Annotated in this window: 102 protein-coding genes, 6 tRNA genes and 1 pseudogene (2 of these 109 cut by a window edge); 57 read left to right on the top strand and 52 right to left on the bottom strand. The window is 49.7% G+C overall.

The window, feature by feature from the left end:
- Together ACTHTS_RS03395 and ACTHTS_RS03400 are read left to right on the top strand one after the other, a co-directional pair.
- Positions 1 to 73, top strand: a tRNA-Val gene (locus tag ACTHTS_RS03395) (it extends 3 nt beyond the left edge of the window).
- 32 nt (positions 74 to 105) lie between these two features.
- Positions 106 to 182: transfer RNA gene (locus ACTHTS_RS03400), tRNA-Asp, on the top strand.
- 190 nt (positions 183 to 372) lie between these two features.
- On the opposite strand, the gene parE is transcribed toward ACTHTS_RS03400, so the two are convergent.
- Together parE and ACTHTS_RS03410 are read right to left on the bottom strand one after the other, a co-directional pair.
- Positions 373 to 2,358, bottom strand: coding sequence for a DNA topoisomerase IV subunit B (gene parE / locus ACTHTS_RS03405; RefSeq protein WP_440369219.1), 1,986 nt, complete (start codon positions 2,356 to 2,358; stop codon positions 373 to 375).
- 68 nt (positions 2,359 to 2,426) lie between these two features.
- Positions 2,427 to 2,972: an RNA pyrophosphohydrolase gene (locus ACTHTS_RS03410; RefSeq protein ID WP_440369220.1), complete on the bottom strand. Its 546-nt coding sequence runs from the start codon at positions 2,970 to 2,972 to the stop codon at positions 2,427 to 2,429.
- A 110-nt stretch (positions 2,973 to 3,082) separates the two neighbouring features.
- Between ACTHTS_RS03410 and ACTHTS_RS03415 the strand changes: the two genes are divergently transcribed.
- The 4 genes from ACTHTS_RS03415 to ACTHTS_RS03430 all read left to right on the top strand — a co-directional run bounded on the left by ACTHTS_RS03415 (position 3,083) and on the right by ACTHTS_RS03430 (position 6,187).
- A complete protein-coding gene (locus tag ACTHTS_RS03415; RefSeq protein ID WP_440369221.1) occupies positions 3,083 to 3,286 on the top strand; it encodes a hypothetical protein in 204 nt (67 codons plus the stop codon).
- A gap of 4 nt (positions 3,287 to 3,290) precedes the next feature.
- Positions 3,291 to 4,436: a polyamine ABC transporter substrate-binding protein gene (locus tag ACTHTS_RS03420; RefSeq protein ID WP_107867464.1), complete on the top strand. Its 1,146-nt coding sequence runs from the start codon at positions 3,291 to 3,293 to the stop codon at positions 4,434 to 4,436.
- A 107-nt stretch (positions 4,437 to 4,543) separates the two neighbouring features.
- Positions 4,544 to 4,816, top strand: coding sequence for an ACT domain-containing protein (locus tag ACTHTS_RS03425; RefSeq protein ID WP_063076269.1), 273 nt, complete (start codon positions 4,544 to 4,546; stop codon positions 4,814 to 4,816).
- Positions 4,817 to 4,831: 15 nt separating this feature from the next.
- A complete protein-coding gene (locus ACTHTS_RS03430) occupies positions 4,832 to 6,187 on the top strand; it encodes a PFL family protein (protein WP_036493871.1) in 1,356 nt (451 codons plus the stop codon).
- Positions 6,188 to 6,255: 68 nt separating this feature from the next.
- On the opposite strand, the gene ACTHTS_RS03435 is transcribed toward ACTHTS_RS03430, so the two are convergent.
- Complete coding sequence (locus ACTHTS_RS03435) at positions 6,256 to 7,785, bottom strand: helicase HerA-like domain-containing protein (RefSeq protein ID WP_440369222.1); 1,530 nt, start codon at positions 7,783 to 7,785, stop codon at positions 6,256 to 6,258.
- 241 nt (positions 7,786 to 8,026) lie between these two features.
- On the opposite strand from ACTHTS_RS03435, the gene ACTHTS_RS03440 reads away from it, so the two are divergent.
- Both ACTHTS_RS03440 and murI read left to right on the top strand, forming a co-directional pair.
- A complete protein-coding gene (locus ACTHTS_RS03440; RefSeq protein ID WP_440369223.1) occupies positions 8,027 to 9,256 on the top strand; it encodes a multidrug effflux MFS transporter in 1,230 nt (409 codons plus the stop codon).
- Positions 9,257 to 9,317: 61 nt separating this feature from the next.
- Positions 9,318 to 10,127 carry a glutamate racemase gene (gene murI / locus ACTHTS_RS03445; protein WP_440369224.1) on the top strand — a complete coding sequence of 270 codons (810 nt, stop codon included), beginning with the start codon at positions 9,318 to 9,320 and terminating at the stop codon, positions 10,125 to 10,127.
- A 70-nt stretch (positions 10,128 to 10,197) separates the two neighbouring features.
- Here the strand turns inward: murI and pgmB are convergent, their stop codons facing one another.
- The 3 genes from pgmB to ACTHTS_RS03460 form a co-directional block, all read right to left on the bottom strand.
- The gene (pgmB, locus tag ACTHTS_RS03450; protein ID WP_440369225.1) at positions 10,198 to 10,863 is read right to left on the bottom strand and encodes a beta-phosphoglucomutase; all 666 of its coding nucleotides are present in this window, start codon (positions 10,861 to 10,863) and stop codon (positions 10,198 to 10,200) included.
- A gap of 12 nt (positions 10,864 to 10,875) precedes the next feature.
- Positions 10,876 to 13,134, bottom strand: a complete 2,259-nt coding sequence (locus ACTHTS_RS03455; RefSeq protein WP_440369226.1) for a glycoside hydrolase family 65 protein — start codon at positions 13,132 to 13,134, stop codon at positions 10,876 to 10,878.
- Positions 13,135 to 13,208: 74 nt separating this feature from the next.
- Positions 13,209 to 14,561 carry an SLC45 family MFS transporter gene (locus tag ACTHTS_RS03460; protein ID WP_440369227.1) on the bottom strand — a complete coding sequence of 451 codons (1,353 nt, stop codon included), beginning with the start codon at positions 14,559 to 14,561 and terminating at the stop codon, positions 13,209 to 13,211.
- Positions 14,562 to 14,901: 340 nt separating this feature from the next.
- Between ACTHTS_RS03460 and ettA the strand changes: the two genes are divergently transcribed.
- Complete coding sequence (gene ettA, locus ACTHTS_RS03465) at positions 14,902 to 16,578, top strand: energy-dependent translational throttle protein EttA (protein ID WP_003747462.1); 1,677 nt, start codon at positions 14,902 to 14,904, stop codon at positions 16,576 to 16,578.
- A 65-nt stretch (positions 16,579 to 16,643) separates the two neighbouring features.
- Here the strand turns inward: ettA and mtrR are convergent, their stop codons facing one another.
- Positions 16,644 to 17,279 (bottom strand): multidrug efflux system transcriptional repressor MtrR, encoded by a 636-nt coding sequence (gene mtrR, locus ACTHTS_RS03470; protein ID WP_440369228.1) that lies wholly within the window; start codon positions 17,277 to 17,279, stop codon positions 16,644 to 16,646.
- Between the two features lie 226 nt (positions 17,280 to 17,505).
- Here mtrR and ACTHTS_RS03475 point away from each other — a divergent pair, with 226 nt between their 5' ends.
- From ACTHTS_RS03475 to ACTHTS_RS03485, 3 genes are read left to right on the top strand one after another with little or no spacing between them, the layout of a single operon-like run.
- The gene (locus tag ACTHTS_RS03475) at positions 17,506 to 18,774 is read left to right on the top strand and encodes an efflux RND transporter periplasmic adaptor subunit (RefSeq protein WP_440369229.1); all 1,269 of its coding nucleotides are present in this window, start codon (positions 17,506 to 17,508) and stop codon (positions 18,772 to 18,774) included.
- Positions 18,775 to 18,785: 11 nt separating this feature from the next.
- Positions 18,786 to 21,998: an efflux RND transporter permease subunit gene (locus tag ACTHTS_RS03480; protein ID WP_440369230.1), complete on the top strand. Its 3,213-nt coding sequence runs from the start codon at positions 18,786 to 18,788 to the stop codon at positions 21,996 to 21,998.
- A gap of 55 nt (positions 21,999 to 22,053) precedes the next feature.
- Entirely contained in the window at positions 22,054 to 23,460 is a 1,407-nt protein-coding gene (locus tag ACTHTS_RS03485; protein WP_440369231.1) for an efflux transporter outer membrane subunit, read from the top strand.
- 74 nt (positions 23,461 to 23,534) lie between these two features.
- Here the strand turns inward: ACTHTS_RS03485 and ACTHTS_RS03490 are convergent, their stop codons facing one another.
- Entirely contained in the window at positions 23,535 to 24,872 is a 1,338-nt protein-coding gene (locus ACTHTS_RS03490) for a GTPase/DUF3482 domain-containing protein (protein WP_440369232.1), read from the bottom strand.
- A 573-nt stretch (positions 24,873 to 25,445) separates the two neighbouring features.
- Positions 25,446 to 25,907, bottom strand: coding sequence for a winged helix-turn-helix transcriptional regulator (locus tag ACTHTS_RS03495; protein ID WP_079453694.1), 462 nt, complete (start codon positions 25,905 to 25,907; stop codon positions 25,446 to 25,448).
- Positions 25,908 to 26,123: 216 nt separating this feature from the next.
- On the opposite strand from ACTHTS_RS03495, the gene alr reads away from it, so the two are divergent.
- Positions 26,124 to 27,182, top strand: a complete 1,059-nt coding sequence (gene alr / locus ACTHTS_RS03500; protein ID WP_440369233.1) for an alanine racemase — start codon at positions 26,124 to 26,126, stop codon at positions 27,180 to 27,182.
- A gap of 59 nt (positions 27,183 to 27,241) precedes the next feature.
- On the opposite strand, the gene ACTHTS_RS03505 is transcribed toward alr, so the two are convergent.
- Positions 27,242 to 27,985, bottom strand: coding sequence for a pseudouridine synthase (locus tag ACTHTS_RS03505; RefSeq protein WP_036493902.1), 744 nt, complete (start codon positions 27,983 to 27,985; stop codon positions 27,242 to 27,244).
- A 330-nt stretch (positions 27,986 to 28,315) separates the two neighbouring features.
- Here ACTHTS_RS03505 and ACTHTS_RS03510 point away from each other — a divergent pair, with 330 nt between their 5' ends.
- Positions 28,316 to 30,397: a carbon starvation CstA family protein gene (locus tag ACTHTS_RS03510; protein ID WP_070607528.1), complete on the top strand. Its 2,082-nt coding sequence runs from the start codon at positions 28,316 to 28,318 to the stop codon at positions 30,395 to 30,397.
- Positions 30,387 to 30,581 carry a YbdD/YjiX family protein gene (locus tag ACTHTS_RS03515; protein ID WP_049343946.1) on the top strand — a complete coding sequence of 65 codons (195 nt, stop codon included), beginning with the start codon at positions 30,387 to 30,389 and terminating at the stop codon, positions 30,579 to 30,581. The genes ACTHTS_RS03510 and ACTHTS_RS03515 overlap by 11 nt, the downstream gene beginning before the upstream one ends.
- A gap of 118 nt (positions 30,582 to 30,699) precedes the next feature.
- Here ACTHTS_RS03515 and ACTHTS_RS03520 read toward each other — a convergent pair whose 3' ends face one another.
- From ACTHTS_RS03520 to ACTHTS_RS03530, 3 genes are all read right to left on the bottom strand, one after another.
- Entirely contained in the window at positions 30,700 to 30,990 is a 291-nt protein-coding gene (locus tag ACTHTS_RS03520) for a chaperone modulator CbpM (protein WP_003747441.1), read from the bottom strand.
- Between the two features lie 15 nt (positions 30,991 to 31,005).
- Positions 31,006 to 31,965 (bottom strand): DnaJ C-terminal domain-containing protein, encoded by a 960-nt coding sequence (locus ACTHTS_RS03525; protein ID WP_440369234.1) that lies wholly within the window; start codon positions 31,963 to 31,965, stop codon positions 31,006 to 31,008.
- Between the two features lie 192 nt (positions 31,966 to 32,157).
- A complete protein-coding gene (locus ACTHTS_RS03530) occupies positions 32,158 to 32,619 on the bottom strand; it encodes a hypothetical protein (RefSeq protein WP_440369235.1) in 462 nt (153 codons plus the stop codon).
- 564 nt (positions 32,620 to 33,183) lie between these two features.
- Here ACTHTS_RS03530 and ACTHTS_RS03535 point away from each other — a divergent pair.
- On the top strand, positions 33,184 to 33,348 hold the full coding sequence (locus tag ACTHTS_RS03535) for a hypothetical protein (RefSeq protein WP_440369236.1): 165 nt from the start codon (positions 33,184 to 33,186) through the stop codon (positions 33,346 to 33,348).
- A gap of 83 nt (positions 33,349 to 33,431) precedes the next feature.
- Here the strand turns inward: ACTHTS_RS03535 and ACTHTS_RS03540 are convergent, their stop codons facing one another.
- Both ACTHTS_RS03540 and ppsA read right to left on the bottom strand, forming a co-directional pair.
- Positions 33,432 to 34,136, bottom strand: coding sequence for a peptidoglycan DD-metalloendopeptidase family protein (locus ACTHTS_RS03540; RefSeq protein WP_440369237.1), 705 nt, complete (start codon positions 34,134 to 34,136; stop codon positions 33,432 to 33,434).
- Between the two features lie 270 nt (positions 34,137 to 34,406).
- Positions 34,407 to 36,791 carry a phosphoenolpyruvate synthase gene (ppsA, locus tag ACTHTS_RS03545; RefSeq protein WP_440369238.1) on the bottom strand — a complete coding sequence of 795 codons (2,385 nt, stop codon included), beginning with the start codon at positions 36,789 to 36,791 and terminating at the stop codon, positions 34,407 to 34,409.
- 417 nt (positions 36,792 to 37,208) lie between these two features.
- On the opposite strand from ppsA, the gene ppsR reads away from it, so the two are divergent.
- Positions 37,209 to 38,030, top strand: coding sequence for a posphoenolpyruvate synthetase regulatory kinase/phosphorylase PpsR (ppsR, locus tag ACTHTS_RS03550; RefSeq protein ID WP_440369239.1), 822 nt, complete (start codon positions 37,209 to 37,211; stop codon positions 38,028 to 38,030).
- Positions 38,031 to 38,086: 56 nt separating this feature from the next.
- On the opposite strand, the gene dcd is transcribed toward ppsR, so the two are convergent.
- The 4 genes from dcd to ACTHTS_RS03570 all read right to left on the bottom strand — a co-directional run bounded on the left by dcd (position 38,087) and on the right by ACTHTS_RS03570 (position 40,993).
- Positions 38,087 to 38,653, bottom strand: a complete 567-nt coding sequence (dcd, locus tag ACTHTS_RS03555; protein ID WP_003680541.1) for a dCTP deaminase — start codon at positions 38,651 to 38,653, stop codon at positions 38,087 to 38,089.
- A 125-nt stretch (positions 38,654 to 38,778) separates the two neighbouring features.
- Positions 38,779 to 39,210 carry a hypothetical protein gene (locus ACTHTS_RS03560; protein WP_293202597.1) on the bottom strand — a complete coding sequence of 144 codons (432 nt, stop codon included), beginning with the start codon at positions 39,208 to 39,210 and terminating at the stop codon, positions 38,779 to 38,781.
- A gap of 22 nt (positions 39,211 to 39,232) precedes the next feature.
- Positions 39,233 to 40,015 (bottom strand): ADP-ribosylglycohydrolase family protein, encoded by a 783-nt coding sequence (locus tag ACTHTS_RS03565; protein WP_440369240.1) that lies wholly within the window; start codon positions 40,013 to 40,015, stop codon positions 39,233 to 39,235.
- Positions 40,016 to 40,093: 78 nt separating this feature from the next.
- Positions 40,094 to 40,993, bottom strand: a complete 900-nt coding sequence (locus ACTHTS_RS03570) for a recombination-associated protein RdgC (RefSeq protein WP_003747432.1) — start codon at positions 40,991 to 40,993, stop codon at positions 40,094 to 40,096.
- A 133-nt stretch (positions 40,994 to 41,126) separates the two neighbouring features.
- On the opposite strand from ACTHTS_RS03570, the gene ACTHTS_RS03575 reads away from it, so the two are divergent.
- Together ACTHTS_RS03575 and serS are read left to right on the top strand one after the other, a co-directional pair.
- Positions 41,127 to 41,202 (top strand) — tRNA-Glu (locus tag ACTHTS_RS03575).
- 125 nt (positions 41,203 to 41,327) lie between these two features.
- On the top strand, positions 41,328 to 42,623 hold the full coding sequence (gene serS, locus ACTHTS_RS03580; protein ID WP_440369241.1) for a serine--tRNA ligase: 1,296 nt from the start codon (positions 41,328 to 41,330) through the stop codon (positions 42,621 to 42,623).
- A gap of 66 nt (positions 42,624 to 42,689) precedes the next feature.
- Here serS and ACTHTS_RS03585 read toward each other — a convergent pair whose 3' ends face one another.
- From ACTHTS_RS03585 to ACTHTS_RS03595, 3 genes are all read right to left on the bottom strand, one after another.
- Positions 42,690 to 42,929 carry a putative hemolysin gene (locus ACTHTS_RS03585; protein ID WP_440369242.1) on the bottom strand — a complete coding sequence of 80 codons (240 nt, stop codon included), beginning with the start codon at positions 42,927 to 42,929 and terminating at the stop codon, positions 42,690 to 42,692.
- Between the two features lie 128 nt (positions 42,930 to 43,057).
- Positions 43,058 to 43,861: a basic amino acid ABC transporter substrate-binding protein gene (locus ACTHTS_RS03590; protein ID WP_049347925.1), complete on the bottom strand. Its 804-nt coding sequence runs from the start codon at positions 43,859 to 43,861 to the stop codon at positions 43,058 to 43,060.
- 76 nt (positions 43,862 to 43,937) lie between these two features.
- Positions 43,938 to 44,189 (bottom strand): NGO1151 family protein, encoded by a 252-nt coding sequence (locus tag ACTHTS_RS03595; protein ID WP_070588139.1) that lies wholly within the window; start codon positions 44,187 to 44,189, stop codon positions 43,938 to 43,940.
- Positions 44,190 to 44,354: 165 nt separating this feature from the next.
- Between ACTHTS_RS03595 and ACTHTS_RS03600 the strand changes: the two genes are divergently transcribed.
- The 4 genes from ACTHTS_RS03600 (at position 44,355) to ACTHTS_RS03615 (ending at position 47,449) form a co-directional block, all read left to right on the top strand.
- Positions 44,355 to 45,161, top strand: coding sequence for a hypothetical protein (locus tag ACTHTS_RS03600; protein ID WP_440369243.1), 807 nt, complete (start codon positions 44,355 to 44,357; stop codon positions 45,159 to 45,161).
- Positions 45,162 to 45,282: 121 nt separating this feature from the next.
- Complete coding sequence (locus tag ACTHTS_RS03605; protein ID WP_440369244.1) at positions 45,283 to 45,843, top strand: DUF3465 domain-containing protein; 561 nt, start codon at positions 45,283 to 45,285, stop codon at positions 45,841 to 45,843.
- 143 nt (positions 45,844 to 45,986) lie between these two features.
- Positions 45,987 to 47,156, top strand: coding sequence for an O-succinylhomoserine sulfhydrylase (metZ, locus tag ACTHTS_RS03610; RefSeq protein WP_440369245.1), 1,170 nt, complete (start codon positions 45,987 to 45,989; stop codon positions 47,154 to 47,156).
- Between the two features lie 86 nt (positions 47,157 to 47,242).
- Entirely contained in the window at positions 47,243 to 47,449 is a 207-nt protein-coding gene (locus ACTHTS_RS03615) for a DUF2788 domain-containing protein (protein WP_003680520.1), read from the top strand.
- A 66-nt stretch (positions 47,450 to 47,515) separates the two neighbouring features.
- Here the strand turns inward: ACTHTS_RS03615 and ACTHTS_RS03620 are convergent, their stop codons facing one another.
- Both ACTHTS_RS03620 and ACTHTS_RS03625 read right to left on the bottom strand, forming a co-directional pair.
- Complete coding sequence (locus tag ACTHTS_RS03620) at positions 47,516 to 48,307, bottom strand: Cof-type HAD-IIB family hydrolase (protein WP_440369246.1); 792 nt, start codon at positions 48,305 to 48,307, stop codon at positions 47,516 to 47,518.
- 197 nt (positions 48,308 to 48,504) lie between these two features.
- On the bottom strand, positions 48,505 to 49,896 hold the full coding sequence (locus tag ACTHTS_RS03625) for an exonuclease domain-containing protein (protein ID WP_440369247.1): 1,392 nt from the start codon (positions 49,894 to 49,896) through the stop codon (positions 48,505 to 48,507).
- Between the two features lie 115 nt (positions 49,897 to 50,011).
- Here ACTHTS_RS03625 and ACTHTS_RS03630 point away from each other — a divergent pair.
- The 18 genes from ACTHTS_RS03630 to ylqF all read left to right on the top strand — a co-directional run bounded on the left by ACTHTS_RS03630 (position 50,012) and on the right by ylqF (position 67,619).
- Positions 50,012 to 50,088, top strand: a tRNA-Arg gene (locus tag ACTHTS_RS03630).
- Positions 50,089 to 50,100: 12 nt separating this feature from the next.
- A tRNA-Glu gene (locus tag ACTHTS_RS03635) sits at positions 50,101 to 50,175 on the top strand.
- Positions 50,176 to 50,343: 168 nt separating this feature from the next.
- A complete protein-coding gene (locus tag ACTHTS_RS03640) occupies positions 50,344 to 52,569 on the top strand; it encodes a DNA internalization-related competence protein ComEC/Rec2 (protein WP_440369248.1) in 2,226 nt (741 codons plus the stop codon).
- A gap of 320 nt (positions 52,570 to 52,889) precedes the next feature.
- Positions 52,890 to 56,030 (top strand): Mbeg1-like protein, encoded by a 3,141-nt coding sequence (locus ACTHTS_RS03645; protein WP_440369249.1) that lies wholly within the window; start codon positions 52,890 to 52,892, stop codon positions 56,028 to 56,030.
- Positions 56,031 to 56,132: 102 nt separating this feature from the next.
- Entirely contained in the window at positions 56,133 to 56,753 is a 621-nt protein-coding gene (locus ACTHTS_RS03650; protein WP_107848691.1) for a phosphoribosylanthranilate isomerase, read from the top strand.
- 36 nt (positions 56,754 to 56,789) lie between these two features.
- Positions 56,790 to 57,392 (top strand): DNA glycosylase, encoded by a 603-nt coding sequence (locus ACTHTS_RS03655; RefSeq protein WP_107848692.1) that lies wholly within the window; start codon positions 56,790 to 56,792, stop codon positions 57,390 to 57,392.
- A gap of 4 nt (positions 57,393 to 57,396) precedes the next feature.
- Complete coding sequence (locus tag ACTHTS_RS03660) at positions 57,397 to 57,807, top strand: hypothetical protein (RefSeq protein WP_107848693.1); 411 nt, start codon at positions 57,397 to 57,399, stop codon at positions 57,805 to 57,807.
- A 112-nt stretch (positions 57,808 to 57,919) separates the two neighbouring features.
- The gene (trpB, locus tag ACTHTS_RS03665; RefSeq protein WP_440369250.1) at positions 57,920 to 59,122 is read left to right on the top strand and encodes a tryptophan synthase subunit beta; all 1,203 of its coding nucleotides are present in this window, start codon (positions 57,920 to 57,922) and stop codon (positions 59,120 to 59,122) included.
- 193 nt (positions 59,123 to 59,315) lie between these two features.
- On the top strand, positions 59,316 to 60,221 hold the full coding sequence (locus tag ACTHTS_RS03670) for a DMT family transporter (RefSeq protein WP_070590726.1): 906 nt from the start codon (positions 59,316 to 59,318) through the stop codon (positions 60,219 to 60,221).
- A 52-nt stretch (positions 60,222 to 60,273) separates the two neighbouring features.
- Positions 60,274 to 61,563, top strand: a complete 1,290-nt coding sequence (bioA, locus tag ACTHTS_RS03675; RefSeq protein ID WP_440369251.1) for an adenosylmethionine--8-amino-7-oxononanoate transaminase — start codon at positions 60,274 to 60,276, stop codon at positions 61,561 to 61,563.
- Entirely contained in the window at positions 61,560 to 62,216 is a 657-nt protein-coding gene (gene bioD / locus ACTHTS_RS03680) for a dethiobiotin synthase (RefSeq protein ID WP_440369252.1), read from the top strand. Before bioA ends, bioD begins: the two co-directional genes overlap by 4 nt.
- Positions 62,206 to 62,700, top strand: coding sequence for a chorismate--pyruvate lyase family protein (locus ACTHTS_RS03685; RefSeq protein WP_440369253.1), 495 nt, complete (start codon positions 62,206 to 62,208; stop codon positions 62,698 to 62,700). Before bioD ends, ACTHTS_RS03685 begins: the two co-directional genes overlap by 11 nt.
- A gap of 173 nt (positions 62,701 to 62,873) precedes the next feature.
- Positions 62,874 to 63,794: a 4-hydroxybenzoate octaprenyltransferase gene (ubiA, locus tag ACTHTS_RS03690; protein ID WP_107867495.1), complete on the top strand. Its 921-nt coding sequence runs from the start codon at positions 62,874 to 62,876 to the stop codon at positions 63,792 to 63,794.
- A gap of 268 nt (positions 63,795 to 64,062) precedes the next feature.
- Positions 64,063 to 64,512, top strand: a complete 450-nt coding sequence (ptsN, locus tag ACTHTS_RS03695; protein ID WP_049344012.1) for a PTS IIA-like nitrogen regulatory protein PtsN — start codon at positions 64,063 to 64,065, stop codon at positions 64,510 to 64,512.
- Between the two features lie 3 nt (positions 64,513 to 64,515).
- Positions 64,516 to 65,478: an HPr(Ser) kinase/phosphatase gene (gene hprK, locus ACTHTS_RS03700; RefSeq protein WP_004520066.1), complete on the top strand. Its 963-nt coding sequence runs from the start codon at positions 64,516 to 64,518 to the stop codon at positions 65,476 to 65,478.
- Positions 65,459 to 66,313: an RNase adapter RapZ gene (gene rapZ / locus ACTHTS_RS03705; protein WP_440369254.1), complete on the top strand. Its 855-nt coding sequence runs from the start codon at positions 65,459 to 65,461 to the stop codon at positions 66,311 to 66,313. The genes hprK and rapZ overlap by 20 nt, the downstream gene beginning before the upstream one ends.
- Before the next feature lie 34 nt (positions 66,314 to 66,347).
- The gene (locus ACTHTS_RS03710; protein WP_003684875.1) at positions 66,348 to 66,584 is read left to right on the top strand and encodes a lipoprotein; all 237 of its coding nucleotides are present in this window, start codon (positions 66,348 to 66,350) and stop codon (positions 66,582 to 66,584) included.
- Positions 66,585 to 66,677: 93 nt separating this feature from the next.
- A complete protein-coding gene (gene ylqF / locus ACTHTS_RS03715; protein WP_377073150.1) occupies positions 66,678 to 67,619 on the top strand; it encodes a ribosome biogenesis GTPase YlqF in 942 nt (313 codons plus the stop codon).
- A 55-nt stretch (positions 67,620 to 67,674) separates the two neighbouring features.
- Here ylqF and ACTHTS_RS03720 read toward each other — a convergent pair whose 3' ends face one another.
- The 6 genes and pseudogenes from ACTHTS_RS03720 to ACTHTS_RS03745 form a co-directional block, all read right to left on the bottom strand.
- Positions 67,675 to 68,268: a LolA family protein gene (locus tag ACTHTS_RS03720; RefSeq protein ID WP_440369255.1), complete on the bottom strand. Its 594-nt coding sequence runs from the start codon at positions 68,266 to 68,268 to the stop codon at positions 67,675 to 67,677.
- Positions 68,269 to 68,326: 58 nt separating this feature from the next.
- Positions 68,327 to 70,549, bottom strand: coding sequence for an NADP-dependent isocitrate dehydrogenase (locus ACTHTS_RS03725; protein WP_440369256.1), 2,223 nt, complete (start codon positions 70,547 to 70,549; stop codon positions 68,327 to 68,329).
- Between the two features lie 172 nt (positions 70,550 to 70,721).
- Positions 70,722 to 70,931 (bottom strand): annotated as a pseudogene (locus ACTHTS_RS03730) (beta-ketoacyl-[acyl-carrier-protein] synthase II); the annotation flags it as partial.
- 22 nt (positions 70,932 to 70,953) lie between these two features.
- Entirely contained in the window at positions 70,954 to 73,272 is a 2,319-nt protein-coding gene (locus ACTHTS_RS03735) for an MMPL family transporter (protein WP_440369257.1), read from the bottom strand.
- 93 nt (positions 73,273 to 73,365) lie between these two features.
- On the bottom strand, positions 73,366 to 73,983 hold the full coding sequence (locus ACTHTS_RS03740; protein ID WP_440369258.1) for a 4'-phosphopantetheinyl transferase family protein: 618 nt from the start codon (positions 73,981 to 73,983) through the stop codon (positions 73,366 to 73,368).
- Between the two features lie 52 nt (positions 73,984 to 74,035).
- Complete coding sequence (locus ACTHTS_RS03745; protein ID WP_440369452.1) at positions 74,036 to 74,158, bottom strand: hypothetical protein; 123 nt, start codon at positions 74,156 to 74,158, stop codon at positions 74,036 to 74,038.
- A 238-nt stretch (positions 74,159 to 74,396) separates the two neighbouring features.
- Here ACTHTS_RS03745 and ACTHTS_RS03750 point away from each other — a divergent pair.
- Positions 74,397 to 74,489: transfer RNA gene (locus tag ACTHTS_RS03750), tRNA-Ser, on the top strand.
- An 81-nt stretch (positions 74,490 to 74,570) separates the two neighbouring features.
- Positions 74,571 to 75,131, top strand: coding sequence for a pseudouridine synthase (locus ACTHTS_RS03755; protein WP_049332414.1), 561 nt, complete (start codon positions 74,571 to 74,573; stop codon positions 75,129 to 75,131).
- A 55-nt stretch (positions 75,132 to 75,186) separates the two neighbouring features.
- Here the strand turns inward: ACTHTS_RS03755 and ACTHTS_RS03760 are convergent, their stop codons facing one another.
- The 4 genes from ACTHTS_RS03760 to ACTHTS_RS03775 all read right to left on the bottom strand — a co-directional run bounded on the left by ACTHTS_RS03760 (position 75,187) and on the right by ACTHTS_RS03775 (position 81,175).
- Positions 75,187 to 75,993: a DUF4198 domain-containing protein gene (locus tag ACTHTS_RS03760; protein ID WP_440369259.1), complete on the bottom strand. Its 807-nt coding sequence runs from the start codon at positions 75,991 to 75,993 to the stop codon at positions 75,187 to 75,189.
- A 151-nt stretch (positions 75,994 to 76,144) separates the two neighbouring features.
- Positions 76,145 to 77,521, bottom strand: a complete 1,377-nt coding sequence (gene radA, locus ACTHTS_RS03765) for a DNA repair protein RadA (protein ID WP_440369260.1) — start codon at positions 77,519 to 77,521, stop codon at positions 76,145 to 76,147.
- A gap of 95 nt (positions 77,522 to 77,616) precedes the next feature.
- A complete protein-coding gene (locus ACTHTS_RS03770) occupies positions 77,617 to 79,089 on the bottom strand; it encodes a S41 family peptidase (RefSeq protein WP_004520081.1) in 1,473 nt (490 codons plus the stop codon).
- A gap of 214 nt (positions 79,090 to 79,303) precedes the next feature.
- Complete coding sequence (locus tag ACTHTS_RS03775; RefSeq protein ID WP_440369261.1) at positions 79,304 to 81,175, bottom strand: peptidoglycan DD-metalloendopeptidase family protein; 1,872 nt, start codon at positions 81,173 to 81,175, stop codon at positions 79,304 to 79,306.
- 173 nt (positions 81,176 to 81,348) lie between these two features.
- On the opposite strand from ACTHTS_RS03775, the gene ACTHTS_RS03780 reads away from it, so the two are divergent.
- From ACTHTS_RS03780 to ACTHTS_RS03810, 7 genes are all read left to right on the top strand, one after another.
- On the top strand, positions 81,349 to 81,894 hold the full coding sequence (locus ACTHTS_RS03780) for a CreA family protein (RefSeq protein ID WP_049328632.1): 546 nt from the start codon (positions 81,349 to 81,351) through the stop codon (positions 81,892 to 81,894).
- A 29-nt stretch (positions 81,895 to 81,923) separates the two neighbouring features.
- Positions 81,924 to 82,472, top strand: coding sequence for a YqgE/AlgH family protein (locus ACTHTS_RS03785; protein ID WP_003680465.1), 549 nt, complete (start codon positions 81,924 to 81,926; stop codon positions 82,470 to 82,472).
- Complete coding sequence (gene ruvX / locus ACTHTS_RS03790) at positions 82,465 to 82,920, top strand: Holliday junction resolvase RuvX (RefSeq protein WP_070646771.1); 456 nt, start codon at positions 82,465 to 82,467, stop codon at positions 82,918 to 82,920. The genes ACTHTS_RS03785 and ruvX overlap by 8 nt, the downstream gene beginning before the upstream one ends.
- Before the next feature lie 162 nt (positions 82,921 to 83,082).
- Complete coding sequence (locus ACTHTS_RS03795) at positions 83,083 to 83,505, top strand: YidB family protein (RefSeq protein WP_070646772.1); 423 nt, start codon at positions 83,083 to 83,085, stop codon at positions 83,503 to 83,505.
- A 149-nt stretch (positions 83,506 to 83,654) separates the two neighbouring features.
- On the top strand, positions 83,655 to 84,203 hold the full coding sequence (locus ACTHTS_RS03800; RefSeq protein ID WP_039862234.1) for a carboxymuconolactone decarboxylase family protein: 549 nt from the start codon (positions 83,655 to 83,657) through the stop codon (positions 84,201 to 84,203).
- Positions 84,204 to 84,327: 124 nt separating this feature from the next.
- Positions 84,328 to 85,419, top strand: a complete 1,092-nt coding sequence (locus ACTHTS_RS03805) for an acyl-CoA dehydrogenase family protein (protein ID WP_070646773.1) — start codon at positions 84,328 to 84,330, stop codon at positions 85,417 to 85,419.
- Between the two features lie 84 nt (positions 85,420 to 85,503).
- The gene (locus ACTHTS_RS03810) at positions 85,504 to 85,674 is read left to right on the top strand and encodes a rubredoxin (RefSeq protein WP_003747315.1); all 171 of its coding nucleotides are present in this window, start codon (positions 85,504 to 85,506) and stop codon (positions 85,672 to 85,674) included.
- 53 nt (positions 85,675 to 85,727) lie between these two features.
- Here ACTHTS_RS03810 and dapC read toward each other — a convergent pair whose 3' ends face one another.
- The 4 genes from dapC to ACTHTS_RS03830 form a co-directional block, all read right to left on the bottom strand.
- Positions 85,728 to 86,918 carry a succinyldiaminopimelate transaminase gene (gene dapC, locus ACTHTS_RS03815; RefSeq protein ID WP_440369262.1) on the bottom strand — a complete coding sequence of 397 codons (1,191 nt, stop codon included), beginning with the start codon at positions 86,916 to 86,918 and terminating at the stop codon, positions 85,728 to 85,730.
- Positions 86,919 to 87,039: 121 nt separating this feature from the next.
- Complete coding sequence (locus ACTHTS_RS03820; protein ID WP_107867510.1) at positions 87,040 to 88,212, bottom strand: NAD(P)H-dependent flavin oxidoreductase; 1,173 nt, start codon at positions 88,210 to 88,212, stop codon at positions 87,040 to 87,042.
- A gap of 340 nt (positions 88,213 to 88,552) precedes the next feature.
- A complete protein-coding gene (locus tag ACTHTS_RS03825; RefSeq protein WP_049328625.1) occupies positions 88,553 to 89,233 on the bottom strand; it encodes an OmpA family protein in 681 nt (226 codons plus the stop codon).
- A gap of 219 nt (positions 89,234 to 89,452) precedes the next feature.
- A complete protein-coding gene (locus tag ACTHTS_RS03830) occupies positions 89,453 to 90,328 on the bottom strand; it encodes a YoaK family protein (RefSeq protein ID WP_440369448.1) in 876 nt (291 codons plus the stop codon).
- Between the two features lie 161 nt (positions 90,329 to 90,489).
- Between ACTHTS_RS03830 and ACTHTS_RS03835 the strand changes: the two genes are divergently transcribed.
- The 3 genes from ACTHTS_RS03835 (at position 90,490) to ileS (ending at position 94,860) form a co-directional block, all read left to right on the top strand.
- Positions 90,490 to 90,879: a hypothetical protein gene (locus tag ACTHTS_RS03835; RefSeq protein WP_440369263.1), complete on the top strand. Its 390-nt coding sequence runs from the start codon at positions 90,490 to 90,492 to the stop codon at positions 90,877 to 90,879.
- 123 nt (positions 90,880 to 91,002) lie between these two features.
- Positions 91,003 to 91,929: a bifunctional riboflavin kinase/FAD synthetase gene (gene ribF, locus ACTHTS_RS03840; protein ID WP_070461603.1), complete on the top strand. Its 927-nt coding sequence runs from the start codon at positions 91,003 to 91,005 to the stop codon at positions 91,927 to 91,929.
- 138 nt (positions 91,930 to 92,067) lie between these two features.
- Complete coding sequence (gene ileS, locus ACTHTS_RS03845) at positions 92,068 to 94,860, top strand: isoleucine--tRNA ligase (RefSeq protein ID WP_314511815.1); 2,793 nt, start codon at positions 92,068 to 92,070, stop codon at positions 94,858 to 94,860.
- 85 nt (positions 94,861 to 94,945) lie between these two features.
- Here ileS and ACTHTS_RS03850 read toward each other — a convergent pair whose 3' ends face one another.
- The 3 genes from ACTHTS_RS03850 to ACTHTS_RS03860 form a co-directional block, all read right to left on the bottom strand.
- Complete coding sequence (locus tag ACTHTS_RS03850) at positions 94,946 to 95,353, bottom strand: MliC family protein (RefSeq protein WP_440369264.1); 408 nt, start codon at positions 95,351 to 95,353, stop codon at positions 94,946 to 94,948.
- A gap of 241 nt (positions 95,354 to 95,594) precedes the next feature.
- Positions 95,595 to 95,720, bottom strand: coding sequence for a type B 50S ribosomal protein L36 (gene ykgO, locus ACTHTS_RS03855; RefSeq protein WP_003685279.1), 126 nt, complete (start codon positions 95,718 to 95,720; stop codon positions 95,595 to 95,597).
- Positions 95,720 to 95,995, bottom strand: coding sequence for a type B 50S ribosomal protein L31 (locus ACTHTS_RS03860; RefSeq protein WP_049328620.1), 276 nt, complete (start codon positions 95,993 to 95,995; stop codon positions 95,720 to 95,722). The genes ykgO and ACTHTS_RS03860 overlap by 1 nt, the downstream gene beginning before the upstream one ends.
- A 172-nt stretch (positions 95,996 to 96,167) precedes the next feature.
- Between ACTHTS_RS03860 and ACTHTS_RS03865 the strand changes: the two genes are divergently transcribed.
- Positions 96,168 to 97,664 (top strand): TrkH family potassium uptake protein, encoded by a 1,497-nt coding sequence (locus ACTHTS_RS03865; RefSeq protein WP_440369265.1) that lies wholly within the window; start codon positions 96,168 to 96,170, stop codon positions 97,662 to 97,664.
- A 54-nt stretch (positions 97,665 to 97,718) separates the two neighbouring features.
- Here the strand turns inward: ACTHTS_RS03865 and galU are convergent, their stop codons facing one another.
- The 4 genes from galU to ampD form a co-directional block, all read right to left on the bottom strand.
- The gene (galU, locus tag ACTHTS_RS03870; protein WP_440369266.1) at positions 97,719 to 98,582 is read right to left on the bottom strand and encodes a UTP--glucose-1-phosphate uridylyltransferase GalU; all 864 of its coding nucleotides are present in this window, start codon (positions 98,580 to 98,582) and stop codon (positions 97,719 to 97,721) included.
- A 126-nt stretch (positions 98,583 to 98,708) separates the two neighbouring features.
- Entirely contained in the window at positions 98,709 to 101,177 is a 2,469-nt protein-coding gene (gene ligA / locus ACTHTS_RS03875) for an NAD-dependent DNA ligase LigA (protein ID WP_440369267.1), read from the bottom strand.
- Between the two features lie 139 nt (positions 101,178 to 101,316).
- Positions 101,317 to 102,585 carry a cell division protein ZipA C-terminal FtsZ-binding domain-containing protein gene (locus tag ACTHTS_RS03880; RefSeq protein ID WP_440369268.1) on the bottom strand — a complete coding sequence of 423 codons (1,269 nt, stop codon included), beginning with the start codon at positions 102,583 to 102,585 and terminating at the stop codon, positions 101,317 to 101,319.
- 175 nt (positions 102,586 to 102,760) lie between these two features.
- Complete coding sequence (gene ampD, locus ACTHTS_RS03885; protein ID WP_440369269.1) at positions 102,761 to 103,327, bottom strand: 1,6-anhydro-N-acetylmuramyl-L-alanine amidase AmpD; 567 nt, start codon at positions 103,325 to 103,327, stop codon at positions 102,761 to 102,763.
- A 115-nt stretch (positions 103,328 to 103,442) separates the two neighbouring features.
- Between ampD and mltG the strand changes: the two genes are divergently transcribed.
- From mltG to ACTHTS_RS03900, 3 genes are all read left to right on the top strand, one after another.
- Positions 103,443 to 104,438, top strand: coding sequence for an endolytic transglycosylase MltG (mltG, locus tag ACTHTS_RS03890; RefSeq protein WP_440369270.1), 996 nt, complete (start codon positions 103,443 to 103,445; stop codon positions 104,436 to 104,438).
- Positions 104,439 to 104,505: 67 nt separating this feature from the next.
- Positions 104,506 to 105,132: a dTMP kinase gene (gene tmk, locus ACTHTS_RS03895; RefSeq protein ID WP_440369271.1), complete on the top strand. Its 627-nt coding sequence runs from the start codon at positions 104,506 to 104,508 to the stop codon at positions 105,130 to 105,132.
- 263 nt (positions 105,133 to 105,395) lie between these two features.
- A complete protein-coding gene (locus ACTHTS_RS03900) occupies positions 105,396 to 106,676 on the top strand; it encodes a malic enzyme-like NAD(P)-binding protein (RefSeq protein ID WP_440369272.1) in 1,281 nt (426 codons plus the stop codon).
- 300 nt (positions 106,677 to 106,976) lie between these two features.
- Here the strand turns inward: ACTHTS_RS03900 and ACTHTS_RS03905 are convergent, their stop codons facing one another.
- The 7 genes from ACTHTS_RS03905 to ACTHTS_RS03935 form a co-directional block, all read right to left on the bottom strand.
- Complete coding sequence (locus tag ACTHTS_RS03905; protein ID WP_440369273.1) at positions 106,977 to 108,320, bottom strand: aldehyde dehydrogenase family protein; 1,344 nt, start codon at positions 108,318 to 108,320, stop codon at positions 106,977 to 106,979.
- A gap of 79 nt (positions 108,321 to 108,399) precedes the next feature.
- The gene (locus tag ACTHTS_RS03910) at positions 108,400 to 109,059 is read right to left on the bottom strand and encodes a MarC family protein (RefSeq protein WP_049331467.1); all 660 of its coding nucleotides are present in this window, start codon (positions 109,057 to 109,059) and stop codon (positions 108,400 to 108,402) included.
- A gap of 1 nt (position 109,060) precedes the next feature.
- On the bottom strand, positions 109,061 to 110,212 hold the full coding sequence (gene rodA, locus ACTHTS_RS03915; protein ID WP_440369274.1) for a rod shape-determining protein RodA: 1,152 nt from the start codon (positions 110,210 to 110,212) through the stop codon (positions 109,061 to 109,063).
- Positions 110,205 to 112,253, bottom strand: coding sequence for a penicillin-binding protein 2 (mrdA, locus tag ACTHTS_RS03920; protein ID WP_440369275.1), 2,049 nt, complete (start codon positions 112,251 to 112,253; stop codon positions 110,205 to 110,207). The genes rodA and mrdA overlap by 8 nt, the downstream gene beginning before the upstream one ends.
- Before the next feature lie 4 nt (positions 112,254 to 112,257).
- Positions 112,258 to 112,758 carry a rod shape-determining protein MreD gene (gene mreD, locus ACTHTS_RS03925; protein ID WP_440344779.1) on the bottom strand — a complete coding sequence of 167 codons (501 nt, stop codon included), beginning with the start codon at positions 112,756 to 112,758 and terminating at the stop codon, positions 112,258 to 112,260.
- 4 nt (positions 112,759 to 112,762) lie between these two features.
- Positions 112,763 to 113,605 carry a rod shape-determining protein MreC gene (mreC, locus tag ACTHTS_RS03930; RefSeq protein ID WP_440369276.1) on the bottom strand — a complete coding sequence of 281 codons (843 nt, stop codon included), beginning with the start codon at positions 113,603 to 113,605 and terminating at the stop codon, positions 112,763 to 112,765.
- A gap of 11 nt (positions 113,606 to 113,616) precedes the next feature.
- A protein-coding gene (locus ACTHTS_RS03935; protein ID WP_039862245.1) for a rod shape-determining protein crosses the window boundary here: on the bottom strand, positions 113,617 to 114,314 show its 3' portion. Its footprint extends 340 nt past the window's final position; the window shows 698 of its 1,038 coding nt (coding positions 341-1,038); its start codon lies off the right edge, out of view; the stop codon is at positions 113,617 to 113,619.

The raw sequence follows: 114,314 nt of genomic DNA on the forward strand, positions 1-114,314 counted from the left end.
TGATTAGCTCAGTTGGTAGAGCGTCTGCCTTACAAGCAGAATGTCGGCGGTTCGACTCCGTCATCACCCACCAAGTTTCCTTTCATTGTCTTTGACAGTGGATGCGCGGTGGTAGCTCAGTTGGTTAGAGTACCGGCCTGTCACGCCGGGGGTCGCGGGTTCGAGCCCCGTCCGCCGCGCCATTATTTAAAAAGCACTGATTATATCAGTGCTTTTTTATTTTTCTTAAAGACACTATTAAGCTGCAAAAATAGAAATAGGTAAGTAACGGGGTGTTGAAATACTGTTTAACCTTAAATTCTGATGATTTTAAAAAAGGCCGTCTGAAACTTTAAAAGTTTCAGACGGCCTTTAGTCTATTGAAATAATAGACTAAATATCCAATTCTGCCGTATCGCCTTCTTTTTCCATCCATGCGCGGCGGGCTGCGGCTTCGCCTTTACCCATCAGTTTGACGAAGATATCGCGTGTTTCGTCATCTGCACCTTCTGGGATTTGCACCTGCAACAGACGGCGGGTGTCGGGGTGCATGGTGGTGTCTTTGAGCTGGTCGGGGTTCATCTCGCCCAAGCCTTTGAAGCGGCTGATGGAATAAGCAGTTTCTTTAACGCCTTCTTTTTGCAGTCGCTCCAAAATGCTGTCGAGTTCGTTTTGGCCGAGGGCGTAGAATTTGCGGGCGGGTTTGCTTTTGCCTTGTGCGTTGACATCGACGCGGAATAGCGGCGGCTGGGCGACGTAGATGTGTCCGTCGGCGACTAGTTTCGGGAAGTGGCGGTAGAACAGGGTCAGCAGCAAAACTTGAATATGCGAGCCGTCCACGTCGGCATCGGACAGGATGGCGATTTTGCCGTAGCGCAGGCCGCTTAAGTCGGGATTGTCATTGATTCCATGCGGATCAACGCCGATGGCGACGGAAATATCATGGATTTCGGCGTTACCGAAGAGTTGGTCGGGGTGGACTTCAAAGCTGTTGAGCACTTTGCCGCGCAGGGGCAGGATGGCCTGTGTGGCTTTGTCGCGGGCAAGTTTGGCAGAGCCGCCGGCAGAATCGCCTTCGACGAGGAAGAGTTCGTTTTCGCGGATGTCTTCGCTTTCGCAGTCGGTCAGCTTACCGGGCAGGACGGCGACGCCGCTACCTTTTTTCTTTTCAATCTTTTTAACCGAACGCATCCGTGCTTGTGCCTGACGGATAGCGAGTTCGGCGATTTTTTTGCCGTAGTCCACGTTTTGGTTCAGCCACAATTCCAAAGGGTCGCCCGATACGGTGGCAACGAGTTTCAGCGCGTCGCGGTTGGTCAGCTTGTCTTTGGTTTGACCTTGGAACTGCGGGTCGAGGACACGGGCGGAGAGGACGAAGGCGGTTTTGCTGAACACGTCGTCGCTTTGTACTTTTACGCCGCGTGGTAAAAGGTTGTGTAGATTGATGAAGTTGTTGACTGCGTTGAACACAGCTTGTTTCAAGCCTGCTTCGTGCGTGCCGCCCAGAGGGGTAGGAATCAGGTTTACATAGCTTTCGTTGGCGCATGAGCCTTCTTCCAGCCAAGTCAGGGCAAATGCTGCACCTTCGCCAATGCTGAAATCGCCGTTGTGGCCGTCTGAAATGTAGTTTTCACAAGAGAAGATAGGCACGGCTTCCTGCGCGTCGGCAATGAGGTCGGTCAGATAGCTTTTCAGGCCGTCTGGATAGTGCCAAGTTTGGGTGTATGCTTCTCCTTCGCCTTTAACCGGACGGGTCAGGGAAACGCGTACACCGGGCAGCAATACAGCTTTGGCGCGCAATAATCGCTCGAGTTCGGGAATGTTGTAATTTGGACTTTCAAAATATTTGCCGTCCGGCCACACGCGCACTTCGGTACCGCTGTCTTTGACGGCGCATTTGCCCACTTCAGTCAATGGCTCAATGACGTCGCCACCGGAAAAGACGATGCGGTGGACTTTGCCTTCGCGTTTGACCGTTACTTCAAGGCGGGTGGAAAGGGCGTTGGTAACAGATACGCCGACGCCGTGCAGGCCGCCTGAAAAGGCATAGGCGCTGCCGCCGTCTTTTTTGTTGAACTTGCCGCCTGCGTGCAGACGGGTGAACACGAGTTCGACTACGGGTACGCCTTCTTCAGGGTGCAGGCCGACGGGAATACCGCGGCCGTTGTCGCGTACGGAAAGCGAACCGTCTTCATGAATTTGCACGTCGATTGCAGTTGCAAAACCACCTAACGCCTCATCCGCTGCGTTATCAATCACTTCCTGACAGATATGGGTTGGGCTGTCAGTACGGGTGTACATACCGGGACGTTCTTTGACCGGCTCCAAGCCTTTGAGGACGGTAATGCTGGATTCGCTGTATTGATTGTTTTTAGCCATAGGAATAATGTAAAGGCCGTCTGAAAAGATGAAAAACAACGCTTTCAGACGGCCTGAAAGCGTTTGGGTTATAGGTTTTCTATTGGATTGCGACGGATAAAGTCTTCATAGCTTTCTATGCCGCGCAAGAAACGGGAGAGTTCGGTCAATGCGTCCAAATACACGCCGCGCTTGAAGTCGATGACTTCGTCAACCGGCGCCCAGTATTGGTGCCAGCGCCAGCCGTCAAATTCAGGATGATGGCAGGCGCGGAGGTTGACGTCGCTGTCGCGGCCGACCAAACGCAAAAGATACCAAATCTGTTTTTGTCCTCGATACGAACCGCGCCATTCGCGGCGCACCCAATGACTGGGAACGTCATAACGCAACCAGTCGCGCGTACGGCCAACGATTTTGATATGTTGCGGCAACAGGCCGACTTCTTCGTACAATTCGCGGTACATGGCGGTCTCAGGGCTTTCACCCGGTTTGATGCCGCCTTGCGGAAACTGCCATGAATGTTCGCGTACGCGTTTGCCCCAAAAGACTTCGTTACGTTCGTTAATCAGGATAATACCGACATTGGGGCGATAGCCTTCTCTGTCTAACACGGTGTCGCCCTTTATTAAATTCAATCGTGCAATTTTCCCACAAATTGGGCGGTTTTGACAAATATTGAGGCCGTCTGAATAAGCCCACAGTTTTTTCCAGACGGCATGAAACCGTTTCTGAAAAAATGTTGTTTATGAATAAAACCATAGCTTCAGGCCATCTGAAAAATGAAATTTTTTTCTGCTTTAAGGTCTTGCATTCAAAAGATTTTTGCCGTTTAATGCAAACCTTGCTGAATCAAGGGCAAAGGACACATGCCGGCCGCCCCCACAGTTTCCCTTTTGTAAGTGGCATCCGCCACCGCTGCAATATTTTTACCCCCGAACAAAAGGTCTGAAACCATGAAAAAATCTTTGATGGCGGCGGCAATCTTGAGCCTCGTCTTGACTGCGTGTAGCGGTGGAAAAGAAACCGCCGCAGAATCTTCCGCATCTCAAACTCAAACTTCTTCCTCTCAAACGGATAAACTCAATATCTACAACTGGTCGGATTATGTCGATCCGGCCACGCTGTCTGCGTTTGAAAAAAATACGCATATCAACGTCCGCTACGATTACTACGACAGCAACGAAGCGCTGGAAGCCAAGCTGCTGACCGGCAAGTCGGGTTATGATCTGGTTGCTCCGTCTATTGCCAATGTCGGCCGCCAGATTAAAGCCGGGGCGTATCAAAAAATCGACAAATCGCAAATTCCCGATTACGCCAACATCGATCCTGATTTGCTGAAAATGATGGAAACCGTCGATCCGGGCAACGAATATGCAGTCCCTTATTTCTGGGGCATCAATACGCTGGCGATTAACAAGCAGCAGGTTCAAAAGGCTTTGGGTACGGACAAACTGCCTGAAAACGAATGGGATTTGGTGTTTAATCCTGAATACACCCAAAAACTGAAATCCTGCGGCATCAGTTATTTCGACAGCGCCATCGAGCAGATTCCTTTGGCTTTGCATTATTTGGGTAAAGACCCGAACAGCGAAAACCCTGACGACATCAAAGCTGCTGTTGAAATGATGAAAAAAGTGCGTCCCGACATCAAACGCTTTACTTCGTCCGGCTATATTGACGATATGGCGGCCGGTAATCTTTGCGTATCGGTAGGCTACGGCGGCGACCTCAATATTGCCAAAACCCGTGCCAAAGAAGCAGGAAACGGCGTCGAAGTCGAAGTATTGGCGCCGAAAAGCGGCGTCGGTATTTGGGTGGATTCGCTGATGATTCCGCGTGATGCGCAAAATGTGGCCAATGCACACAAATACATCAATCACACGCTCAATCCGGAAACAGCGGCCAAAAACGGCAACTATGTGACTTATGCTCCGGCCAGCCGTCCGGCGCGTGATTTGATGGATGAAAAATATACATCTGACGAATCGATTTTCCCAAGTAAAGAATTGATGGAAAAAAGCTTCATCGTCTCTCCCAAGTCAACCGATGCGAGCAAACTCAGTGTTCGCTTGTGGCAGGCTTTGAAAGCAGGGCGATAATTAAAATTGAAATTTGAATACTCAGGCCGTCTGAAACAGTTTTTCAGACGGCCTGAGTGTTATAATTGTCAACACTTTTCAAATATTCTATAAGGAGAAACAGCGTTATGAGCAATTCAGTCATCACCGTCATCGGTAAAGACCGCGTGGGCATTGTGTACGACGTTTCCAAAATTTTAGCGGAAAACCAAATTAATATTCTCAACATCAGCCAACAGCTGATGGACGATTTTTTTACCATGATTATTTTGGTGGACACTTCAAAATGCACCAAATCACGTCAAGAGGTTTTGGATTTGTTTGCGGAAGAGAGCAAAAAACTCGCGCTTGATATCCGTATGCAAAACGAAGAAATTTTCCAAGCCATGCACCGCATTTAAGTCGGAGGGAGAGCCATGAGTATTCAATCCGGCGAGATTTTAGAAACCGTCAAAATGGTGGCCGACCAGAATTTTGATGTCCGTACCATTACCATCGGCATTGATCTGCACGACTGTATCAGCAGCGATATCAATGTGTTGAACCAAAATATTTACAATAAAATCACCACGGTCGGCAAAGACTTGGTGGCGACGGCAAAATATTTGTCTGCCAAATACGGCGTGCCGATTGTGAATCAGCGCATTTCCGTCACGCCGATTGCCCAAATCGCCGCGGCCACCCATGCCGATTCCTATGTCAGCGTGGCGCAAACTTTAGATAAAGCTGCCAAAGCCATCGGCGTGTCGTTTATTGGCGGCTTCTCTGCGCTGGTGCAAAAAGGCATGTCGCCTTCGGACGAAGTGCTGATCCGTTCCATTCCCGAAGCGATGAAGACTACCGATATCGTGTGTAGCTCCATCAATATCGGCAGCACGCGCGCCGGTATCAATATGGATGCGGTCAAGCTAGCAGGCGAAACCATCAAACGCACGGCTGAAATCACGCCCGAAGGTTTCGGCTGCGCCAAAATCGTCGTGTTCTGCAATGCAGTGGAAGACAACCCGTTTATGGCGGGTGCGTTTCACGGTTCGGGCGAAGCGGATGCCGTTATCAATGTCGGCGTGTCCGGCCCGGGTGTCGTAAAAGCCGCGTTGGAAAATTCAGATGCAACGACATTGACCGAAGTTGCGGAAGTAGTGAAGAAAACCGCTTTCAAAATTACCCGTGTGGGCGAACTCATCGGCCGCGAAGCCTCAAAAATGCTGAACATCCCGTTTGGTATTCTCGACTTGTCGTTGGCACCAACCCCTGCCGTCGGCGACTCGGTGGCGCGCATTCTTGAAGAAATGGGCTTGAGCGTCTGCGGTACACATGGCACGACAGCGGCTTTGGCATTGCTGAATGATGCTGTGAAAAAAGGCGGCATGATGGCTTCCAGTGCGGTCGGCGGTTTGAGCGGCGCATTTATCCCCGTTTCAGAAGACGAGGGCATGATTGCGGCTGCCGAAGCCGGTGTGCTGACGCTGGATAAACTCGAAGCCATGACTGCCGTCTGCTCCGTTGGTTTGGACATGATTGCCGTGCCCGGCGATACGCCTGCTCATACCATTTCCGGTATCATCGCCGACGAAGCCGCCATCGGCATGATCAACAGCAAAACCACCGCCGTGCGCATTATTCCGGTAACCGGTAAAACCGTCGGCGATAGCGTCGAGTTCGGCGGCCTGTTGGGCTACGCGCCTGTAATGCCGGTTAAAGAAGGTTCGTGCGAAGTATTTGTCAACCGAGGCGGCAGAATCCCGGCTCCGGTTCAATCGATGAAAAACTGATTGGATTGATGAATATAAAAGGCCGTCTGAAATTGATTTTCAGACGGCCTTTTATGTTTGCAGGCTGATTATTTGAACATATTTTTAATAATGCCCATTACGCTGCGTGAAATGGCGTTGGTTACTTGGCGGTTGATTTGGCTGCCGATGGCGTCGGCAACGTTGTAGCCCAAACCTTGGCCGGATTTTTTACGTCCGCCGCTCAAACCGCCGATCAGTCCGCCGAGGATGCCGGGATCGGCATTGGCAGCCTCTTTTTCTGCGGTTTTTTGCGCTTTTTCCTGCTCTTTAGCAGCATTTGCGGCTTCTTTTTCAGCGGCAGCCTGGCTGTCTGCTTCGGCCAATGCTTCAAAAGCGGAGTAGTTGTCCACCATGTCTTTATAGGTTGGATATAAATCGTCGTTTTGGAACAGGCGGTTGCGTTCCTCTGTGGCAAGCGGGGTTAAGGAAGATTGCGGCGGCAGGATGAGGGCGCGTTCTACCGGCTCGGGCATACCTTTTTCATCAAGGAAGGAAACGAGGGCTTCGCCGACGCCCAGTTCGGCAATCGCTTCGGCAACTTTGATGTTTGGATTGCTGCGGAAGGTTTCGGCAGCGGCTTTGACTGCTTTTTGGTCGCGCGGTGTGAAGGCGCGCAGGGCGTGTTGTACGCGGTTACCCAGTTGGCCGAGAATGGTATCGGGCAAGTCGAGCGGGTTTTGGGTGACGAAATATACGCCCACGCCTTTGGAACGGATCAGGCGCACGACTTGTTCGATTTGTTCGACCAACGCATTGGCGGCATTGTTGAACATCAAATGCGCTTCGTCGAAGAACATCACGAATTTTGGTTTGTCCAAATCGCCGACTTCGGGCAGGGTTTCAAACAATTCTGCCAGCATCCACAGCAAAAACGCGCTGTACATACGCGGAGAGCGCATCAGTTTTTCGGAATTAAGGATGTTGATGATGCCTTTGCCGTTGTCGGTTTGCATCCAGTCTTGCAGGTTGAGGGAAGGTTCGCCGAAGAATTTTTCTGCACCTTCGTTTTCCAAAGTCAGCAGTTGGCGTTGAATCGCGCCGATACTGGCGGCAGAAACGTTGCCGTATTGCGTGCGGTATTCCGAAGCGTGGTCGGAAACGTGTTTCAGCATACTGCGCAGGTCTTTCAAGTCCAAAATGTGCCAGCCTCTGTCGTCTGCAACTTTGAACACGAGGTTGAGCAGGCCTTCTTGCGTGTCGTTCAGATTCATCAGGCGGGCCAAAAGCATAGGGCCCATTTCTGAAACGGTGACGCGTACGGGAATACCGGTTTCGCCGTAAACATCCCAAAAGCGCACGGGGAAATTTTGCAGCCATTGTTCGCCCAAATGAAACTCGGCGATGCGTTCGCCCACTTTGCCGCTGTTGGCACCGGCTTGCGCGATGCCCGACAAATCGCCTTTGACATCGACTAAGAATACAGGGACGCCTTCGCTGCTGAAGGCTTCCGCCATACGGCGTAGGGTAACGGTTTTACCCGTACCGGTCGCACCGGCGATCAAGCCGTGGCGGTTGGCCATTTTGCCTTGGATTTCGAGCGTTTTCCCGTCGGCACGCGCAATTTGAAATGTAGTCATGATTATTCCTTAGAATCCGTGATGTGAAACAATTTGTTGTTTTAAAAAACAAGCATTTTAACGTTTGCGGCGAGGGGATTCAACCAAGCAAGGTTTCAGACGGCCTTAAGTTTTGCAAAGGTTTTTTTGCAGTGATTGGACAAGGTTGAAATCTGCTATAATTCCATCCAATCTGCAACCGTCTGACAAGGCGGTTGTTTTCTTTGTTTGTTGAATATTTTTTACGAAAGCGAAAGTCGGAATGACTGCACAACAAGCCCCTTTGGGCGAAAAAACCATGGCCGTGCTGATGGCGATGTTGGTCGCGCTGATGCCGTTTTCTGTCGATGCTTATCTGCCTGCGATTCCCGAAATGGCGAAGTCGCTGGGTTCAGACATCCACCGTATCGAGCAAAGCCTGAGCTTTTTTATGTTTGGCGTGGCGTTTGGTCAGGTAGTCGGCGGTTCGATTTCGGATATTAAAGGCCGCAAACCTGTCGCCTTGGTGGGCTTGAGCATTTACTTTGCCGCCGTTATCGGTTTGACGATGGTGAATAATGTCGAGCAGCTGCTGAACTTGCGTGCCTTGCAGGCGTTTGGCGCGGGGATGACCGTGGTGATTTCCGGCGCGATGGTGCGCGATTATTATTCCGGACGCAAAGCCGCGCAGATGTTTGCCTTAATCGGCATCATTCTGATGATTGTGCCATTGATGGCGCCGATGATTGGTGCAGGCTTGCAGAATTTGGGCGGCTGGCGCATGATTTTCGGCTTTCTGGCCTGTTATTCGCTGCTGCTTTGGGGTTTGATGTGGTATTTCCTGCCTAAGCCGCACCAAAAAGGCAAAATCAGCATGGATGTGTTCGGCGTGGTGGCCGGCAGGTTTAAACGCGTTTTGAGAACGCGCGCCGCAATGGGCTATCTGTTTTTCCAAGCTTTCAGTTTCGGTTCGATGTTTGCCTTTTTGACCGAATCGTCGTTCGTGTACCAACATCTGTATCATGTTTCCCCAAACCAATATGCTTGGATATTTGCGCTCAATATCATTACCATGATGTCGTTTAACCGCATTACCGCATGGCGTTTGAAAACCGGTACGCATCCGCAAAACATCCTCAAATGGGGCATTATCGTCCAATTTTCCGCCAATCTGCTGATGACGGTTTTGGTATTGTCGCTGTCTCTGCCGCCTTTGTGGGCTTTGGTGCCATGTGTGATGTTTTCAGTCGGTACGCAAGGCTTGGTTGGTGCGAACACTCAAGCCTGTTTTATGAGCTATTTCAGCGCAGAGGGCGGCAGCGCAAATGCCGTTTTAGGCGTGTTCCAATCCCTTATCGGCGCATCGGTCGGCATGGCAACGACTTGGCTGCACAATGGTTCCGCCTTGGTGATGGCCGGTATGATGTTGAGCTCGACCGTATGCGGCATTGTGCTGTTGTGGATTTGCTCGCATCAGGCTTGGGTGGAAAACGATAAAAAAGAATATGTTTAACCTTCGGGCCGTATGAAAAACGGTTTCAGACGGCCTCAACACTATATTGAAGAAATTAACCATGAGTACCAGCAAACAACGCCCCATCGGCGTATTCGATTCCGGCGTCGGCGGCTTGACCAACGTCCGCACCCTGATGGAACGCCTGCCGATGGAAAACATCATCTATTTCGGCGATACCGCACGCGTTCCCTACGGCACCAAATCCCGCGCCACCATCGAAACCTTCGCCATGCAGATTGTCGAATTCCTGCTGGAAAACGATGTCAAAGCACTGGTTATCGCGTGTAACACCATCGCCGCTGTTGCCGGACAAAAAATCCGCCAAAAAGCAGGCAATATGCCCGTATTGGACGTCATCTCCGCTGGTGCGGAAGCCGCTTTACAAACCACCAAAAACAACCGAATCGGCATTATCGCGACCAACACCACCGTCAACAGCAATGCCTACGCGCGCGCCATCCATTCGAAAAACAACGACACGCTGGTGCGCACACAAGCCGCGCCCCTGCTTGTGCCATTAGTGGAAGAAGGATGGCTCGATCACGAAGTCACCCGCCTGACCGTGCGCGAATACTTGAAGCCGCTTTTGGCAGACGACATTGATACGCTGGTGTTGGGTTGTACCCACTTCCCACTACTCAAACCGCTTATCGGCCATGAAGCGCAAAACGTCACCTTGGTCGATTCTGCTATCACCACAGCCGAAGCCACCGCCAAAGCCTTGGCGCAAGCAGGTTTGCTGAACACGGAAAACGACAATCCGGATTACCGCTTCTACGTCAGCGACATTCCCCTGCGTTTCCGCACCATCGGCGAACGCTTCTTAGGCAGAAGTATGGAGCAGATTGAGATGGTAACGTTGGGTTGATTGGAAATATTAAAGGCCGTCTGAAAACCTGATTCAGGTTTTCAGACGGCCTTTTTACTTCCTGAGTATTTTATCTGCCTGACTGTGCCCACACGTTTTGCAAGTAGGCGTAGGTCAGCTCGGCGGTGTCGGACACCAGCGCGATGTCGCTGCCCAAGTCTTCGGCTTTGCCCACGCCGATGGGCAGGGCGCCGGCGGCTTTGATGGCGGTGACGCCAGCGGCGGCGTCTTCAATGCCGATGCATTGGCGGATGTCCACGCCCACGCCCTCGGCGGCGGCGAGGAAGATGTCGGGGGCGGGTTTGGAATGCGCGACGGCGGCAGGGTCGGCGACGGCGTCGAAGAAGTGAGTCAGCCCCATGCGCTCCAGCAGGAATGGGCCGTTTTTACTGGCGGACGCGAGGGCGATTTTTTTGCCGTTTGCCCTCAATGCTTCCAGTAGCGGCAAAATGCCAGGGTACACGTCTTCGGGTTTGACTGCCTGAATCATTTCGACGTAGTTGTCGTTTTTGCGGCGAGTCAGTTCGGCGAACTCGGCTTCGCTGACGGTTTTGCCGCCGTGCGCAAGGATGCATTTGAGCGAATCGTCGCGCGACACGCCTTTGAGCTGCTCGTTAAACTTGCGGTCGATGCTGATGCCCAGTTCTTCGGCAAGCTTTTTCCATGCGCGGTAGTGGTATTCGGCGGTGTCGGTGATGACGCCGTCGAGGTCAAACAGGACTGCGGTAAAAGTCATTTTGCGCCCTCCTTATTTTTCCAACGCGACGGTGTGGCTGCCGTTGAGCGTGATGTCTTTGCCGTACACCTGCAAATCGAGCGGTTCGCCTTTGAGCAGGGTGAAGACGACGTTTTCTTTGCCGACGGCGACTTTAATCAGACGGCCGCGGTAGTTGATGTGGAAGGCATAGCCTGTCCACGCACTCGGCAGGAACGGTGCGAAGCTGAGTTTGCCGCCCCAAGTTTTCATTTGGGCGAAACCTTGGACGATGGCGAGCCACGAGCCGGTCATGGAGGTGATGTGCAGGCCGTCTTCGGTGTCGTTGTTGTAGTTGTCCAAGTCCAGGCGGGCGGTGCGTTGGTACATTTCCACGGCTTTTTCTTCTTTGCCCAGTTCGGCGGCGAGAATAGAGTGGATACATGGTGACAACGAGCTTTCGTGCACGGTCATCGGTTCGTAGAAGTCGAAGTTGCGGCGTTTTTCGTCCATGTTGAAACGGTCGCCGAAGAAATAGATGCCTTGCAATACGTCCGCCTGTTTGATGAAAGGCGAACGCAGGATTTTGTCCCACGACCATTTCTGGTTGAGCGGCAAATCGTCGGGCGAAAGCGCGGACACGGGGCGGATGTCTTTGTCGAGGAAGCCGTCGTGCTGCACGAATACGCCGAGTTCTTCGTCATGCGGACGGTACATATTGGCGCTGATGTCCGCCCATTTTTCCAACTCGGCGGCACTCACGTTCAAATCGGGACGAGGGTATTTCGCCAAGGCCTCGCGAGTGTAGTCCAATACCCATGCGGCGAGGGTGTTGGTGTACCAGTTGTTGTTGATGTTGTTTTCGTATTCGTTCGGGCCGGTTACGCCGTGAATCATGTATTTGCCGTTGCGTTTGGAGAAGTGGACGCGGTCCGCCCAGAAGCGGGACACTTCGACCAAGACTTCCAAGCCTTCTTTGGCAAGATAGCTTTCGTCGCCAGTGTAGTTGGTGTAGTTGTAGATGGCGTAAGGAATCGCGCCGTTGCGGTGGATTTCCTCGAAAGTGATTTCCCATTCGTTGTGGCACTCGATGCCCGTAAACGTTACCATCGGATAGAGTGCGCCCGCCAAGCCTTGTTCGCGCGCGTTGTGCTGTGCTTGCGGCAGTTGGTTGCGGCGGTATTGCAGCAGGTTGTGGGTAACTTCGGGTTCCGCCAGTGCGAGGTAGAGCGGCACGGCGTAGGCTTCGGTGTCCCAATAGGTCGCGCCGCCGTATTTTTCGCCGGTAAAGCCTTTCGGACCGATGTTCAGGCGCGCGTCTTCGCCGTAGTAGGTGGAGAACAGTTGGAACAGGTTGAAGCGGATGCCTTGTTGCGCTTCGTCGCTGCCTTCGATGACCACGTCGGCGATTTCCCAACGGTGCAGCCAGCCTGCTTTGTGCGCGTCCAGCAAGGTTTCAAACGCAACGCCTGCGATTTTTTCCGACAAGGCGCGGCCAGCGGCTTTCACTGCTTCCAAGCCTTGATAATCACGGCTGGTGGTAACAATCACGCGTTTTTCAAAAGTTTCGGGCGTGCCGCCGACTTCGGCTTGGAAAGAATTAGAGACCTGCCAGTCGGTTTGGCTGCCGCTGAGGGCTTTGAAGCTGCCGGCGAAGGTTTGCTCGGCGTTGACGATGAATTGTTCCACGCCGAAAGGGTTGGCAACGGTTTGGGTGGCAATGTAGGAGCGGTCGTCTGAAACGCCTTTGTCCAATACCTGCCAGAATTTTTCTTCGTAGTTGGAGTCTTCGTTTTTCACGTCGGCGTCGATGATGGAATCGATGCGGACTTGGTGGGTTTTACCGTCAACAGATACGGCTTCCCAGCGGATAACCGCCAGCTCTTTTTGCGCAACAGACAGGAATTTGCACACATCGAAACGCACGCCGAATACGGTGAACGAGCGGCGCAACACGCCGTGCTGCATATCGAGTTCGACGGAGAAGTCGGCAACGTCGTTTTTCGCCAAGTCCACTTCCTGATCGTCGACAAAGATTTTAACTTTGCTGAAATTGAGCGCGTTGATGGCTTTGCCGAAATATTTGGGGTAGCCGTTTTTCCACCAGCCGACGCGGGTTTTGTCGGGGAACCACACGCCAGCGATGTAGGTGCCCAAGTGGCTGTCGGCGGAGTAGGTTTCTTCAAAGTTGCCGCGCATACCCATATAGCCGTTGCCCAAGCTGGTCAGGCTCTCTTGCAGCCGTTTGTGTTCTTTTTCCAGTTTTGCCGAACGCAGTGTCCAAGGGCTGACTTCCATGATTCTTGTATACATTTATGAAGCTCCTGTTATTAAAATTGTAAGTTCGGCAAAGGTTTCAGACGGCCTTTGCCGATGGTATTGATGGATTATTCGCCGTGGGTCTCTTTAATCAGACATACTGAGAAGGCTCCCAGCAGCAAGACCGCGCCTGCAACCAAGAACATGGTTGCCTGATGGCTGCCTAGTATAGGGAAGAGGATAAAGCTCAGCAGGGAGGCGACGATTTGCGGCATACAGATAGAGCCGTTAAACAGACCCAAATAAGTACCCATGTGTTTGCCGGAGAGGGCATTGGTCACAATCGTCAAAGGATAGGTAATGATACCGGCCCACGCAATACCGATTAAGGTATAAGACAACACTAGCGCGTATTGATTGCTGATGAAGAAAACGGAGAAGAAACCGAGTGCACCCAAAGCCAAGCAACCGAAATAACCAACTTTATGGTATTTATTCGGTACTTTTGCCAGAATAAACGAGCAGATAACGGCAGCAATGGATTGCACCGCCGCCAAAACGCCGTACCAGTTGCCTGCTTCTTGGTAGCCTACGGAGGAGGCATCAGTTGTCTGCCAAACGTTTTCTGCAATCGCGCCTGCCGAGTAAGTCCACATATATTGGAAGGCGAACCAGCAGAAGAATTGCACCAAAGTCACCGTCCAAAACGCTTTAGGCGCGGTTTTCAAAAGTTCGAGCCAGTTGGCTTTTTCCTGATTCGCGGCGACATCGATGCCGTGATAGCGGGCGTAGGTTTCCGGATCGTATTCTTTGACTTTGAAGATGGTGAACGCACTGGTAATAATCAGCAACGCTGCGCCCACATAGAATGCTACGACCACGGTCTGCGGCACGACGCCTTTTTCTGCCGTGTTTTCTAAGCCGATATAGGCAAAGACGAATGGCAAGATGGCGGCAACGACTGCGCCTGTATTGGCTAAGAAACTTTGAATGCCGTAGGCGTAGCCTTTTTGCTCTTCGTTGACCATGTCGCCGACCATCATCTTAAACGGCTGCATTGCCATATTGGAGGACACGTCCAACAGCGCAATCATCAGCGCGCCAAACGACAAAGCTGCCAAAGAAGCGTAGCCAAAACCGAAGCTGCCTGAGTTCGGCATCAGAATCATGACGATAACCGCAATCAGTGTGCCATAAAGCAGATAGGGCAGACGGCGGCCACCCAAGCGCGGCATCCAAGTGCGGTCTGAGTAGTAGCCCACAATCGGCTGAACCAACATACCGGCCAGCGGCGGCAGAATGAAAAACCAGCCCAAATTGTGTGGGTCAGCGCCTAAAGTTTGAAAAATTCGGCTCATTTGTGAGCTTTGCAGGGTAAAGGCCGTCTGAACGCCTAGATAGCCGAAGCTCAGCATCCAAATCGTACTTTTTGCCAGTGACGGCAAACCTTGTTTTGCTGTTTTTTGCGTATGTTCCGACATGAGGTAAATCCTTTTTTTAAAAAGTATTTTTATTGAGAAATCTGAAATGTTCCTTGGTGTGGTGTTCTCTGTCGTTATTGTTTGTGTGCGTACTTTCAAGGATATGGGTGCATTTTATGAAGTGCGCCGGATATTGGCAATGCCAGTTCAAGGATAAACTGGCTTAAATCAAATTTTCTGCGGTTTGGCATTGATACCGTCGGGCAATGAGGGCATCGGTTCGGCTCGGTGTATATGTTGATGCTTATTTCTATTTTCAGACGGCATTTGAACAAGCAAGTATTTGGGCAATAGGTTAAAATGGGCCGTCTGAAATTTGTTTGACGGAAACGAGAAAACTATGTCCCAACAATACGTCTATTCTATGCTGCGCGTGAGCAAGGTTGTGCCGCCGCAGAAAACCATTATTAAAGACATTTCCCTTTCATTTTTCCCCGGTGCAAAAATCGGTTTGCTCGGTTTGAACGGTGCGGGTAAATCTACTGTACTGCGGATTATGGCGGGTGTGGATAAAGAATTTGAGGGCGAAGCCGTACCAATGGGTGGCATTAAAATCGGCTACCTGCCGCAAGAGCCCGAGCTTGATCCTGAGAAAACCGTGCGCGAGGAAGTGGAAAGCGGTTTGGGCGAAGTAGCTGCCGCGCAGAAACGCTTGGAAGAAGTGTATGCCGAGTATGCCAATCCTGATGCGGATTTTGACGCGTTGGCGGAAGAACAAGGCCGTCTGGAAGCAATTATTGCGGCAGGTTCATCTACCGGCGGCGGTGCAGAGCATGAATTGGAAATTGCTGCCGACGCGTTGCGCCTGCCTGATTGGGATGCCAAGATCGGCAATTTGTCCGGCGGTGAAAAACGCCGTGTGGCTTTGTGCAAACTCTTATTGAGCAAGCCCGATATGCTTTTGCTTGACGAGCCGACCAACCACTTGGACGCGGAATCTGTCGAATGGCTGGAGCAATTCTTGGTACGCTTCCCAGGTACCGTGGTTGCGGTAACGCACGACCGCTACTTCCTCGACAACGCCGCTGAATGGATTTTGGAACTCGACCGCGGGCACGGTATCCCGTGGAAAGGCAATTACTCGTCTTGGCTGGAGCAGAAAGAAAAACGTTTGGAAAACGAGGCGAAATCCGAAGCTGCACGCGTGAAGGCGATGAAGCAGGAATTGGAATGGGTGCGCCAAAATGCCAAAGGCCGCCAAGCCAAGTCTAAAGCGCGTTTGGCTCGTTTTGAAGAAATGAGCAACTACGAATACCAAAAACGCAACGAAACTCAGGAAATCTTTATCCCTGTTGCCGAGCGTTTGGGTAACGAAGTAATTGAATTTGTGAATGTTTCCAAATCGTTCGGCGATAAAGTGCTGATTGACGATTTGAGCTTCAAAGTACCTGCTGGCGCGATTGTCGGCATTATCGGCCCGAACGGCGCAGGTAAATCGACGCTGTTCAAAATGATTTCGGGCAAAGAGCAGCCTGATTCCGGCGAAGTGAAAATCGGCCAAACCGTGAAAATGAGCTTGATTGACCAAAGCCGCGAAGGTTTGCAAAACGACAAAACCGTGTTCGACAACATCGCCGAAGGCCGCGACATTTTGCAGGTTGGTCAGTTTGAAATTCCAGCCCGCCAATATTTGGGACGCTTCAACTTCAAAGGCAGCGACCAAAGCAAAATCGCAGGTCAATTGTCTGGCGGCGAACGCGGTCGTCTGCACTTAGCAAAAACCTTGTTGAGCGGCGGCAATGTGTTGCTGTTGGACGAGCCGTCTAACGACCTCGACGTAGAAACCCTGCGCGCGCTGGAAGATGCATTGCTGGAATTTGCCGGCAGCGTGATGGTGATTTCGCACGACCGCTGGTTCCTCGACCGTATTGCTACGCATATCTTGGCTTGTGAAGGCGACTCTAAATGGGTGTTCTTTGACGGCAACTATCAGGAATACGAAGCCGACAAGAAACGCCGTTTGGGCGAAGAGGGCGCAAAACCGAAACGTATCCGTTACAAACCGGTAACGCGTTAATTAGGTTTGAACCAAAAGGCCGTCTGAAACTTTTAATGTTTCAGACGGCCTTTTATTTTTGATGTTTATGATTGTTTTCTTAATTGCGGATGGTTTTCCAATGTATCAATGATGATTTCAATCATGCGTGGGGCAGTTTGTGCCAAATCGAAGCCTTGACCTGAAGAAAGCCAGCGCCAAATCAAGCCGTCTAATGAAGACTTGATGAAGATGACCGCCATATCGATATCCAAATTATCCGCCAACGCTTTTTGTTGTACCGCATCAGTCAGGACGGCAACGATTTTTTCACGCCATAGCGATTGGTGTTTTTTAGCGATGGCAATGACCGCCTCGTTTTGCTCGGTGTGTTCGCATTTTAAAAACAAAATGCTGTGGAATTTATAATGAAGCTCGTTGTGTTGCAGGCGCTCGAAAAAACGGGTCAGAGTCAGTCGGAAGCTTGACCAAGCCTGTTCGTTATTGTTGTTCGAGTCTTCTTTTATGCAATTTTCGATGTCGTCGCAAATCCGTTGGAACAAGGCGTCAAACAAATCTTCTTTGTTTTTGAAATGCCAATACAGCGCGCCGCGCGTTACGCCTGCGGCTTGGGCGATTTCGTTAAGCGAGGTGCGGGCAATGCCTTTTTGATAAAACGTATCCAATGCGGCAAGCATGAGATATTCTTTGGTTTTTAAGGCTTCGGTTTTGGTTCTTCTCATAGTTGTTTTGTAGGAAATGTAAATTTATGGTTCGGATTATAAAAAATTACTTCTGAACATGCAAGAATGTATGTATAATTCAATTCAATACTTGATAGTGTTTCTCAACACTATATAATCAGCCTGTTTTTCATAAAAGCAGGCAATTTCTATTTGCGAAATATGAGATTAAAGTAATCAATTTTTAATTAGTCAAACCCTTATTTATCATAGAGATAGGAAAATTATGGCTCTTTATGCTTCTAAAATGATGCGTGTCGCGGCAATTGCAGCAGCTACTGCGTTGGCGCTTTCCGCTTGCGACAAAGGCGATGAAAAAGCAGCCGGCCAACAGGCGCAAGGCAGTCAGCAACAGCAAAAACAACCTGCACCTGAAGTGCGCGTGGTCACTGTGCATCCGGAAACCGTTGCATTAACAACCGAGTTGCCGGGCCGTCTGGAATCATTGCGTACTGCCGAAGTTCGCGCCCAAGTCGGCGGTATTCTGCAAAAACGCCTGTTCCAAGAGGGCAGTTATGTGCAAGCCGGTCAGCCTTTGTACCAAATCGACAGCTCATCTTATGAAGCAAACTTAGAAAGCGCACACGCCCAGTTGGCGAGTGCGCAAGCTACTTTGGCTAAAGCGAATGCCGACTTAGCCCGCTACAAACCGCTGGTTGCCGCCGATGCCATCAGCCAACAAGAATATGATGCGGCCGTAACGGCCAAGCGTTCGGCAGAGGCAGGCGTCAAATCCGCTCAAGCAGCCATCAAATCTGCCGGTATCAGCCTGAACCGCTCCCGCATTACTGCGCCGATTTCCGGCTTTATCGGTCAATCTAAAGTTTCTGAAGGTACGCTGCTGAATTCCGGCGATACCACTGTTTTAGCCACCATCCAACAAACCAATCCGATGTATGTCAATGTTACCCAGTCTGCGAGTGAGGTCATGAAACTGCGTCAACAGGTTGCCGAAGGCAAATTGTTGGCGGCAAACGGTGCGATTGCAGTGGACATCAAATTTGACGACGGTACGGTTTACCCTGAAAAAGGCCGTCTGCTGTTTGCAGATCCGACTGTTAACGAAACGACTGGTCAAATTACCTTGCGCGCTGCCATTCCTAATGACAGAAATATCTTGATGCCGGGCTTGTATGTGCGCGTGTTGATGGAACAAGTTGCTGTGGATAATGCATTTGTAGTGCCGCAACAAGCAGTTACCCGCGGTTCGCAAGATACGGTGATGGTGGTGAATGACAAGAGCGAAATGGAAGCGCGTGTCGTGACCGTTGCCCAACAGCAAGGTAGCAATTGGGTTATTACAGACGGCTTGAAAGACGGCGACAAAGTGATTGTTGAAGGCATCAGTATCGCCGCTATGTCGGGTGCTAAAAAGGTAACGCCGAAAGAATGGATGCCGCCTGCAAACGCTGCGGCAGCAACACCAGCAGTTTCAGACGGCCAAGCTGCATCCGAGGCCAAGCCTGAAGCTAAAGCTGCATCTGAAGCCAAATAAGGAACGCATGAATGTCTAAGTTTTTTATTGACCGCCCCATTTTTGCATGGGTTATTGCGATTTTTATCATCGCAGCGGGTATTTTCGGCATTCAAAAACTGCCGATTTCCCAATATCCGTCCGTTGCAGCGCCGACCATTACTTTGCGCGCTACTTATCCGGGCGCTTCTGCTCAGGTAATGGAAGACAGCGTACTGGCCGTTATCGAACGTAATATGTACGGTGTGGAAGGTTTGGACTATATGACGACTTCTGCCAATTCCAGCGGCAGCGGCAGCGTCAGTCTGACGTTTACACCGGAAACCAATGAAGATTTGGCGCAGGTAGACGTGCAGAACAAATTGTCGGAAGTGTTGTCCACATTGCCGTCTACCGTACAGCAATATGGTGTAACCGTATCTAAAGCGCGTTCCAACTTCTTGCAAGTGGTCATGCTTTCTTCTGAAAAGCAATCCATTGAGGAAATGAACGATTACGCCCAGCGCAATATCATTCCTGAACTGCAGCGTATCGACGGGGTAGGGCAGGTACAATTGTTTGGTGCGCAACGCGCCATGCGTATTTGGGTTGATCCGAAAAAACTGCAAAACTACAACCTGTCTTTTGCAACGGTAACCAACGCACTGGCTACTCAAAATATCCAAATTTCTGCAGGCTCTATCGGTTCTTTGCCGGCGGCTGCAGGTCAGACCATTTCGGCGACCGTTACTGCGGAAGGGCAATTAAGAACGGCTGAAGAGTTCGGCAACATCATTTTGGTATCAAATACCGACGGCTCTAATGTCTATCTGAAAGATGTGGCAAAAGTCGGCTTGGGTATGGAAGACTATTCCTCTTCCACCCGTTTGAACGGCGTCAACACTACCGGTATGGCAGTGATGCTGTCCAACAGCGGTAACGCTTTGGCAACGGCGACTGCCGTAAAAGAAAAAATGGCGGTTTTGCAGAAGTATTTCCCAGACGGTATGAGCTGGAAAGTTCCTTACGATACTTCCAAATTTGTGGAAATTTCGATTGAGAAAGTGATTCATACGCTTTTGGAAGCCATTGTTTTGGTATTCTTGGTGATGTATCTCTTCCTGCAAAACATCCGCTATACGCTGATTCCGACCATTGTTGTACCGATTTCCCTGTTGGGCGGTTTTGCCTTTATCTCATACATGGGTATGTCGATTAACGTATTGACCATGTTTGCGATGGTATTGGTGATCGGTATCGTGGTCGATGACGCGATTGTGGTCGTTGAAAACGTTGAGCGTATTATGGCGAGCGAAGGTCTGTCGCCTAAGGCTGCAACCAAAAAAGCGATGGGTCAGATTTCCGGCGCGGTTATCGGTATTACTGCCGTGTTGATGTCCGTATTTGTGCCACTGGCAATGTTTAGCGGTGCAACCGGTAACATTTACAAACAGTTTGCCTTGACCATGGCGGCATCTATCGGCTTCTCCGCATTCCTTGCCTTGACGCTGACTCCGGCATTGTGTGCCACCATGCTCAAACCGATTCAGAAGGGTCATCACGAAGAGAAAAAAGGTTTCTTCGGTTGGTTTAACAAAAAATTCGACAGCTGGACACACGGCTACGAAGGCTGGGTTGCCAAAGTCTTGCGCAAGACTTTACGCATGATGGTTGTCTATATTGGTTTGACTGTTGTGGGCGTATTCCTGTTTATGCGTCTGCCGACTTCCTTCTTGCCGACTGAAGACCAAGGTAACTTGATGTTGAGCGTACAGCTGCCTGCCGGCGCGACCAAAGAGCGTACCGATGCAACTTTGGCTCAAATCACTCAACTGGCGAAATCTGTACCTGAGATCGAGAACATTATTACCGTTTCCGGCTTTAGTTTTAGCGGTTCCGGCCAAAACATGGCTTTGGGCTTTGTCATTCTGAAAGACTGGAGCGAACGTACTGCTCCGGGCAGCGATGCGACTTCTATTTCCGGTAAGTTGACCGGCATGATGATGGCTACGCTGAAAGACGGTTTCGGTTTGGCGATTGTGCCTCCTGCCATTATGGAATTGGGTACAGGCTCCGGCTTGACGATTTACCTGCAAGACCGTAACAACAGCGGCCATGCCGCATTATTGGCCAAGCGCAATGAGTTGATTGACAAAATGCGCAAAAGCGGTTTGTTTAACCCAAGTACCGTCCGTGCGAGCGGTTTGGAAGATGCGCCGCAGTTGAAAATCGACATCAATCGTTCCGCCGCAGCCGCACAAGGTATTTCGTTCTCTGATATCCGTACTGCTTTGGCTTCTTCTTTGGGTTCGTCTTATGTCAACGATTTCCCGAATCAAGGCCGTCTGCAACGCGTAATGGTACAAGCTGATGCGAGTGCCCGTATGCAGCCTGCCGATATTCTGAACCTGACTGTACCGAATAAATCCGGCGTGGCCGTACCGCTTTCTACCATTGCTACTGTTTCTTGGGAAAACGGTATGGAACAAAGCGTCCGCTTCAATGGTTATCCGGCAATGGAGCTTTCCGGCTCTCCTGTTAATGGCGTATCTTCCGGTCAAGCCATGGCTGCGGTACAGCAAATGGTTGATGAAATGGGCGGCGGTTACAGTCTGGAATGGGGCGGTCAGTCTCGTGAAGAGGCTAAAGGCGGCTCGCAAACTGTCGTGTTGTACGCATTGGCCGCTGCCGCTGTATTCTTGGTATTGGCTGCTTTATACGAAAGCTGGTCTATCCCGTTGGCGGTTATCCTTGTGATTCCGTTGGGCTTGATTGGCGCGGCATTGGGCGTAACCGGCCGTAACATGTTTGAAGCACTGCTGGGTAGTATTCCGGCATACGCCAACGATATCTACTTCCAAGTCGGTTTCGTTACGGTGATGGGTTTGAGTGCGAAAAACGCGATTTTGATTATCGAGTTTGCCAAAGACCTGCAAGCGCAAGGCAAGAGCGCGCTTGAAGCTGCGCTTGCTGCCGCACACCTGCGTTTCCGTCCGATTATCATGACTTCGTTCGCCTTCATCTTGGGCGTGGTACCGCTCTATGTTGCCAGCGGCGCCAGCTCCGCCAGCCAACGTGCGATTGGTACGACCGTGTTCTGGGGTATGTTGATCGGTACGATTCTGTCCGTGTTCCTTGTGCCTTTGTTCTATGTGGTTGTGCGTAAATTCTTTAAAGAAACTGCACACGAGCATGAGATGGCCGCCAAACACGCCGCTGAAGCCGGCATGATTGAAGACGGTAAACACGATTCAGACAAGCACTAAAGCAAAGGCCGTCTGAAAATTTTCAGACGGCCTCAAAATGCTAAAGGATTCTAAAATGAAGAAGATTACATTCAAACCTGTACTGACCGCCGTTGCCGCTGCTGTGGCTTTGTCGGCCTGTACCATGATGCCGAAATATGAGCAGCCTCAAGTTGCCGTTGCCGATACGTTTAAATACGACGCCGTTGACGACGGTATCCGTGCCGCCGAATTGGGTTGGCAGGATTACTTTGCCGATCCGCGCCTTCACCGCCTGATCGACATCGCATTGGAACGCAATACCGATTTGCGTACAGCCGCACTGAATGCGGAAATCTACCGCAAGCAATATATGATTGCGCGTAATAATTTGTTGCCAACCGTCAATGCCAGCGGTACGGGTTCGCGCCAAGGCAGCTTGAGCGGCGGAAGCGTCAGCAGCCAATACAGCGTGGGTTTGGGCGCAGCCTCTTATGAACTTGACCTTTTCGGTCGTGTCCGCAGCACCAGCGAAGCCGCGTTGCAAGGTTATTTCAATGTGGCCGCCAACCGCGATGCCGCCCATTTGACCTTGATTTCTACCGTTGCCAAAGCCTACTTTAACGAACGCTACGCTGAAGAAACCATGGCATTGGCTCAACGCGTGTTGCAAACCCGTGAAGCGACTTACAAGCTCTCGCAATTACGCCATAAGGCCGGTGTGATTTCCGCCGTTGATTTGCGCCAACAGGAAGCCCTGATTGAATCAGCCAAAGCGGATTACGCATCTGCGGTGAAAAACCGCGAGCAAGCGCGCAATTCTTTGGCCATGCTGATTAATCAACCTTTGCCTGAAGACCTGCCTGCCGGTCTACCTTTGAGCAAGCAGTTCAAATTGACCAAACTGCCTGCCGGTTTGAGTTCGGACGTGTTGCTCAACCGTCCGGATATCCGTGCGGCCGAACACGCGCTCAAACAAGCCAATGCCAATATTGGTGCGGCTCGTGCGGCGTTTTTCCCACGCATCAGCCTGACCGGTTCGGTCGGTACAGCTTCCGGCGAGTTGAGTGGCCTGTTTAAGAGCGGTACAGGTATTTGGGCTTTTGCACCATCCATCACTCTGCCTATCTTTGACTGGGGCACAAACAAAGCCAATCTTGATGTAGCCAAACTGCGCCAACAGGCACAAATCGTTGCTTATGAAGCCGCTGTTCAATCCGCATTCAAAGACGTTTCCAATGCTTTGGTTGCGCGCGAACAGCTGGATAAAAGCTATGAAGCGTTGAGCAAGCAAAGCCGCGCCTATAATGACAGCCTGCGCCTCATCAGCCTGCGCTACAAACATGGCGTATCCAGTGCATTGGATTTGCTGGATGCCGAGCGCAGCAGTTACAGCGCGGATACTGCTCTTTTAGCCAATCAGTTGACCCGTCTGGAAAACCTTGCCGACTTGTATAAAGCACTTGGCGGCGGTTTGAAACGTGAGACCAAAGCTGCCGAATAAATATTTGCCTGCTAAGATTAAAAGGCCGTCTGAAACATTTGGATTTCAGACAGCCTTTTTGTTATGCGGCAATTCTAAGCTTTCAATTTCTCGCTTAAAGTGGCGGCATAGGCTGCGCGTTCGTTACGGCTGGCTTCGGGCTGGTGTGTGTTGAGCGAAGACCATTTGCGGTTGCTTCGTGCTTTGTTGAGTTCGCTTGGCAATTTGGCCGCATTCCATGGCGCTTTGCGTTCTTTTAGCTCGATATGCGATTGAGCCGCATGGCCGCGCGTTTGCAAGACGTGCAATAAATCCAGTGCGCGTGCGGCGAGTAGGGTAAGGGTTTCCGGATCGGTATGCAGGGTTTGTCGGCCGTTAATTTTGTCGGTGATGTCTTGAGCATTGGGTAAAATACCGCCCAATAGTCCGCCGATGGCCGTACCCAAACCAAGTGAGCCGCCGAGCGTGGCAATGTCCAAGCCTAAGCCGATGAGCGCACCTGCGGTTGCGCCGGTACCGGTACGGATGCCGTAATGTTTGAGCAATTCGCTGTCAAACGGATCTTGTTTGAAGGCTTTGGGCATCCATGTGCTGTCGCTGCCGACTTCGTCGTGATAGAAGCGGTAAAGTGTGAACAGGCGTTGTTGCATTTGCCGCTCAAGTTGGCGAATTTCCGATTGCATGACTTCCAAAGTCGGGGCAGGGTCGTCGTTTTCGGCAATTTCTTGGGTAAATGCGGCGGCATCCAGCAGAAAATCGGCAATTTCACGGCGCGCTTCCGTATCCAGCCGTTGCCACTCGCGCCGGCGCATATTGATGAGGCGGTCGAGGATGTCGCGCTTAGGTAACATGGTGGCAAGGTTGTCCCATAATCGGATTTCGCCTTCAAAGTCGAAGGCAACGGTATCGAAACCGGCGTAAACATGCAGGTTTCTGCGGGCGAGCATATTGGTCCAAGCGCTCAGGTCTTGATTTTGGGTGAAGTTGAACACGGGCATGATGGGCTTGGCGCACCAAGACAAAATGGTCAGCTCGTCTTTGTATTTGTCGAGGACGGGTTCCCGCGCATCGATGACGTACATGGCCATATCGCTTTGCATGACTTGGCGCAGCACTTTGGTCTCTTGGTTGAATTCGTGATGCGCTTCATGATTGCTGAGGAATTGTTGGATGCGTTCGATACCGTCATCGCGTGCAGATGTGTGTGTTTCCAGCCAATCCAACACGCCGCCGGCATCTTCAAGGCCGGGTGTGTCATAGAGATAAACCAAGCTGTCGTCGCCGTCGTTGATAAGAGCTTCTTCGACATGGCGCGTGGTAGAGGGCGCGTTTTTCACTTCGCCAAAGGTACTGTCGCGCAAAAGCGTACGTAAGAGCGAGGTTTTGCCTGTGTTGGTATGGCCGACGACGGCAAGGGAAAGTGGGGTGGTCATGGTCTTTGGGTCGGGTTGATATGGACTATGAATGTGTGAGTATGGAGCCGTTTATCTTTAGTAGCAATATATGTTTCAGACGGCCCTAAATTCTTTTTATATATGGGCGAAAATAGCAAGAAAAAGAGGGGAATAGCAGATTTGTTGTTTTTTAGCAAAATACTTGAAAATAGATAGGAAAACAGTTGACAGGAGGGTAGAAGGCTAGGATAATTCGCGCCGTTGAGTTGCTTGATGCAGCTTGATTTTTCTCCTCTATTTCTCCTTTGTAGACTTGGCGCATATCGAGACGGTATGCGCATTTTTTTATCTACATTGAAACATGATTACATTTAAGATCTGTAAATCGAATAATTAAGAAACTTTACAAGAAAAATACTTGCACGGTTGAATATCTTGTTGCATAATTCGTTTCGTTAGCTGGTTCGAGTAGTCAGTTAATAGTTTCTCCTCTATTTCTCCTTTGTAGACTTGGCACACATTCTGTCGGATGTGTGCATTTTTTTGCCTATTTAAAATAAAGGCCGTCTGAATGTTGTAATCTTTCAGACGGCCTTTGTGTGTTGAATAGAATTAGATGTCTAATACTACTTCTTCTTTGACTTCTTCCATGACAACATAGCTGCGGCTTTCGGACGCAGCCGGCAGTTGCAGCAGGATGTTGCCGAGCATATCGCGATAGGCGGACATATTGGGCAGGCGGACTTTGATAAGGTAGTCGTATTCGCCAGAGACCAAGTGGCATTCCAGAATTTGCGGAATCTTCAGTACTTCGCGTTTGAAGTCTTCAAAAATATTGCCGGATTTGGAACGCAGTTTCAGCTCGACAAAGACCAAGAGGCTTTGGCCTAAAGCATGAGGATTCAGATGGGCGTGATAGCCGGTGATAAGGTTGTCGCGTTCCAAGCGGCGGACGCGTTCGGTTACCGGCGTGGTGGAGAGGCCGACTTTTTCAGCCAATTCGGTCATGGGGATACGTGCGTTTTGTTGTAGGAGCTTGAGAATTTTTAAGTCGGTTTTGTCGAGTTCTTTCATGGCCTTGATGTCTGTCGTTTTCATTTGGATTGAATCATAACCTTAAAACAGGCTGAGAAGAAGCATAAATGCCTAAAGGCGCGTATGAGGTCTAAATTATGAATAGATTATTCTTGTGTCTTTCATGGAATCTTGTGTAGTTTTTGACCTATAATATTTACTTCAAAGTAATGGGGCATGCCGTCTGAAACGGAATGTCGATAAGAGGAATACATTATGCGTCCGCTCAATGCGCAAATCCGTTTGGATAATTTACGTCAAAATTATCGTTTTCTCAAAGAGTTGCATGGCAATAAATTGTTGGCTGTGATTAAGGCCGATGCTTACGGGCATGGAGCGGTCAGATGTGCACACGCGTTGGCAGATATTGCCGACGGCTTTGCGGTGGCAACGGTAGATGAAGGCGTGGAGCTGCGCCAAAACGGCATTAAAAACCCGATTGTTTTGTTGGAAGGCGTATTTGAGGCTGCGGAGTATGCGGATGTTGACCGTTATGATTTGTGGCCGGCAATCGGCAGCCAATGGCAGTTGGAGGCGTTTGTACATCATGAGTGGCAACGTTCGACAACCGTATGGCTGAAAATGGACTCAGGTATGCACCGTGCCGGTTTCTTTCCGCATAACTATGCCGCGGCCTATACTGCATTGAAACAATCCGAATCAGTTGAAAACATTGTGAAATTCAGCCATTTTTCCTGCGCGGACGAGCCGGAAAACGGCATGACCGAAATGCAGCTTGAAGCGTTTGATTTGGCGTGTGAGGGTTTGGAAGGCGAAGAGAGCTTGGCCAATTCCGCCGCGATTTTGAACGTGCCTGAAGCGCGCCGCGATTGGGGTCGTGCCGGTCTGGCCTTGTATGGCATTTCGCCTTTCGGCGGCGTGGATGAGCGTTTGAAACCTGTTATGCGTCTGACTTCCCACGTTTTCGGCGAACGCGTGTTGCAGCCGCATTCTCCGATTGGTTACGGCGCAACGTTCTACACCAGCAAATCCACCCGTGTCGGTTTGATTGCCTGCGGCTATGCCGACGGTTATCCGCGTCGCGCTTCCACTAATTCTCCAGTTGCCATCGATGGCAAACGCAGCCGTATTATCGGCAGGGTGTCTATGGATATGATTACGGTCGAACTTGAAGCCTCGAAAGAGGGCTTGGGCGCGGAAGTTGAGCTTTGGGGCGATGTGATTAATATTAATGAAGTTTCCGAAGTTGCCGGTATGATTCCGTACGAGATCCTCTGCAATATCAAACGTGCGAAGTTTACTTATATCGAGTAATCAGTAAAAGATCAGGCCGTCTGAAATGTGTTTTCAGACGGCCTTTTTGTTATCTGCAATTAAAACGATTCGTCAGCGCGTAAATAACGCCATTTGCCCGGTGGCAGTCTGCCGAGTTTGACTTTGCCCATGCGGATGCGTTTCAAACCGACGACGCGCAGGCCGACCAGTTCGCACATGCGGCGGATTTGGCGTTTTTTGCCTTGTCGCAAAATAAAGCGCAACTGGTCTTCGTTTTGCCATTCGACTTTGGCGGGGCGCAATTTTTCTCCGTCCAAACTCAAGCCGTGGTTGAGCAGGGCGAGGCCTTTGTCGTCCAGTTTGCCGCGGACGCGGACAAGGTATTCTTTTTCGCTGCTGCTGTTTTCGCCAATCAGTTGTTTGGCAATGCGGCCGTCCTGAGTGAGTACCAACAATCCGACGGAGTCGATATCCAGGCGGCCGGCAGGGGCTAAGCCGAATTTGTGTTTTTCGCTGAAAGGGATACGGCTGTCGTCGCCTTCCCAATGGTTGTCGGCTGTGATGAGTTCGGCGGCGGACTTATAGCCTTTTTCTGCCTGCGCGCTGACGTAGCCGACAGGTTTGTTCAGCAGGATGGTTACGCGCGCGGCTTGTTTTTCATGGGCTTGTTTGTTGAGGTCGATGCGGTCGCGCTCGGTGACTTTTTGACCGAGTACGGCGGTTTGGCCGTTTACTTTGACCCAGCCTTGCTCGATGTAGCTGTCTGCCTCGCGGCGCGAGCATAAGCCTAATTGCGCCATGCGTTTGGAGAGGCGCATGGTTTCGGAATCGTTGTTTTGCATGGTATGGCAATATAGAGAAATGGGAATGTCGGATTATAGCATTGACTGTTTGTCAGGCCGTCTGAAAACTGAATATTTGGGTTTTCAGACGGCCTTTCGTTTGCTATATGTTAAGAAATATTTGGTTTTGAAGTAAAAAATGAAGGGTATATTGTCTGTTTGTGTTAACCTTACGGACGAACTAATCATTTTGTTTTCAGTCGAATTGGGGTTGAAATGACATTTCACTCATGAAATCATGAAGACTATAATGACTGGTCTTTCTGAAGCGCATTAAGGCAGTTTGTCGCTAAAGCAAGCCTTGGTGCATCACGTTTTAAGGATAAATCAATGAAATCGCTCAAATCATTTTTGATCTGGGGCATTGTGGTTTTGGTAGGCTTGGCCTCCTTTACTACTTTAGCTCTCAGCCGTGGCGAGCAAGTCAGTGCGATTTGGATGGTTACGGCCGCCATTTCGGTATACTGCATTGCCTACCGTTTCTACAGTCTTTACATTGCCAACCGTGTGATGCAGCTTGATCCTAACCGTCTGACTCCGGCAGAACGCCACAATGACGGCTTGGACTATGTTCCCACACATAAAGGCGTACTGTTCGGCCACCACTTTGCCGCTATTGCCGGCGCAGGCCCTCTGGTTGGTCCTGTATTGGCAGCGCAAATGGGTTATCTGCCCGGCACTTTGTGGATTATCTTCGGCGTGGTATTTGCCGGTGCCGTACAGGATATGATGGTGCTGTTTGTTTCTATGCGCCGTGACGGTAAGTCTTTGGGCGATATCGTGAAACAAGAACTCGGTACCGTCCCAGGCGTGATTGCATCCATCGGTATTTTGATGATTATGGTCATCATTATGGCGGTGTTGGCGCTGATCGTTGTGAAAGCATTGGTTCACAGCCCTTGGGGTACGTTCACCATCGCAGCGACTATGCCGATTGCCCTGTTTATGGGTATCTACACCCGTTATATCCGTCCGGGCAAAATTGGCGAGATTTCCATCGTCGGCTTTATTTTGCTGATGTTGGCCGTGATTTACGGTGAAGATGTTGCCCACAGCTCCTTCGGCCATTGGTTCGACCTTGACGGCATTCAGCTGACTTGGGCGATTATGATTTACGGTTTCGTGGCTTCCGTATTGCCGGTTTGGCTCTTGCTGACTCCGCGCGACTATCTGTCTACCTTCCTGAAAATCGGTACGATTGCAGCTTTGGCTTTGGGTATCGTTATTGTTAACCCGACTCTGCAAATGCCTGCAGTTACCCACTTTATCGATGGTTCAGGCCCGGTATTCTCTGGTGCATTGTTCCCATTCTTATTCATTACCATTGCTTGTGGTGCGGTTTCAGGCTTCCATGCGTTGATTTCTTCAGGTACCACGCCAAAAATGGTGGAAAACGAAACCCACGTCCGCATGATCGGTTACGGTGGCATGATTATGGAAAGCTTTGTGGCCATTATGGCGCTGGCTGCCGCCGCTTCGCTTGATCCAGGCGTGTACTTCGCGATGAACAGCCCGGCCGCGCTGATTGGTACAGATGCCAACACTGCAGCCGAAGTCATTACCACCAAACTGAACTTCTCTGTTGATGCCGCAACCTTGTTGCATACTGCTAAAGAAGTGGGCGAAAACACCATTCTGTCTCGTGCAGGCGGTGCGCCAACCCTCGCAGTCGGTATGGCACACATCATGAGCCGTCTGATTCCGGGCGAAGCCATGATGGCGTTCTGGTATCACTTTGCCTTGCTGTTTGAAGCCTTGTTCATCTTGACCGCAGTTGACGCCGGTACACGCGTTGCCCGTTTCATGATTCAAGACTTGGGCAGTATCTTCTACAAACCATTCGGTAACACCGACTCTATCCCTGCCAACTTGGTTGCCACATTCTTTGCCGTGGCATTGTGGGGTTACTTCCTCTATACCGGCGTAACCGACCCTCTGGGTGGTATCAACTCGCTCTGGCCGTTGTTTGGTATCGCTAATCAAATGCTTGCAGGCGTAGCGTTGATTATGTGTACTGTTGTATTGGTGAAAATGAAACGCGACCGCTATGTTTGGGTAACTTTGGTTCCTGCTGTCGGCGTCTTGTTTGTGACCTGCTATGCCGGTTTGCAAAAACTGTTCCACAGCGACCCACGCGTCAGCTTCTTGGCTCACGCAGGCAAATACCGCGATGCCTTGGCTTCAGGCGAAGTCCTTGCTCCAGCTAAAGACATTGGCGAAATGTCACAAATCATCTTCAACGACCAAATCAATGCCGGTCTGACCGCTTTGTTCTTGGCAGTTGTCGTGATTGTCGCCGTGTACGGTTTCCGTACCGCCATGAAAGCCCGCAAAGTCGGCTGGCCAACTGCTAAAGAAATTCCAGCAGTGTACCGCGACGGTAAACAGCCGGAGGCTCAGCATGAAGCATAAGCTCGCATCTTGGTGGAAAACCATCAAGCTGACAGCAAACTTGATGGCCGGTGTCCCAGATTATGAAAACTACGTTGCCCGCCAGCGCAAACATAATCCCAATGCGCCGGTTATGACCGAGCTGCAATTCCAAGACTACTGCCGCAAACGTCGTTGCGGCAGCAACGGCGGACGCTGTTGTTAATGAAGGCATGAAAAAAGGCCGTCTGAAAATACTTTCAGACGGCCTTTCATTATGGAATATCAATAAACTCAAAAACTTTGTCTTGTCATCAATATTTAATCGAACAACTTACCAATATTTACTCTTCTTCGAGCAGTACCAGCGGACGCTGTATTTTTCTGAGCTCTTCCACCTCGTCCAACAGCCGCATAATCAGCCCCAATGCAGGAATGCCGGCCTCAAAATCACGGCTTAAGCGTTGTGCGCGACGGATGCGGGCAAGATGAAAACCACTGAAGGTGCTTTTTTCGGGCGCACCATCTATGCTGATGATGTCTTCTGCTATAAGTTCCAACAGCCAATCGCGACGGCAGCGGCTGGCGGCAACGATTTCTTCAAAAGTAAGGGTAACATCGGAGGACTGAATCATAATTTATCCTTTCTCTTATGCTTGTTTCACGGCAAAGTGTTCGGCCAATTTTTCCCATGCGGCACGGTCGGCTTCGCTCTCTACTGGCGGAACATTAATGCGGATATTGAGATAAAGGTCTCCGGCTTCTTTTGCAGGAATACCTTTGCCTTTGAGGCGGATGCTTTTACCGCTTTGGCTGTTGGCAGGCAGATTGACCTGCAAGCGGCCTGAAGCGGTAGGGACGATGATTTTGCCGCCCAATACGGCTTCCCAAGGTTTGACATCTATTGTTTGATATACGTCTTTTCTGTTTTTGACGTATAAATCAGGTTGGTCGTGGAACTTGATTTTTAAGTACAAGTCACCGTTTTCACCGCCGTTATATCCCGGCAAACCTTGACCGGCCAAACGGATTTGTTGGCCTTCTGCAATGCCTTTTGGGATTTTGACGTTGAGGGTTTTATTTTGATAAACCGCACGTCCGTATTCGTCTAGAGTCGGCACATTCAAAGTCATGCTACGTTCTGCGCCAACATACGCTGCGTAAATATCAATACTCAATTCAGCATGTTGATCCTCGCCTTTTATTGGGCCGCGGGGTTGCTCGGAACGAGTGTGGGATTGGCGGAATGATGAAAACAGATCTTCAAAATTGAAGTCTCCCGCTCCGAACGGTTCGCCTTCATGACGTTCATAATGGAAGCCGCCACCGTTAAACCCATTGCCAAACGGATTGCCGCCTTGACCGAACGGATTGCCTCCGGCGCTGCGTCCGTAAGGATTAGCCAACATTTCATCGTATTCGACCCGCTTTTCTTTGTTGGAAAGCGTTTCGTAGGCACGGTTGATTTCTACCGTGCGTTCGGCTGCGTCAGGTTCTTTGCTGACATCGGGGTGGTATTTGCGCACCAGTTTTCGGTAGGCTTTTTTGATTTCGGCCTTATCCGCATCTTTGGCAACGCCTAGTATTTCATAATAGTTTTTTTCTGCCATGTTATTCCTTTGACTGCTCATATACAAAATTCTTATATTTTTAATAATTGAGGGTAGATATTCTAAAATCAAGGGCGTTGAAAATAAAATTCTCTATTTCTGACAATGATTAATGGATAATTTATTTCTTTGTTTCTAGAGTAATAGAAAATATAAAGGCCGTCTGAAATACGGTTTTTCAGACGGCCTTTATCAAATTGGGGTTTTATTTGTCTTGAGCGTTTTTTGTTCGCTAACAATCCATTGGGCAATATCTGAACCCAAGACTTTAGAAGTGCGGTTCAAGACGGCGCAAGAGCTTTTATAAGCGCCAAACATGCCACCGGAAGAGTTGCGGGTAAAGGTTTTTTTATTAACTTGTTTGCCGTCAACATACAAAGTGGCTGAAACCGCCATACCTTTGGCGTGACCGATAAAGGCATTGCCTGCACTCATGGCGGAAGTGATGGCGATATCTGCGTATGTACCTTGTTTTTTACCATCACGGACAACCGTTACATCACTTTTGGCTGCAGTTTCTTGCAAAGATTTGGACATAATGCTGCCCACTTCTAAACACTCGGAAACAATACGGGTATCGATTTCTTCTTTATCGCGGTAAGGGATGCTTTCATCAATATGGATATCTGCGCTGGCAAATGCAGAAGCAAACAAGAATACGGTTGCAGTAGTTTTAATATACTTCTATTTCATTGTTAAGCATTTTTAAATATGGGGTTCTATGAAATATCAGTAGATATAATTGTTGAAAGTAAGAGGCTGCAATATTTTTGTTGGCGTTGACCAATAATTGAGCTGCTTTTCAGGCAGTAATTCTTGTAATGAATAGGTCAATTAGATTATATATAACTAAAAATTTTTTAAAATTGTTTATTTGGCTTTGGGTGGTATTTGTAGTTGAATAAATACGTTTATTTAAGTTATATTCCGTTTATCTAAAATGGGTTGTAAATTTATGTGAGTATGATATTTTTGGGAGAATTTTAGTAGATATATGCGGGGTTGAGTTTCTCTAACATCGTTATAGTTTGTTATAGAATATTGTTGATGAGATGATGTTTTAGGTAGTTAGGACTTAAGGGTTACGTTAAATTTTCCTAAGTCCATTCTTTTAAATAATATTAGGTGTTTATGTTAAAGATTGCTATTTTTTTTATGGTGTTGTATGGTGTAACGCTATGTTTTTATCATTATTTTACATTAGATATTAGGAGGAATATGGATGAGTATCGCCGAAGAAATAGCATGGCGGTGTGGAATGAAATGTATTGGGCATATCAAGAGGGAGATAAAAAAGCTAAATTAGCATATATTTTTTATATATTAAGTTTTATTAATGCAATAATCGTATTTGGATTAATTTTAATGATTCGTTTCAAATAGGAAAGAATGAATACGGACAGTGTTCTTAAGTATAGCAAGGCCGTCTGAAATAAAGTAATTTCAGACGGCCTTTGATTGAGGTATTAATTTGTTCTGGCCAAATAAGGCAGGGGATCGACTGCTTTGCCGTTTAGACGAACTTCAAAATGCAGCTTGATGTTGTCTGAATCGCTGCTGCCCATAGTAGCGATAACTTGGCCTGCTTGGACTTTTTGATCTTTTTGTACAAAAAGCGTGTCGTTGTGGGCGTAGGCGGTAATGGTGTAGTCATTGTGGCTGATCAAAATCAGCTTGCCGTAACCGCGGACTTCTTCGCCAACGTAGATAACGGTACCGGCTGCGGCAGAGCGGATTTGTTGGCCTTGTGTACCTGCAATATCTATGCCTTTGCTGGTGGTGCCATTGTAGCGTTGGATAATGGAGGATGAAGCATTATCGGTTGGCCATTGCAGGTTCAATCGGTTGATCGGGGTAACGGCAGTGGTTTGGCGTTGCTGTGTTGCAGTGCTGCGTGGGGCAACATGACGGCGGACGCGCAATACTTGGCCGACTTCAATTTGTGAGGCGTTGGGAAGGTTATTCCAGGCAACCAGTGTGTTGACATTTTGTCCGTAGCGTTTGGCGATTTGGGTCAGGGTATCGCCAGGACGGACTTTGTAGTAGCCGTCAGGTACGGCGCGGTTGGAAGAGGTATTGTTGCCGGCGCAGGCTGCTAAGACGGCAATGGTGCTGATGAGGGCCAGACGTTTTAAGGCCGTCTGAAAGGTGGAAATAAAATTTGTATTCATGGGTTGTTTCTAAATGTATCGTTATGCTGTGTATGATAGATAAGAAGAGTGAAAAAAGGTTCACTCAAAAGGCATGGGATAAAATGCGGAAAGGCAATATAGTACCATTGAGAATTTGTGGGTATGGCAGAATATTTTTATATCTTTTTGATGCAAAGGGACTTTTTTGATAAGGTAAAAGAAAGTGAAAGTTTTTTCAGACGGCATTGAATAAGGCAATAAAAATCCCCTGCCGGGATAAACGGGCAGGGGATTTTTGTCTTATCGAACTTATTTGTTCAATTCGTTAGCCAGATACAGCCAAGTTTCAATCACGGTATCAGGGTTGAGCGATACGCTCTCGATACCTTCTTCAACCAACCATTTGGCAAAGTCAGGATGGTCTGATGGTCCTTGACCACAAATACCGACGTATTTGTTTTGTTTGCGGCAAGCAGAGATTGCCAAGTGCAACATCACTTTAACGGCAGGGTTGCGCTCGTCGAAGGAGTCGGATACCAAACCGCTGTCACGGTCGAGGCCGAGGGTCAGCTGGGTCATGTCGTTAGAGCCGATGGAGAAGCCGTCGAAGTATTGCAGGAATTGTTCTGCCAATACAGCGTTGCTTGGCAACTCGCACATCATGATCAGGCGCAGGCCGTTTTTGCCGCGTTCCAAACCGTTTTCTTTCAGGGCTTTAACAACAGCTTCTGCTTCACCCAAAGTACGAACGAATGGAATCATGATTTCGACGTTGGTCAAACCCATTTCATCGCGAACGCGTTTCAAGGCTTTACACTCGAGTGCGAAGCAGTCTTTGAAGTTATCGGCTACATAACGCGCTGCACCGCGGAAGCCCAACATTGGGTTTTCTTCATGCGGTTCGTAAATGCTGCCACCCACCAAGTTAGCGTACTCGTTGGATTTGAAGTCAGACATACGGACGATGGTTTTGCGTGGATAAACCGAAGCAGCCAAAGTTGCCACACCTTCTGCGATTTTATCGACATAGAAGTCGACAGGAGAAGCGTAGCCGGCGATGCGGCGGGTAATTTCCGCTTTCAATTCGTCGTCTTGTTTGTCAAATTCCAACAAAGCTTTAGGGTGGATACCGATTTGACGGTTGATGATGAATTCCATACGTGCCAAGCCGATGCCTTCGCTAGGCAGGTTGGAGAAGCTGAATGCCAATTCAGGGTTACCAACGTTCATCATTACTTTGACAGGGGCTTTAGGCATGTTGTCCAAAGCAACATCGGTAACTTGTACGTCCAGCAGGCCGGAGTAGATGAAGCCGGTATCGCCTTCGGCACAAGATACGGTAACTTCTTGGCCGTCTGAAAGCAGATCGGTTGCGTCGCCGCAGCCGACTACGGCCGGAATACCCAATTCACGCGCGATAATCGCTGCGTGGCAGGTACGGCCGCCGCGGTTGGTCACGATGGCAGAAGCACGTTTCATTACCGGCTCCCAATCCGGGTCGGTCATGTCGGTAACGAGTACGTCGCCTGCTTCAACGGAATCCATCTCTGAAGCATCTTTCACCAAGCGAACTTTACCTTGGCCAACTTTTTGACCGATGGCACGACCTTCGCACAAGACAACTTTTTCGCCGTTGATAGAGAAGCGGCGCAGGTTGCGGCTGCCGTCTTCTTGAGATTTTACAGTTTCAGGACGCGCTTGCAGGATGTAGAGTTTGCCGTCCAAACCGTCGCGGCCCCATTCGATGTCCATTGGGCGGCCGTAGTGTTTTTCGATGGTCAGCGCGTAATGAGCCAACTCGGTTACTTCGGCATCGGTAATGGAGAAGCGTTGACGGTCTTCTACAGGTACATCAACGTTGGTGACAGATTTACCGGCTTCGGCTTTGTCGGTAAAGATCATTTTGATTTGTTTTGAACCCATGGTTTTGCGCAGGATAGCCGGTTTGCCTGCTTTCAAAGTAGGTTTGAATACATAGAATTCGTCAGGGTTTACCGCGCCTTGTACGACGTTTTCGCCCAGGCCGTAAGAAGAGGTCACGAAAACGACTTGGTCGTAACCGGACTCGGTATCGATGGTGAACATCACACCGGACGCGCCGCTGTCGGAGCGCACCATGCGTTGTACGCCGGCAGAAAGGGCAACGATGTCGTGTTCGAAGCCTTTGTGGACACGGTAAGAAATGGCACGGTCGTTGTACAGGGAAGCGAATACATGGTGCATGGCTTCTTTAACGTTTTCCAAGCCGTTGATGTTCAAGAAGGTTTCTTGTTGACCGGCAAAAGAAGCATCCGGCAGGTCTTCTGCTGTTGCGGAAGAACGTACGGCAACGGAAATGTCCGCACCGCCGGCATCGGTAACCATTTTGTTCCAAGCTGTTTCGATTTCAGCATCCAGCTGCTCAGGGAACGGAGTATCCAAAATCCATTGACGGATTTCTTTACCCACGCGTGCCAATTCGGCAACGTCTTCAACATCCAGTTGTTTCAGGGCTTCGGAAATACGCTCGCTCAGACCATTGTGAGCCAGGAAAGCACGATAAGCTTCGGCTGTGGTTGCAAAACCGCCGGGAACGCGCACGCCTTTTTCAGTCAGTTGGCTGATCATTTCGCCCAAAGAGGCATTTTTACCGCCCACTCGCTCAACGTCAGTCATACGCAGGTTTTCAAACCAAATAACGTAGTTTTCGGCCATTTGTGTGTCCAATCCAATCCAAAAAATGTTAAAAAAGAAACAAATCCGCCTGCTTATTGTAGCCATTCGTTTGATGGCTGTCATGTGTTTTATCTTTTTAAAAATCACAAATTCGTCTGTGATATTGTGCTTTTCAGGCGTGTAACCTTCTGAAATGTGAATATCAGATTCATGTTTTTACGTGTTATCTTCTTGTTAAATATGGAAAACAAAATAAGTTAATAAATTTGATAAACAAGATTTATTTTACAATTTTAGAATAAAATTCTACAAAATAGTAAAAAATAAAATTTTGTGCCAATTTAAAAATTGTTCAAATTTGTTGTAATCCTGTGTAATCTGTCGGGAATCGCTTTATTGCAAAGGCTGTAACTGCTATGATTGCCGTCTGAAACGTTACCCTCAAGAGGATTCATTATGACTGATCCACGCCAAGTCTTCTATATTTCCGACCGAACCGGCCTGACCGCTGAAAATATCGGTGAAGCCTTGCTGAACCAATTTGGCAATGTTGAGTTCAAACGCCATACCTATCCGTTTATCGATACGTCTGAAAAAGCGCGTGCTGTTGTAGACAAAGTCAACCAGTCAGCTGAAAAATTCGGCGTGCGCCCGATTGCTTTTGTCAGTGTGGTCAATGACGAAATCCGTGAAATCATCAAGAAAGCCAATGCGTTCCATATTAATTTCTTTGAAACCTTTCTCGGTCTTTTGGAAAAGGAACTCAATACGGAGGCGGTTGCCGCCCAGCAGGGGCACCACAGTATTGGCAATACCCAACGCTATGATGCGCGTATGGAGGCGGTCAATTTTTCACTGAATCATGATGACGGCGTCAGCGATAAAAACCTGCAGGAAGCGGATGTGATTTTGATGGGCGTATCTCGTTCGGGCAAAACGCCGACCTGTCTCTATCTGGCTCTGCAATACGGTATCCGCGCCGCAAACTATCCATTGATTCCCGATGATTTGGAATCAACCGATTTGCCGCGTATGGTCAAACCTTATAAAGACAAGCTGTTTGGTTTGACTATTCAACCCGAGCGTCTGCAGGCTATCCGTCAGGAGCGCCGTCCTAATTCGACCTATGCCAAAATCGATACTTGCCGCAGCGAGATTGCTGATGCGCAAAATATGTTCAAACGCCACGGTGTACCGTTTACCAATACAACCGATAAATCAGTGGAAGAACTTGCCGTTCATATCTTGCAGGCTTGTAAGTTGAAACGCCGTTTCTAAATGAAATGATAAAAGGCCGTCTGAAATTTCAGACGGCCTTTTTTTATTTTGTATATTTAAGTCTTAGGCAGGGTAACACCGGTTTGTCCCATGTATTTGCCGTTTCGGTCTTTGTATGAAGTTTCGCAGACTTCATCGCTTTCAAAGAATAAGACTTGAGCCACGCCTTCGCCTGCGTAGATTTTTGCCGGTAGCGGCGTGGTGTTGGAAAACTCAAGCGTAACGTAGCCTTCCCACTCAGGCTCGAACGGGGTAACGTTGACGATGATGCCGCAGCGTGCGTAGGTGGATTTACCTAAGCAGACGGTTAGGACGTTGCGCGGGATGCGGAAATATTCGACTGTGCGCGCCAGTGCAAAGGAGTTGGGTGGAATGATACAGCAGTCGTCTTCGACTGTAACGAAGTTTTTCGGGTCGAAATTTTTCGGGTCGACGATGGTGCTATTGATATTGGTGAAGATTTTAAATTCATTGGCACAGCGGATGTCGTAGCCGTAGCTGGATGTGCCGTAGGAAATGATGCGTTGGCCGTTGGCCTCTTTGATTTGGTTGGGCTCGAACGGCTCAATCATGCCGTGTTCTTCGGCCATGCGGCGTATCCATTTGTCGGATTTAATGCTCATGGTGGTTGTCCTGGGGTAAGGGTTGTTTGGAAATTCTTTAAAATCAACACAACAGCCTTTAGGCGGGCTTGTTCATTGATGTTTCAGACGGCCTAAAATATGGATAAGGCCGTCTGAAAGGCTGTTTATTTGGTTTTGGAAGCGGATTTCTTAGGCAGTTTGACTTCTTTAATCATACCGTCTTCGCATTTCATGATGAAGACGGGTGTGCCGTTTTGGGAGGCGGTAAAGTTTCCGTGCGCCCTGCCTTTTTTGAACATGCCTTCCAGCGTCATATTGCGTAATTTGGCGCTGTTGGAGGAGAAAGGTTCGATAAAGGTTTCGCTGTTGCTGGAAACGGTATATACGCCTTTGCCGTCAAATTTTCCGTCTTTAAAGGCTCCGACATAGCTGCGGCCGTCTTGGCATTTCCATGTGCCTTTGCCAGATGGTTTGCCGTCTTTGCCGACATCGCCATCGTAAACGCAACCTTTTTCCTGATAAGGATTGATGGTTTCGGCAATGGCAGGCGTACCCAGCATGAAGGCGACGGGAAGTAGGGCGAGGTATTTCATCATTCATTCCTTTTTGCAGGCAGTTTCAGACGGCCTGATATTGGGATTCAAAAGTCAGCAGGGTTTCAGCAATACGGCGTGGCAATATGGCTAAAGCGTGTTCGCGCATGGATACAGGGATACCATGGTAGGCTTCGGCAATACTGCCGGCAATGGTCGCCAAGGTATCGCTGTCACCGCCCAGGGAAACCGCCAGTCGGATGGCGTGTTCAAAATCATCGCTTTCAAGAAAGGCGGTAACTGCTTGAGGTACGGTTTCCTGACAGCTTTCGTTGAAATGATAATGCGGGCGGATTTGGTCGCAACTTTGGCTCAAGTCGTAGCCGAATTGCCGTGTAATGTTTTCTTTGATTTGCGCTTTGCCCATGCCGGTACGCGCCCAAAAGATGGCAGCAGCTACCGCTTGCGCGCCTTTAATGCCTTCTGGGTGGTTGTGCGTTACGATGGCGGATTGTTCAGCAAAATGCAGGGTTTCTTCCAATGTGGCAAATGCCCAAGCGACAGCAGAAACACGCATGGCCGAGCCGTTGCCCCAGCTATTATAAGGTTCTGGATCTTTCCATTCTATCCATTGTGAAAAGCGGCCGCCATATGCGCCTTTAGGGCAGGGATATGCCCTGCACCAGCCTTGTAAAATAGAGGCCAAATTATCGTTGCAGCCTTGTAAAACCCAATCGGCGATGGCAACAGTGCAAATCGTGTCATCGGTAAAGTCGCTGTCGGGGCTGAAAATATCGAAATCGGTATGACGGTAGTTGTCAAACTCGAATCGTGATCCGGCAATATCGCCAATGACTGCGCCCAACATCATGACATCCTTTCCGATACTTCTATTTACATTTCAGACGGCCTTTGATATTTCCCAATCAAAAGGCCGTCTGAAAAATTATTCTTGCCAGCCGCCTAAATAAGAAACCAGCTCTTCCAACATAGTGCTGATGGCTTCAGTCATCAGGATTTGCGAGGCAAAGGCGAGGCTGGCGGCATCGTCGCCGTTACTTTCGGCTTCTTCTTGCAAAACGTCCAGATACTGGATGCGTTTGAGCGTAAAGTCTTGGGTAAGGATGAACGCGATTTGTTCTCGCCATACCAAGCCAAGCTGGGTAACAGTTTTGCCGTTTTTGACGTGTTGTACCACTTCATCGGCGGTCAGGTCTTGTTTGGAAACTTTGACGACCGGGACAACATCGCCTACGCCTTTGAGTTCGCAATCGCTGTCCAATTCAAAACCGCCCTCACAGTGGCCTTGCAGCAGCCAGCTGGTCATCAGGGAGGAGGGCGATTGTTTGGTGTTGGGCAGGGCTGCTTCAAGGCCGCCCAAGGCTTCGCGCAGTTTGGTCAGGATATTTTCCGCTTTGGCAGATGCGGCATTGTTGACCAAAAGATACCCGTGGCGCGTGTCGAAAATCGCCTGTGTGCGACTGCTGCGCGTAAAGGCACGGGGCAGCAGGTCGTCAGTAATCTGTTCTTTCAGCTCTTGTTTTTCCTTGCGACCGACATTACGCGCTTCGTTGTTTTGGATTTCCAAAACCTTTTCATCCAAAATATCGCGGATGACACCGGCAGGCAGGACTTTTTCTTCTTTTTTCAGAGCAACGCGCCAAGTGTAATCGGCAGGGAAAACCAGCTCGGGCGAAAAGGAAACCGGTGTGGCAAAGCCTTCGCTAAACCAGTCCAAACCCTGACAATGGGCAAATTCGGATTGCGCCAATTTGTCGGCAAGGACTTCCAATTCGGGCAACTTGTCTTTGTTGAGCGGATAAAAACTGATTTGCTTAAACCACATAGCGAGTTTTCCTTTTTATTAAAACCGGCATTATACAGGGAAAATAACATACGGAAATCGGCAGTATCTTTAAAAATGCAGTAAAGGCGTTGACAGAAGAAAAGGCTTTCTGTATAGTTCGCGCTTCGGTTACGCGCCCATCGTCTAGAGGCCTAGGACACTGCCCTTTCACGGCGGCAACCGGGGTTCGAATCCCCGTGGGCGTGCCAGAATTCTTAAAAAACGCTCCTGCTTTTTTCAGGGGCGTTTTTTGTTTTCAGACGGCCTGTCGCTGTGAAAATATCTTTAAATTGGTTTACAATAATGCCATTCTGAATCTTAACGAGAGAAAACAATGTTAGACATCCAATTGCTCCGCAGCAATACCGCCGCAGTTGCCGAACGTTTGGCCGCACGCGGTTACGAGTTTGATACCGCGCGTTTCAACGCTTTGGAAGAACAACGCAAAGCCGTTCAAGTGAAAACAGAAGAGTTGCAGGCTTCGCGCAACAGTATTTCCAAACAAATCGGCGCGTTGAAAGGTCAAGGCAAACACGAAGAGGCTCAAGCTGCAATGGATCAGGTTGCCCAAATCAAAGCGGATTTGGAGCAGGCTGCCGCTGATTTGGATGCCGTTCAGAAAGAATTGGATGCTTGGCTGCTGAGCATTCCGAACCTGCCGCACGAAAGTGTGCCTGTCGGTAAAGACGAAACTGAAAACGTTGAAGTCCGCAAAGTGGGCACGCCGCGCGAATTTGATTTTGAAATCAAAGACCATGTTGATTTGGGCGAGCCTTTGGGCTTGGATTTTGAAGGCGGTGCGAAACTGTCCGGCGCGCGCTTTACCGTCATGAAAGGTCAAATCGCCCGTCTGCATCGCGCTTTGGCTCAGTTCATGCTGGATACGCACACGCTGAAACACGGCTATACCGAACATTACACGCCTTACATTGTGGACGATCTGACCCTGCAAGGTACGGGCCAACTGCCTAAATTTGCAGAAGATTTGTTCCACGTTACCCGCGGCGGTGATGAGAGTAAGAAAACGCAATATCTGATTCCGACTGCTGAAGTAACGCTGACCAATACTGTTGCCGACAGCATCGTGGCCGGCAGTGATTTGCCGTTGAAATTGACTGCGCATTCCCCATGTTTCCGCTCCGAAGCGGGCGCATACGGTAAAGACGTGCGCGGCTTGATTCGCCAACACCAATTCGACAAAGTGGAAATGGTGCAAATCGTTCATCCGGAAAAATCATACGAAGCGCTGGAAGAAATGGTCGGCCATGCTGAAAATATTTTGAAAGCGTTGGAACTGCCATACCGCGTGATCACTTTGTGCACCGGCGATATGGGCTTCGGCGCAACCAAAACCTACGACTTGGAAGTTTGGGTTCCTGCGCAAAATACTTACCGTGAAATTTCCAGCTGCTCCAACTGCGAAGATTTCCAAGCTCGCCGCATGAAAGCGCGTTTCAAAGATGAAAACGGTAAAAACCGTTTGGTACATACTTTGAACGGCTCAGGCTTGGCTGTCGGCCGTACTTTGGTGGCGGTATTGGAAAACCATCAAAATGCCGACGGCAGCATTAATGTTCCTGCTGCGTTGCAACCGTATATGGGCGGCGTGAGCAAATTGGAAGTGAAATAATCGCTGTTTAAAAGAAAAAGGCCGTCTGAAACTTGGGTTCAGACGGCCTTTTATATGGTTTAGCAATTATTTGTTGTGTTGACGGAAATATTCCCATTCTTCAACGACTTTACCGTCAGGCAAGTGGCACACGCCGTATTCGCCACCATCTTTGTCTTTTTTGATTTCGGATTTGCCGCCTTGTTTGACGCAGAATTCGGAAGCCGGATTGGCTGCGCCGAGGTTAGGAGATTCTTGTTTTTCAGAAGCGGAGCAGGCGGCCAAAGTGGTTGCGGCAGCCAGACTGAGGATAATGGGTTTGATCATGGCGTGTCTTTCATTTGAAGGATAAAAACAAGCGGATTATAGGGGACGCTTGCGTTAAATGAGGTTAACCAGACAAAGGCCGTCTGAAAAGTTTTCAGACGGCCTTTAGTTTAGGAAGTCATACCGGATTATTTGGCTGCTTCGGTTTTTTCGCCTTCTTTAGCAAAGTATTTGGCGTAAATTTTGTCGTATTCGCCACTTTCGCGTACTTTTTTCAGCGCATCGTTCAACATTTTGATGGTTGCTTCGTCGCCTTTGCGTGCAGCGATACCGTAGTTTTCGATGGTGAAGTCAGGCAGGGAGATGAAATCCAAGCCTTTAGTCGGGTTGTTTTTCACATAGTTTGCAATGACCGCGCTGTCGCTGACGACGGAGTCCAAACCGCCGTTTTCCAATTCTTTGATAATCAGGGGAACGCTTTCAAAGCGGGCGATTTTCGGATTGTCGTTGCCCAAGAGTTTGGAAACGGAGAAGTCGCCGGTGTAGCCAGTTACCACGCCGACTTTGGCCATGTTTTTCAGGTCTTCGGAAGAAGCTACTTTTTTGCCTTTGGGAACGAGGACAACTTGGGTGATTTCAAAGTATGGATCGCTGAAGAGCATGCTTTGTTTGCGGTCGTCAGTGATGGTTACGCCGGACATTACGATGTCTACGTCGCCGTTGTTCAGCGAAGGGAAGAGGCTTTCCCATGGCTGGTGTTTGAATTCGACTTTGAAGTTGCCGGCTTTGGCCATGGCATTCATCAAATCTACGTCAAAACCTTCTACTTTGCCGGCAGAATCCAAAGATTCAAATGGGGCAAACTCGGCGTTGGAGCCGACACGGTACACTTTATCGGCAGGAGCAGAGGCATTGTTGCTTTGACCGCCGCAGGCAGTCAGGGCAAGGGCGGAACAAGCGAGGGCAGTGGCCAGCCATTTTTTCATGTTCATGATATGTGCTTTCTTAATAAAATGTTAACGGATAAAATCTTAGTTTAGCATAATTTTGTGAACAAACTAGCCGAAATCAGTGGTCTTTTTCTCGGAAAAATGCGTAGGTTACGTCATGGAAGAGGTCGGTGTGCGGGCTGTCTTCATAGCTCAATTCCGCCAACGCGTCTTCAAAGGCAAGCTGGATGGATTCTACGGCATCGTTGGCCATGTCGGAGGGCAGGGAACGGATGAGGCCTTTGAGGGCGGTGGCGAGGACGTGGTTTTGCATACGCAAAACGTCGTTGGCTTCTTCCAAGTATTCGAGGCGTTGTTCGATGCTGCTCATGATGTATCCTTGAGGGTGTATTAAATAAAATAGTGATTATATAGTGAATTAATATTAAAATGTTACGCTTGCGCCGGCTTGCCGGATATGTCCAACCATCGGCCGCAGTTCAAGCGTTTTTTGTTTGAATGCGGTTCACAATAAAAATGAAAAAACGAGATTATTATGGAAAACAACCGTCTTGACCCCACAGCCCTCGAGGAAGAAGACCTGAATTGGGAAAAACGCTTGGAAAGATTGCGTCAGGCACGACAATTCAATACCGCGCCGACCCATGTGCCATTGGTCAAAAAATCGGAAGAGGCTGTCGATGTCGCGCCTAAAACCGCGCCTAAAAAAGAATATAAACTGGATGCCGACAATCGCGAAAAAGTGCTGCAGGAGTATTTGTACCGCTGGCAGCTGGAACACAATACCGCCCTTGCCGAAGATGGCGAAGCAGTGGAAACCGATGCAATGGTGGTCTTGCAGGACAACTGGTTGAGCGCGCAATCGGCGTTGCAGGCTGCGGCTTCAGACCGCCATATCGAATCGACGCGCACTGTCAGACTGAATCCGAAATCGGGTGCCGTAGATTTTGATGTGGCTGAAGCAGAAGAAACTGAAAAACCGGAAAATGATGGTACGGAAGCGGCTGAAGGGGCGGTTTCAGACGGCCTTGAACCTGAAAAAGAACCGGCCGTCAATGTCCATATCAATGTTTTGAACCCGCAGGCGATTGGTCGTCGGGAAGTATTCTGCGTTTCTGAAAAAGATTTGACCGAGCGTCTGATTAAACGTTTGCGCCCCCATGTGGCCGATGCGGTCAACGGCATGATTCGGATTGCCGTGCAAAAACAAATGGCCGTGTTCACTTACCAGTTGCAGCAAATGCTCAACGAACAGGCGCCGGGTTTGGTGGAAGATGTATTGGAACACAATGTCAAACGTATTTTGGACGATATGAAGGTTGAAATGAAATACCGTCGCTGAGCATCCGGGCCGTCTGAAAAGTTTCAGACGGCCTTTGGCATAAATTTCCCTTAAAATTTTGCGAAGCGTGTATAATGGCGGCTCACGTTTTCGTGATAAATATCCTTTCTAAATAGTTGATATGCCCGATGCAGAATCGGGCATTTTTTTTGAGATTGTTATGAATAAAAACAAAATCATTGTATTGCTGATTGCTCTGGTTGCCGTATTTGCCTATCAAAAAATGCAAAACAAGCAGCCGCTACAATCGCAGAATCAGCAGAAAATAGAAGCCGTTCAAAAACAAAACAATGCGGGCGGAGAAAACGCCGATACGGCTCAACAGCAAACCGGTTCGGGCAAACAATCGGCAGAAGCGGTTTTGAAACAGGCGTTTGGAAACGAACAAAGCGATATTCAGGTTGAGGGCGAGGGCACGGTATGGAAAACCCTGCCGGATGACAACAAAGGCACGCGCCACCAACGCTTTATCTTGAAGCTCTCCAGCGGCCAGACGCTTTTGGTGGCACACAATATCGACCTTGCCGATAAGATTAAAGGCTTGAAAAAAGGCGATAAAGTAGCGTTTTACGGCGAATACGAATGGTCGGAGCAGGGCGGCGTTATCCATTGGACGCACCATGACCCGTCAGGCCGGCATACTGACGGCTGGTTGAAACACGATGGCCGCCTTTATCAGTAAAAACGGTTTTCCTGTTTTTTCAGACGGCCTGAAACACGGCCTTCGGCTTGAAAGATGGTAGAAATCGGCGCAAAATGTTAACAAGTTAAACAGACGGAAAATATTGTTCCGTCCATTGGAATACACAGTAGATTGGAGAATAAATGAACAAAAAACTTCATCCGCAAACGCTGGCCATCCGGGGCGGCAAAGAGCAGACCGAATATCGTGAACACAATCAGGCGCTGTTTTTGACCAGCAGCTTTATGTGGGAAAGCGCGCAACATGCGGCAGATTTGTTTTCCAAAAAAATTAAAGGCTTTACCTATACCCGTACAGCCAATCCGACTACTGCCGCCTTTGAAAAACGCATTGCTGCATTGGAAGGCGCAGAGCGCGCAGTAGCCACTTCGACCGGTATGTCTGCAATTCAGGCGGCGTTTTTTACCTTCTTGCAAGCAGGCGACCACGTTGTTTCCAGCCGCAGCCTGTTTGGCACGACCGTCGGTTTCATCAACAACATCGTTACCAAGTTCGGCATCGAAGTCAGCCATGTATCGCCGGTTGATGTAGATGAATGGAAAGCAGCCATCAAGCCCAATACCAAACTGTTTTTCTTGGAAACCCCGTCCAACCCTTTGGGCGAAGTTGCCGACTTGGAAGCGTTGGCAGAACTGGCGCACAGCATTGGCGCACTTTTGGTGGTAGACAACAGCCTCTTGTCGCCCGTCGGTTCGCAGCCTTTGAAGCACGGTGCGGATATTTCCGTGTCTTCTGCAACCAAAGCGATTGACGGACACGGCCGCGTGATGGGCGGCGTGTTGGCCGGTTCGGAAGAATTGATGACGCAAGTTGCCGTATATTGCAACTCTTGCGGTTTAGCGATGTCTCCGTTTAACGCATGGCAATTGTTAAGCGGCGTGGAAACCCTGTCGCTGCGTATGGAAAAACAGTTTGATAATGCGTTAAAAATCGCCCAATGGCTGCAACAACAGCCGCAAGTCCAAGCCGTGTACTACACCGGTTTGCCCGACCATCCGCAAGCCGAACTGATCCGTAAACAGCAAAACGGCGGCGGCATCGTCATCGGTTTTGAAGTCGCCGATCAGGAAGCCGCATGGAAAATCGTGGACGGCGTAGAACTCTTTTCCCGCACTGCCAACCTCGGCGACGTGCGCTCGACCATCACCCACCCGTGGACAACGACCCACGGCCGTATGCAGCCTGAAGAAAAACTTGCCGCCAATATCCGCCCGGGATTGGTGCGCCTGTCTGTCGGCTTGGAATACGTTGACGATTTGATTGAAGATTTGAAACAAGTCTTGAACAAATAAGTTTAAAAAAGATATTTCAGACGGCCTGTTGCGATAAGGCCGTCTGAAGTTTATGAACACACATCTAAATCATACAAGGAAAGAATATGACTGAAGCAGAATTTGCCTCATGGGCAATGAAAATCCTACTGAGCGGCCTGATTATCTTTTTGGGCTTTATCGTTTGGAACTTGGGTAAAGAATCCAAAGCCGGCAAATTCGGTATTGCCATGCTCTTCTTGGTTTTGGGCTTGGGTGTGTTTGGATTCGTATTTAAAGAATTGCTGATTAGCTTTTTGGTATTGCCGAAGTAAGCAGAAAGTTTACAGATAGAACAAGGCCGTCTGAAAAATGTTCAGACGGCCTTTTGATTTGATGGTTTAAATGACGCCCAATTCTTGCAAGCCGCGCAATACGCCGTCTTCATCGACACTTGGGCAGACGAATTGTGCGGCGGCTTTGGCAGCTTCTTCGCCATTGCCCATGGCAACGCCAAAGCCGACGGTTGACAGCATTTCCAAGTCGTTGAAGCTGTCGCCGAATGCCATTACTTTGCTCATATCAATGCCCAATTTTTCCACTGCGTGGGCGATGCCCCGTGCTTTTGAACCTTCTTTGCGCAACAGGTCTACAGCATATTCATGCCAGCGGACGGTTTTGAAGCCGTGTTGCTGGGTCAGCGGTTGCAGGATTTTTTCTTCTTCCTTATCCACAAAGACCAACATTTGATAAACAGGCTGTTTGCGGAAATATTCTTTGTCCGTCAGGAAGTTGGGCAGGATATGCGATAAACCTTCGACAACGCGCGGAGATTTGGAGGAAACGGCAATTTCTTGGTTGTTGACGAATGCGTAGTCTATTTTGTGTTGTTCAAGCAGGTTGATGGCGGTTTCGATGTCGGCAATATCCAAGGGGTAGCTTTGCAGGGGTTTGCCGCGAAAGGAAATATATTGGCCGTTGATAGTAACGAGCATATCGATACCGCATTCTTGAATCAAGGCTTTGACTTTGGCGGGAATGGCGGCTTCCGGACGGCCGGTGGCAATCGCTGTCAGAATACCTTTGGCTTTCAATGCGCGCATGGCTTTGGCAACCGAAGGGCGCAGGGTATCTGTGTATTTTCGGTAGAGGGTGTCGTCGATGTCAAAGAAGATGATTTCAGGGTTGTTCATGGTTTACTCGTTGGGCTGGGTATACACAGTTTTCATTGAAAATTGTGTGAACAGCTTGTGTATAAATTGGTTTAGTATTTGATTGCTATTATAAAAATAAGTTCTGATTAAAATTTAGGCAGTTTTTGTTTTGAGAATAAAGCGGAAAGTTACTCACAATAGGCCGTCTGAAGATTTGGTTTTCAGACGGCCTTGTTTTAAGCAATCAAACGGATATTTTCTTTGTCTTGCCTGAATTTGTTTTTAATCACGATAGGCAGGCTGCTGTCGAAATACCAGCTTCCATCAGGCAATGCCAACGCGCCGCTGGCGCAGAGCAGGGTAATGCTGTTTCCGGTCAGGGGGTCGGTTTCGGTAATTTCAATTTCGTGTGCTTTGCCCCAATCGGTTACGGGAAGTAGGGCGGCAAGCTCGGTAATGCGTTGATTTTGATGTTTGATGCCGTTTGGCTGGCGACAGTTGCCGTTGCATTTTCCGACAGCCTCAACGGGGCAGGGTTCGCCCTTTGCGTAGCTGGTCGGCAAAATATTGAGCGAATCTGGGCAGAGCCTGTGTTCTTGCGACCATTGCGTCAAGGCACGTTTGGCTGCTTTTTTGTGGGCAAACAAACCGTATGGACGCCAGTTTCTGGTGCCGCTGTTTAACAAGACAATGCGTGCTTGAAGGCTGCCGTGTTCGTCAGCGATAAAGCGGACGGTAGAAAACGATGTGGACTTTTCAGATGGCATCAGTTGGTATTCCTGCATGGTCTGGGCTTTGAGCCATAATGTATGAAGCTGACCGAGTGCCGGAATAAAACGGATGGAGGCCGCGGCTTTGATGTGCGGCGGCAGTTTTTTGCTGTGCAGCAGGGTGGCGGTTTCACTGTATGCGCGTTCGTGTGCTTCAATGGCTTGGGCTTTGCCAAAATGGTCAAACCAAACCAATACGCCGTAACTGTCGGGCAGGGCATAGAGCTGTTGGGCAAGCGAATCAGGCAGCCAAGTGGGCAACATTTTCGGATTCATTAATACACGGACGTGTTCGTCCCATTGTTGATGATTTTTTTCTGCCAGGCTTAATTCGAGATAATCACACAATGCGGCAACATCGGTCATGGCGCGGTGGCGGTTGGCCGTCTGAATGCCGGTGCGTTCGATAATGCTGTCGAGGCTGTGTTTGTAAAACTCAGGATACAGGCGACGTGACAGTTGAACCGTACAGAGCGAGGGTGCGGCAAAGTCAGTATGAATACGGGCAAACTCGTGGCGCAGGAAGGTGTAGTCAAAGCGGCTGTTGTGGGCAACGACCACTGCACCTTGCAATAGCGGCAACAAATCGCCTGCAATATCGGCAAAGACAGGCGCGTTTTTCACTGTTTCATCATGAATTCCGGTCAGTCTGGCAACAAATTCGGGTATGCTGCGGCAAGGATTGACCAATTGCTCGTAATGTGTGGCGCGTCCTTGCTCAAAACGAACAAGGGCGACTTCCGTTATCCTGTCTTGATAGAAATTTCCACCGGTCGTCTCCAAATCCACCACGACCACAGGCCGTCCCAAACGGGAAAATGCTTCGGATAAGAGCGGCCAGCGTGCGAAATCTGACATTTTATTCTCTGTAAATTCAATAGCAAATGCGCATTTTACACGCTGTCTGCAAGTTTTCCAAATAAAACGCTTGACAGTAAATAGCCCTCTCTTTATAATTCAAACCTTTCTTGATGCACCCGTAGCTCAGTTGGATAGAGTATCTGGCTACGAACCAGAGGGTCGGGCGTTCGAATCGCTCCGGGTGCGCCACAGAAAATCTCCGCGCCCATCGTCTAGCGGTTAGGACATCGCCCTTTCACGGCGGTAACCGGGGTTCGATTCCCCGTGGGCGTGCCAGTTTATAAAAAAGCGCAATCTGTTTCAGATTGCGCTTTTTTGCGTCTGTTGGTTTTGAAATGATTTGAACCTCTCTTTTTATCTGCTCATGCAGGTTGGCATTTGTCATAATCTACTAAAAGCATTTATTATTATATATCTAATAATCATAATTAAGGGAAAACGTTCATGGCGTGGCGGTTTGTGTTGCCTGCTTGGGTGGTGGGTGTAGTGCTTTCTTTTGCGTTACCGTTTATGCTGCCATGGTGGGTTTGGTTGTCTGTAATTATTGGCGCGCTTGCGTTGTGTCGAAGATTTGCTGTGGCTTGGTTGGTGCTGGCCGTCTGCATGGGCATGGCGTTTGAGGTGTGGCGGACTGGGCTGGTTTTGGCTGGTCAATGGCCTGTGGGGGAGGCGGAGGCTAAAGTTTTAACGGTTGAAGTGGCGGATATGCCGCGTGATGATGGTCGGCGCGTGCAGTTTGCGGCAAGGGCTTGGGATGAGCGTGGGCAGGCTTTTGATTTGATGTTGTCGGATTATCAGCGGCGTGATTGGGCGGTAGGCAGCAGGTGGTCTGTATCGGCGCGGGTAAGGCCGGTGATTGGTGAAGTGAATGTGCGCGGTTTGAACCGTGAAACATGGGCTTTGGCCAATGGTATCGATGGCATGGGTACTTTGGGGAGAGACAGGAAACTCATGCGGCAAGGCGGTGGTTTTGGTTTGGCTAATATGCGTGATGCGGTAAGCCGAAGTTGGCAGAGAATAGGGGACAAATATCCTGAGTTTTCAGACGGCATAGGGCTGATGCGTGCTTTGAGTATTGGCGAGCAATCGGCGTTGCGGCCACCTTTGTGGCAGGCATTCCGCCCTTTGGGACTGACGCACTTGGTCAGTATTTCGGGCTTGCATGTGACGATGGTGGCGGTATTGTTTGCTTGGCTGATTAAGCGAATTTTCCGTTATTTGCCGTGGATTCCGGAAAAACCGCGTGTGTGGATATTGGCTGGTGGTGTTGCAGGGGCTTTGTTTTATGCACTTTTGGCCGGTTTTTCCGTACCGACGCAACGCAGTGTATTGATGTTGGCTGCGTTTGCGTGGGCATGGTGGCGCGGCAGTGGCGGCTCGGGCTGGACGGCATGGTGGCAGGCTTTGGCCGTTGTTTTGTTGTTGGACCCGTTGGCTGTATTGGGCGTGGGAACTTGGCTGTCTTTCGGTTTGGTTGCTGCTTTGATTTGGGCTTCATCAGGCCGTCTGAAAGAGTCGGGCTGGCGTTTGGCTGTACGGGGACAATGGGCGGCGACTGTATTGTCGGTGGTATTGCTGGGCTATTTGTTTGCTTCGTTACCTTTGCTCAGTCCGTTGGTTAATGCGCTGGCTATTCCTTGGTTTTCTTGGGTGTTGACGCCGTTGGCTTTGCTGGGTTCGGTTTTTCCGTTTGAACTTGTTCAGTTGGTAGCGGCATTTTTGGCGGAATATACTTTATGCGGTTTGGTATGGCTGGCTACGGTATCGCCTGAATTTGCTGTCGCAGCGGCGCCCGTGCCTTTGCTGGTGTTGGCAATGATGGCGGCTTTGCTGTTATTGTTGCCTAAAGGCATGGGCTTGAAACCTTGGGCATGTCTGGTTTTATTGGGTTTTGTATTTTACCGTCCTGCCAAGCTGGAGGAGGGGGTGGCAAGAGTTACGGTGATGGATGCAGGGCAAGGTTTGTCGGTGTTGATACAAACGCGCAACTGTAATCTTTTGTTTGATACAGGAACGGAGCAAGTGGCGCAAACAGGTATTGTGCCGAGTTTGAACGCTATGGGCGTGCGCCGTTTGGACAGCCTGATTTTGTCGCACCATGATATTGACCATGACGGCGGTTTTCAAAGTGTAGCAGCTGTTGGTACCGATAAATTGCTTGCCGGACAACCTGAGTTTTATCCGAATGCAGAGTTTTGCCAAGAAGACAAATGGCAATGGGACGGCGTAGATTTCGAGTTGCTCAGGCCGTCTGAAAATACGGGCAAGGAAGATAACGACCAAAGCTGCGTATTGCGTGTCGTGGCAAACGGCAAAGCCTTGTTGATAACCGGCGATTTAGGCGTGAAGGGCGAGGCCGGTTTGATTGAGAAATACGGCAATGCGCTGTATAGCCAAGTGTTGGTATTGGGACATCACGGCAGCAGCACGGCTTCGTCAGGTAGCTTTTTGCATACGGTTTCGCCGCAATATGCTGTGGCATCCAGCGGCTATGCCAATGCCTACAAACATCCGACCGTTGCCGTACAAAATCGTGTCCGTGCGCACGGCATTACTTTGTTGAGAACAGATTTGTCAGGTGCATTGGTGTTTGTTTTGGGGCAAGATGATGTGTTCCGAGGCCGTCTGAAAAAGGACAAGTTTTATTGGCAGAAGAAACCGTTTGAGTAAAAAGGATAAAAGGCCGTCTGAAAGACTTTTTCAGACGGCCTTGATATTTTTTTATTTTTGACGGGCATTATCCAAATTTTGTGTGAATCCAATTGTGGATAGTTTGGTTTGATATTTGATAATAAAGAATAAATTAATCGTGATGAAAAAATAGGTAGTTTGAAAATAGGGTAATAATAACAAAGTCATTTTATAACTGTTGTTAATTTGATAATCATTTTGAATCTGTTTGGCTGAATAAATTCACTTGTTTTTAGCTTGCTTATATAATCTAAACGCATTATTGCGCATTCAAATTAAATTTAACAAAGGGAAAAGAAATGGCTGAAACTCAAAACCAACCTAATAACGAAGAGTCTGTAGTGATTATCGGCACGCGTCGTGATGATGTGCTGTATGGCAGCTTGGGGCACAATATTTTTTACGGCGGTTTAGGAAACGATACCTTTATTGTGAACAACCGGAATGACCAAATTGTTGAAAGGTACGACGAAGGTACGGATACGGTTTATACCCATACGACTTATACGTTGCCGAATTATGTTGAAAACCTGACGATGACCGGTCACGATAATATTTTTGGTTTCGGCAACAATTCCGACAACGTCCTTATCGGCAACAGCGGCAACAACCGTTTGAGTGCCGGCCGTGGCAATGATGTGCTTTACGGAGGGGCGGGTAATGACTTGCTGTTGGCAGGCGATGATGACGACAAACTTTATGGTGGCGACGGCAACGATATTTTGCGTGGCGATCATGGTAACGATTATTTGGAAGGAAACGAAGGCGACGATGTTTTAGACGGCGGAATCGGTGCAGACGTAATGCGCGGCGGTAATGGCAACGATACATATTATGTGAACAGTCAAAACGATGTCGTTATCGAAGAAGCCAATGGCGGCATTGATACGGTCTACACAGGCATGACTTACCGTTTGCCGACTCATGTCGAAAACCTGACCTTGACCGGCAGTGGCAATTATTTTGGTTTTGGCAACCATTCCGACAACGTCCTAATCGGCAACAGCGGCAACAACCGTTTGATCGGAGGCCGCGGCAATGATGTGCTTCGCGGAGAGGCAGGCTATGACTTGCTGTTGGCTGGCGATGGCGACGACAAACTTTACGGCGGTACCGGCAACGATATTTTACGCGGCGATGCCGGTAATGATTATTTAGATGGTGGCGAAGGAAATGACACGCTTGAAGGCGGTAGCGGAGACGATACTTATGTATTCCGCCGTGGCAGCGGCCATGATGTCATTTCAGACAATCTGGGCCAGAACAGCATTCATTTTGAAGGTTTGAGTGCGAAGGATATCAGTCTGACTACTCGTCCAAGCGCCAGTAATCCTGCCCTTAAAGATTGGGTATTTACGATTCGTGAAACAGGCGAAACGCTGACTCTTAAAGAGCAACACAAGACCTATTCATCTGTATCTAAGTATAAATTTGCGGATAAGGAAATGGATGTTGCTGAAATCTTCAAATATCCCGAGCACGATGCCAGCGGAGACAGCGTAACCATGCGTGTGCTTTATAAAGATGGTCACGCCGTCACACATGCCGCCGTACAAGGGCAGCATCTTCAGACGGCCTCTTTGCAGTATTGGGAAAATATTGCCACTCAAAAAAGAGCCAATGATATTGTCCGACCCAGTTATAAACAGGCGCAACATTCTATCTTTACCAAAGACAGTGATGGCGACGGTTTGGTCGATGCTATTGACCGCAATCCGCAGGAGTGGAATGTTTCCGAGCGTGATTTGCGGATGTTCTCTTCATTGGCTTATGAATCTCCGTCTGCTTTGCATACTGTGTTTAAAGGCAATTATTGGTGGAATACGCAATATGCTTCTATTGCTAAGAATATTAACGACAAATATTTTAGCAATCAGGCCAATGTATCTGAATTGGTTGGGAAATGGACATTGCTTAAGGCAGGTAGTCCGGGAGGCGGTTTGGATTATGCGATTTTCGGCAATTCGAACAAGAAGGGCGGTTGGGAAAATATCGTGGTAGCGTTTAGAGGTACGCAGGCTACCAGCATTAAAGATGTTTTGGCTGATTTGAACATTATGACCGGTAATTTGCCGGCTCAAACCAAATATCTGAATGACATTGCCCGTTATATTGATACGCTTCATGCCAAAAATGTGTATTCGACCGGACATTCGTTGGGCGGCTATCTTGCAGAATACTTTGCCGCACATACCATGCAACAGCGTAATGATTGGGCAAGTGATTTCAAACGCAGCAGTCTGTTTAATCCGGCTGTTTTGAATGTGGACAAAGCCTCGCCTGAAGCCTTAAAACAAGCACGGGATATGGCCGATAAAATGGCGGAAACACGTATCACGGACAACTCGGATACAACACAGGCACGCCATCTGTATGAAACCAATTCGTATGTAATCAAAGGCGAATGGGTTGGAGATGGTTTTTCAGGCAAAACAGGTGCGGGTATTGGTGCAGTAGTCGGTGGGATATTGGGTGCAGTGACCGGAGGACTGGGCTTTGCGGCTGGAGCTGCTCTAGGTTTAGCTGCAGGTGCTGCTGCGTCCCAAGTTCATCAGGGATTGGGTAGATACCCGAATGCCAAGGTTTTGGATTTCAAAAGCGGCGATGTATGGGGCAAACACAATATGACCAGCTTTTATGAGTCTGATACCAAACTTGAACAATACTTCTCCCAAGGTAAACGTATCGACAAGCATTACAAAAATCCTTATTTGAGGGATTCTGACCAAGACGGTTTTTCAGACGGCATTGAAAACAAATGGGGTAGCAGCAGTAATGATGCCCAAGAAACGCCATACGCAACCGGAACCTCTGCCATTTATACCGATGACCGACCTATGCTGGCGGTGGTTCAAACTGAGGATGCAGCCGGTAACGTCTTGTCCCTCAAAGGCATAGAAATGGCGGCGCACCAACAGGGCGATAAGATGGCGTATGCGGCAAACGGCAAGGAAATCGACTTAGGTAAAAACGGCTTTGATTGGTCGGTCAGCATCAGTGGAGACAACAAAGGCGTAGCGGCCTTGCATGGCAGCGCGGCTGACGATGTATTGAAAGGCAGCGATGGCAATGATTATCTGGCAGGTGGATTGGGTAGCGATACCATTGTTACCGGCGAGGGTAGAGATACGGTGGCATTTACTGCATGGGATGTCCGCGAGGGCAAACTGGATCACTTGCTGGATTTCAATCCGGTCAAAGACAAGTTGGATTTGAGCGGCATGCGTCCGCTGCTCAATGAGAAAGAAAGCCAGGTCGGCTGGGCGGATTTGTTTGTCCGCGATGTGGATACATTCAGCCCCGACCGCTCGTATCTTGTGTTCAACAGCGCTCAAAAAACCTTGGCGTATCGGGGCGCAGGAGCTGAAAGCAGCACAGAGTTCGCACGTTTCTACAATGAAGATGCTGCGCAGCTGACAGCCGCCAATATTATCGGCTGATGGTTGTTTTAAAGTTTAAGGCCGTCTGAACCTGATATTTCATGTTCAGACGGCCTTAAACTTATATAATATCCGACCCATCTGTTTAAAAAGGCAATCCCCATGAACACCATACGCACCAAAATTTGCGGTATTACCCGACCTGAAGACGCGCTGGCTGCGGCCGAATTGGGCGCGGATGCCATCGGGCTGGTGTTTTACGCCAAGAGTAAACGGGCAGTGAGTATTGAGCAGGCGCAGGCGGTTGTGAAAAACCTGCCGCCGTTTGTATCGGTGGTGGCCTTGTTTGTGAATGAAAACGAGCAAACCATCTGCGAGATTTTGCGTCAGGTGCCGATAGATGTGATTCAGTTTCACGGCGATGAAGACGATGATTTTTGCCGTCGGTTTGACCGCCCGTATTTGAAGGCCGTACGCGTACAGTCCGCTGCCGATATTCAGACGGCCTGTGCCAAATTTCCGAATGCCCGCGCCTTGCTGTTTGATGCTTATCACCCGACCGAATACGGCGGTACGGGACAAAGTTTCGACTGGACCATGTTGCACGGCAATATCGGCAAACCGTGGATACTTGCCGGCGGATTGACTGCGGAAAACGTTGCCGAAGCGGTAAAAATCAGCGGCGCGGCGGCGGTGGACGTGTCCGGCGGCGTGGAAATCTCCGGCGGGATTAAGAGCAGGGAGAAAATGGCGGCGTTTATTCAGGCAGTAAAGGCCGTCTGAAATTTTGTTTGAATTCAAAGAAACCGGAATACATATATGCAAGAGCCAATCGTTGAATCCCACCCCTTCGCAGCCTTGTTGCCGCCGCAGGCAACGGTCATGATGATGGGGACGTTTCCGCCTAAAGAAGAAAAACACGCGATGCAGTTTCATTATCCGAATTTTCAAAATGATATGTGGCGTGTGTACGGGCTGGTGTTTTTCGGCGATGCGGCGCATTTTCAAAAGCAAGGCGAAAAAGCGTTTGATGCCGATAAAATCAAAGCGTTTTTGAGTGAGAAGGGGATTGCATCCTGTCCGACCGTGTTGAAGGCAATACGCGAACATGGCAATGCTTCGGATAAGTTTTTAAAAGTAATAGAAACTGTCGATTTGGCGGCAGTATTGGCGCAAATGCCCGAGTGCCGCCATCTTTGCACCACTGGTGGCAAGGCAACCGAAGTTTTGTTGGAGATTCAAGGCAGCGGCATGAAAATGCCGAAGGCCGGCGAAACAGTGCCGTTTCCCTATGCTGGACGTGAGTTGACCCTGACGCGCCTGCCTTCGACTTCGCGTGCCTATCCTTTGAGTTTGGCGAAAAAAGCGGCGGCGTATCGGGCTTTTTTTGAAACGGCTGGATTGACTGTTTTTCAGGAGTAGAGCGATGGACCGTTATGAAATTTCTTTAATGACGTTTATGGCTTTGTGGTGGCTTTTTAATGTCGTCTCAGTGTGGCTGAAGGCTAAACAATGGCATATCAAGGTATTGTTGGGCGGAACGCTTTTGTATGTGATACAAATATCTGCAGTCATTATGTCTGTTAACGGCCTTAATTGGATATTTTTGAACGTAAGCACTATAAATACCAATGAGTTGATTATTGCTTTGCTTGTGCTTAACTTTCTAGGTTGTTGGTTGCTGGCACTGTGGCTGGGGATGTTGGCATTAAAAATATGCCTAAGAAACAAAAACGAAGAAAAATATATCGCGCCGCCGTTGGGTACGGCATTGATTGCAACATCGAGCTGTACGCTGTTGTTCCTATTTTGTCTGCTGATATTATTATTCAATTAGTTGCCGACAAGATGAATGGAAAACGGCTATAATTGCTGACAATTTTTACTTTCAGACGGCCTTGTATTGAATCAGGCCGTCTGAAACCATAAAACGAACAAGGAAAAATCCCATGAAAAATTATCACGCTCCCGACGAGAACGGCTTTTTCGGCGAACACGGCGGCCTGTACGTTTCCGAAACCCTGATTCCGGCTTTGCAAGAATTGGCAGAAGCCTATAAAGCAGCGAAAGAAGATCCTTCATTTTGGGAAGAGTTCCGCCATGATTTGAAACACTATGTCGGCCGTCCCAGCCCTGTTTACCATGCCGCGCGCTTGTCCGAGCATTTGGGTGGCGCACAAATCTGGCTGAAGCGTGAAGATTTGAACCACACCGGCGCACACAAAGTCAACAACACCATCGGTCAGGCATTGCTTGCCCGCCGCATGGGCAAAAAACGCGTGATTGCCGAAACCGGCGCAGGTCAGCACGGCGTGGCTTCTGCTACCGTCGCCGCCCGCTTCGGCATGACTTGCGACGTGTACATGGGTGCAGACGATATCCAACGTCAAATGCCCAACGTGTTCCGCATGAAATTATTGGGTGCGAACGTGGTCAGCGTCGACAGCGGCAGCCGTACTTTGAAAGACGCGATGAACGAAGCCATGCGCGAATGGGTCGCCCGCGTGGACGACACGTTCTATATCATCGGCACTGCCGCAGGCCCTGCGCCGTATCCTGAAATGGTACGCGATTTCCAATGTGTGATCGGCAACGAAGCCAAAGAACAAATGTTGGAAGCCATCGGCCGCCAACCTGATGTTGCCGTTGCCTGCGTGGGCGGCGGCTCGAACGCCATCGGTTTGTTCCATCCCTATATCGAAGAAGAAAACGTGCGTTTGATCGGCGTAGAAGCCGGTGGTTTGGGTGTGGATACGCCTGACCACGCCGCACCGATTACCAGCAAAGCCCCTATCGGCGTATTGCACGGTTTTCGCAGCTATTTGATGCAGGACGAAAACGGTCAAGTCTTGGGTACGCACTCCGTTTCCGCAGGCTTGGACTACCCAGGCATCGGCCCTGAACACAGCCATTTGAACGACATCAACCGCGTGGAATACACCGTTGCCAAAGACGACGAAGCACTCGAAGCCTTTGACTTGCTTTGCCGTTTTGAGGGCATTATTCCTGCGCTGGAATCCAGCCATGCCGTTGCTTGGGCGGTGAAAAACGCGCCGAAAATGGGCAAAGACCAAGTGATTTTGGTTAATCTCTCCGGTCGCGGCGACAAAGACATCAATACCGTGGCGAAACTCAAAGGCATTGAGTTGTAAGCCTTATTGATTGAGCAGTAAAGGCCGTCTGAAAAAGCTGGGTTTCAGTCTTTCAGACGGCCTTTGTTTCCATAATGATCAGCGTAGTATTTTATCCGCGCAAACTCTATCAAGTATCGTCGGCTAAGGGAATTTATCCTTCCAAACCGATCTTGCACGCTTTCTAAACCAATTATTCAATTTATCCATCACCATGAAACATTTAGCAATCCATCTAAAACTATTGGGCATGGCGGCGTTTTGGGGCGCATCTTGGCCGATGGGGCGGATGCTGGGACAGGCGCTGCCGCCTTTAACGGGCGGTATGTTGCGCTTTTTGACGGCGGCAATCTTGCTTTTGGGCTGGCTGTTTGCACGGTATCGATTGCGTACTTTGGCGGTTTTGTCGCGTAAACAATGGCTTGGATTGGCACTGGCGGCGGCATTCGGCGTATTTGGTTTTACCGTATTGTCTATGCTGGGTTTGCAGCGGATTCCTGCTTCAAGGGCGACGGTGTTGGTCACGTTCAATCCTGTGTTGACGATGTTTTTTGCGGCTTTGCTGTTTGGCGAGAAGCTCAACGGCAAGATTGTGTCGGGTATGTTGTTGGCAGTGGCAGGCTCGATATGGGCGGTTACGCATGGCGAGATTGCGGCATTTTTGTCGGGCGGCGGTATAGGGTGGGGCGAAGTGCTGGTGTTTTGCAGCCTTTGCTGCTTGGTTACTTATACGATGATAGGCAGGGCGGTGTTGCAGGGGATTGATGCGCTGACGGTCACCGTGGCCACCGCTTGGCTAGGTGCAATGATGTTGCTGCCGCCTGCGCTGATTTCAGACGGCCTGCCGTTTGGTATGCTTGCCGAAATGGACGGTAGGGGCTGGTTTGCTTTGATTGGTCTGTCTGTCGGGGCAACGGTTTTGAGCTATGCGTGGTATTTTGAAGGCGTGAAGACTTTGGGCGCAGGCAGCGCGGCGGCGTACATTACTTTGGTGCCAGTATTCGGCATTTTATGTTCCGCTTGGTTTTTGGGTGAGGCATTACATGTTTCCTTAGTTGCCGGCTGTTTGGCGGCGGTGGGCGGATTGGCGTTGATGCAGTACGGAAGACGTGCCGTCTGAAATAGGAAATATGTTATATAATAATGAAACTAATCAAACCATTGTTTTAAACATGTCCGAACATTCCTTCCTGCTCGATTTCGACCGCGACCATCTACTCCATCCCTATACGTCCATGACTGCCCCGTTGCCTGTTTATCCGGTGCGCCGAGCGGAGGGTGTGCATATCGAATTGGCGGACGGCACGCGGCTGATTGACGGGATGTCGTCTTGGTGGTGTGCGATACACGGCTACAATCATCCCGTTTTGAATCAGGCGGTTGAGGCGCAGATTAAGCAAATGTCGCATGTGATGTTTGGCGGTTTGACGCATGAGCCGGCGGTGGCGCTGGGCAAGTTGTTGGTCGGGATTTTGCCGCAGGGTCTGGATCGTATTTTTTATGCGGATTCAGGTTCGGTTTCGGTGGAAGTCGCGCTGAAGATGGCAGTGCAATACCAGCAGGCGCGGGGTTTGACGGCGAAACAGAATATTGCGACGGTGCGGCGCGGATATCATGGCGATACTTGGAACGCGATGTCCGTCTGCGATCCGGAAACGGGGATGCACCATATTTTCGGCAGCGCTCTGCCGCAGCGTTATTTTGTCGATAATCCGAAAAGCCGTTTCGACGATGAGTGGGACGAGGCGGATTTGCAGCCTGTCCGCGCCTTGTTTGAAGCGCATCATGCGGACATTGCCGCCTTTATTTTGGAACCGGTCGTGCAGGGCGCGGGCGGCATGTATTTTTATCATCCGCAGTATCTTCACGGTTTGCGTGATTTGTGCGACGAATTTGATATCGTGTTGATTTTTGATGAAATCGCCACCGGCTTCGGGCGAACGGGCAAGATGTTTGCCTGCGAACACGCGGATGTCGTGCCGGATATTATGTGTATCGGCAAGGGCTTGAGCGGCGGCTATGTGACGCTGGCGGCAGCAATCACTTCACAAAAAGTCACCGAAACGATTTCGCGCGGCGAAGCGGGCGTGTTCATGCACGGGCCGACATTTATGGCGAACCCGCTGGCGTGTGCCGTTGCCTGCGCTTCGGTCAAACTGCTTTTGTCCCAAGATTGGCAGGCAAATATCCGCCGCATCGAAAGCATCCTGCAAGGCCGTCTGAAAGCTGCATGGGACATTCGCGGCGTGAAAGACGTGCGCGTTTTGGGTGCCATCGGGGTGACCGAGTTGGAAAAAGGCGTGGATATGGCGCGTTTTCAAGCGGATTGCGTGGCGCAGGGCATTTGGGTGCGCCCATTCGGCAGGCTGGTGTATTTGATGCCGCCTTACATTATTTCAGACGGCCTCTTGACCGAACTTGCCGATAAAACCGTGCACATTTTGAAGGAACACAGCAAATGAAAGGCATTTACTTCGTCAGTGGCATTGATACGGACATCGGCAAAACTGTCGCCACCGGTATGTTGGCAAAACAATTGTTGCAGCAAGGCAAAAGTGTGATCACGCAAAAGCCTGTGCAAACCGGTTGCAAAAACATCGCCGAAGACATCGCCGTCCACCGCAAAATCATGGGCATACCCATGCAGGAAGCCGATGAACAGCGTCTGACTATGCCTGAAATCTTCAGCTATCCCGCCTCGCCCCACCTTGCCGCCCGTCTGGATGGCAGGGATTTGGACTTGGACAAAATCCGTACCGCCACGCAAGAATTGGCGGCGCAATACGAAATCGTCTTGGTCGAAGGCGCGGGCGGATTGATGGTTCCGCTGACGGAAGATTTGTTGACTATTGATTATATTCAGCAACAGACTTATCCCGTCATTCTCGTTACCAGCGGACGGCTCGGCAGCATCAACCACACCCTGCTCAGTTTCGCCGCGCTTAAACAATACGGCATCCGGTTACACAGCCTGATTTTCAACCATATTCACGACAGCAAAGATGAAACCGTTGCCGGCGATACCTTGGAATATCTCAAAGGCCGTCTGAAAGATGAGTTTCCCGAAGCCAAATGGCAGGAATTGTCCAAGATAGAGGTGTCAGATGGAGCTTGATATACCGCGTGGCACGCTTTGTTCACATGCCGAAGCTTCAAGTCTTTTGTCGTCTAAGGTCGGACATCTGCTGACTGTTTCTTCGCTAACCGCTGCTTTACGTGCTTCCGGTAAGGATTTTTCAGTCGAGCCTGTGTATTTGGGTTTGACGAAGAGTACGGAAAACGGAGACGAAATCTTTGTGCGCGATGTTTTGCTCAAACTGGACGGCGAAACAGTGATACAAGCCAGAAGCGCGTGCCGGCCGGATAGCCGTCTATGGACAGAATTATTAGATTGTGGAACGCAGCCTTTGGGCGAGCGCCTGTTTGACGGTACATTGCCGTTGAAACGTTCGGATTTTGAGTTTCTTCGTTTTGAAGATTCCGACTATCCATCTTTCAGACGGCCTGTTACCGCGCGCCGTTCGTATTTCGATTGGAACGGCGAAACATTGGAATTAACAGAATATTTCTTATTGAAATTAATAGATTTATACCGCTAAGGCTGTCTGAAAATAAAACAGATTACCGATGTTTGTCATAATTCTGTTATAATACAATAAATTAAATTGTTAAGATCTGTTTGATTTCAGACGGCAATAAATTATAATAAGAGCTAAGGCTCTAAAAAGCCTTTCCTTCCGAATCGACACATAAACAACGACACATTACATCAATGAACATAAGGCGCTTTTTTCTACAATTTCTACCGCGTTACGCTGTCGGACGGATGGTAATATACGCCAAACTGATGCGCGTCGACAAACCCATTGGCACACTGCTTTTGCTGTGGCCGACTTATTGGGCGTTGTGGATTGCCTCTAAAGGCGTTCCTGACTCCGATATTTTTCTTGCCTTTAGTGCAGGCACATTTTTGATGCGCAGCGCAGGTTGCGTGGTAAATGACTTTGCCGACCGCAATTTTGACGGTGCAGTAGAGCGCACTAAAAACCGCCCGTTTGCCAAAGGTTTGGTTTCTAAAACCGAAGCGCTGCTTTTGACCGTCATGCTGTGTATGATGGCAGCTTTATGCTTGGTGCAGCTCAACCGCTTTACTTGGCTGATGAGCCTTCCTGCCTTATTTCTGGCCATTACATATCCCTTTACCAAACGCTTTTTCCCGTTGCCGCAGTTTTATTTAGGACTGGCATTTTCGTTCGGCATTCCTATGGCCTTTGCCGCCGTGCAAGGCCGAGTGCCTCCCGAAGCGTGGCTGATGTTTACCGCCAATGCCTTATGGACGTTGGCTTACGACACAATTTATGCCATGGCGGACAAAGAAGACGATTTGAAAATCGGCATTAAAACTTCGGCAATCACATTTGGCCATCACGACATTACTGCCTCTATGCTTTGCCATTTTTGGTTTACGGTATTGATGGCGGTGTTGGGTATTAAAATCGGTGCAACTTGGCCGTATTGGTTGATATTGCCGATAACTGTTTATTGGCAGTATCAGCAATATGTTGTCATCCGTACGCGCAATCGCCAGTTGTGCTTCCAAACGTTTTTGGCCAACAACCGCATCGGTTTGGCGTGGTTTTGCGGATTGGTCTGCCATTATTTCTGGTTGTTTTTGGTTTCCAAACTGTTTTAAAAAACTAGGTTGAGGCCGTCTGAAAAGAAGGGAAAAGGGGTATGCCGGACATACCCCTTTTCATTTGAATCATAGTTTGGCTAATGATAGAATTTTTACTTTAAATCCAATATAAGCAAGCAGTTGGATTATTTTTAGCTCGTTAAAAAATATCAAAAACAACATGGAAAATGTTAGCGAGACGAGTGTAAATTACGCCTTCAGGATTGAGATTTGCACCGACAATCGGTACAATCCCATTGTTTTGCGACATTTAAAAGAGATACACATGAGCCTGATCGGCGAAATTTTACCTTTGTCCCATATCGTTTTGGATTTGGAAGTCAGCAGCAAAAAGCGTCTGTTTGAAGAGGCTGCACAGCTGCTGGAGAATGAAGCAGAATTACCGAATACCAACGTGTTCGACTGCCTGTTTGCCCGTGAAAAACTTGGTTCGACCGGTTTGGGGCAGGGGGTGGCGATTCCCCACGGTCGTCACGCATGCGTGAAAAAAGCTACCGGTGCGTTTATCCGCACCAAAGAGCCGGTTGCCTTTGATGCGCCTGACGGTAAACCCGTTTCCCTGATTTTCATCCTGCTTGTGCCTGAAAACGCTACCGGCGAACATTTGGAAGTCTTGTCCAAACTGGCCGGCAGATTCTCTCAAAAGGCCGTCCGTGAAGCATTGATGGCTGCGACTTCTGCCGAAGAAGTACGCACACTCCTGACCGAAGAGTAATTCATGCCCAGCATATCCGTCCGCCGCCTGTTTTCCGACAATCAGCACAAACTCGAACTTGCTTGGGCTGCCGGCAATTCCGGCGCGGACAACCGTATCGGTGTCGAAGCCGATAAACCCGTCTTGGCCTTGGTCGGCCACTTAAACTTTATCCATCCCAACCAAATTCAAGTTGTCGGCGTAGCCGAAGCCGAATATTTACGCCGTCTGGAATCGGGCGAACTCAACTATGATTTCGGCGAGCTTTTCGACATCCCCATGTCTTTGGTTATCGTCGCCAACGGCTTGCCGGTTTCGCCCAAATTGCGCGATTATTGCCATACCAACAGTATCCCCTTACTGACTTCTAAACAGGAAAGTCCGCACCTGATGGACGTTTTGCGGATTTATCTGCAACGTACATTGGCGACTTCCACCATCAAGCACGGCGTATTTTTGGATGTATTTGAAGTGGGCGTACTCATTACCGGGCAATCCGGCTTGGGTAAGAGCGAATTGGCATTGGAGCTGATTTCGCGCGGCCACAGCCTGATTGCCGATGATGCAGTCGAACTTTTCCGTACCGGTCCAGAAATGCTGGAAGGCCGTTGCCCGCCGATGCTGCGTGATTTCCTCGAAGTACGCGGCTTGGGCATACTCAATATCCGCCATATTTTTGGTGAAACCTCCATCCGTCCGAAAAAAATCCTCCAGCTGATTATCAATTTGGTTCCGGCCGACGATGGATACATGAAACAACTCGATCGATTGAGCATCCGTACCGAAACTGAATCTATCCTCAACGTCAGTATCCGTTCCGTTACCCTGCCTGTTGCAATCGGTCGAAACTTAGCAGTATTGGTTGAAGCTGCAGTGCGCAATTACATCCTTCAATTGCGCGGTAAGGACAGCACCAAAGAATTCCTCGAACGCCATCAAACACAACTCAAAGAAAACGAACAAAACCATGAAAATCGTCCTGATTAGCGGCTTATCCGGCTCAGGAAAATCCGTAGCCCTCAAGCAGCTTGAGGATTTGGGCTATTACTGTGTCGATAACCTTCCTTTGGAAATGCTTCCGTCGTTGGTTTCACTCCACATCGAACGTGCCGATGAAACCAAACTCGGTGTCAGCGTTGATATCCGTTCCGGTATCAATATTCAGGAAGCGCAAGAGCAAATCCAATATTTGCGTCATGAAGGGCATCAAGTAGAAGTCCTCTTTATTGAAGCAGAAGAGGGCGTGTTGGTACGCCGCTTCTCGGAAACCCGCCGCGGCCATCCTTTGTCCGGCCATAATCTGACTTTGTTGGAAAGCCTGCAAAAAGAACGCGAGTGGCTCTTCCCGCTTAGAGACATCGCATATTGCATCGATACGTCCAAAATGAACGCACAGCAGCTGCGTTATGCCGTTCAACAATGGCTCAACATTGAACGTATTGGCTTACTGGTTATTCTTGAATCCTTTGGTTTCAAATACGGCGTTCCCAACAATGCCGACTTTATGTTTGATATGCGCAGCCTGCCCAATCCGTATTACGATCCGGAATTGCGCCCCTTTACCGGCATGGATAAGCCTATTCAAGATTATTTGGGCCAGCAGCCGTTGGCTCAAGAAATGGTTGATGACATCGACCATTTTATTAGCCGCTGGTTGCCGCGCCTGCAACAAGAGAGCCGCAGTTATGTAACGATTGCCATCGGTTGTACCGGCGGTCAGCACCGCTCCGTTTATGTTGTGGAAAAACTGGCCGAACGCCTCAAAGGCCGTTACGAACTCCTTGTCCGCCATCGTCAGGCACAAAGCTTGGCAGGACGCTAACTTGCCGTTTCAGACGGCCTCAAAGGAAGAAACCATGAAAAAAATCAGTCTGACTGCATTATCCCTGCTTATCTTAACCGCCTGTGCAACAGAACCTGTCACTGCTTACCGTTGGCATCGTACCGGCGCGAGCGAAGCTGAAGTTTCTCGCCAAATCAATACCTGCAAATCACAAGTTCAAAATGGAACCAAACGTGGCAATACATCCAAAACTTTTGAGCAGTGCATGGATGAAGCAGGTTATTACAGCTACGAGCATGGCAACCTCTAAATCCTGATTGACCGATTATCCAAATACCGAGGCCGTCTGAAAAACAATGATTTTTCAGACGGCCTCAGATACGAATAGAAAGAATAAAAAGACATGGCTATCCAATGGTTTCCCGGCCACATGAACAAGGCAAAAAAAGCCATTGCCGAACGCATTAAAAGCGTTGATATGGTGATTGAGATGTTGGACGCGCGTATGCCTGCTTCCAGCGAAAACCCTTTGCTTGCCCAGTTGTCCAAAGGCAAGCCCAAATTGAAAATCTTAAACAAACAAGACCTTGCCGATCCCGAGCGCACCAAAGTTTGGCTCGAACACTACAATAGCCGCCAAGATACCCGCGCCATTGCGCTTGATTCTTCCGAAACCGGCGCTCATGGCAAAATTACCCAAGCCTGCCGTGCCATGATTCCTCATCGTCAAGGTATCGAGAAGCCGTTGCGTGTTCTGATTTGCGGTATTCCCAATGTCGGCAAATCCACCTTGATTAACGGCATGATCGGCAAAAAATCTGCCAAAACCGGTAATGAACCCGGTATTACCAAAGCCGAACAGCGCCTTTTTCTTGCAGACGATTTCTGGCTTTACGATACCCCCGGTATGTTGTGGCCAAAAATTATCGTCGAAGAAGGCGGCTACAACCTTGCGGCCGGCGGTGCAGTTGGACGCAACGCGCTGGATGAAGAAGAAGTGGCACTTGAGCTTTTGGATTACCTCCGCCGCCATTATCTGGCCCTGTTGCAAGAGCGCTATCAAGCCGACAAAGATCCAAGCAGTCATTGGGACGATACTTCTTGGCTGGAGTGGATTGCCAAAAAACGCGGTGCGGTTTTGAGCGGCGGACGGATCAACTATCAAAAGGCCGCTGAAAATATCCTGACCGATTTTCGCGAAGGCAAAATTGGCAGAATCACGTTGGAAACGCCAAATCAATGGGAAACTTGGCTGAAAAAAGCCAGACAGAAAGAGGCCGAACTTAAAGCCATTCGCGAAGCCAGAAAGGCGGAAAGAAAAGGGCAGCAGCCTTCAGCCGATTAATATATAAGGCCGTCTGAAATGTATTTTCAGACGGCCTTTTGTTGGAATAGACAATTTAGAGGGCGGTACGGCTGAAGCTGTCCAGAGCTTTATCGGTTTGGATTTGGTTGAACTGCATGATGGTTTTGTCGCCTTGTTTTTCGTCCAATTCGATTTTTCGTACCAGCGTATCGCCGTTGATTTCGATACGGTTGAAGATTTGGCGGGTAATGGCGGTTTTCGGAGTCAGGGTCAACGTCCATTTTTTCTCGTTGCCGTTTAATTTCAAATCAAATTGTTTTTCCAAGCCTTGGGTATTGCCTCCCAAAAGGTCGAGGAAGAGTTTGATTTGGCGGCTTTGGCCGTTGAGTTTGCTGGCATTTGGGTTGACCCATTGGCTGCCGTTCCATTGCATGATACCGTCTGAACGCACGCGCAGGGTGGTTTCAAATGGTTTTTGCATTTTCCAGAGCAGGCCTTTTTGTGGGACAAGGGTAAAGCTGCCGCTGGTGGTCATGGGTTTGCTGAGGGATTTGAGCTGGCGTTGTTGGACAAAATTGCCTTGCACGTTTTGCGGTTTTTGCAAGGTTTGTGCCAATTCGGCAGGGGAAAATGCCCACAAAGCCGGAGAGCTGATGAGAAGAGTAAGAGAAAGAATGGTTTTTTTCATTGTGTTTCCATAAGGTTTGAGGCCGTCTGAAAGTTCAGACGGCCTTTTATTGCTTTAATTATAAGGCTGACAAGGCCTGATTAAAGGTTACGCTTGGACGCATCGCTTGTGCAGCTTTTTCAGGATTGGCTGCGTAGTAGCCACCGATGTCGACCGCTTTGCCTTGTACGGCAGAGAGTTCTTCAACGATTTTGGCTTCGTCGGCAGTCAAAGCGGCTGCCAATGGAGCAAATGCGGCTTTCAGTTCGGCATCTTTGTCTTGCGCCGCCAATTCTTGCGCCCAGTAGAGGGTGAGGTAGAAATGGCTGCCGCGGTTGTCGAGTTCGCCTGCTTTGCGTTTAGGCGATTTGTCGTTCAACAGCAGTTTTTCGGTGGCTGCATCCAAAGTGTCGGCGAGGACTTGGGCTTTGGCATTACCGGTTTTTTGCGCCAGATGTTCAAACGATACGGCAAGAGCGAGGAATTCGCCCAAAGAGTCCCAACGTAAGTGGTTTTCTTCGAGAAATTGTTGAACATGTTTCGGTGCGGAGCCGCCCGCGCCGGTTTCAAACATACCACCGCCATTCATCAATGGAACGATAGACAGCATTTTCGCGCTGGTACCCAGTTCCAAAATTGGGAACAAGTCGGTCAGGTAGTCGCGCAGGACGTTACCGGTTACAGAGATGGTGTCTTCACCGTTTTTCAGACGGCCTAAGCTGAATTTAGCGGCTTCTTCAGGAGCGAGGACGCGGATGTCGAGGCCGTTTGTATCCAGTTCGGCAAGGTAAGCTTTAACCTTGGCGAGCAGACTCTTGTCGTGCGGACGGTTTTCATCGAGCCAGAACACGGCTGGTGTATTGCTCAGACGAGCGCGGTTAACAGCGAGTAGTACCCAGTCTTTAACCGGAGCGTCTTTGGTTTGGCACATACGCCAGATGTCGCCGGCTTCAACGTCGTGTTGCATCAGGACATTACCTGCTGCATCAATGACTTGAACTTGGCCGTCAGCTTCGATTTCAAAAGTTTTGTTGTGCGAACCGTATTCTTCGGCTGCTTGCGCCATCAGGCCGACGTTAGGAACGGTACCCATGGTTGTCGGGTCAAATGCGCCGTGTTCGCGGCAGAAGTCGATGGTTGCTTGGTAAACACCGGCGTAGCTGCTGTCAGGAATCACGGCTTTGGTGTCTTGCGCTTTGCCGTCTTTATCCCACATACGGCCGGAATTACGAATCATCGCAGGCATAGAAGCATCGACGATGACATCACTAGGAACGTGCAGGTTGGTGATGCCTTTGTCGGAATCAACCATGGCCAAATCAGGGTTGGCTGCGTAAACGGCGGCGATTTCAGCTTCAACGGCGGCGCGGGTGTCCGCATCCAGTTTGTCCAGATTGGCAAGCAGGTTGCCGAAGCCGTTGTTGACATTGACGCCTGCGGCAGCCAGTTTGTCACCGAATTTTTCAAATACAGGCGCGAAGAATACTTTGACGGCGTGTCCGAAGATAATCGGGTCGGACACTTTCATCATGGTGGCTTTCATGTGCAGCGAGAACAATACGCCTTTAGCTTTTGCGTCTTTCACTTGTTCGGCAAGGAAGGCGAGCAGGGCTTTTTTGCTCATTACGGTCGCGTCGATGATTTCGCCGGCTTTCAGGGCAACAGGCTCGCGCAGCTCTTTTTTGTTGCCTTGTTTGTCGGTGAATACGATGGATACGGAAGTTGCTTCAGGTACGGTAACGGATTGTTCGTTATGGAAAAAGTCGCCGCTTTGCATGGTGGCAACGTGGGTTTTGGAGTCTTTCGTCCATGCGCCCATGCTGTGCGGATGTTTTTTCGCAAAGTTTTTCACTGCCTTAGGCGCGCGACGGTCGGAGTTGCCTTCACGCAGGACAGGGTTTACCGCGCTGCCTTTGATGCGGTCGTAACGTTCGCGCACGGCTTTTTCTTCATCGGTTTGAGGGTCAGCAGGATAGTCGGGAACGGCAAAGCCTTTAGACTGCAATTCTTTAATCGCGGCAGTCAGTTGAGGTACGGATGCGCTGATGTTCGGCAGTTTGATCACGTTTGCATCGGGTTGTTTCACCAGTTCGCCCAATTCGGCAAGCGCATCAGGTACGCGTTGCGCTTCGGTCAGGTATTCGGGAAACGCCGCCAAAATACGGCCGGAGAGAGAAATGTCGCTGGTTTTGACATCAATATCAGCGTGGCGGGTAAACGCCTGCACGATTGGCAACAGGGATTGAGTGGCCAATGCAGGAGCTTCGTCGGTGTAGGTATAGATAATGGTGGATTTAGTCATGGGATTATTCTCTATGTAGGTTAAGTTTTTCTTTTCGGGCACATCGCGAGATGAAACGTGCTAAGCCTATTATGGCATATTTCGGCGGATTTGGTTGTTGTTTTGATGTTATTGTTTTTTAAGTTGCGGAAAAGAAAAAGGCCGTCTGAAAAGACAGCCTAAATATAAGGACTTATCCGATAATCAAAACAGCATTGCTGCCGTCGAAGGCAAATGATGAGCTGGCGGCGATGCGTTTTTCAGACGGCCAGCGGCTGTTTTCGTCGGTCAAAGCGATGTTGGGCAGCTCGGAATCGGGTATGTTGTTCCATTGTTGCGGCGGAAGTTTGCCTTCCGGATTGTATTGGCGGTTGGCCATCAACCAGGCAAATGCGGCTTCGATTTCAATCGTCTTCATCTTTTGTCTAATTTTTCAACAATGTACCTGCCAGCCAAATATTGAATGCCACACCGATGGTAACCGTCATGCCGAACGCGGCAACAGCGGGCGTGCTGCTGATGGCGAGCAGGGCAAAGGAAATGGCTGTCGTCGCTGCGGCAAGCAGCATACCGCCTAATTTTGCCGGGGCGCTGTGGTGTGCTGTGGCGGCATAGACGGCATAGTCCACGCCGATGGCGGACACTAAAAGCAGGCCGAACATGGCAAACAGGCTGACGGGAATGCCTGCCAAACCGAGTACGGCAACGGTGCAGATGGCGGCGGCCAGCGGCACGGCAAGGATTTTGCTGCCGCGTTTGAAACCAAACATTTTCCACAAAAGCAGCCATGCCAACGCATAGGAAGCCAGTTTTAACCATGCGGCCTGATTGCGCGTGTGGTGGAAAAGCTCGTTTAAGTGGGCGCGTTTGTCTGCCCAATGTACGCCGGAGACGTGTTGCGCCGCGGCGCGTACGGCGGCTTCATCGGTCATGCCGTTCAAACGCACGACGGCAGCAAAACGGCCTGGTTCCACTTCGCCCAAATACAAGGAACGCCAAGCTTCTGCCAAATCGGTATTCAGGCCGTCTGAAAGCGACAATGGTTGCGTGTCGGCAGCTTGAAGCAGGGCATCGCGCACAGTTTTGCGCGGAATACCGATTTCTGTGAGCGGTTTCCAGCTATCAGGTAATTTGGTCAATTCGCGCAGGCGGTTTTGTAGTTTTTGTTGTTCCGTTGTCGGCAGGATGAATTGGTCGGGCGATTGGATGCCGGACAGTTTGCCTTGCGCGATTAAGGGCTGCAGGGCGCGGCCGAGTTCGGCGGTTTTCTTCAACAAGGCATCTTCGCTTTGTGCTTCGGCCACCAAATATTTGCCGCCAAAATCCGTGCCGCTCAACTGGCCGATTTGTTGTACTTCGGTCAACATCGCGGTCGGCATATTGACCCATTGACGGATGTCGTCACGCCAGTCGCTGCGCCACAGTCCGACTGCCAGCAAAACTCCGCCCACGATTAACCAGCCGCGTTTGTGTAGGCGGTTTTTCAGACGGCCTGACAAGGAATAGAGCTTTTCGGTTAATGCGGCAAAAGGCACGGTTTTGGCACGGTAGCGGCGAAACAGCGGCGGCAGCCATAAAACGGTGGCACCAAACGCGCCAAATAAAGCGAAGCCTGAAAATACCGCGGTTTGGCGCAATACAGGCAAAGGGGTGAACCACAGCAGCGCATAGCCCAAGACGGTAATTGTCAGGCTGACGGCAAAACTTGGCAAGACATGTTTCATTGCCGATTCAGCCTGCCAAACGGTCTTTTCAGACGGCCCGAATACCGACGGAGCAAGCCAGTGCAACGGGAAATCCACCAACATACCCACCAAGCTGGTGCCGATGACGATGGTCAGGATATGCACTTCGCCGAACACCAATAAAGCAACTGCCAATCCGGTCAACATACCGGCGGCCAGCGGCAAGGACAGCAAAAATACTCGGCCGCTGCGGAAGACCCACAACAGCAGCGCAAAGGTCAGCCCAAGTCCGACCATGCTCATCAGCCGACTTTCTTTTTCTGCGGCTGCTTTGGATACGGCGGCAAACAATGCGCCACCTGCGCTTAAGGTTTCCGCGCCGTTTTCCGAAGCGATTTGACGGCTTTGCGCCATCAGCGGTAAGAGGGCATCGTTGCCGGAAAATTGATCGCCGCCGGCGAGCCGTCCGCGCAAGAATACCCAAGTTTTGCCTTTGTCTTCGGCAAACAACATACCGTTGTCCATGTCCCACTGTAAACGGCTTTGCGGATTGGCCTTGTCGGCAACAAAGCGTCCGAAGCCCAGCCAGTCTTGTTCTAAAGACAAAGGCGAGGGGGCGGCAAACGGATTGGCCGCGGCTTCTGCCCGAGCCTGAAAATAGGCTTGCGGCTGCTCAAACAGCAGGCGTATTTCGTCTTGCGGCAAAACTGCCAAACTCAGCTTCTGCATATCCGCCCGCACTTTATCCAAATTCGGCGTCATGCTGCTGTCGACTTGTTCAAATACGCCGCTTTTGCGCCATGCATCGGCAATTTGTGAGGCCGTCTGAAAAGCGGTTTCGGCATCGGTACTGCCTGCAAGCAAAATGACTTGCGAATTGAGCTGCGCTTCTGCGGCTTTATCTGCAGCCGTCAGTAAGGCATCGGGTTGCTGCTCGCTTGGCAACAATGCGGTCAAATCGGTTTGGATGCGCGCTTGTGAAGCAAAGGCATAAACCAAAAACAGGGTAAGAAACAGAATAAGGGCAGTATAGAGGCGGTTTAGGAGGCGAAGATTCATCGTTCAGACGGCCTTTTGCAAATGCTGCTGTTGGTGTGTGGAATAAGTAAAAGTGCAGTAAATTAAATCAGATTATTATTATTTTGTCAGTTGTTAGATAGTTTGCCGGTCGGTTAAATCATTGGGCTTGAGCGAACCGAAAAACTGCCATTGCAGAGCGACGGCTTTTCCCTTCCAAACGCAGGCAAGTGCCATCGTATCCGCTAAAATCGCGCTTGTGCCGTGCCAATCGGTTTGCTTTCCAGCGCGTAAACCGACGGGTTGCCCTGAATCGAAAACATAGCCGACCGATTTCATATCCGACGGAAAATCCAAATTCGCAGCTTTAATCAATGCTTCCTTGAAACACCACAATCGGTAAAACGTTTCAGACGGCCAGTTTTCCGTTTCCAAAAAGTCTTGTTCTTCCTGAGTGCAGACCAAAGCCGACAACGCTTTGAAATCGCGCGGGCGGATAAATTCGATATCGACACCGGCTATTAAGGGATGAGGCGCACACAATAAAGCGGCAAAGCCTTTGCTGTGGCTCAGCGATACAGTCGGTAAATCGGTTTGCTGTTTTAACGCTCGGCTGACTTGCCAGTCCTGACGCTGCGCCAGTTGCGGCGTGGCAGCCAAACGTTGGGAATCGGCTGCGTTTAGAGACGCATGGTCGTAGCTGGCGGCAAAAGACGGATCGGCCAGCAGGCAGTGAAGGGGTGTCGTATCCATAAAATAGAAAAATGCCAAACTTCATGTTGAAGTCCGGCATTTTTGACATTGCTTAGTGGAAGCTGCCTTTCAAAACCACACGGCTGTTGAATGTAGCGATGTGGCATTCGTATTCGTTACCGCCTTTGGTTACTTTGTTAAGTTTGGGAGTTACTGGATTGTGAATAAGTAGCAAGCATCAAGGCTGATACAGCAACCAAAGTGAAAGTGTAATATACGGACTTCTTTGTAAGTAAGAGTGAAAAAAGGTTTACAGAAAACAGAATCATTTTAACATATATGAAAGAAGTATAAAAATAGGATGATGTAAAAAATATTATATTTTTATTTAAATGATTTCATGGCGTTAAGAAAGTTTGAGGCGGTAATGCTTGACGAAGGAGGGCAGAAAGTGTATATTGCGATCTTCCTTAGGAGTAATGGCTGAGAGGCTGAAGGCACTTCCCTGCTAAGGAAGCATGTGGGGTCAACCTGCATCGAGGGTTCGAATCCCTCTTACTCCGCCAAATATGAAAGACACCGTTTTATACGGTGTCTTTTTTATTATCCGGAATTGCTTGAAATCCAAGGCCGTCTGAAAGTGTGAAATGAACGATTTGATTATTCTAAACAAGCCTTATGGCGTGATTTGCCAGTTTTCTGCACATGAAAAACATCAATGCCTTAAGGATTTTGTCGAGAAACCGGGATTTTATCCAGCCGGCCGTTTGGATACGGACAGCGAGGGTTTGCTGCTGCTGACCAATAATGGCCGTTTGCAGGCGCAGATTGCCGATCCGAAATTTAAGCAGGTCAAAACTTATTGGGCGCAGGTGGAGGGTTCTCCTGATGAAGCCAAATTGGATTTGTTGCGCCGTGGCGTAGATTTGGGCGATTTTGTCACTCGTCCGGCTGAGGTCAGGGTATTGGAAGAAGGTGAAGCGGATGTTTTATGGCCGCGCGTGCCGCCGATTCGCGTGCGTAAATCCGTGCCTGATTTTTGGGTGGAAATCAAAATTTCGGAAGGGAAAAACCGTCAAGTGCGAAGGATGACGGCGAAAGCAGGCTTTCCATGTTTGCGCTTGGTTCGCGTGGCAATAGGCCGTCTGAATCTGTTTGATTTGAATTTGGAATTGGGACAATGGCAGTTTGCGCCGCATCGTCCTTAAATAGGATGAATAAAGGCCGTCTGAAATATTCAGACGGCCTTTCGTTATGGAAAAATTAATGATGTGAATGACCGATTTGGAAGGTCAAAGTGGTGTAGTTCGCCTGTTTTTGGCACACGCTTTGATCGGGGAAATCGGCTTTGTGTTCTACGTTGGCTTTCCAGAAACCTTGGCGCAATGGAATGATGCTGACTTCGCCTTTGTCATCGGTGGTGTCGGAGAAGGCTTGGGCTTCGGTTTTATGGGTTTTACTGCGGTCGCTGGTGTCGAAGCCGTCAAATGTGGCGGTAACGGTGGCGTTAGGCAGCGGCTCGCCATTGAAGAGGACGCGGACTTTGAAGCGTTCGCCGACGTGGACGTTGGCTGGGTTGTCCAAAGGTACGATTTCCAAATGTTGGCCGACTTGCTTGGTAATGATGGCGGTATCTGCGCTTTCGTGGCCAACATTGACGATGTTTTTGCCGAACATACGGGTTTGTTCGCAATAGCTTGCATCAGGCATTTCTTTGATGCTTGCCTGCTTCCAGCCCGCGCTGTTTTTTGACCAGAAAGTCGGTTGGTATTCGGCGGTTACCAAGTAGCTGCCGTCTTTGACTGGCAGTTTGCTGCGGTATTGGTAATTGTATGTGCCTTTTTGAATCATGTTTTCTTTGCCTTTTTCAGTCACCAGTTGCATGGGTTTGCTGAAAATGTGCAGGCGGTCTTTGGCGATGGGCTCAAGCTCCGGGAATTCGCCATAGCCCAATTCGGCTTCAAGGTATTCGCCGCCATGTGTGTGGGCGGTTTCAACCCAAACGCGGTGGGCGTGTGCGGCAGTGCTGAATAGGAAGGCTGATGCGATAAGCAAAGCGGTTTTTTTCATGATTTCTCTCCGATTTTCGATGTGTAGAAAAGATAGAATAAAGTCGTTCGTTATAATATAACAAAATTATTTAAATTTAAAGAGAGGCCGTCTGAAAACTTTTAGACGGCCTTTTAGATGATTGTTTTTTGAATCAGATTATCGAAACGGTTTAGTCCCCGTCACGACAAACATCAATCGCTTCTTGCAAACTGCTGACGCCGTAGATTTTCAGGTTCGGAAACTCTTTGGCATTGCGCGGCATATTAGCTTTGGGGACGATGGCGCGTTTGAAGCCGAGTTTTTTCGCTTCTTTGAGCCGTTCTTGTCCGCGTGCGACGGGGCGGACTTCGCCGCTCAAACCGATTTCGCCGAATGCGACCATTTTTTCGGGCAGCGGGCGGTTGCGGAAGCTGGAGAGCATAGCGAGGATGACGGCGAGGTCGGCGGCAGGTTCGCCGATTTTGACGCCGCCGACGGCGTTGAGGAACACGTCTTGGTCGAAGCAGGCAATGCCGCCGTGGCGGTTGAGGACAGCGAGCAGCATGGCGAGGCGGTTTTGTTCGAGGCCGACGGTGAGTCGTTTGGGGGTAAAACCGTGTGCATCATCGACCAATGCCTGAATTTCGACCAAAAGCGGGCGGCTGCCTTCCTGTGTGACCAAAACGCACGAACCGGGCGTGTCGTCGCGGTAGCTGGCAAGGAAGATGGCGGACGGGTTGGATACGCCTTTCAAACCATTTTCGGTCATGGCGAATACGCCCAATTCGTTTGCCGCACCAAAACGGTTTTTGATGGCGCGTATCATGCGGTAGTTGGAGTGTTGGTCGCCCTCGAAATACAGCACGGTATCGACCATATGCTCCAGCACGCGCGGGCCGGCAATCGCGCCGTCTTTGGTCACGTGTCCGACCAGTATCATGGCGATGCCCATCTGTTTCGCCATACGCGTCAGTTGGGCGGCACACTCGCGCACCTGCGACACGGAGCCGGGGGCGGAAGTGATTTGGTCGGAATACATGGTTTGGATGGAATCAATGACGACGACTTCGGGCTGATGCTGTTTTAAGGCCGTCTGAATCGCTTCCATGCGGATTTCGGCAAGCAGGTTCACGCCTTCGGTGGGCAGATCCAAACGTTGCGCGCGCAGGGCAACTTGTTGGGCAGATTCCTCGCCGGAAACGTACAGCACTTTGCGGTTTTGCGCCATTTTGGCGATGGTTTGCAACAGTAATGTGGATTTGCCGATGCCAGGGTCGCCGCCGAGCAGGATGACCGCGCCATCAACCAAACCGCCGCCCAATACGCGGTCAAGTTCGCCCATGCCGGTCGGATTGCGCGGCACTTCGGTGGCGGTAACGGCGGATAGGGACTGGACGGTCGAGGTATCCGCCGCCCAAGATTGGAAGCGGGCGTTTTTCGGTTCGGGCGCGGCAAGGCTTTCCTGAAGCGTGTTCCACTCGCCGCAATGCGGACATTTGCCTTGCCATTTCGGGGAAGTGCCGCCGCATTCGGTACATTGGTAGATGGTTTTGGGGGCTTTTGCCATAGTGTTTTCCCTGTGGAATATTTGATGTGTGAAAAGGTCGTCTGAAAACAATCATATCGTTTTCAGACGACCTTTTTTATTGAGAAATAACAGTTTTATTTTTTGCTGTCTTTATCTGCATCTTTTTTCGGCGCAGGTTTTTTCGCTGCCAAGCCCAAAGATTTTTGCCATTCGGCTGGATTTTTCACCAAGTCCAAGGCTTTGCGAAGCTGATCATCTTTGGCCGGATTTGGAATGCGGCGGCTGGAGATGTCTTCGTCTTTGTCTTTTTTGGATTTGTCTTTATCGGCTTTGGTTTCGGCGTTGGCAGGCGTTTCAGTGCTGCTGTTGACGTCTTGGCCGCCCAACGGATTGCCGATATGGCCGACCAAATCGGCTTCGCGGCTTTCAAAGGCGCGGTCTTTATCTTTGACTTCAACGTCAGGAACAATGCCTTGCGCTTGAATCGAGCGGTCGTTTGGCGTGTAGTAAAGGGCGGTGGTCAGTTTGACTGCGCTGCCGCCGGAAAGCGGAATCAGGGTTTGCACTGAGCCTTTGCCGAAACTTTGTGTGCCGACGACGACGGCACGTTTATGGTCTTGCAATGCACCGGCAACGATTTCGGAAGCAGAGGCCGATCCTGCGTTAATCAGGACGGTCATAGGAATGGTTTTCAGCTCGGCAGGCAATCCGGCCAACGGGTCTTTGCCGCTGGTGGTGATGTAGTCTTCGGCAGTTGCTTTGAGAACCATGCCTTCTTTTTTGTTGCGGCCTTTGGTGCTGACAACGGTTACGTCAGGTTGCAGGAAGGCTGCGGATACGCCGACTGCACCGTTGAGCAGGCCGCCTGGGTCGTCGCGCAAGTCGAGGATGATGCCTTTGAGCGGGCCTTTGTTTTCTTTGACGAGGGCTTGTGCGGCTTCGTTGAGCGCGGCAACGGTGCGCTCTTGGAATTGGGAGACGCGGATGTAGCCGTAGTCTTTTTCAAGCAGGTGATGGCGCACGCTTTTGACTTTGATGATGGCGCGGGTCAGGTTGACGACGATGGGTTTGTCGGCATTTTTGCGTGAAAGGGTCAGGGTAATTTTGGTACCCGGTTTGCCGCGCATTTTTTTGACGGCTTCGCTGACGGTCAGGCCGCGCGTAGAGGTATTGTCGATTTTGACGATGAAGTCGCCGCTTTTCACGCCGGCACGTTCTGCCGGAGTGTCTTCAATCGGGGCAACGACTTTGACGAAGCCGTCTTCTTGTCCGATTTCCATGCCCAGACCGCCGAATTCGCCGCTGGTGGATTCTTTCATTTCGGCATAGCCTTTTTTGTCCATATACTCGGAATGCGGATCGAGATCGGACACCATGCCTTTCATTGCGCCTTCGAAGAGCTCAGCATCGGGTTTGTCTTGGTAATAGTTGGCTTTGATTTGGCCGTACACTTCTGCCATAGTGCGGATGGTTTGCACGGGCAGGGCCTCGTTGTCTTTTTTGTCTTTTTCGGCGGCAAAACTTTGTACACTCAGACTGAGGGCGATGCCGCTAAATGCGCCGAGAGTGTAGATTGCAACTTTTTTTAAAGTGGATTTTGTTGACATTCGTTTGACTTTCTTTTTGTGTACGGTAAGCAAAGTGGTTTTTGTTTTCTCTGAACCCGTTGACTTTATGTGATTTAAACTCTTGGAACAATAAGTTTAAGGTAAAAGTTTGTTGTTTAATGTGCTGAACAGGCGTGAAAATCGTGTTTTATTGTAGTTTATGATGAAAATTCAGACGGCCTGGAGTGAAAATTCACTCAGGCCGTCTGAAGCATCAGTTAATCCATGAAAGCGGATTCATGACTTGTCCGTTGTAGCGGACTTCAAGGTAAAGGCCGGTTTCGCCCGACGGCAAAGTGCCGCTGGTGCCAATTTTACTGCCGGCATTGACGGCGTAATTTTGGGCGATGTCGATTTCGCTCAGGCCGGAGTAAATGCTGACATAGCCGTCGCCGTGGTCGAGGACGACCACTTTGCCGTAGCCTTCAAGTTCGCCGGCAAAAGTAACCGTGCCTGAGGCAATGCTGCTGACCGGAGCAGGAACAGTATTGTAGAACACGCCTTTCCAAACTTCGCCATCGCCGCGGTCTTGACCAAACAGGCCCGCCAGTGTGCCGTTAACCGGTTTTTTCAGACGGCCTTGCATACGGCTGAAGCTGTTGGCGTTGCTGACGATAAAGCCTTGGGTGTTCGGGGCTTGCAGTTTCATGTCTTCGTCAGTCAGCGTGGACATGGCGGCGCGTTCGGCTTCGGCTTCGGCTTTTTGTTGGGCGGCAGCTTGCTCTTTGCGGGCTTTTTCGGCAGCAGCCAAACGGGCTTCGGCGGCTTTTTTACGCGCTTCGGCTTCGGCTTTGCGTTGCTCGGCTTTGCGTTTTTCCAAATCTTTCAAAAGATTGTTGAGGCGCTGCTCGTTTTCTCTGTGGTTGATTTTCTTTTGCGCTTCTTTGGCCATCTGCGCGTTTTGACGGCGGCTTTCGGCTTGTTCGGCGGTATTGGTTACGCCTTGTTGACGCAACGAGGCTTGAATATTGCCTTGCAGTTTTTTCAGGTAAGCCAATTCATTGTTGATTTTTTGCTCTTGCGCTGCCAGCTCTTTCTGTTGTTTTTCCAAGTCTCTCATGACTTGGTCGTTGGCGTCGTTGATATAACGCGTGTAACGCAGGAAGCGGGTTTTTTGACCGGCATCGGCGTTTTTCAGGAAGAGGGCAACCGCGTTGGGCTGGCTGTTTTTATAGTTGCCGGACACAAAGCGTGAAATTTGGGCGCGCGTATTGGAAACTTCTGCTTTCAACTGGTTGGCATCGGCATTGAGTTTTTGGAATTTTTCCCATGCGTCGCGTTGTTTGCGGTTGATGCCGGAGAGGTTGTTGCGTGTTTGTTGCAGCTGTTTGAGCGTGGCATTAACATGGATAATGAAACCCTCGTTGCGTTTGGCAAAGGATTTTTTGGTTTCCATGTCGTTGGAGGCGGCAGTTACGGCTGCTTTGAAATCGTTGTCGGCTGCAGAAGCGGCTTTAGGCTCAACTTTAGGCTCGGCTTTTTTGTTTTGCTCTTTGGCTTTTGTGTCTTTTTTAGCGTCTTTTTTGTCGTCAACAGCTTTTTTGGCAGGTTCTTTAGCTTCAGTCTTTTTGTCTTCGGCTGCTTTTTTTACTGGCTCTTTGGTTTTTTTGCCGTCTTTTTTATCCTCGGCCGCTTTTTTAGCAGGTTCTTTGGCTTTGCTGTCTTTTTTATCTTCAACAGGTTTCTTGTCTTGTTCTTTGGCTTTGCCGGATTTTGCGGCTGTGGCTTTTTTGTCTTTTGCTGTTTCTTTAGGTTCTTCGGCTTTACGGTTGGCCTTTTTATTGTCGGCTGAGGCCTCGGCAGCTTTAGCCGGTTTGTTTTTGGCTGAAGCGCGTTCGTTTTTGTCGGCGGTTTCCTTTTCTTTGGAGGCTTTGGCTTTAATTGCTTTTTTGTCTTCCTCTTTTTCTTTTACTGCTTGTTTTTTTGAGGTTTCTTTTTTTACATCTGCCTTAGCGGCTTCTTTCTCTTTTTTCACGGGCGCAGCCTTTTTGACGGCGGCCGCTTTTTCTTTCGGCGCGTCTTTGGCAGCATAGGTTGGCAGGGAGAAACTGAGCAACAGGGCGAGAATGAGGGGTTTGTAACGCATGGTTCGATCTTGCTATCAAAGTAGGAACAATAGGACGGATTATACTGTCTGTCAGGCCGTCTGAAAATAATATCGGGTTGCAATATGGACGAACGGTCTTATATAGTAACGATAGAGGAGGCGGACGGGGTTTAGTCTGCCTGGAAACTGACAGTCTGCATCGACGGGATATTATGAAAAAATATTTATTAGTAGTGTTGGGTGCCATGGTTTTGGCGGCTTGCGGTGACAATACCGATAAAATCGGACGCGCCAGTACGGTGTTTCATATGCTGGGTAAAAACGACCGTATTGAAGTGGAAGGTTTTGATGATCCTGATGTGCAGGGGGTTGCCTGCTATATTTCGTATGCGAAAAAAGGCGGTTTGAAAGAAACGGTCAATTTGGAAGAAGATGCCAGCGACGCATCGGTTTCCTGTGTACAAAGTGCGGAAGTCATCCGTTATAACGAGGCTGCGGTTTTGAAACCGCGACAAGTGTTCAAACGCAGTGCCAGCATAGCATTTAAGAGCCAACAGATTATCCGCTACTACGATCCGAAACGTAAGTCTTTTGCTTATTTGGTATACAGCGATAAAATCGTTCAAGGTTCGCCGAAAAACTCTTTGAGCGCGGTATCGTGTTTTGCCCATGCGAAAACCGATACGCCGGTACCGGCAGGCGGCGCGGTTTACGGTGCGTGCGTGGTGGACGCGCCGGTTGCCGACGGACAAAAATAATAAAATCAGCTTAATAGATTAAGAAGAATATGAATTTAGCCAACCATTTCCTGATTGCCATGCCTCATATGGACGATCCGTTTTTTACGGATACGGTCATTTATGTATGCGAACACGATGAAGAAGGTGCGCTGGGCATCGTCATCAACAAGCCTTCGCCGATTACCATGGACATGATTTTCGCCGCCGCCGACCGCAATATCCCATTGCGCCTGCAACATGAAAACGTGATGATGGGCGGGCCGGTTCAGATTGAGCGCGGCTATGTCGTGCATACGCCGATCGGTCGCTGGCAAAACAGCATGGTGGTAACTGATAATGTGGCGTTGACTTCTTCGCGCGATGTAATTGAAAACTTGTCTAAAGAAGGTGCGGTGGACAAGGCTTTGATCAGTATTGGTTATTCAAAATGGGGCAAAGGGCAGTTGGAGCGCGAGCTGGCAGAAAATGTTTGGTTGACCGTCCCTGCGGACGAGCATATTCTTTTTGATGTGCCATACGAACTTCGTTATGCCGCCGCTTTTGAAAAATTGGGCGTTAATCCGAACGCCTTGGTTTCAGGAGTCGGCCATGCCTGATGCACCAAAAGGCACGGTTTTGGCCTTTGACTTCGGCGAGGCGCGTATCGGCGTGGCGCAGGGCGATGCCGAGTTGGGCATGACCCATCCGCTGGCAACGGTAACCGGCAACAGCAATGATGAAAAATTCGAGGCCATTGCCAAGCTGGTCAAAGAATGGCAACCCAAGTATTTTGTGGTCGGCCTGCCGACGCATACCGACGGCACGGAGCATGAGCTGACCCGTTTGAGCCGCAAGTTTGGCCGCCGTTTGCACGGACGTTTTAATTTGCCGGTTTATTGGGTGGACGAAAGGATGTCTTCCCTATACGCGGAAAGCCTGCTTGCTGAAGCCCAAGTTTTTGGTCGAAAACAAAAATCCGTGCTTGACCAAGTAGCCGCACAGGCGATTTTGCAAGGCTTTTTTGAAGGTGGCGCGGCCGAGTTTTTCAATGGCCGCGAAGAATAGCGTTATTTATCATAAAGGCCGTCTGAAAATGGGTTTCAGACGGCCTTTGTTTTGTTACGGCTTTGGGATAAAAGAGGTTTAGTTTGGTTAAGCCTAATTTTTTCAGCACAAATTTTGCTACACTCCGTTTTCTTTTTTAGACACAAATACAAGGAAAAAGTTATGGCACTCATGGACAATCTTTTGAATGCGGCTACTCAAATGTTGGGTGGCAACAGCGAAAACGGCGCACAAGGTTCTCTGACCGATATGGCGATGGATTTGGTGAAACAGCAAGGCGGCGTGGGCAACCTGATCAACCAACTGCAACAAGGCGGTTTGGGCGATGCCCTGAGCAGCTGGATTTCCAACCAATCCAGCAACCTGCCTGTGTCCGGCAGCGACCTGCAAAATGCTTTGGGTAGCGATACGGTAAACCAAATCGCGCAAAAATTCGGCGTGGATGCCGGCCAAGCAGGCGATTTGTTGGCAAAAGTGTTGCCAGACTTGGTCGATAAAGCGACGCCTAACGGCACGGCTCAAGATGCGGATGGCTTCGGCTTGGACGACATCGCTTCTATGCTACTGAAAAACTTTATGAAATAATGAGTTGAATCATTTGATAAGGCCGTCTGAATCCGTTCAAACGGCCTTATAACTTTTGGTTCGCGGTAAATAACCAATAAGTCTTTTTCTGATGGAGACGGATGGCTTATGATGTGCACTTCATTTCACCAGATAAGAAGGTTATACACATGTCCCGCTTGACCATACACACAGTCGAAACCGCTCCTGAAGCCGCTAAACCACGCATTGAAGCCGTATTGAAAAACAACGGCTTTATTCCTAACCTGATCGGCGTTTTGGCCAATGCGCCTGAAGCTTTGGCGTTTTATCAAGAAGTTGGCAAGCTGAATGCGGCCAACAGCCTGACTGACGGCGAAGTCGAAGTTGTCCAAATTATCGCCGCCCGTACCAACGAATGCGGTTTCTGCGTTGCCGGCCACACTAAACTGGCTACCCTGAAAAAACTGTTGTCCGAACAATCCATCAAAGCCGCACGCGCGTTGGCTGCGGGTGAGTTTGACGATGCCAAACTGAGTGCTTTGGCGACATTCACCCAAGCCGTTATGGCGAAAAAAGGTGCGGTATCCGACGACGAGCTGAAAGCATTCTTCGATGCCGGTTACAACCAACAGCAAGCCGTTGAAGTAGTTATGGGCGTTGCTTTGGCAACCTTGTGCAACTACGTCAACAACCTTGCCAAAACTGAAATCAACCCTGAATTGCAGGCATTTGCCTAATCTCATCAAAGGCCGTCTGAAAATTCAGACGGCCTTTTAGTAAAAAGCAAGGATATCCTTGTTGCCAAGAATAATTCATGAGTAGAACCATCTACGCTTCAAACCTTATTCAGAGGAAAAAATCATGACACGCGAAGCTTTACTGAACAATGTTGCCGAACTTGTTAAAAACAAATTAAAACCATTGGTGGACGACATCGACCGCAAAGGTCTGTACCCGAAAGAATTTATGCTGGAATTGGGCAAAATCGGCGGTTTTGCCGCAACCGGTACGGTTGAAGAAGGCGGTAACGGTTTGGGTTTGGCAACGCAAATCGCCGTATTGCGCGAAATCGGTAAAGAATGCGGTGCGACTTCGTTCAGCGCATGGTGTCAGGCGGCTTGCGCGTGGTATCTGCATCAATCGCCCAACCAAGCGGTCAAAGACAAATACTTAGCCGATATTCTGCAGGGCAAAGTCTTGGCTGGTACGGGCATGTCCAATACCGTCAAACACCTTGCCGGTATTGAAAAACACAATCTGCAAGCCGAGCGCGTTGAAGGCGGCTACAAAGTCAACGGCGCTTTGCCTTGGGTATCCAATATCGGCGAAGACCACATTTGGGCGAATACCGCCCAAGTCGGCGACAGCTATGTGATGTTTATCACCGGCGGTCAATGGGAAGGCGTTACCCTGCAAGATTGCCCTGAGTTTTGCGGTTTGGAAGGCACGCGCACTTACAGCCTGAATTTTAAAGACGTGTTTATTCCCGATGAAGATGTGATTGCTTCGCCTGAGCAGTTCCAGTCTTATATTCCGACCATTAAAGCCGGTTTCATCTTGCTGCAAGTGGGTATCGGCGCCGGTGTGATTGACGGTGCGCTCGGCATTATCCGCATGGCCAACGTGGTAAACGCTGAAGTGAACGCTTACCTCGACCACAGCTACGATGATTTGAAAGCTGCGTTGGACGACGCATGGGTGGAAACCGAACGTCTTGCCGATGAGGCGTGGAACAACAAACCTGATACGCTGGCAACCTTGAAACTGCGTGAAGCGGCTGCCGTATTGGCATTGAACGCCACTCAATCTGCCGCATTGCATGCAGGCGCGAAAGGTTATCTGATGCGCAGTCCGGCGCAACGCCGCGTCCGCGAGGCCATGTTTGTCGCCATCGTAACACCGGCCATCAAACACCTACGCAAAGAAATCGCCGCTTTGGAAGCAGCGCAATAAATTCAAAATATCAACAATAAAACACACGAAAGGCCGTCTGAAAATACGGTTTCAGACGGCCTTTTAAAATAGAAGGAACACAAAATGGCTCAATATATGTGCGGCCCTTGCGGCTGGATTTACGATGAAGATGTCGGCGACCCCGAACACGGCCTGCCGGCAGGTACCAAGTTCGAAGACATCCCCGACGACTGGAAATGCCCTGAATGCGGCGTAGGTAAAGAAGATTTCTACCTTCTGGACTTCACCATATAAATTACCCGATTATTTAATAAAAAGGCCGTCTGAAATTTCAGACGGCCTTTGTTTTATCGGCGGTATAAAGCAACCATGGTTTCAGCCGCTTTAACACAGCTTTTTACATCGGCAACCAAAGCGATGCGGACGTAGCCTTCGCCCGGATTGCCTTGCTCGGTATCGCGGGCGAGGAAGCGGCCGGGCAACACTTGGATAGCGGCTTTCTGCCACAGGTTGCGCGTAAATGCCAAGTCGTCGCCATCGGGAACTTTCAGCCAAATGTAGAACGACGCGTCAGGCAGTTTGACATCGAATGCCTGTTGCAAAATCGGAATGACGCGGTCGAATTTTTCTTGGTAGAGGCGGCGGTTGGCAATGACGTGTTCTTCATCGTTCCAAGCGGCAATGCTGGCGCGTTGGACGGGAATGCTCATCGCGCTGCCGTGGTAGGTGCGGTAGAGCAGGAAGTTTTTGAGCAACTCGGCATCGCCTGCGACAAAGCCGGAACGCAAACCGGGGACGTTGGAGCGTTTGGACAGGCTGGTGAACATAATAATGTTGCGCGTGCCGCGTCCTAATTGCGCCGCAGCCTGCAGGCCGCCGATCGGCTTGTTGCCGTCAAAATAGATTTCGGAATAGCATTCGTCAGAGGCAATAACGAAGCCGTATTTGTCTTGCAAATCAAAAATTTCTTTCCAGTCTTCTAATTGCAGGACGCTGCCGCTCGGGTTGTTTGGCGAGCAGACAATCAGGACTTTGGTGCGTTGCCATACGTCTTCGGGCAGACTGCTCCAATTGGGGTTGAAGCTGGGTGCAGGGCAGTTGGCAAAATGGATTTCGCCGCCGCCCAAAATAGTCGCGCCTTCGTAAATTTGATAGAAAGGATTGGGGCTGATAACGACTGGTTTAGGGCCGTCTGAAGCTGGATTTAAAACGGTTTGGATAAAAGAGAACAAAGCTTCCCGGCTGCCCAATACGGGCAGGATTTCATTGTCGGGATTGAGGCTCAAACCATCATAACGGCGGGCAACCCATTCGGCGCAGGCTTGGCGCAGTTCGGGCAGGCCTGCGGTCAGCGGATATTTTTCCAGTTCGTGCAGGGAGGCGGTCAGTGCGTCGGTGATGACTTTGGGTGTCGGATGTTTCGGCTCGCCGATTTGCAGATGAATGGGCGTTACGCCCTCGGGTGCATCAATGCCTTGCATGGCTTCACGCAGGCGGGCGAAAGGATAGGGTTTGAGATGGTTTAATAATGGGTTCATGATGTTTCTGCCGATAAATTAAGGCAATAATCTTAGCATTTTTTAGATGAATTTGGACAAAAAGGCCGTCTGAAAACAGGGTTTAAATGTTTTTCAGACGGCCTTTTGAATATTGATGTGTTTATTTGGCAGGGATGACGGGCAGGGAACCGTTCAAGAGATAATGAATGGTTTCTTGAACCGTACGGATGGCGTTGCCAAAAGGCAGCGGGTCTTTACCACGGAAAAACAGGCCTTTATCGACTTCGCCGCGGAATGCCGCGGAAAGTTGGATGTCGATACAGAATTGACCGGCTTTGGCCAAACCGTCGCGCAAACCGCAGCTGGTCAGGCAGTTCAGGCCTTGTGTGCAACGGCGCGGATCGTTTTTGGCATTGGCTTGCAATTTGGCCTCGCGTTTGATGTAGTTGTCGAGGAATTTGGTGCGCACGCCGCGTGCAGGCAAACCGGCAACAGACATGAATTCAACCACTTTTTCGGTTTCCGCACCGGCCAGCGTTTTCTTGAAGTTGATGTGGGCATCGCCTTCTTCGGTTACGGCAAATGCGGTACCGATTTGAACGGCGGATGCGCCCCAGTTTTTCAAGGCTGTTTTGACTTTTTCAAAGTTTGCCATGCCGCCGGCGAGTACCAACGGGATTTTTTCGCTTTCCAAGCCCAAGTTTTTGAATACTTCAAACGTTTCTTCAATAACGCGTTTGAACTCGAATTTGGCATCGTTCACGCCGTCAACAGTTGCCGCACCCAAGTGGCCGGCTGCGTGGGCTGGGTGTTCGATAACGATGGCATCGGGCAAAATGCCTTTTTTCATCCAACGTTTCAAAACGATGTTGATGCCGCGTGATTCGGACAAGATAGGGAAAAGGGCGACATCTTTGTGGTAGCCCTCGGCCATTTCCGGCAGATCCAAAGGCAAGCCTGCGCCCATCACAATCGCGTCTGCGCCGGATTCGCAGGCTTGACGGACGTAGGCGGCATGGTCTTTTACGGCTTTCATGACGTTGACGGCAATCATGCCTTTGCCTTCTGAATCGGCTTTGGCTTTTTTGATTTCACGGTCAAGCGCGATGCAGTTGAGGCGGGTGTATTTTTCTTCGCTGGAGTCGATTTTTGATTCGGCCAGCAAATCTTCGTGCAAGTGGCGCAAATCGACGCTGGCGATGGTACCTACGCCGTTTTCGCGCGCAACCGCGCTGGAGAGTTTTGATGCGGAAACGCCTACACCCATACCGCCTTGTACAACGGGAATCAGTGATTTGCCACGGATAATCAATGGGTCAAAGTTGTTTTGCATGGATGCTCCTTCATAGATTCTGGATGGTGCCGTCTGAAATCCTATGAAATGGATTGGATAACGGACTGATGTGTATATAAATAAGTGTGTTTTTCGCCGCCGTTTTTCAGACGGCATGAGGCGTATTTTTAAAATTTTAGGAATTATACTCTAAGTTAGTGTAAAAATTAGAGTATTAATACAGTTTTTTTGAAGGAAAAATTGAAAAGTCTTGTTAATAAAGGAATAAATTTTATGATGGATTGGATTGAGGAGGAGAAATTGCAAACAAAATCTATAAAGAAAAAGGCCGTCTGAAATTTCAGACGGCCTTAAGTATGGGAATCGGACAGATGTCGGATTACATTTGTTTTTTAGCGGCATCAATGGCGCGTTGGTCAGGGTTGATCAAGATTTCAACGCGGCGGTTTTGTGCGCGGCCTTCAACAGTAGCGTTGGAAGCGATGGGTTGACGGGAGCCGTAACCGAAAGTGCTCAAACGGGTGCTGCTTACGCCACGGGATTGCAGGAAGGTAGCAACAGATTCGGCGCGGTTGCGAGACAATGGCTCGTTAATGGCGTCGTTACCGGTGTTGTCGGTGTGGCCGTTGATGGTCAAAGTCGTGTCAGGATATTGAACCAAAGTTTGCGCAGCGGCAGACAAGGCGCTTTGAGCATGGCCGCTCAAGGCAGCGCTGCCGGTAGCGAAGGTTACGTTTTCAGGCATAACCAGTTTGATTTGGTTGCCTTGACGTTCAACTTCGATGTTGGTGTTGGCCAGGCTTTGACGCAGTTTTTTCTCTTGGTAGTCCATGTAACCGCCGATACCGGCACCTACTGCACCACAAGCCAATGCGGAGTTACGCGCGCCTTTACCACCATGGGTCAGCGCACCAACGATGCCGCAAACAGCCGCACCGCCCAAACCATACATAGCGGTTTTGCTGGCAGATTGTTGGCCGGTAGCAGGATCGGTCACACAGCCGGTGAGTGCCAAAGGAATTGCAGTAGCAATAACGGTCAGGGGTTTCAAGAATTTCATGTCGTATCCTCTTTTTAGATGACGGCTCGGGCCGTCTGAAAAAAATGAATAAAAACCGCGTGGGTCATTACGGATTTATGATACCCAATATCCGAAACGCAAAAGAATGGGTTTAACTCGATATTACGAAAATATTTGCCAGTTAACATAATTCTGAAGCATTTCTGCATTTCTCCGACAGTTTGGTCATTTTACCGCGAAATAACAAGCAAAGTTTTTTTACAGTTTCTTCCGTTTTTTCTTTTTACGGCGATACCAGCTGACAAATGCCCATTTCAGTCTGACTTTAACATCGTATCCCACTGAGCCTGCGCCCAGTATGAACAAAACGGCGGAAACAGGCAGGGCGAAATGATGGCCAACCAGATGATAACCCCATGCGCCAACCACGCCGCCCAGCAAAAACGACAGCATCAAGCCGCTTAAAAGCCACATTTTCGGTTTGTTGACGCGGACGTGCGGCAGGCGCGGATGATGTTGTTTGGAGTAATAAAGCGCGCGTGAGATTTCAATGCCCAAGTCGGTCGCCGTACCGGTCATGTGGGTGGAGCGGATGGCGCCGCCGGAAAGAAGCGTGATAACAGTATTGTGCATACCCATAATAAAACACAATAAAAACAATGCCAAAGACGGCATAATAAAATTAGAGCCGCCAAAATCCCATTCCATCGCGGCAATACCGAACCAACCGAATATCAACAGATAAACTGCTTCCAGCCACATGGAAAATCCAAAGCTGCCACGGAAACGCATTTGCTGCGTCCACAAAATCACCCAGCCCGAATGCGCGGCTCCAGCAACAAAACATAACACGCTGATTGTGGCAATAATGGCCACACTCCACTCTTGAAGATACAAAACATCTGCCAACAGCGACATTGAGCCGGTAACGTGGGAGGTATAACGTGAGAATGCGAAGTAACCGCCGGCATTAATCGCTCCGGCAAGAAAGGCCATGATGTAGCCCAGCCGTCTGAAACGGGCATCGGAAATATTGTGTTCATGCAGGTACGGACGGTCTGCCTGCCAAAACGGCGGCGTGTGTTGCCTATGGTGGCGCGGTCGGTAAGAGTGGGGCCGTTTGTCGTCGTTCATTGATTTGAGGATAGGGGCGAGCATTTATACTGGGTGTATTTTATATGCAACTGCCTGTTGCCAAGAACAAATAATATAAAGTGTCCCCAAGTTGCCACACTTGCCCATTACAAGATGAAGGCGTACATTAATAGCCATATATGAGTATAAGGAAACATCCGATGAATCCTATCCGCCTGACCTTATTGATTAGTGCTGCCGCATTGCTTGCCGCCTGTGCCACTACGCCTGAGCAAAAAACCGCACGCGCCCAAGCGCAGAAACGCTATGAGCAGGATCTTCAAGTACATCTTGCCGCCCAATGCGATCAGGAAACTGCCGCGCTGATCCGCCGCAAATTTGACGAAGAAGGCAAACCCGGTGCCGCAACTGCGGAACAAAAAGCCTTCCGCCTCAAATATATCGACAAAGTTTCCGATCCGATGTTCCAGGCCTGCTACAAAATGGCATGGCAAAACTATATTTCCCAAGAACAGCTGCGCGAAGCCCGCTACTATCGCTATTACGATGATTGGGGCTATCCGTTTGGCCGTTATCCTTGGTGGTGGTAAGGTATTAACAAATTTTAGGGCCGTCTGAAAGCATATATTTATTGGTTTCAGACGGCCTAAGGTTTATTGAAACGGCAATAACGTTTACAATAGCCGCCTATTCAAACACAATACCTACCACCCATGAACATCTGGCTTGGACAGCGACACGCGCCCAAATTTCCGCAAGGAGCCGCCGTAACCATCGGCAACTTCGATGGCGTACACCTCGGGCACAAACACATTCTACAAAAACTCAAACGAGAGGCAGACCAGCGCGGTCTGCCTGTTGTCGTTGTTGTTTTTGAGCCTCAGCCCAAAGAATTTTTTGCGCGCAAAGCCGGGAAAAAGCTGCCTTACCGCATCAGCCCGCTGCGTACCAAATTGCGCCTTTTGCGTGAAACCGGCTGTGTGGATGCCGTTTGGGTCTTGCGTTTCAACCAAGCTTTCTCCGATATGAGCGCACAAGCGTTTATCGACCAGCTTTTGCGCCAAACGCTCAACACGCGTTATTTGTTGATTGGCGACGATTTCCGTTTCGGTGCCGGCCGTGAAGGCTGTTTTGAACTCTTGGCTCAACAGCCCGATATGCAAACCGAGCGCACGCCGTCTGTTATCGTTGAAGACATCCGCACCAGCAGTACCGCCGTCCGCCAAGCCCTTTCAGACGGCAAGTTGGAATACGCCAAAAGACTGTTGGGCCATGATTACGTTTTAAGCGGAAAGGTCAAACATGGACAAAAACTCGGCCGCACCATCAACGCGCCTACCGCCAATGTCCAGCTTCCCCCGTATCATTATGCGCTAAGCGGCGTATTTGTCGTTGAAGCAGACGGCACATTCGGTACGCGCCGAGGCGTGGCCAGCTTTGGTTTTAACCCCACTGTCAGCAACAATCGTTCGCAAAAGTTGGAAGTCCACCTGTTCGATTTCAACGGCGATTTGTACGGACAACGCATCTTCGTCCGCTTCCTGCACAAACTGCGTGATGAGAAAAAATTTGAGAGTATCGAGGCATTGAAAACCCAAATTTTGCAAGATATGGAAGATGCGAGGGTTTGGGAAGCATAGAAACGCTTCTAGAAGCTTATAAAATCAAGACAATTGGGCTACAATAAGTCCTTTGAATTTTTTCAGACGGCCTGTTCTTTTCAAAATGAGCAATCAGGCCGTCTGAAACCGAAATACCGCAACAATAGAGATCAAAAAATGACCGATTACAGTAAAACCGTAAACCTGCTCGAGAGCCCATTTCCAATGCGCGGCAATCTCGCCAAGCGCGAGCCTGCATGGCTGAAAAGCTGGTACGAGCAAAAACGCTACCAAAAACTGCGCGAAATCGCCAAAGGCCGTCCGAAATTTATTCTGCACGACGGCCCTCCGTATGCCAACGGCGACATCCACATCGGTCATGCCGTCAATAAAATTCTCAAAGACATCATTATCCGCAGCAAAACCCAAGCCGGTTTTGACGCGCCTTATGTACCGGGTTGGGACTGCCACGGTTTGCCTATCGAAGTGATGGTGGAAAAACTGCACGGCAAAGACATGCCTAAAGCCCGTTTCCGCGAATTGTGCCGCGAATACGCTGCCGAACAGATTGCACGTCAGAAAAAAGATTTTATCCGCTTGGGCGTGCTGGGCGACTGGGACAATCCTTACCTGACCATGGATTTCAAAACCGAAGCCGATACCGTTCGTATGCTCGGCGAAATCTACAAATCCGGCTATCTCTACCGTGGCGCGAAACCTGTTCAATTCTGCTTGGACTGCGGCTCTTCATTGGCCGAAGCCGAAGTGGAATATAAAGACAAAGTATCGCCTGCGATTGACGTTGCCTATCCGTTTAAAGACACCGCCGCGCTTGCCGCCGCATTCGGTTTGTCCGGTATCGAAGGCAAAGCGTTTGCCGTCATCTGGACAACCACGCCTTGGACTTTGCCTGCGAGCCAAGCTGTTTCAGCTGGCGCAGACGTGGTGTATCAATTGATTGATACGCCTAAAGGCAAATTGGTATTGGCCAAAGATTTGGCAGAAGACGCGCTCAAACGCTACGGCTTCGCTTCAGACGACCTGAAAGTATTGGCAGAAACCACAGGCGACAAGCTGGAAAACCTGCACATGAATCATCCGTTCCTCGAGCGCGATATTCCCATGCTCAACGGCGACCATGTGACCACCGATGCCGGTACCGGCTTGGTGCATACTGCGCCTGCTCATGGTTTGGAAGACTACGCTGTCTGCAACAAATACGGCATCGAGCTTTACAACCCTGTCAACGCCGAAGGCAAATACATCAGTGAAACCCCGCGTGTTGCCGGCATGAGCGTTTGGGAAGCCAATCCCGTCATCCTGCAATGGTTGGAAGAAACCGGCAACCTTTTGGCAAGCAGCAAAATCGAACACAGCTACGCACACTGCTGGCGTCACAAAACGCCGTTGATTTACCGCGCGACAGGTCAATGGTTTGTCGGTATGGACAAAGCAGGTGCAGATGGTAAAACCCTGCGCGACAAAGCCATCAAAGCCGTTGATGACACCGAATTCTTCCCATCATGGGGTCGTGCGCGTTTAGAAGCCATGATTGAAGGCCGTCCTGACTGGGTGGTTTCACGCCAACGCTATTGGGGCACGCCGATGACTTTCTTTGTTCACAAAGAGACCGGTGAATTACATCCGAACTCTGCCGAGTTGTTGGAAAAAGTTGCCCAAAAAATCGAAGAAAAAGGCATCGAAGCGTGGTTCTCTCTTGATAAGAGCGAACTCTTGAGCGCGGAAGATTGCGAAAATTACGACAAACTTTCCGACACGATGGACGTGTGGTTCGACTCAGGCTCGACCCATTATTCCGTCTTGAAACAACGCGAAGAATTGGAATGGCCGGCTGACTTGTACCTCGAAGGCAGCGACCAACACCGCGGCTGGTTCCAATCCTCCATGTTGACCGGTTGCGCCTCATCAATGGGTCGTGCACCATACAAACAGCTGTTGACCCACGGTTTTGTGGTTGACCAAAACGGCCGCAAAATGTCGAAATCCATCGGCAACGTTGTTGCACCGCAAGAAGTTTACAACGAATTCGGCGCAGATATCCTGCGCCTGTGGGCGGCATCTACCGATTACAGCGGCGAATTGGCGATTTCCAAAGAAATCCTCAAACGCGTTACCGAAAGCTACCGCCGTATCCGCAATACTTTGAGCTTCCTGTTTGCCAACCTCAGCGACTTCAATCCTATTGAAGATGCCGTGCAACAGGCAGACATGGTGGAAATCGACCGCTATGCTTTAGTATTGGCACGTCAGCTGCAAGAGCGTCTGGCTGGCGACTTCTATCCTCGCTATGCCTTCCACTTTGCTGTAAAAGACATTGTTTCTTTCTGCTCGGAAGATTTGGGCGCGTTCTATCTCGACATCCTGAAAGACCGCCTCTATACCACCAAAGCCGACAGCCATGCACGCCGCAGTGCGCAAACTGCCCTGTATCACATCACACGCAGTTTGGTTCTGCTGATTGCGCCGATTTTGTGCTTTACCGGAGAGGAAGCATGGGACATCATCGGTGGTGGAGAAGAAGACAGCGTCCTCTTCCACACATGGCATGAATTCCCATCTATCAATGAAAAAGCCGAAGCTGAATTGGTGAAAAAATGGACGGCAATCCGCGAAGCACGCGAAGCGGTAACTGCTGCCATCGAGCCTTTACGTACGGATAAAACCGTCGGTTCTTCATTGCAAGCCGAAACCGAAATTACGGCTCCGGAAGAAATTGCCGACTATCTGAACACTTTGGGCGAAGAATTGCGTTTTGCTTTGCTGGTGTCTAAAGCTGAAGTGAAAGTAGGTAATGAACTTGCTGTAACCGCTAAAGCCAGCGATGGTGAAAAATGCGAACGCTGCTGGCACTACACCCACGATGTAGGTGCAGTTGCAGGCCATGAAACCATCTGTAAACGTTGTGCCGACAACGTTGACGGTAAAGGCGAAGACAGACATTACGCTTAATTGTTTGGTCTAAGATAAAGGCCGTCTGAAAACTTTGGTAATAGGTTTTCAGACGGCCTTCAGCTATTCTATTGCTAAGTAAAAATTAGTGGGCAGAGCAAGAAGTTTCTACTTTGTTGCCGTATGGGTCAGTGAAGCCGAAGAATGCTTCGCTGCCTTTTTGATGCCATTCAGCGCCTTTGCCGAACAGGCCTTGATTGGCAACATAGCGTTCGCCTGAACCTGCAACGGCAGAAGACAGGGTGGCAACTTTGTCGTCCAGACGCAGTTCGACTTGGTTGGTGCTCAGGTTGCGGACTTGAACAGACAGGCCGTTTTCGCAGCTGAATGATTGAACACGGCCATGGCTGTGCATGTCATGATGTTGGTGGCCATGTTCGTGTGCATGATTGTGTTCATGACGTTGACCATGGTCATGGCGATGGGCTTCAGGTGCGGCACAGGCAGCGAGGCTCATGGCAGCGGCAATTGCAAGCAGGGCTTTTACTTTCATTTTTGACTCCTATGGTCAGTGTTGAAGGAAGAATGTAGCGGCATGTTATAAATATCTTTATGGCTTCACAATAGGGATAACCATTATTTACTTTTTCTTCCTGTTTTTGGGAGTATGGCAGGATTTTTTGTAGTTTTGATATGAATGATTAATGCCGTTTGAAAAAAAGCCGCACTTGCGCTAGAGGTAAACGAAAGTGCGGAAAATTCAGAGAGTTACATTGAAATATGGGTTGGGCCGCTTAACGCTGGCGTGCTTTAAAGCGGGGGTTGCTCTTGCAAATAACGTACACTTTGCCTTTTCGACGGACAATTTGGCAGTCGCGGTGTCGTTTTTTTGCAGTTTTTAGGGATGAGAGGACTTGCATCATTTATCCTTTCTGAAGGAAGACATCATGGATTGGTAACGTTGGTTGAACTTGCTGGCGCGGCCTTCGATATTGACATTGCGTTGTTTTCCTGTGTACACCGGGTGGGACGCGGAAGAAGTATCAAGCGAAAAGAGGGGATACTCTACTCCGTCCTTCCAAACCATGGTTTTTCCGTGGGTATTGGCGCATGAACGGATGAGCCATCCTTGGTCTGCGCCGCTGTCGTAAAACAGGACGGTACGATAGTTGTCTGGGTGAATATCAGGTTTCATTTCTTTCTCCAGTAAATGTTATGGTATAACATTATACTCCTAGAAAAAGAGCAGGCAAGTGTTTTTTTGTTTTTCTTTATCACGGGATTGCGGCATTTTGATAAAATATGCGGTTTCAGACGGCCTTTTTTATGAGGCCGTCTGAAACATTTTGTTTTCTGATGATAGGAATATGATGTATCTACATAAGGGTTTCAGATTGGGCAGTGCGGTAAGCAAGGTGATGCCGATTGTCCATGTATTGTCCAAGCTGGGGCTGTTGTTTTCATTGCTGTTGGCCGTGCCGACACTGATGTCGTATTTTTATCACGACAGCGCGTTTCTCGTGTTTGCCTATACGGCTTTGACCGTATTGCTGGTGTCGTGCGTAACTTGGGTTTTGACGCTGCGTTTCAACCGTGAATTGCGGCCGCGTGATGGATTTACCCTGGTATTGATGCTGTGGCTGGCCTTTGCCGTTGTGGCGGCGATGCCGATTTATTTCTATATGCCGTCCATGAGTTTTACCGATGCATTTTTTGAGGCGATGTCGGGGTTGACGACGACAGGTGCGACAGTGATTTCCGGCTTGGATACGCTGGCGCCGTCTGTAAACTTTTGGCGGCACATGCTTAACTGGCTTGGCGGTATGGGTATTATCGTGCTGGCTGTGGCAATTTTGCCGATGTTGGGCGTGGGGGGGACGCAGCTCTTCAAAGCGGAAATTCCGGGTATGGATAAAGAAAGTAAGATGGCGCCCCGCATTTCGCAAGTGGCCAAACGGCTATGGTTTGCCTATGCGCTGACAACTGCTGCGGCTTTTGTATCCTTACATATTGCCGGTATGGGTTGGTTTGATGCCTTGTGCCATGCGATGTCGGCAGTGGCCTTGGGCGGTTTTTCGACACATGATGACAGCGTTGCCTATTTTGATTCTGTGGCAGTCGAATGGACGTTGATGTTTTTTACCGTCTGGGGTGGTATCAATTTTGCCAGCCACTTTACTGCGCTGGGCAACCGCTCTTTGCAGGTGTATTGGAAAGATGAAGAATGCCGCACCATGCTGCTGGTTTTGTCGGGCAGTATTTTGATTTCGGCATTGTATCTGTGGCAGCAGGACGTGTACCAAAGCCTTGGTGAAGCTTTGCGCTTTGTCAGCTTCAACTTTGTGTCCATAGGATTGGCCAGCGGTTTCTCCAATGCTGACTTTGCCCAATGGCCGCTGATTGTGTCGCTGTGGATGTTTTTCCTGTCGAACGTGTTGGCAAGTTCAGGCTCTATGGGTGGCGGTATTAAAAACGTGCGTGCGTTGGTATTGTTTAAATTCAGCTTGCGCGAAATGTTGATTTTGCTGCATCCGCGTGCGGTTCGTACGGTAAAGGTCAACAATCGCTCCATTCCGGATCGCATGGCGCTGACCGTCATGTCGTTCATCTTTATTTACTTTATGACGGTTATCGTATTCAGCTTTTTACTGATGGCGGCAGGCTTGGACTTTTTATCCGCCTTTACGGCAGTCATTGCCTGTATTACCAATGCAGGGCCGGGTTTGGGTGCAGTTGGTCCGTCGCATAATTACGCCGCGCTGAGCGATGTACAGAAGTGGCTGTGTACGGCTGTGATGTTGTTGGGACGTTTGGAGATTTTTACCGTTTTAATTTTGTTTACTCCGGCATATTGGAAGAAATAAGTGTAGAAAAAAGCCGTCTGAAATTTCAGACGGCCTTTTTATAAATAGCTGAACTTAAGCGTATTGCTTGAGCAATTCTTTAAATTGTTCGCCGGTTTCAGGGTGTTTCAGACCGTAAGCCACAGTCGCTTCAAGGTAACCCAATTTGCTGCCGCAGTCGTAGCGTTTACCTTCAAATGCATGAGCCAAGACAAACTCATGATCAAGCAGGCGGGCGATACCGTCTGTCAGTTGAATTTCGCCGCCGGCACCGCGGGGCAGGTTGGACAACAAGTCAAAAATACGCGGGGTCAGGATGTAGCGGCCGACAACAGCAAGATTGGAAGGTGCTTCTTCCGGTTTGGGTTTTTCAACAATATTGACTACACGTTGATAGCTTTTCAGTTTTTCAACTTCAACGATACCGTAAGAGCCTGTTTGGGAAGGATCAACGGTTTCAACGCCCAAAACGCTGTTACCGCTTTGGTTGTACACATCAACCATCTGTTTCAATGCACCTTTAGGTGCATCAATCAAATCGTCTGCCAAAATAACGGCAAAAGGTTCATTACCAACGGCAGCCTGTGCGCACAATACGGCGTGACCCAAACCCAATGCTTCAGTTTGACGGATGTACATGCAGGTAATGTTGGAAGGCAGGATATCGCGAACGTGCGCCAACAGTTTGTCTTTTTGACGCAATTCCAATTCGGTTTCTAACTCGTATGCTTTGTCGAAGTGGTCTTCGATACTGCGTTTGTTACGGCCGGTGATGAACACCATTTCAGTACAGCCGGCTTCAACCGCTTCTTCAACTGCATATTGAATCAGAGGTTTGTCCACGATAGGCAGCATTTCTTTGGGGCTGGCTTTGGTCGCAGGCAAGAAACGGGTGCCCATACCGGCAACGGGAAAGACGCATTTTTTAATGGGTTTCATATTATTATCCTATTTTAACTGTGGGTTTATACCCAAAAAGTGTAAAGATGTAGTCACATGTAGCGATGATACCACATGATAAGGAAGCAGTTGGCTTGAAAAGGCGGATTGCTTGTAGATACTGTCTTATCTCAGCAACGACAGTAATTCTTCTTCGCTCAATACGGCCACGCCCAAAGCTTGGGCTTTTTCCAATTTACTGCCTGCGGCTTCTCCGGCGACAACGTAGTCGGTTTTTTTGGATACGCTGCCGGAAACTTTACCGCCTGCAGCCTCAATCATAGCTTGGGCTTGGTCGCGTTTGAGTGTGGGTAAAGCCCCTGTTAATACAAAGGTTTTACCTGCTATGGCCTCGTTAATGCCGTCTGAAATAGTTTCATCTTGAAGATTAGACAGCGTTTGAGCAAAGAAAGTTTTCATATTTTCAAGCAGGGCTGCGTTTTGCGGTTTACTGCGCCATGTCTGCCAATCGGCAGGCAATGCTTTATCGCTTTGCAAACCTTCTATGCTTTGTCCGGCAAGCTCCCACAAGGCCAGTGCTTTAGTTTCGCTGATTTTAAAATCGGGTAAGCGGGCAATCCAGCGTTGCGGCTCGGCATGGCGTAACGGCGGGATAGTGACAGCCTGGCTTTGCGGGGCAACACCTACAGTCAGCAGCTCGTCTATCATCGCCTGTTGCGCTTCTTGGGCAAAAAAGTGGGCGATGGAGCGGGCAACCACCGTACCGATATCGGGCAGGCAGGCGAGGATGGGTTCAGGTGCATGGCGGACGTGTTTCAGTGTACCGAATGCCTGTGCCAGCGTTTTGGCGGTGCGTTCGCCAACGTGACGGATGCCGAGGGCAAAAAGGAAGCGGGCAAGTTCAGGCGTTTTGCTGGCTTCTATGCCTGCAAGGATGTTTTCCGCCCATTTGGTCGGTTGTTTTTTATTGTTTTTGGCAAGCAGAGTATTGTCGGTCTCGCCTTCAAAGTTTTCAATCTTATCGTTTAATTGTTCTCCCTCATTAGCTGACGCTTTATCCGCTGTTTCCTTCATTTTTTGTAGGGTTGGAATATCGAGGCGGTAGAGGTCGGCGAAATGACGAACCAAATCTTGTGCGACCAGCTGCTCGATTTGTTTTTGACCAAGTCCGTCGATATCCATGGCTTTGCGTGAGGCAAAGTGGATTAAACCTTGCGCACGTTGTGCTTGGCAAAGCATACCGCCGCTGCATCGGGCAACCGCTTCGCCTTCTTCACGTTCGATTTCGCTGCGGCAGATAGGGCAATGGGTGGGCAGGCGGTAGGGTTTGTGAAGCGGTTCGGCTCGGGTTTCAGAAGGTGTTTCGGCGAATAAATCATCTTGCAGGCCGTCTGAAACAGCAATGTTGGTCTCCTGCATTGGGCGGCGTTCAAAAATCACGCGCACTACCTCGGGAATCACGTCTCCGGCGCGGCGCACGACAACTGTATCGCCAACGCGTACGTCTTTGCGCGATACTTCGTCCTGATTGTGCAGTGTGGCGTTGGTAACGGTAACGCCGCCGACGAATACAGGTTGCAGGCGGGCGACGGGGGTTACTGCGCCGGTGCGCCCGATTTGTACATCAATGGCTTCGACAATGGTCAATGCTTCTTCGGCAGGGAATTTGTGGGCAATGGCCCAGCGCGGTGCGCGTGAGATGAAGCCGAGTTCGCGCTGTTGCGCCAAGCTGTTGACTTTGACCACCATGCCGTCGATTTCATAAGGTAAAGTAGGGCGTTTTTGCTGCATTTGCTCGTAAAACGCCAATACTTCGTCGATATTTTTGAAACAGCAGAAATTACCGTCAGGCAGGCTGAAGCCGAGTTCTTTACAGTAGCTCAGCTCTTGCAGGTGTTCTTCCGCGACAAAACCGCCTTGTTGTCGGGCGATGGAATAGGGGAAGAAATGCAGTTTGCGCTGTGCCGTAATGCGCGAATCGAGTTGACGCAGACTGCCGGCGGCGGCATTGCGCGGATTGGCGAAAGGTTTTTGTCCGTTTTCAGCTTGTCGTGCGTTTAAAGCGGCAAAATCGGCTTTGAGCATCAGTACTTCGCCGCGTATTTCGATAAGCTCGGGAATATTTTCTCCATGCAGGCGCAGGGGAATGTTGGATACGGTTTTGACGTTTTGGGTAACGTCTTCGCCAGTTGTGCCGTCACCACGGGTTGCCGCTTGAGTCAATACGCCGTCGCGGTACAGCAGGCTGATGGCCAGACCGTCAAATTTAGGTTCGATAACGTATTCCGGTTTTTCTCCGTTTAATCCGCCACGAACGCGCTCATCAAAAGCGTACATTTCGGCATGGTCAAACACGCCGTTTTCATCTTGTGGCGAGAAGGCATTGGTCAGTGACAACATAGGCACTTCATGACGCACTTCATCAAAGCCTGCCAAAGGCTCGCCACCGACACGCTGTGTCGGGCTGTCGGGCAGTTTGAACTCGGGGTAGTTTCGCTCCAATGCCTCGAGCTCGCGGAATAATTTGTCGTATTCGGCGTCGGGTACGCTGGGCGCATCTAGGGTGTAGTATTCGTAGGCGTAGCGGTTGAGGAGGTCGGTCAGGTATTTGATACGTTGTGCGGTCGGATTCATGAGTAATCGAAATAGAGTTTTCAGACGGCCTGATGATAGAGAGGCCGTCTGAAAATCGATGAATATTGAAGATGAAGGGATTTTACCTGAAAAAAGCGGATATGCCGTCATTGCATATCCGCTTTTTGATTGGGGAAGTTTAAGAGAACAGGCGCAGGGCTTGTTTGCTGCCAGGTTTGATGCCGACTTTAAGCATTTCTTCCTGACGGGCCAAAACGTAGTTGCGTACGTCTTTGAGCCATTGGGTGGAAACTTCTTCCATTTGGTCGTTAACCAAATCCAAGCTGAGTTGGCCGGAAAGTTTGACTGCCAAGTCCATGAATTTGTCGAAAGTTTTTTCGCCGGCAGGAACATGCGGAATATCCAGAAGCATGCTGAAACCGCGGTAGGCTTGGTTGTCCAACAGTGGATTGGTAAACGGTTTGTTGTCCAAAGTATGGATGGAGAACAATTGAGGATTGTTGTTGTCGCCGAAGTGGAACGCGCCGTCTTCACCGAGTTTGAAGCCTGTATCTTCCACGGCGGCACGCAATTCTACGCCGCTGATATTGGAATGGGAAACCAAGTGAATGGCGATGGTTTGGTCAACACGCGCACAGAATTGGTCGAGGGCTTGCGCAACTTCGGTGAACGCGTCCAAGTCGGTATGCAAAACTTTACCGTCCATCAGTTGGGAAAAAGCATTAACCTGTTGGTCGAATTGTTGCAACTCTTCACGCGCGGCCAAACCGTTGCGGCTGACAGCTTGCAGGCCCATGACGAAGCCTTGGTAGTAAACACCCGGAATCGGCTCGGCAACGCGGAAATGGTCGTCCATGGTGCAACCGATGATTTGGAAGCGGTGAGTGCCGGAAAGGCGCGGCAGGGCGTGCAATTCTTGGGCTTGTTTCAGGGAGATGTAGGCCATGTAGTCGAAGCGCGGGTCAAACCAAGGCAGCTCGACTTGAGACAATTCATCCAAGCTGATCAATGGTACTTGTGCCACAGGCTCGGCTGTGGTTTCAACCGGAGCAGAAGCGGCTTCGGCTGGGCTTACGGTAATTTCGTTGTTCAAGCCGATAACGGTGTGTTGAACTTTTTCTTCTGCGGAAAAGTCGTCTTCCATAGTCAGCTCGACATCGGTTTTAAGTTGGGCAGGGTGGGCCAGTTTGGCTTTTGCCGCGTAGATTTCATCTTGCTCTTGCAGGTTGCGCAATGCCTCTTCGTTTTTTTTGTTTTTCTTGATAAACAAACCTTGGCCGCCGGTTTCTTTGCTGTCGCGGACGTGTTTGGTTTTACTAGTCAAAAGTGCGTCTTTATCGGAATGGCCGAATTGTTCGCGCACTTGTTTGCGGTATTGGTTTTCCTGGTACATGTTGTAACCGATGACCGCCAAAAGAGCGGCGAGGGCTAAGACGATGAAAATCATGGAGTAATCACTTTTTAAAAAGGCAGCATTCCGTCTTTTTCAGGGTGCGGAATCTTGCTGCGTGGGAAGTTCGTTGGAGCCGGACTTTATGCGTCCGAATGAATAGCTGAATTATAACGAAAATAAACGGTTGTGACAGCATTATGTCTGCCAATCATTTCAGGCCGTCTGAAAGTTATCCGCGCCGGATGGGGAAACCTGCTTTTTGAAGGCGAGGCCAATCGAAGAAATGTCCGGGATCGGTTTTCCTGTCCGGCGCGATGTCCTGATGACCGGTAACGGCCTGAATCGGGTAATGTTCGGAAATAGCGGTCAGCAAGGCTTGCAGGCTGGTGTATTGTGCTTCGGTAAAAGGCTCGAAATCGCAGCCTTCCAATTCGATACCGATGGAGAAAGCATTGCATTTTTCTCTGCCTTGAAATGACGATACGCCGGCATGATAGGCCATGTCGTCGCAGGAAACGAATTGGACGGTTTCACCTTTACGGCTGATGAAAAAATGGCTGGAAACGCGCAAGGTATGGATGATGCTGAAAAAAGGATGCTCGTCAGGGTTGATTTGGTTGGTAAACAATTTTTCCACTGCCCCTGTGTTGTACTCAAAAGGAGGGAGGGAAATATTGTGGAGGACAACCAATGAGACGTTTTCATCCGGCTCGCGCGGGCTGAAATTAGGCGAATGAGTTTGACGTGCATTCAGCCAACGGCCGTTTTGCCAAGTGTTTTTTGAAGGGGAATTCATGGTTTCAGACGGCCTTTCAGGATAGGAAAACATACGTTGGGGAAGGTGGCAGGCGTGGTGCGCTTGTTTTCGGTTATACTGTCGCCAGACACGTTCACAAACCAAGAATCCTACCATGCTGAAAAAATTGTTGAAATGGCTGGCCGTATTTTTGACGGCATTTGCCGCCGTGGTTGCCGCATTGTTGTTTGTTCCGAAAGACAACGGCAAACCATATCGTATTACCATTACCAAAAACCAAGGTATCTCTTCCGTCAGCCGCAAACTGGCTCAAGACGGCATCGTTTATAACCGTTATGTGCTGGTAGCCGCCGCATATGTGATGGGCGTACACAACCAACTTAATGCCGGTTCTTACCGCCTGTCTGCCAAAGTATCGGCTTGGGACATTTTAAAACGCATTAAAAAAGGCCGTCCTGATTCGGTCAGCGTGCAAATTTTGGAAGGCGCGCGTTTTGCCCAAATGCGCCGTATTATCGACAACACTGCCGACATTTCCCATGATACGCGCGGTTGGAGTGATGAAAAACTGATGGCCGAAGTGGCACCCGATGCCTTGAGCAGCAATCCTGAAGGACAGTTTTTCCCGGATAGTTACGAAATTGATGCCGGTGGCAGCGATCTTCAAATTTACAAAATCGCCTACCGTAAAATGCGAGAAAACCTGCAAGAAGCATGGGACGACCGTCAAAGCGGCCTGCCTTATAAAAATCCGTACGAAATGCTGATTATGGCGAGTCTGATTGAAAAAGAAACCGCACACGAAGACGACCGCGCCCATGTGGCAGCAGTATTCGTCAACCGCCTGAATATCGGCATGCGCCTGCAAACCGACCCGACTGTCATCTATGGCATGGGCGATGCGTATAAGGGCAGAATCCGTAAAGCCGACCTGCAACGCGATACGCCTTACAATACCTATACGCGCAGCGGTTTGACGCCGACGCCGATTGCGCTTCCCGGCAAGGCTGCGCTTGAAGCGGCGGGTCATCCGTCTGATGAAAAATATCTGTATTTCGTTTCAAAAATGGATGGTACGGGCTTGAGCGAGTTCAGCCACAATCTTTCTGAACACAACGCTGCCGTACGTAAATATATTTTGAAGAAATAAACCGAATAGGCCGTCTGAAACATTTATAATCCCTGTTTCAGACGGCCTTTAAATTGATGATATCCATATGAAACCCAGATTTATTACCCTTGACGGCATAGACGGCGCAGGCAAATCCACCAACCTCGCCGTAATGAAAGCATGGTTTGAGAAACACAAACTGCCCGTATTGTTTACGCGAGAACCGGGAGGTACTCCGGCCGGAGAAGCATTGCGTGAAATCCTGCTCAATCCTGCCACCCAAGTCAGCCTGCGTACCGAAACCCTGCTGATGTTTGCAGCCAGACAGCAACACTTGGAAACAGTCATTCTGCCTGCCCTGAAAAACGGCACGCATGTGGTTTCAGACCGCTTTACCGATGCAACGTTTGCCTATCAAGGCGGCGGACGCGGCGTTCCCCTGCAAGATATTGATACGCTTGAGCATTGGGTACAGGGCGATTTCCGCCCAGATTTAACCTTACTGTTGGATGTGCCTTTGGAAGTGTCAATGGCGCGCATCAACCAAACGCGTGAGAAAGATCGCTTTGAACAAGAAGAAGCCGAGTTTTTCAATCGGGTACGCGAAGTATATCTGCAACGTGCTAACGAACAGCCGGAACGCTATGCCGTCATCGACAGCAGCCAAAGTCTGGACGCGGTAAAAAATCAGATTGAAACCGCGCTAGACAGTCATTTTGGATTGAATGTTTAAGTTTAAATAAAATGCCGTCTGAAAGAAGGGTAGTGTGGCGAAGAAATATTATTACAGAAGTTTTTAGACATAAAACCAAATAAAACGAAATATCAAAACAAATGTAATAAATATCGGTATGCGCCACCAAAAGAACATGATAAAATTACGGTCCCTTACAAAGCCGGTCTGTTAACAACCCGACTTTAGAAATTTTAAACGTCTGAAACAGCCTGTTTCAGACTTGTTCGCTGTAAAATCTCTCTCGCAAACAGGATCGATAAATGGAAAATTCATTAAAAGAAGCCGCCCTGCAGTTCCACGAATTCCCCGTGCCGGGCAAAATCTCCGTTACCCCAACCAAATCTCTGGCCACGTCTAAAGACTTGGCGTTGGCGTACTCTCCGGGCGTAGCTGCTCCTTGTATGGAAATCCATGCCGATCCGCAAACTGCCTACAAATACACTGCCAAAGGCAATTTGGTTGCCGTGATTTCCAACGGTACAGCAGTGTTGGGTTTGGGCAACATCGGCGCATTGGCCGGTAAACCTGTAATGGAAGGTAAAGGCGTATTGTTCAAAAAATTCGCCGGTGTTGACGTATTCGATATCGAAATCGATGAAAAAGACCCTCAAAAACTGGTGGACATCATCGCTTCTTTGGAACCGACTTTCGGCGGTATCAACCTCGAAGACATCAAAGCGCCTGAGTGCTTCTACATCGAACGCGAATTGCGCAAACGTTGCAAAATCCCTGTATTCCACGACGACCAACACGGTACCGCCATCATTACCGCTGCTGCTGTACTGAACGCTTTGCGTTATACCGGCCGCAAAATTGAGGAAGCGACTTTGGTGTGCTCCGGCGCAGGTGCTGCAGCGATTGCCTGCTTGAACCAATTGCTGGATTTGGGTCTGAAACGTGAAAACGTAACTGTCTGCGACTCCAAAGGCGTGATTTATAAAACACGCGAAGATAAAGACCGTATGGACGAGTCCAAACAGTTCTACGCCATTGAAGATAACGGCCAACGCGTATTGGCCGATGCCGTTAAAGGTAAAGATATCTTCTTGGGTCTGTCCGGCGCAAACCTGCTGATGCCTGAAATGCTGAACACCATGAACGAAAAACCAATCGTGTTCGCCATGGCAAACCCGAATCCGGAAATCCTGCCTCCATTGGCAAAAGAAACCCGTCCGGATGTGGTCATCGGTACCGGCCGTTCAGACTTCCCGAACCAAGTGAACAACGTATTGTGCTTCCCATTCATCTTCCGTGGCGCATTGGATGTCGGCGCGACCACCATCAACGAAGAAATGAAACGCGCCTGCGTGTATGCTTTGGCTGATTTGGCGATGGAAGAGGTAACTGAAGAAGTGGTTGCCGCTTACGGTAAGAAATTTGAATTCGGTGCGGAATACCTGATTCCTACCCCATTCGACTCCCGCCTGTTGCCGCGCGTTGCTTCTGCTACCGCTAAAGCAGCTATGGAAAGCGGCGTGGCTACCCGTCCAATCGCCGACTTGGATGCGTACGCTGCTAAATTGGCTGAATGGAAACTGTAATTCAGTAAATAGTGCTTGATTGAAAAGGCCGTCTGAAGTTGTATTTCAGACGGCCTTTTTGTTTATTGGGTATTTTAGAAACGGTTTAATGCAGCAATCGGAATGAAGAACATGATAATCTGTTGATTCAAAACCGACGTGGGCATATGGATTGCTTTCTAAGATAGGTTTCTTATTTTTGAGCGGCTTTGACTTTGCAGGGTTTGTACGGAATTAAATACAATATTTTTGCCAGCTTTTTTAAACAATATCAGGCCGTCTGAAATCGGGTTTTTAGACGGCCTGAGTTGATGAAACGGTTTATTTTTGCCAATAGGTTTTGATGTTGACGAACTCGTACAGTCCGAATTCTGATAGCTCGCGTCCATAGCCTGAAGCTTTGACGCCGCCAAAGGGGAGGCGCAGGTCGCTGCTGGTGTGGCGATTGATAAAGACAGAGCCTGCTTGGATTTTTTCGGCGTATTGCCATGCGTTTGCCGTGTCCGCGGTGTAAATGCAGGCGCCGAGGCCGAAAGGTGTGTCATTGGCAAGCGCGACGGCGTGATCCGGATTGTCGGCGCGTAAGATCATGGCAACCGGGCCGAAGACTTCTTCGTGCCAAACGCGGCAGTTGGGGTTGACTCGATCCAAGACGGTAGCAGGGTAAAACCAGCTTTCTCCATCAGGGATATAGCCGCCGCTCAAGCATTCTGCACCGTGTGCAACCGCATCTTGAACCTGCTCGTGTACGGTTTGACGCAAGTCTTCACGGTGAAGCGGGGCAAGGGTGGTGTTCGGATCTTTGGGATTGCCGGTTTGCAGTTTGGCGCACTCGGCAAGGAAGAGTGAGATAAATTGTTCGGCAATATCTTGGGTAACAACGATGCGTTTAGCGGCATTGCAGGATTGTCCGGCATCGCGAAAGCGCGAATAGCAGGCATCGATGGCTGCGCGTTGCAGATCGGCGTCGGGCAGGATGATAAACGGATTGCTGCCGCCCAATTCAAGGACGTTTTTTTTCAGATGTCTTCCTGCATGTGTGGCCAGCAAGCGGCCGGTATGGGTCGAACCGGTAAATGCCATGGCATCGGTATCTTCAATGGCTTTAAGCGTGTCTTCATGGTTTAACCATGCGCCGATAAGCGGCAAATCTTTGGGGACGAGGCTGAAGAGGGTTTCGCTGACGCGGGCAACACTGGGTGCAGGTTTGACCGCGCAGGCATTGCCGGCGCACAGGGCTGGGATGGCAAATCGTAAAATCTGCCAAACAGGATAGTTCCACGGCATGACCGCCAAAACAACGCCTAAAGGCTCGAAGTGGACCTGGCTGAGGCTGGCTTGGGTGGCGATGGTTTTATGGGCAAGCAGCTCGGGGGCAAGGCGGACGTAGTAGCGGATAAGCTCGATGGATTTGCTGATTTCTGCACGGCATTCGTGCAGGCAGCGTCCGACTTCTTCGCAAACCATTTCGGCGAGGCGTTCTTGGTTTTGGGCGAGGCTGTCAGCAAATTGCTGTAAGAGGGCGGTGCGCTCGGTAATGCTTGATTGCGCGAAGGTTTGCTGAAGGGTTTGGAGGCGGTTTAATTCGTCGGTGAACTCGGTATAGCTTTGCGCCGGTCGGCGGTAAATGGTTTCTCCGGTGAAGACATGGGTGCTGTGAAACATGGTTGGCTCCTTTGTTTTTATGTTTTTATGAGGCCGTCTGAAAATGTTTCAGACGGCCTTTTATTGTAATAATTGTACTTCAAGCGACCAGTTGGGGAAAAATAGATTTTAAGCCGGCAACAATAATCTCTACGGAAATGGCGGCAAGCATCATGCCCATAATGCGGTTGAGGATGGTCAGGCCGGTCGTGCCCAAGCGTTTGCTGATGCGTCCGGCAACGATCAGGATGAGATAGCAAATCAGGCTGACCAGAAAGCCGGAGATGATAATTAGGGCAATATCGCTGTAATTTTTGGCGGCAGAGGAGTAAATGATGACAGTAGAGATACCGCCGGGGCCGATGGTAATCGGAATGGCAATGGGTACGACGGCAATGGCTTTTTCATTGCGGCGGACTTGTTGCTCATGGTGATGCTCTTCTGAATTGGGGTCGATTTTGGGCTTGGCAGGATTATCGTTGCCGTTCATTAAGGAGATGGCAATCAGCAAAACCAGAATACCGCCGCCGACTTGGAAGGAGCCGACGCTGATACCGAGTACTTTCAACAAGATACCGCCGCCCAGTGCAAAGACGACAATCACGATGAAAACAGCCAATGCGGCAGTACGCGCGATTCTGCGTTTTTCTTTGGTGCTGTGGTTCTGTGTCAGATCAAGATAAATCGAGAGCGCGCTGAAAGGATTAATCAGCACGAGAAATGCCACAAGCAGCTTGCCAATTTCTACACCCAGTTCCATATTATTCCTCGCTTTCAGTTAGGTCATCGTTATCCGCATTACGGCGGCGGAGGTTTTTGTGTTCATTGGCAATACCCATTAACAGGGCGAGCACCACCATGATGGAAAGTGTAGCCGTACCGCCGTAGCTGACCAAGGGGAGGGGGACGCCGACAACGGGCAAAATACCGCTGACCATGCCCATGTTTACAAAGGCATAGCAGAAAAAAGTCATGGTCAACGCGCCTGCCAAAGTACGGCTGTAAAGGGATTGCGCTTGCGCGGCAATCCACAATCCGCGTGCCAGAATGATAAGGTAAACCAGCAGTAAAAGGATATTGCCAATCAGGCCGAATTCTTCGCCGAATACTGCGAAAATAAAGTCAGTCGTTGATTCGGGAATATAGTCCAAATGGGTTTGCGTACCGTTGAGCCAGCCTTTACCCCATACACCGCCCGAGCCGATGGCAATCATGGATTGGATGATGTGGTAGCCTGCTCCTAACGGATCTTTGGTTGGGTCGAGCAGGGTGAGGACGCGGGTTTTCTGATAGTCGTGCATGCCGTAATTCCACAAGAGCGGCAAAGCGGCCACAAAGGCAATAATGGCGGCAAAAATAGCCTTCCAAGGTAATCCGGCAAAGAAGATGACAAAAATACCCGAAGCCATAATCAGCGCGGCCGTACCGAGGTCGGGCTGTTTCAAAATCAGGGCGACAGGAACAAGAATCAGCACGAGGGCGACAATATAATGTATCCATTTCAGACGGCCTTCATAGCGTTGGAAATACCACGCGACAGTCATGGGAATGCCGATTTTCATGATTTCGGAAGGTTGGATACGGGTAAAGCCGAGACTCAGCCAACGGGTTGAGCCGTTGACGGTAACGCCAGCGACTTCAACGCCAATCAGCAGTAATACGCCGACAATGTAAACAGGCAGGGCAACTTTGGCAGCCGTTTGCGGCTTGAATACGGCGATAATCCATAAAAGGGCAAAGCCTAAAACGGTATGGATGGTTTTGTTTTCCAATTGGCCGAACTCTTGCCCGTCCGCAGAATAGAGCAGGAACAGGCTCATGATATAGATGGCGAGCATGGCAAAAAACAGCCAAGGGTCAATTGGGGCTGCAATGGTGGATTTTAAATTTTTCCACGCTGATGTGTTATTCATGATGAACCTCCGGCTGTGAGGCAGGGCTTGTCGGCGTCAGTCCGTAGGCGGATTGGAAAATACTGGTAATAGGCTGATGTTTATCAGTTTTTTCAGTTTGGGTAAAATCTGATTCAAGTCCGTCTGAAAACTGTTGCGGCTTGACGTGAAGCATATAAAAATCAGTCATTTCACGAGCCAATGGCGCGGCATACGCACCCCAACCGCCGTTTTCCAAAATAACGGCAATGGCGATTTCAGGTTTTTCCAATGGCGCAAACGAGATAAACCATGCGTGGTCGCGGTGTTGTTCGCGCAGGGCTGCGGCATTATAGCGGCCGCCTTGTTTAATTTGTACGACTTGGGCCGTACCGGTTTTACCGCCCATCGTATAAGCGAGTCCGCCACCGATACGGTGTGCCGTACCGCCCGGTTTCAATACCTTTTCCATTGCGCGTTTGACGTATTCGAAGTTGTCGGCTTTGAACGGAATTTGACGCTCGGGATTGGGGTTGATGCGGGTAATTTTGCGTGCGCCGAAATCCAATACTTCTTTGACCAAATGTGGCTGATGAACGACACCGTTATTGGCCAGAGATGCTGTCGCATGTGCCATTTGCAAAGGCGTGTAGGCGTTGTAGCCTTGGCCGATGCTGACGGAAACCATTTCGCCGGCGCGCCATTCTTTGGCAGTCGGGTCGGAAGATTTGGCAAAGCGTTTGGCTTTCCATTCGCGGCTGGGCAAAACGCCTACATATTCACTAGGCAGGTCAATGCCGGTTTTCTGGCCGAAACCGAATTGCGCCAGATACGGAGAGGCTTTATCGATACCCATTTCGTAACCCAAACGGTAGAAGAAGGTATCTGAGGATACTTGAATGGCTTTGCTCAAGTTGGCCGAGCCGTGACCGCTGCGGACGGAGTCGCGGAAGATATGGCGGCTGCCGGGTATGCTCCATGCGCCGGGAGCGGGGACGATGGTGTTTTGAGTGATTTTGCCGCTTTCCAACAAGGCCATGCCCATAAAGGGTTTGAATGTAGAACCCGGCGGATAAAGGCCTTGGGTAACGCGGTTGATCAAAGGTTTTTTCCAATCGTCATTCAGCATTTTCCAAGTGTCGCTGTCGATGCCATCAATAAAGAGGTTGGGATCGAAGGAAGGTTTAGAAACAAATGCCAAAACAGTACCGTCTTGCGGATTGATGGCCACCAATGCGCCACGACGGTCGTCCAAGATGCGGTCGGCTTCCTGCTGCATACGGATATCCATGCCTAGGCGCAAGGTTTGCCCCATTTTGGACGGGACATTTTTCAATACGCGGACGATATTGCCGTAAGCGTCTTTTTCGACTTCTTGATAGCCTGGAACACCATGAAGCTGGTGTTCGTAATATTTTTCCAAGCCGGATTTGCCGATATGCGTACTGCCGCGGTAGAGGGCGGTCAGGCCTTCTTCTTCCAGCATTTCTTTGTCTTTATCGCTAATACGGCCGATATAGCCTAAGAAATGGGAGGTCAGTTTGCCGTAAGGATATTCGCGGAATGTGCGTGAGTTGACCTCTACACCTTTGAATTCGCGCAGATGCACGGACAAACGGGCTGCCTCTTCATCGGTCAGCCTGAGCTTTAGCGGGATATTTTCAAATTTTCGATAGCTTTCACGGTATTTTTTGAAGCGTTTTAAATCTGTCGGCGTGATATCAACGTATTTTTTTAATGCTTCAATGACATCTTCCATCTTGCCTTCAATGCGGCTGGGAATAACTTCGAGAGAAAAGACTGGATAGTTTTTGGCCAAAGGAACGCCGTTAATGTCGACGATTTCGCCGCGTACGGGCGGCGTTGGAATCAGGGTAATGCGGTTGCTCGATGCCTGACCGGAAAACTCGTTGTGTTGAGTCACTTGCAGGTAGAAGAACCGCGCCAGCAAGATGGAAAAGAAGATGACGATCAGGATAAAAGCAACGAGCAGGCGCAACAAAGCGTCGGCTTGTGCTGCCTGAGCGGAAGGTTTTTTGGTATGTTGACCACCGGAAAGACGGCGTGGAAGAATCGGTTTCATCTTTTCAGTGGGAGCGGTAAATACGGGTCACAATCAGCATCAACTGGCTGAGTATCGGCCAAAGTAGTGCGCCGACAAATGGGGCAACAAAGCCTTGCAAAGTGATGACCTGATGATTAAGGAACAAACGGGCAACAGTTAAGACGGCCTGGTTGAGAAGCAGCGCAGCCAAGACAGCAGCCAATTGCATAATGTGGCCGTAAAGCATAATCTGGCGGCGGCGGTTTAAGATGAAATAAGTCATCACGACGTAAGACAGGGCGTGCAAGCCCAAAGTCGCGGCGGTTGCTGCATCGACAATCAGACCGATGGCAAAAGCCAGTCCCATACCTGCACGTTGCGGCTGGTGCAATGTCCAATATAGCAACATCAGTGCCGTCATTTCAGGCAGCCAAAAGAATCCGTCAAAGGAAAACGGCATAAAGTCCAGTATCATCATCACAATGAGACTGGCTGCCATGATGTGCAGCGGTACTGCACGGTAAGAATCGTCAAAATCGGTCATGAAATCAGCGTAGGGAAGAAGGGGCGGAAGAAAGTACCAAGACAAAACGGCTGCTGCGTAAAGCAGCCAAAGGCGTCAGTTGCGTATCGTAATAAGGCGTTCCCGATGCGCGGACAACCTTGCTGACGGTTGCAACGGGAATCCCCGCAGGATAAGTACCATCCAAACCGGAAGTCAGTAGAACATCGCCGGGTTTCAAGTCCGAGCCGGTTGGGAAATAGCGCAAATCTAAACCGCTGCCATTACCGTATGCCAAGTTGCGTTCGCCGGTACGGCTGACGGCTATGGGAACAATGCTTTGTCCGCCTGAAATCAGCCCAATTTCCGCACTTTGTGTGTGAACTTGTGTCAACAGGCCAATCAAACCGCTTTGATCGATGACCGCATCGCCAACTTTCAAGCCATCTTGGCTGCCCTTGCCGATAATCAGTCTTTCGGAAAGCGGATCTTTGCCATTGGAAATGACTTCCGCACCGATAACGTTGTGAATGCCTTTTTGTTGCAAACCGTACAGTTTTTTTAATTCACGCAATTCATTGGTATTGACTTTATCTCGCTGCAAATCGATTTTCAGACGGCCATTTTCTTCCATAAGCTGGCGGTTTTGTTCCAAGAGCTCGGATTTGGACTGGGAGAGGTCGGCAAAATATTGATAAAGTTGAACAGGTTGATTCGCCAGCCATTGAACAGGATAGAGCATGGGCATTACTGCCGCACGTACAGGCTGCATCAATGAAAAGCGGTAATCGGCCACCATCAGGCCGGCAGCCAGCGTGATATAAACGACAAAACGAGGCAACAGCTTAGGGCCTTTTGCCTCGTCAAAGCGCAAAGAAGAGCGTTCCATAACCATCTACCTTATGGGTTTTCCGTAAACACGGTATCCCATTTGCCGATATAGTCCAAAGCCTTACCAGCACCATAGGCGACGCAATTTAGAGGCTGGTCGGCAATACCGACGGGCAGGCCGGTTGCATCGGCCAAGACGGTATCGATACCGTGCAGAAGCGCGCCACCGCCTGTCAGCATAATACCGCGGTCGGCGATGTCGCCGGCCAATTCGGGCGGAGCCTGTTCCAAAGCCAGACGAACGGCACGGATGATTTGATTTACCGTTTCACTCAATGCTTCACGGATTTCATTTGAAGTAACCGCCAAGGATTTAGGCGTACCTTCGGCCAGATCGCGGCCTTTAATGCGCATGGCTGTTTCTGTTTCAAAGCCCGATGCAGAGCCGATTTGTTTCTTCAATTCTTCTGCCGTCGCTTCGCCAATTAAGACACCGCGATGGCGGCGCAGGTAATGGATGATGCTTTTATCGAATTCATCGCCGGCTGCGCGGACAGAAGCAGAATAGGCCATGCCGCCTAGTGAAAGAATACCGATTTCGGTCGTACCGCCGCCAATATCGACAATCATCGAACCTGCCGCATCTTCAATCGGCAAGCCTGCGCCCAAAGCGGCGGCCATCGGTTCTTCAATCAAATGCACGCTTGCCGCACCGGCGGCAAATGCAGAATCCAAAATCGCTTTACGTTCCACTTGGGTAGAGCCGC

The organism is Neisseria sp. P0019.S003, from assembly GCF_051957115.1.
GTDB classification, from domain to species: domain Bacteria; phylum Pseudomonadota; class Gammaproteobacteria; order Burkholderiales; family Neisseriaceae; genus Neisseria; species Neisseria flavescens_D.

Excerpts from the sequence above, each read along its gene's own strand:
- parE (WP_440369219.1), bottom strand. The coding sequence starts at position 2,358 with ATGGCTAAAAACAATCAATACAGCGAATCCAGCATTACCGTCCTCAAA.
- ACTHTS_RS03415 (WP_440369221.1), top strand. The coding sequence starts at position 3,083 with ATGAATAAAACCATAGCTTCAGGCCATCTGAAAAATGAAATTTTTTTC.
- ACTHTS_RS03420 (WP_107867464.1), top strand. The coding sequence starts at position 3,291 with ATGAAAAAATCTTTGATGGCGGCGGCAATCTTGAGCCTCGTCTTGACT.
- ACTHTS_RS03425 (WP_063076269.1), top strand. The coding sequence starts at position 4,544 with ATGAGCAATTCAGTCATCACCGTCATCGGTAAAGACCGCGTGGGCATT.
- ACTHTS_RS03430 (WP_036493871.1), top strand. The coding sequence starts at position 4,832 with ATGAGTATTCAATCCGGCGAGATTTTAGAAACCGTCAAAATGGTGGCC.
- ACTHTS_RS03435 (WP_440369222.1), bottom strand. The coding sequence starts at position 7,785 with ATGACTACATTTCAAATTGCGCGTGCCGACGGGAAAACGCTCGAAATC.
- ACTHTS_RS03440 (WP_440369223.1), top strand. The coding sequence starts at position 8,027 with ATGACTGCACAACAAGCCCCTTTGGGCGAAAAAACCATGGCCGTGCTG.
- murI (WP_440369224.1), top strand. The coding sequence starts at position 9,318 with ATGAGTACCAGCAAACAACGCCCCATCGGCGTATTCGATTCCGGCGTC.
- pgmB (WP_440369225.1), bottom strand. The coding sequence starts at position 10,863 with ATGACTTTTACCGCAGTCCTGTTTGACCTCGACGGCGTCATCACCGAC.
- ACTHTS_RS03455 (WP_440369226.1), bottom strand. The coding sequence starts at position 13,134 with ATGTATACAAGAATCATGGAAGTCAGCCCTTGGACACTGCGTTCGGCA.
- ACTHTS_RS03460 (WP_440369227.1), bottom strand. The coding sequence starts at position 14,561 with ATGTCGGAACATACGCAAAAAACAGCAAAACAAGGTTTGCCGTCACTG.
- ettA (WP_003747462.1), top strand. The coding sequence starts at position 14,902 with ATGTCCCAACAATACGTCTATTCTATGCTGCGCGTGAGCAAGGTTGTG.
- mtrR (WP_440369228.1), bottom strand. The coding sequence starts at position 17,279 with ATGAGAAGAACCAAAACCGAAGCCTTAAAAACCAAAGAATATCTCATG.
- ACTHTS_RS03475 (WP_440369229.1), top strand. The coding sequence starts at position 17,506 with ATGGCTCTTTATGCTTCTAAAATGATGCGTGTCGCGGCAATTGCAGCA.
- ACTHTS_RS03480 (WP_440369230.1), top strand. The coding sequence starts at position 18,786 with ATGTCTAAGTTTTTTATTGACCGCCCCATTTTTGCATGGGTTATTGCG.
- ACTHTS_RS03485 (WP_440369231.1), top strand. The coding sequence starts at position 22,054 with ATGAAGAAGATTACATTCAAACCTGTACTGACCGCCGTTGCCGCTGCT.
- ACTHTS_RS03490 (WP_440369232.1), bottom strand. The coding sequence starts at position 24,872 with ATGACCACCCCACTTTCCCTTGCCGTCGTCGGCCATACCAACACAGGC.
- ACTHTS_RS03495 (WP_079453694.1), bottom strand. The coding sequence starts at position 25,907 with ATGAAAGAACTCGACAAAACCGACTTAAAAATTCTCAAGCTCCTACAA.
- alr (WP_440369233.1), top strand. The coding sequence starts at position 26,124 with ATGCGTCCGCTCAATGCGCAAATCCGTTTGGATAATTTACGTCAAAAT.
- ACTHTS_RS03505 (WP_036493902.1), bottom strand. The coding sequence starts at position 27,985 with ATGCAAAACAACGATTCCGAAACCATGCGCCTCTCCAAACGCATGGCG.
- ACTHTS_RS03510 (WP_070607528.1), top strand. The coding sequence starts at position 28,316 with ATGAAATCGCTCAAATCATTTTTGATCTGGGGCATTGTGGTTTTGGTA.
- ACTHTS_RS03515 (WP_049343946.1), top strand. The coding sequence starts at position 30,387 with ATGAAGCATAAGCTCGCATCTTGGTGGAAAACCATCAAGCTGACAGCA.
- ACTHTS_RS03520 (WP_003747441.1), bottom strand. The coding sequence starts at position 30,990 with ATGATTCAGTCCTCCGATGTTACCCTTACTTTTGAAGAAATCGTTGCC.
- ACTHTS_RS03525 (WP_440369234.1), bottom strand. The coding sequence starts at position 31,965 with ATGGCAGAAAAAAACTATTATGAAATACTAGGCGTTGCCAAAGATGCG.
- ACTHTS_RS03535 (WP_440369236.1), top strand. The coding sequence starts at position 33,184 with ATGGATGAGTATCGCCGAAGAAATAGCATGGCGGTGTGGAATGAAATG.
- ACTHTS_RS03540 (WP_440369237.1), bottom strand. The coding sequence starts at position 34,136 with ATGAATACAAATTTTATTTCCACCTTTCAGACGGCCTTAAAACGTCTG.
- ppsA (WP_440369238.1), bottom strand. The coding sequence starts at position 36,791 with ATGGCCGAAAACTACGTTATTTGGTTTGAAAACCTGCGTATGACTGAC.
- ppsR (WP_440369239.1), top strand. The coding sequence starts at position 37,209 with ATGACTGATCCACGCCAAGTCTTCTATATTTCCGACCGAACCGGCCTG.
- dcd (WP_003680541.1), bottom strand. The coding sequence starts at position 38,653 with ATGAGCATTAAATCCGACAAATGGATACGCCGCATGGCCGAAGAACAC.
- ACTHTS_RS03560 (WP_293202597.1), bottom strand. The coding sequence starts at position 39,210 with ATGATGAAATACCTCGCCCTACTTCCCGTCGCCTTCATGCTGGGTACG.
- ACTHTS_RS03565 (WP_440369240.1), bottom strand. The coding sequence starts at position 40,015 with ATGTTGGGCGCAGTCATTGGCGATATTGCCGGATCACGATTCGAGTTT.
- ACTHTS_RS03570 (WP_003747432.1), bottom strand. The coding sequence starts at position 40,993 with ATGTGGTTTAAGCAAATCAGTTTTTATCCGCTCAACAAAGACAAGTTG.
- serS (WP_440369241.1), top strand. The coding sequence starts at position 41,328 with ATGTTAGACATCCAATTGCTCCGCAGCAATACCGCCGCAGTTGCCGAA.
- ACTHTS_RS03585 (WP_440369242.1), bottom strand. The coding sequence starts at position 42,929 with ATGATCAAACCCATTATCCTCAGTCTGGCTGCCGCAACCACTTTGGCC.
- ACTHTS_RS03590 (WP_049347925.1), bottom strand. The coding sequence starts at position 43,861 with ATGAACATGAAAAAATGGCTGGCCACTGCCCTCGCTTGTTCCGCCCTT.
- ACTHTS_RS03595 (WP_070588139.1), bottom strand. The coding sequence starts at position 44,189 with ATGAGCAGCATCGAACAACGCCTCGAATACTTGGAAGAAGCCAACGAC.
- ACTHTS_RS03600 (WP_440369243.1), top strand. The coding sequence starts at position 44,355 with ATGGAAAACAACCGTCTTGACCCCACAGCCCTCGAGGAAGAAGACCTG.
- ACTHTS_RS03605 (WP_440369244.1), top strand. The coding sequence starts at position 45,283 with ATGCCCGATGCAGAATCGGGCATTTTTTTTGAGATTGTTATGAATAAA.
- metZ (WP_440369245.1), top strand. The coding sequence starts at position 45,987 with ATGAACAAAAAACTTCATCCGCAAACGCTGGCCATCCGGGGCGGCAAA.
- ACTHTS_RS03615 (WP_003680520.1), top strand. The coding sequence starts at position 47,243 with ATGACTGAAGCAGAATTTGCCTCATGGGCAATGAAAATCCTACTGAGC.
- ACTHTS_RS03620 (WP_440369246.1), bottom strand. The coding sequence starts at position 48,307 with ATGAACAACCCTGAAATCATCTTCTTTGACATCGACGACACCCTCTAC.
- ACTHTS_RS03625 (WP_440369247.1), bottom strand. The coding sequence starts at position 49,896 with ATGTCAGATTTCGCACGCTGGCCGCTCTTATCCGAAGCATTTTCCCGT.
- ACTHTS_RS03640 (WP_440369248.1), top strand. The coding sequence starts at position 50,344 with ATGGCGTGGCGGTTTGTGTTGCCTGCTTGGGTGGTGGGTGTAGTGCTT.
- ACTHTS_RS03645 (WP_440369249.1), top strand. The coding sequence starts at position 52,890 with ATGGCTGAAACTCAAAACCAACCTAATAACGAAGAGTCTGTAGTGATT.
- ACTHTS_RS03650 (WP_107848691.1), top strand. The coding sequence starts at position 56,133 with ATGAACACCATACGCACCAAAATTTGCGGTATTACCCGACCTGAAGAC.
- ACTHTS_RS03655 (WP_107848692.1), top strand. The coding sequence starts at position 56,790 with ATGCAAGAGCCAATCGTTGAATCCCACCCCTTCGCAGCCTTGTTGCCG.
- ACTHTS_RS03660 (WP_107848693.1), top strand. The coding sequence starts at position 57,397 with ATGGACCGTTATGAAATTTCTTTAATGACGTTTATGGCTTTGTGGTGG.
- trpB (WP_440369250.1), top strand. The coding sequence starts at position 57,920 with ATGAAAAATTATCACGCTCCCGACGAGAACGGCTTTTTCGGCGAACAC.
- ACTHTS_RS03670 (WP_070590726.1), top strand. The coding sequence starts at position 59,316 with ATGAAACATTTAGCAATCCATCTAAAACTATTGGGCATGGCGGCGTTT.
- bioA (WP_440369251.1), top strand. The coding sequence starts at position 60,274 with ATGTCCGAACATTCCTTCCTGCTCGATTTCGACCGCGACCATCTACTC.
- bioD (WP_440369252.1), top strand. The coding sequence starts at position 61,560 with ATGAAAGGCATTTACTTCGTCAGTGGCATTGATACGGACATCGGCAAA.
- ACTHTS_RS03685 (WP_440369253.1), top strand. The coding sequence starts at position 62,206 with ATGGAGCTTGATATACCGCGTGGCACGCTTTGTTCACATGCCGAAGCT.
- ubiA (WP_107867495.1), top strand. The coding sequence starts at position 62,874 with ATGAACATAAGGCGCTTTTTTCTACAATTTCTACCGCGTTACGCTGTC.
- ptsN (WP_049344012.1), top strand. The coding sequence starts at position 64,063 with ATGAGCCTGATCGGCGAAATTTTACCTTTGTCCCATATCGTTTTGGAT.
- hprK (WP_004520066.1), top strand. The coding sequence starts at position 64,516 with ATGCCCAGCATATCCGTCCGCCGCCTGTTTTCCGACAATCAGCACAAA.
- rapZ (WP_440369254.1), top strand. The coding sequence starts at position 65,459 with ATGAAAATCGTCCTGATTAGCGGCTTATCCGGCTCAGGAAAATCCGTA.
- ACTHTS_RS03710 (WP_003684875.1), top strand. The coding sequence starts at position 66,348 with ATGAAAAAAATCAGTCTGACTGCATTATCCCTGCTTATCTTAACCGCC.
- ylqF (WP_377073150.1), top strand. The coding sequence starts at position 66,678 with ATGGCTATCCAATGGTTTCCCGGCCACATGAACAAGGCAAAAAAAGCC.
- ACTHTS_RS03720 (WP_440369255.1), bottom strand. The coding sequence starts at position 68,268 with ATGAAAAAAACCATTCTTTCTCTTACTCTTCTCATCAGCTCTCCGGCT.
- ACTHTS_RS03725 (WP_440369256.1), bottom strand. The coding sequence starts at position 70,549 with ATGACTAAATCCACCATTATCTATACCTACACCGACGAAGCTCCTGCA.
- ACTHTS_RS03735 (WP_440369257.1), bottom strand. The coding sequence starts at position 73,272 with ATGAATCTTCGCCTCCTAAACCGCCTCTATACTGCCCTTATTCTGTTT.
- ACTHTS_RS03740 (WP_440369258.1), bottom strand. The coding sequence starts at position 73,983 with ATGGATACGACACCCCTTCACTGCCTGCTGGCCGATCCGTCTTTTGCC.
- ACTHTS_RS03755 (WP_049332414.1), top strand. The coding sequence starts at position 74,571 with ATGAACGATTTGATTATTCTAAACAAGCCTTATGGCGTGATTTGCCAG.
- ACTHTS_RS03760 (WP_440369259.1), bottom strand. The coding sequence starts at position 75,993 with ATGAAAAAAACCGCTTTGCTTATCGCATCAGCCTTCCTATTCAGCACT.
- radA (WP_440369260.1), bottom strand. The coding sequence starts at position 77,521 with ATGGCAAAAGCCCCCAAAACCATCTACCAATGTACCGAATGCGGCGGC.
- ACTHTS_RS03770 (WP_004520081.1), bottom strand. The coding sequence starts at position 79,089 with ATGTCAACAAAATCCACTTTAAAAAAAGTTGCAATCTACACTCTCGGC.
- ACTHTS_RS03775 (WP_440369261.1), bottom strand. The coding sequence starts at position 81,175 with ATGCGTTACAAACCCCTCATTCTCGCCCTGTTGCTCAGTTTCTCCCTG.
- ACTHTS_RS03780 (WP_049328632.1), top strand. The coding sequence starts at position 81,349 with ATGAAAAAATATTTATTAGTAGTGTTGGGTGCCATGGTTTTGGCGGCT.
- ACTHTS_RS03785 (WP_003680465.1), top strand. The coding sequence starts at position 81,924 with ATGAATTTAGCCAACCATTTCCTGATTGCCATGCCTCATATGGACGAT.
- ruvX (WP_070646771.1), top strand. The coding sequence starts at position 82,465 with ATGCCTGATGCACCAAAAGGCACGGTTTTGGCCTTTGACTTCGGCGAG.
- ACTHTS_RS03795 (WP_070646772.1), top strand. The coding sequence starts at position 83,083 with ATGGCACTCATGGACAATCTTTTGAATGCGGCTACTCAAATGTTGGGT.
- ACTHTS_RS03800 (WP_039862234.1), top strand. The coding sequence starts at position 83,655 with ATGTCCCGCTTGACCATACACACAGTCGAAACCGCTCCTGAAGCCGCT.
- ACTHTS_RS03805 (WP_070646773.1), top strand. The coding sequence starts at position 84,328 with ATGACACGCGAAGCTTTACTGAACAATGTTGCCGAACTTGTTAAAAAC.
- ACTHTS_RS03810 (WP_003747315.1), top strand. The coding sequence starts at position 85,504 with ATGGCTCAATATATGTGCGGCCCTTGCGGCTGGATTTACGATGAAGAT.
- dapC (WP_440369262.1), bottom strand. The coding sequence starts at position 86,918 with ATGAACCCATTATTAAACCATCTCAAACCCTATCCTTTCGCCCGCCTG.
- ACTHTS_RS03820 (WP_107867510.1), bottom strand. The coding sequence starts at position 88,212 with ATGCAAAACAACTTTGACCCATTGATTATCCGTGGCAAATCACTGATT.
- ACTHTS_RS03825 (WP_049328625.1), bottom strand. The coding sequence starts at position 89,233 with ATGAAATTCTTGAAACCCCTGACCGTTATTGCTACTGCAATTCCTTTG.
- ACTHTS_RS03830 (WP_440369448.1), bottom strand. The coding sequence starts at position 90,328 with ATGAACGACGACAAACGGCCCCACTCTTACCGACCGCGCCACCATAGG.
- ACTHTS_RS03835 (WP_440369263.1), top strand. The coding sequence starts at position 90,490 with ATGAATCCTATCCGCCTGACCTTATTGATTAGTGCTGCCGCATTGCTT.
- ribF (WP_070461603.1), top strand. The coding sequence starts at position 91,003 with ATGAACATCTGGCTTGGACAGCGACACGCGCCCAAATTTCCGCAAGGA.
- ileS (WP_314511815.1), top strand. The coding sequence starts at position 92,068 with ATGACCGATTACAGTAAAACCGTAAACCTGCTCGAGAGCCCATTTCCA.
- ACTHTS_RS03850 (WP_440369264.1), bottom strand. The coding sequence starts at position 95,353 with ATGAAAGTAAAAGCCCTGCTTGCAATTGCCGCTGCCATGAGCCTCGCT.
- ykgO (WP_003685279.1), bottom strand. The coding sequence starts at position 95,720 with ATGCAAGTCCTCTCATCCCTAAAAACTGCAAAAAAACGACACCGCGAC.
- ACTHTS_RS03860 (WP_049328620.1), bottom strand. The coding sequence starts at position 95,995 with ATGAAACCTGATATTCACCCAGACAACTATCGTACCGTCCTGTTTTAC.
- ACTHTS_RS03865 (WP_440369265.1), top strand. The coding sequence starts at position 96,168 with ATGATGTATCTACATAAGGGTTTCAGATTGGGCAGTGCGGTAAGCAAG.
- galU (WP_440369266.1), bottom strand. The coding sequence starts at position 98,582 with ATGAAACCCATTAAAAAATGCGTCTTTCCCGTTGCCGGTATGGGCACC.
- ligA (WP_440369267.1), bottom strand. The coding sequence starts at position 101,177 with ATGAATCCGACCGCACAACGTATCAAATACCTGACCGACCTCCTCAAC.
- ACTHTS_RS03880 (WP_440369268.1), bottom strand. The coding sequence starts at position 102,585 with ATGATTTTCATCGTCTTAGCCCTCGCCGCTCTTTTGGCGGTCATCGGT.
- ampD (WP_440369269.1), bottom strand. The coding sequence starts at position 103,327 with ATGAATTCCCCTTCAAAAAACACTTGGCAAAACGGCCGTTGGCTGAAT.
- mltG (WP_440369270.1), top strand. The coding sequence starts at position 103,443 with ATGCTGAAAAAATTGTTGAAATGGCTGGCCGTATTTTTGACGGCATTT.
- tmk (WP_440369271.1), top strand. The coding sequence starts at position 104,506 with ATGAAACCCAGATTTATTACCCTTGACGGCATAGACGGCGCAGGCAAA.
- ACTHTS_RS03900 (WP_440369272.1), top strand. The coding sequence starts at position 105,396 with ATGGAAAATTCATTAAAAGAAGCCGCCCTGCAGTTCCACGAATTCCCC.
- ACTHTS_RS03905 (WP_440369273.1), bottom strand. The coding sequence starts at position 108,320 with ATGTTTCACAGCACCCATGTCTTCACCGGAGAAACCATTTACCGCCGA.
- ACTHTS_RS03910 (WP_049331467.1), bottom strand. The coding sequence starts at position 109,059 with ATGGAACTGGGTGTAGAAATTGGCAAGCTGCTTGTGGCATTTCTCGTG.
- rodA (WP_440369274.1), bottom strand. The coding sequence starts at position 110,212 with ATGAATAACACATCAGCGTGGAAAAATTTAAAATCCACCATTGCAGCC.
- mrdA (WP_440369275.1), bottom strand. The coding sequence starts at position 112,253 with ATGAAACCGATTCTTCCACGCCGTCTTTCCGGTGGTCAACATACCAAA.
- mreD (WP_440344779.1), bottom strand. The coding sequence starts at position 112,758 with ATGACCGATTTTGACGATTCTTACCGTGCAGTACCGCTGCACATCATG.
- mreC (WP_440369276.1), bottom strand. The coding sequence starts at position 113,605 with ATGGAACGCTCTTCTTTGCGCTTTGACGAGGCAAAAGGCCCTAAGCTG.